The sequence below is a fragment of the Psychromonas sp. MME1 genome, from assembly GCF_041080865.1.
Lineage (GTDB): Bacteria > Pseudomonadota > Gammaproteobacteria > Enterobacterales > Psychromonadaceae > Psychromonas.
In genome coordinates, this window is sequence record NZ_CP160906.1 from 980,414 (window position 1) to 1,095,756 (window position 115,343).

At 38.5% G+C, this 115,343-nt stretch carries 111 protein-coding genes, 6 tRNA genes, 4 pseudogenes and 1 riboswitch (2 of these 122 running past the window's edge); of the genes and pseudogenes, 62 read left to right on the top strand and 59 right to left on the bottom strand.

Translation table 11 applies throughout. From position 1 onward, the window contains the following. On the bottom strand, positions 1-279 hold the beginning of the coding sequence (locus AB2N10_RS04600; RefSeq protein WP_354625658.1) for a LacI family DNA-binding transcriptional regulator. It extends 747 nt beyond the left edge of the window; only the first 279 of its 1,026 coding nucleotides appear in the window; the start codon lies at positions 277-279; its stop codon lies beyond the left edge, outside the window. A 241-nt stretch (positions 280-520) separates the two neighbouring features. Between AB2N10_RS04600 and AB2N10_RS04605 the strand changes: the two genes are divergently transcribed. From AB2N10_RS04605 to AB2N10_RS04615, 3 genes are all read left to right on the top strand, one after another. Continuing rightward, positions 521-964: a PTS sugar transporter subunit IIA gene (locus AB2N10_RS04605; RefSeq protein ID WP_354625659.1), complete on the top strand. Its 444-nt coding sequence runs from the start codon at positions 521-523 to the stop codon at positions 962-964. Between the two features lie 65 nt (positions 965-1,029). Next, positions 1,030-1,317: a PTS sugar transporter subunit IIB gene (locus AB2N10_RS04610; RefSeq protein WP_369434393.1), complete on the top strand. Its 288-nt coding sequence runs from the start codon at positions 1,030-1,032 to the stop codon at positions 1,315-1,317. 9 nt (positions 1,318-1,326) lie between these two features. Continuing rightward, positions 1,327-2,583, top strand: a complete 1,257-nt coding sequence (locus tag AB2N10_RS04615; RefSeq protein ID WP_354625661.1) for a PTS ascorbate transporter subunit IIC — start codon at positions 1,327-1,329, stop codon at positions 2,581-2,583. 441 nt (positions 2,584-3,024) lie between these two features. Here AB2N10_RS04615 and AB2N10_RS04620 read toward each other — a convergent pair whose 3' ends face one another. Beyond that, positions 3,025-4,911 carry a methyl-accepting chemotaxis protein gene (locus AB2N10_RS04620; protein ID WP_369434394.1) on the bottom strand — a complete coding sequence of 629 codons (1,887 nt, stop codon included), beginning with the start codon at positions 4,909-4,911 and terminating at the stop codon, positions 3,025-3,027. A 148-nt stretch (positions 4,912-5,059) separates the two neighbouring features. On the opposite strand from AB2N10_RS04620, the gene AB2N10_RS04625 reads away from it, so the two are divergent. Both AB2N10_RS04625 and AB2N10_RS04630 read left to right on the top strand, forming a co-directional pair. After that, on the top strand, positions 5,060-6,460 hold the full coding sequence (locus AB2N10_RS04625) for a glycoside hydrolase family 1 protein (protein ID WP_369434395.1): 1,401 nt from the start codon (positions 5,060-5,062) through the stop codon (positions 6,458-6,460). 163 nt (positions 6,461-6,623) lie between these two features. Then, entirely contained in the window at positions 6,624-7,511 is an 888-nt protein-coding gene (locus AB2N10_RS04630) for a LysR substrate-binding domain-containing protein (RefSeq protein WP_369434396.1), read from the top strand. A gap of 78 nt (positions 7,512-7,589) precedes the next feature. Here the strand turns inward: AB2N10_RS04630 and AB2N10_RS04635 are convergent, their stop codons facing one another. From AB2N10_RS04635 to AB2N10_RS04665, 7 genes are all read right to left on the bottom strand, one after another. Further along, positions 7,590-8,468: a putative metalloprotease CJM1_0395 family protein gene (locus tag AB2N10_RS04635; RefSeq protein WP_369434397.1), complete on the bottom strand. Its 879-nt coding sequence runs from the start codon at positions 8,466-8,468 to the stop codon at positions 7,590-7,592. An 11-nt stretch (positions 8,469-8,479) separates the two neighbouring features. Further along, positions 8,480-8,758, bottom strand: coding sequence for a hypothetical protein (locus tag AB2N10_RS04640; protein WP_354625667.1), 279 nt, complete (start codon positions 8,756-8,758; stop codon positions 8,480-8,482). 123 nt (positions 8,759-8,881) lie between these two features. Further along, the gene (locus AB2N10_RS04645) at positions 8,882-9,307 is read right to left on the bottom strand and encodes a hypothetical protein (RefSeq protein ID WP_369434398.1); all 426 of its coding nucleotides are present in this window, start codon (positions 9,305-9,307) and stop codon (positions 8,882-8,884) included. Positions 9,308-9,312: 5 nt separating this feature from the next. Beyond that, positions 9,313-9,519, bottom strand: a complete 207-nt coding sequence (locus tag AB2N10_RS04650; protein ID WP_369434399.1) for a hypothetical protein — start codon at positions 9,517-9,519, stop codon at positions 9,313-9,315. Between the two features lie 51 nt (positions 9,520-9,570). After that, positions 9,571-10,590, bottom strand: coding sequence for a Gfo/Idh/MocA family oxidoreductase (locus tag AB2N10_RS04655; RefSeq protein WP_354625669.1), 1,020 nt, complete (start codon positions 10,588-10,590; stop codon positions 9,571-9,573). A 140-nt stretch (positions 10,591-10,730) separates the two neighbouring features. Beyond that, entirely contained in the window at positions 10,731-11,984 is a 1,254-nt protein-coding gene (locus AB2N10_RS04660; RefSeq protein ID WP_354625670.1) for a Y-family DNA polymerase, read from the bottom strand. Next, the gene (locus AB2N10_RS04665) at positions 11,984-12,394 is read right to left on the bottom strand and encodes a translesion error-prone DNA polymerase V autoproteolytic subunit (RefSeq protein WP_354625671.1); all 411 of its coding nucleotides are present in this window, start codon (positions 12,392-12,394) and stop codon (positions 11,984-11,986) included. The genes AB2N10_RS04660 and AB2N10_RS04665 overlap by 1 nt, the downstream gene beginning before the upstream one ends. A gap of 232 nt (positions 12,395-12,626) precedes the next feature. Here AB2N10_RS04665 and AB2N10_RS04670 point away from each other — a divergent pair, with 232 nt between their 5' ends. From AB2N10_RS04670 to AB2N10_RS04690, 5 genes and pseudogenes are all read left to right on the top strand, one after another. After that, on the top strand, positions 12,627-13,181 hold the full coding sequence (locus tag AB2N10_RS04670) for a hypothetical protein (RefSeq protein WP_369434400.1): 555 nt from the start codon (positions 12,627-12,629) through the stop codon (positions 13,179-13,181). 8 nt (positions 13,182-13,189) lie between these two features. Next, the gene (locus AB2N10_RS04675) at positions 13,190-13,486 is read left to right on the top strand and encodes an EamA family transporter (RefSeq protein WP_369434401.1); all 297 of its coding nucleotides are present in this window, start codon (positions 13,190-13,192) and stop codon (positions 13,484-13,486) included. A 246-nt stretch (positions 13,487-13,732) separates the two neighbouring features. Then, positions 13,733-14,938, top strand: coding sequence for a hypothetical protein (locus tag AB2N10_RS04680; protein WP_354625673.1), 1,206 nt, complete (start codon positions 13,733-13,735; stop codon positions 14,936-14,938). A 38-nt stretch (positions 14,939-14,976) separates the two neighbouring features. Further along, a pseudogene (locus AB2N10_RS04685) lies at positions 14,977-15,072 on the top strand (endonuclease I); the annotation flags it as partial. Positions 15,073-15,358: 286 nt separating this feature from the next. After that, on the top strand, positions 15,359-15,697 hold the full coding sequence (locus tag AB2N10_RS04690) for a hypothetical protein (protein ID WP_354625674.1): 339 nt from the start codon (positions 15,359-15,361) through the stop codon (positions 15,695-15,697). Between the two features lie 89 nt (positions 15,698-15,786). Here AB2N10_RS04690 and AB2N10_RS04695 read toward each other — a convergent pair whose 3' ends face one another. The 7 genes from AB2N10_RS04695 to AB2N10_RS04725 form a co-directional block, all read right to left on the bottom strand. Continuing rightward, the gene (locus AB2N10_RS04695) at positions 15,787-16,230 is read right to left on the bottom strand and encodes a hypothetical protein (RefSeq protein WP_354625675.1); all 444 of its coding nucleotides are present in this window, start codon (positions 16,228-16,230) and stop codon (positions 15,787-15,789) included. Positions 16,231-17,114: 884 nt separating this feature from the next. After that, positions 17,115-17,191, bottom strand: a tRNA-Pro gene (locus AB2N10_RS04700). Between the two features lie 280 nt (positions 17,192-17,471). Continuing rightward, a tRNA-Leu gene (locus AB2N10_RS04705) sits at positions 17,472-17,556 on the bottom strand. A gap of 29 nt (positions 17,557-17,585) precedes the next feature. After that, a tRNA-His gene (locus AB2N10_RS04710) sits at positions 17,586-17,661 on the bottom strand. A gap of 18 nt (positions 17,662-17,679) precedes the next feature. Continuing rightward, a tRNA-Arg gene (locus AB2N10_RS04715) sits at positions 17,680-17,756 on the bottom strand. A gap of 47 nt (positions 17,757-17,803) precedes the next feature. Further along, a tRNA-Pro gene (locus AB2N10_RS04720) sits at positions 17,804-17,880 on the bottom strand. A gap of 208 nt (positions 17,881-18,088) precedes the next feature. Beyond that, on the bottom strand, positions 18,089-19,459 hold the full coding sequence (locus AB2N10_RS04725; protein ID WP_354625676.1) for an MATE family efflux transporter: 1,371 nt from the start codon (positions 19,457-19,459) through the stop codon (positions 18,089-18,091). 343 nt (positions 19,460-19,802) lie between these two features. Between AB2N10_RS04725 and pepN the strand changes: the two genes are divergently transcribed. Beyond that, a complete protein-coding gene (gene pepN, locus AB2N10_RS04730; protein WP_369434402.1) occupies positions 19,803-22,445 on the top strand; it encodes an aminopeptidase N in 2,643 nt (880 codons plus the stop codon). Between the two features lie 189 nt (positions 22,446-22,634). Beyond that, positions 22,635-23,228 carry a PhnA domain-containing protein gene (locus AB2N10_RS04735; protein ID WP_354625678.1) on the top strand — a complete coding sequence of 198 codons (594 nt, stop codon included), beginning with the start codon at positions 22,635-22,637 and terminating at the stop codon, positions 23,226-23,228. 88 nt (positions 23,229-23,316) lie between these two features. Here AB2N10_RS04735 and tpiA read toward each other — a convergent pair whose 3' ends face one another. The 11 genes from tpiA to yegQ form a co-directional block, all read right to left on the bottom strand. Continuing rightward, positions 23,317-24,069 (bottom strand): triose-phosphate isomerase, encoded by a 753-nt coding sequence (gene tpiA / locus AB2N10_RS04740; RefSeq protein WP_354625679.1) that lies wholly within the window; start codon positions 24,067-24,069, stop codon positions 23,317-23,319. A 255-nt stretch (positions 24,070-24,324) separates the two neighbouring features. Then, positions 24,325-25,254, bottom strand: coding sequence for a tRNA 2-thiocytidine(32) synthetase TtcA (ttcA, locus tag AB2N10_RS04745; RefSeq protein WP_354625680.1), 930 nt, complete (start codon positions 25,252-25,254; stop codon positions 24,325-24,327). A 144-nt stretch (positions 25,255-25,398) separates the two neighbouring features. Beyond that, positions 25,399-27,240: a GGDEF domain-containing protein gene (locus AB2N10_RS04750; protein WP_354625681.1), complete on the bottom strand. Its 1,842-nt coding sequence runs from the start codon at positions 27,238-27,240 to the stop codon at positions 25,399-25,401. Positions 27,241-27,364: 124 nt separating this feature from the next. Continuing rightward, positions 27,365-28,144 carry an ATP-binding cassette domain-containing protein gene (locus AB2N10_RS04755; protein ID WP_354625682.1) on the bottom strand — a complete coding sequence of 260 codons (780 nt, stop codon included), beginning with the start codon at positions 28,142-28,144 and terminating at the stop codon, positions 27,365-27,367. A 3-nt stretch (positions 28,145-28,147) separates the two neighbouring features. Further along, the gene (locus AB2N10_RS04760; RefSeq protein ID WP_369434403.1) at positions 28,148-29,149 is read right to left on the bottom strand and encodes an oligopeptide/dipeptide ABC transporter ATP-binding protein; all 1,002 of its coding nucleotides are present in this window, start codon (positions 29,147-29,149) and stop codon (positions 28,148-28,150) included. After that, positions 29,150-30,043 carry an ABC transporter permease subunit gene (locus AB2N10_RS04765; protein ID WP_354625684.1) on the bottom strand — a complete coding sequence of 298 codons (894 nt, stop codon included), beginning with the start codon at positions 30,041-30,043 and terminating at the stop codon, positions 29,150-29,152. Then, positions 30,033-30,839, bottom strand: coding sequence for an ABC transporter permease subunit (locus AB2N10_RS04770; RefSeq protein ID WP_369434404.1), 807 nt, complete (start codon positions 30,837-30,839; stop codon positions 30,033-30,035). The genes AB2N10_RS04765 and AB2N10_RS04770 overlap by 11 nt, the downstream gene beginning before the upstream one ends. A 157-nt stretch (positions 30,840-30,996) precedes the next feature. Next, positions 30,997-32,601, bottom strand: a complete 1,605-nt coding sequence (locus tag AB2N10_RS04775) for an ABC transporter substrate-binding protein (RefSeq protein ID WP_354625687.1) — start codon at positions 32,599-32,601, stop codon at positions 30,997-30,999. Between the two features lie 432 nt (positions 32,602-33,033). Further along, complete coding sequence (locus AB2N10_RS04780; protein ID WP_354625688.1) at positions 33,034-34,371, bottom strand: MATE family efflux transporter; 1,338 nt, start codon at positions 34,369-34,371, stop codon at positions 33,034-33,036. 113 nt (positions 34,372-34,484) lie between these two features. Further along, the gene (locus AB2N10_RS04785; RefSeq protein ID WP_354625689.1) at positions 34,485-34,733 is read right to left on the bottom strand and encodes a YfhL family 4Fe-4S dicluster ferredoxin; all 249 of its coding nucleotides are present in this window, start codon (positions 34,731-34,733) and stop codon (positions 34,485-34,487) included. 1 nt (position 34,734) lies between these two features. After that, the gene (gene yegQ, locus AB2N10_RS04790) at positions 34,735-36,078 is read right to left on the bottom strand and encodes a tRNA 5-hydroxyuridine modification protein YegQ (RefSeq protein WP_354625690.1); all 1,344 of its coding nucleotides are present in this window, start codon (positions 36,076-36,078) and stop codon (positions 34,735-34,737) included. Between the two features lie 377 nt (positions 36,079-36,455). On the opposite strand from yegQ, the gene proQ reads away from it, so the two are divergent. The 3 genes and pseudogenes from proQ to AB2N10_RS04805 all read left to right on the top strand — a co-directional run bounded on the left by proQ (position 36,456) and on the right by AB2N10_RS04805 (position 40,853). Next, the gene (gene proQ, locus AB2N10_RS04795; RefSeq protein WP_354625691.1) at positions 36,456-37,097 is read left to right on the top strand and encodes an RNA chaperone ProQ; all 642 of its coding nucleotides are present in this window, start codon (positions 36,456-36,458) and stop codon (positions 37,095-37,097) included. A 12-nt stretch (positions 37,098-37,109) separates the two neighbouring features. Beyond that, positions 37,110-39,104: a carboxy terminal-processing peptidase gene (gene prc, locus AB2N10_RS04800; RefSeq protein ID WP_369434405.1), complete on the top strand. Its 1,995-nt coding sequence runs from the start codon at positions 37,110-37,112 to the stop codon at positions 39,102-39,104. Positions 39,105-39,192: 88 nt separating this feature from the next. Beyond that, a pseudogene (locus AB2N10_RS04805) lies at positions 39,193-40,853 on the top strand (AMP-binding protein). Between the two features lie 2 nt (positions 40,854-40,855). On the opposite strand, the gene AB2N10_RS04810 reads toward AB2N10_RS04805, so the two are convergent. After that, the gene (locus tag AB2N10_RS04810; RefSeq protein WP_369434406.1) at positions 40,856-41,593 is read right to left on the bottom strand and encodes a UDP-2,3-diacylglucosamine diphosphatase; all 738 of its coding nucleotides are present in this window, start codon (positions 41,591-41,593) and stop codon (positions 40,856-40,858) included. A 3-nt stretch (positions 41,594-41,596) separates the two neighbouring features. Then, positions 41,597-42,094 carry a peptidylprolyl isomerase gene (locus AB2N10_RS04815; protein ID WP_354625696.1) on the bottom strand — a complete coding sequence of 166 codons (498 nt, stop codon included), beginning with the start codon at positions 42,092-42,094 and terminating at the stop codon, positions 41,597-41,599. Between the two features lie 127 nt (positions 42,095-42,221). Here AB2N10_RS04815 and cysS point away from each other — a divergent pair, with 127 nt between their 5' ends. The 3 genes from cysS (at position 42,222) to AB2N10_RS04830 (ending at position 45,890) form a co-directional block, all read left to right on the top strand. Further along, a complete protein-coding gene (gene cysS / locus AB2N10_RS04820; RefSeq protein WP_354625697.1) occupies positions 42,222-43,604 on the top strand; it encodes a cysteine--tRNA ligase in 1,383 nt (460 codons plus the stop codon). A gap of 161 nt (positions 43,605-43,765) precedes the next feature. Beyond that, positions 43,766-44,038, top strand: a complete 273-nt coding sequence (yccX, locus tag AB2N10_RS04825) for an acylphosphatase (protein WP_354625698.1) — start codon at positions 43,766-43,768, stop codon at positions 44,036-44,038. Positions 44,039-44,270: 232 nt separating this feature from the next. Beyond that, a complete protein-coding gene (locus AB2N10_RS04830; protein ID WP_354625699.1) occupies positions 44,271-45,890 on the top strand; it encodes a methyl-accepting chemotaxis protein in 1,620 nt (539 codons plus the stop codon). Positions 45,891-45,901: 11 nt separating this feature from the next. Here AB2N10_RS04830 and AB2N10_RS04835 read toward each other — a convergent pair whose 3' ends face one another. From AB2N10_RS04835 to AB2N10_RS04870, 8 genes are all read right to left on the bottom strand, one after another. Beyond that, complete coding sequence (locus AB2N10_RS04835) at positions 45,902-46,087, bottom strand: YbaM family protein (RefSeq protein WP_369434407.1); 186 nt, start codon at positions 46,085-46,087, stop codon at positions 45,902-45,904. Continuing rightward, positions 46,080-46,382, bottom strand: a complete 303-nt coding sequence (gene priC / locus AB2N10_RS04840; protein WP_369434408.1) for a primosomal replication protein PriC — start codon at positions 46,380-46,382, stop codon at positions 46,080-46,082. Before priC (AB2N10_RS04840) ends, AB2N10_RS04835 begins: the two co-directional genes overlap by 8 nt. A gap of 19 nt (positions 46,383-46,401) precedes the next feature. Next, the gene (gene priC, locus AB2N10_RS04845) at positions 46,402-46,617 is read right to left on the bottom strand and encodes a primosomal replication protein PriC (RefSeq protein ID WP_369434409.1); all 216 of its coding nucleotides are present in this window, start codon (positions 46,615-46,617) and stop codon (positions 46,402-46,404) included. Positions 46,618-46,650: 33 nt separating this feature from the next. Then, a complete protein-coding gene (locus AB2N10_RS04850; protein ID WP_354625831.1) occupies positions 46,651-47,430 on the bottom strand; it encodes a TSUP family transporter in 780 nt (259 codons plus the stop codon). Further along, positions 47,423-49,489, bottom strand: coding sequence for an ATP-dependent DNA helicase DinG (dinG, locus tag AB2N10_RS04855; RefSeq protein ID WP_354625702.1), 2,067 nt, complete (start codon positions 49,487-49,489; stop codon positions 47,423-47,425). Before dinG ends, AB2N10_RS04850 begins: the two co-directional genes overlap by 8 nt. 211 nt (positions 49,490-49,700) lie before the next feature. Next, on the bottom strand, positions 49,701-50,336 hold the full coding sequence (narL, locus tag AB2N10_RS04860) for a two-component system response regulator NarL (protein ID WP_354625703.1): 636 nt from the start codon (positions 50,334-50,336) through the stop codon (positions 49,701-49,703). Next, positions 50,337-51,368, bottom strand: coding sequence for a histidine kinase (locus AB2N10_RS04865; RefSeq protein WP_354625704.1), 1,032 nt, complete (start codon positions 51,366-51,368; stop codon positions 50,337-50,339). After that, positions 51,361-52,044 carry a hypothetical protein gene (locus AB2N10_RS04870; protein WP_369434410.1) on the bottom strand — a complete coding sequence of 228 codons (684 nt, stop codon included), beginning with the start codon at positions 52,042-52,044 and terminating at the stop codon, positions 51,361-51,363. The genes AB2N10_RS04865 and AB2N10_RS04870 overlap by 8 nt, the downstream gene beginning before the upstream one ends. Before the next feature lie 71 nt (positions 52,045-52,115). Further along, a riboswitch (molybdenum cofactor riboswitch) is annotated at positions 52,116-52,272 on the top strand. On the opposite strand from AB2N10_RS04870, the gene moaA reads away from it, so the two are divergent. From moaA to AB2N10_RS04955, 17 genes and pseudogenes are all read left to right on the top strand, one after another. Then, entirely contained in the window at positions 52,263-53,234 is a 972-nt protein-coding gene (gene moaA, locus AB2N10_RS04875) for a GTP 3',8-cyclase MoaA (RefSeq protein ID WP_369434411.1), read from the top strand. Its footprint overlaps the riboswitch before it by 10 nt. A 216-nt stretch (positions 53,235-53,450) precedes the next feature. Continuing rightward, the gene (gene napF, locus AB2N10_RS04880; protein ID WP_354625706.1) at positions 53,451-53,930 is read left to right on the top strand and encodes a ferredoxin-type protein NapF; all 480 of its coding nucleotides are present in this window, start codon (positions 53,451-53,453) and stop codon (positions 53,928-53,930) included. Continuing rightward, positions 53,927-54,181 (top strand): chaperone NapD, encoded by a 255-nt coding sequence (locus AB2N10_RS04885; RefSeq protein WP_354625707.1) that lies wholly within the window; start codon positions 53,927-53,929, stop codon positions 54,179-54,181. Before napF ends, AB2N10_RS04885 begins: the two co-directional genes overlap by 4 nt. 20 nt (positions 54,182-54,201) lie before the next feature. Then, positions 54,202-56,697: a nitrate reductase catalytic subunit NapA gene (gene napA, locus AB2N10_RS04890; RefSeq protein ID WP_354625708.1), complete on the top strand. Its 2,496-nt coding sequence runs from the start codon at positions 54,202-54,204 to the stop codon at positions 56,695-56,697. Between the two features lie 4 nt (positions 56,698-56,701). After that, positions 56,702-57,454: a ferredoxin-type protein NapG gene (napG, locus tag AB2N10_RS04895; protein WP_354625709.1), complete on the top strand. Its 753-nt coding sequence runs from the start codon at positions 56,702-56,704 to the stop codon at positions 57,452-57,454. Continuing rightward, the gene (gene napH / locus AB2N10_RS04900) at positions 57,451-58,299 is read left to right on the top strand and encodes a quinol dehydrogenase ferredoxin subunit NapH (protein WP_354625710.1); all 849 of its coding nucleotides are present in this window, start codon (positions 57,451-57,453) and stop codon (positions 58,297-58,299) included. Before napG ends, napH begins: the two co-directional genes overlap by 4 nt. Positions 58,300-58,321: 22 nt before the next feature. Further along, positions 58,322-58,789: a nitrate reductase cytochrome c-type subunit gene (locus AB2N10_RS04905; RefSeq protein ID WP_354625711.1), complete on the top strand. Its 468-nt coding sequence runs from the start codon at positions 58,322-58,324 to the stop codon at positions 58,787-58,789. Positions 58,790-58,807: 18 nt separating this feature from the next. After that, the gene (locus AB2N10_RS04910) at positions 58,808-59,383 is read left to right on the top strand and encodes a NapC/NirT family cytochrome c (RefSeq protein WP_354625712.1); all 576 of its coding nucleotides are present in this window, start codon (positions 58,808-58,810) and stop codon (positions 59,381-59,383) included. 73 nt (positions 59,384-59,456) lie between these two features. After that, positions 59,457-60,041: a molybdenum cofactor guanylyltransferase gene (locus tag AB2N10_RS04915; protein ID WP_354625713.1), complete on the top strand. Its 585-nt coding sequence runs from the start codon at positions 59,457-59,459 to the stop codon at positions 60,039-60,041. A gap of 9 nt (positions 60,042-60,050) precedes the next feature. Further along, complete coding sequence (gene moaB, locus AB2N10_RS04920) at positions 60,051-60,575, top strand: molybdenum cofactor biosynthesis protein B (protein WP_354625714.1); 525 nt, start codon at positions 60,051-60,053, stop codon at positions 60,573-60,575. Then, complete coding sequence (gene moaC / locus AB2N10_RS04925; protein ID WP_354625715.1) at positions 60,575-61,063, top strand: cyclic pyranopterin monophosphate synthase MoaC; 489 nt, start codon at positions 60,575-60,577, stop codon at positions 61,061-61,063. Before moaB ends, moaC begins: the two co-directional genes overlap by 1 nt. Continuing rightward, positions 61,060-61,308: a MoaD/ThiS family protein gene (locus AB2N10_RS04930; RefSeq protein WP_354625716.1), complete on the top strand. Its 249-nt coding sequence runs from the start codon at positions 61,060-61,062 to the stop codon at positions 61,306-61,308. The genes moaC and AB2N10_RS04930 overlap by 4 nt, the downstream gene beginning before the upstream one ends. Before the next feature lies 1 nt (position 61,309). Next, positions 61,310-61,762 (top strand): molybdopterin synthase catalytic subunit MoaE, encoded by a 453-nt coding sequence (moaE, locus tag AB2N10_RS04935; RefSeq protein ID WP_354625717.1) that lies wholly within the window; start codon positions 61,310-61,312, stop codon positions 61,760-61,762. Positions 61,763-61,806: 44 nt separating this feature from the next. Further along, a complete protein-coding gene (gene modA / locus AB2N10_RS04940) occupies positions 61,807-62,469 on the top strand; it encodes a molybdate ABC transporter substrate-binding protein (RefSeq protein ID WP_354625718.1) in 663 nt (220 codons plus the stop codon). A 1-nt stretch (position 62,470) separates the two neighbouring features. Next, complete coding sequence (gene modB / locus AB2N10_RS04945) at positions 62,471-63,157, top strand: molybdate ABC transporter permease subunit (protein WP_354625719.1); 687 nt, start codon at positions 62,471-62,473, stop codon at positions 63,155-63,157. After that, a pseudogene (locus AB2N10_RS04950) lies at positions 63,150-63,565 on the top strand (ATP-binding cassette domain-containing protein); the annotation flags it as partial. The gene modB and the pseudogene AB2N10_RS04950, both read left to right, overlap by 8 nt. 183 nt (positions 63,566-63,748) lie before the next feature. Then, positions 63,749-64,219: a TOBE domain-containing protein gene (locus AB2N10_RS04955; protein ID WP_354625832.1), complete on the top strand. Its 471-nt coding sequence runs from the start codon at positions 63,749-63,751 to the stop codon at positions 64,217-64,219. On the opposite strand, the gene AB2N10_RS04960 is transcribed toward AB2N10_RS04955, so the two are convergent. After that, positions 64,216-65,067, bottom strand: a complete 852-nt coding sequence (locus AB2N10_RS04960; RefSeq protein ID WP_354625720.1) for a tetratricopeptide repeat protein — start codon at positions 65,065-65,067, stop codon at positions 64,216-64,218. The genes AB2N10_RS04955 and AB2N10_RS04960 overlap by 4 nt on opposite strands. Positions 65,068-65,241: 174 nt before the next feature. Between AB2N10_RS04960 and dapA the strand changes: the two genes are divergently transcribed. Next, positions 65,242-66,126: a 4-hydroxy-tetrahydrodipicolinate synthase gene (dapA, locus tag AB2N10_RS04965; protein ID WP_354625721.1), complete on the top strand. Its 885-nt coding sequence runs from the start codon at positions 65,242-65,244 to the stop codon at positions 66,124-66,126. Next, positions 66,123-67,250 (top strand): outer membrane protein assembly factor BamC, encoded by a 1,128-nt coding sequence (bamC, locus tag AB2N10_RS04970; RefSeq protein WP_354625722.1) that lies wholly within the window; start codon positions 66,123-66,125, stop codon positions 67,248-67,250. The genes dapA and bamC overlap by 4 nt, the downstream gene beginning before the upstream one ends. Before the next feature lie 39 nt (positions 67,251-67,289). On the opposite strand, the gene AB2N10_RS04975 is transcribed toward bamC, so the two are convergent. The 3 genes from AB2N10_RS04975 to AB2N10_RS04985 form a co-directional block, all read right to left on the bottom strand. Beyond that, a complete protein-coding gene (locus tag AB2N10_RS04975; RefSeq protein ID WP_354625723.1) occupies positions 67,290-67,469 on the bottom strand; it encodes a DUF2897 family protein in 180 nt (59 codons plus the stop codon). A gap of 71 nt (positions 67,470-67,540) precedes the next feature. Continuing rightward, positions 67,541-68,644: a phosphoribosylaminoimidazolesuccinocarboxamide synthase gene (locus tag AB2N10_RS04980; RefSeq protein ID WP_369434412.1), complete on the bottom strand. Its 1,104-nt coding sequence runs from the start codon at positions 68,642-68,644 to the stop codon at positions 67,541-67,543. A 272-nt stretch (positions 68,645-68,916) separates the two neighbouring features. Further along, the gene (locus AB2N10_RS04985; protein WP_354625725.1) at positions 68,917-69,459 is read right to left on the bottom strand and encodes a DUF2058 domain-containing protein; all 543 of its coding nucleotides are present in this window, start codon (positions 69,457-69,459) and stop codon (positions 68,917-68,919) included. Positions 69,460-69,616: 157 nt separating this feature from the next. Between AB2N10_RS04985 and AB2N10_RS04990 the strand changes: the two genes are divergently transcribed. Beyond that, complete coding sequence (locus AB2N10_RS04990; protein WP_354625726.1) at positions 69,617-70,021, top strand: CBS domain-containing protein; 405 nt, start codon at positions 69,617-69,619, stop codon at positions 70,019-70,021. A 20-nt stretch (positions 70,022-70,041) separates the two neighbouring features. On the opposite strand, the gene aat is transcribed toward AB2N10_RS04990, so the two are convergent. Then, positions 70,042-70,749 (bottom strand): leucyl/phenylalanyl-tRNA--protein transferase, encoded by a 708-nt coding sequence (gene aat / locus AB2N10_RS04995; protein WP_354625727.1) that lies wholly within the window; start codon positions 70,747-70,749, stop codon positions 70,042-70,044. A gap of 395 nt (positions 70,750-71,144) precedes the next feature. Next, positions 71,145-72,437: a citrate synthase gene (locus AB2N10_RS05000; protein WP_354625728.1), complete on the bottom strand. Its 1,293-nt coding sequence runs from the start codon at positions 72,435-72,437 to the stop codon at positions 71,145-71,147. A 341-nt stretch (positions 72,438-72,778) separates the two neighbouring features. Between AB2N10_RS05000 and sdhC the strand changes: the two genes are divergently transcribed. From sdhC to sucD, 8 genes and pseudogenes are all read left to right on the top strand, one after another. Further along, positions 72,779-73,153 carry a succinate dehydrogenase, cytochrome b556 subunit gene (sdhC, locus tag AB2N10_RS05005; protein WP_354625729.1) on the top strand — a complete coding sequence of 125 codons (375 nt, stop codon included), beginning with the start codon at positions 72,779-72,781 and terminating at the stop codon, positions 73,151-73,153. Continuing rightward, positions 73,147-73,491: a succinate dehydrogenase, hydrophobic membrane anchor protein gene (gene sdhD / locus AB2N10_RS05010; RefSeq protein ID WP_354625730.1), complete on the top strand. Its 345-nt coding sequence runs from the start codon at positions 73,147-73,149 to the stop codon at positions 73,489-73,491. Before sdhC ends, sdhD begins: the two co-directional genes overlap by 7 nt. A gap of 58 nt (positions 73,492-73,549) precedes the next feature. Further along, positions 73,550-75,258: pseudogene (gene sdhA / locus AB2N10_RS05015) on the top strand (succinate dehydrogenase flavoprotein subunit). A 15-nt stretch (positions 75,259-75,273) separates the two neighbouring features. Continuing rightward, on the top strand, positions 75,274-75,987 hold the full coding sequence (locus AB2N10_RS05020; protein ID WP_369434413.1) for a succinate dehydrogenase iron-sulfur subunit: 714 nt from the start codon (positions 75,274-75,276) through the stop codon (positions 75,985-75,987). 48 nt (positions 75,988-76,035) lie between these two features. Next, complete coding sequence (gene sucA / locus AB2N10_RS05025) at positions 76,036-78,849, top strand: 2-oxoglutarate dehydrogenase E1 component (protein WP_369434414.1); 2,814 nt, start codon at positions 76,036-76,038, stop codon at positions 78,847-78,849. Positions 78,850-78,895: 46 nt separating this feature from the next. After that, positions 78,896-80,050 carry a 2-oxoglutarate dehydrogenase complex dihydrolipoyllysine-residue succinyltransferase gene (gene odhB / locus AB2N10_RS05030; RefSeq protein ID WP_369434415.1) on the top strand — a complete coding sequence of 385 codons (1,155 nt, stop codon included), beginning with the start codon at positions 78,896-78,898 and terminating at the stop codon, positions 80,048-80,050. A 118-nt stretch (positions 80,051-80,168) separates the two neighbouring features. After that, positions 80,169-81,335, top strand: coding sequence for an ADP-forming succinate--CoA ligase subunit beta (sucC, locus tag AB2N10_RS05035; protein WP_354625733.1), 1,167 nt, complete (start codon positions 80,169-80,171; stop codon positions 81,333-81,335). Beyond that, the gene (sucD, locus tag AB2N10_RS05040; protein WP_354625734.1) at positions 81,335-82,207 is read left to right on the top strand and encodes a succinate--CoA ligase subunit alpha; all 873 of its coding nucleotides are present in this window, start codon (positions 81,335-81,337) and stop codon (positions 82,205-82,207) included. The genes sucC and sucD overlap by 1 nt, the downstream gene beginning before the upstream one ends. A gap of 76 nt (positions 82,208-82,283) precedes the next feature. Here sucD and AB2N10_RS05045 read toward each other — a convergent pair whose 3' ends face one another. After that, positions 82,284-82,619 (bottom strand): DUF3622 domain-containing protein, encoded by a 336-nt coding sequence (locus AB2N10_RS05045; protein WP_354625735.1) that lies wholly within the window; start codon positions 82,617-82,619, stop codon positions 82,284-82,286. Between the two features lie 125 nt (positions 82,620-82,744). Further along, positions 82,745-83,074: a VF530 family protein gene (locus AB2N10_RS05050; protein WP_354625736.1), complete on the bottom strand. Its 330-nt coding sequence runs from the start codon at positions 83,072-83,074 to the stop codon at positions 82,745-82,747. Positions 83,075-83,187: 113 nt separating this feature from the next. Here AB2N10_RS05050 and AB2N10_RS05055 point away from each other — a divergent pair, with 113 nt between their 5' ends. Further along, complete coding sequence (locus AB2N10_RS05055; protein ID WP_354625737.1) at positions 83,188-83,946, top strand: AAC(3) family N-acetyltransferase; 759 nt, start codon at positions 83,188-83,190, stop codon at positions 83,944-83,946. A gap of 70 nt (positions 83,947-84,016) precedes the next feature. Here AB2N10_RS05055 and AB2N10_RS05060 read toward each other — a convergent pair whose 3' ends face one another. Next, positions 84,017-84,409 carry an Imm51 family immunity protein gene (locus AB2N10_RS05060; RefSeq protein WP_354625738.1) on the bottom strand — a complete coding sequence of 131 codons (393 nt, stop codon included), beginning with the start codon at positions 84,407-84,409 and terminating at the stop codon, positions 84,017-84,019. A gap of 351 nt (positions 84,410-84,760) precedes the next feature. Here AB2N10_RS05060 and AB2N10_RS05065 point away from each other — a divergent pair, with 351 nt between their 5' ends. From AB2N10_RS05065 to AB2N10_RS05080, 4 genes are all read left to right on the top strand, one after another. Continuing rightward, the gene (locus tag AB2N10_RS05065; protein WP_354625739.1) at positions 84,761-85,678 is read left to right on the top strand and encodes a MoxR family ATPase; all 918 of its coding nucleotides are present in this window, start codon (positions 84,761-84,763) and stop codon (positions 85,676-85,678) included. Positions 85,679-85,759: 81 nt separating this feature from the next. Beyond that, complete coding sequence (locus AB2N10_RS05070; protein WP_354625740.1) at positions 85,760-86,662, top strand: DUF58 domain-containing protein; 903 nt, start codon at positions 85,760-85,762, stop codon at positions 86,660-86,662. Then, positions 86,659-88,644 (top strand): transglutaminaseTgpA domain-containing protein, encoded by a 1,986-nt coding sequence (locus AB2N10_RS05075; protein ID WP_369434416.1) that lies wholly within the window; start codon positions 86,659-86,661, stop codon positions 88,642-88,644. The genes AB2N10_RS05070 and AB2N10_RS05075 overlap by 4 nt, the downstream gene beginning before the upstream one ends. A 98-nt stretch (positions 88,645-88,742) precedes the next feature. Continuing rightward, positions 88,743-90,140, top strand: coding sequence for an MBL fold metallo-hydrolase RNA specificity domain-containing protein (locus AB2N10_RS05080; RefSeq protein WP_369434417.1), 1,398 nt, complete (start codon positions 88,743-88,745; stop codon positions 90,138-90,140). 41 nt (positions 90,141-90,181) lie between these two features. On the opposite strand, the gene amrA is transcribed toward AB2N10_RS05080, so the two are convergent. Together amrA and amrB are read right to left on the bottom strand one after the other, a co-directional pair. Continuing rightward, complete coding sequence (amrA, locus tag AB2N10_RS05085) at positions 90,182-90,772, bottom strand: AmmeMemoRadiSam system protein A (protein ID WP_354625743.1); 591 nt, start codon at positions 90,770-90,772, stop codon at positions 90,182-90,184. Then, complete coding sequence (gene amrB / locus AB2N10_RS05090; protein ID WP_354625744.1) at positions 90,750-91,529, bottom strand: AmmeMemoRadiSam system protein B; 780 nt, start codon at positions 91,527-91,529, stop codon at positions 90,750-90,752. The genes amrA and amrB overlap by 23 nt, the downstream gene beginning before the upstream one ends. Before the next feature lie 121 nt (positions 91,530-91,650). Between amrB and amrS the strand changes: the two genes are divergently transcribed. The 3 genes from amrS to AB2N10_RS05105 all read left to right on the top strand — a co-directional run bounded on the left by amrS (position 91,651) and on the right by AB2N10_RS05105 (position 95,912). After that, complete coding sequence (amrS, locus tag AB2N10_RS05095; protein WP_369434418.1) at positions 91,651-92,688, top strand: AmmeMemoRadiSam system radical SAM enzyme; 1,038 nt, start codon at positions 91,651-91,653, stop codon at positions 92,686-92,688. 96 nt (positions 92,689-92,784) lie between these two features. After that, a complete protein-coding gene (locus AB2N10_RS05100) occupies positions 92,785-93,603 on the top strand; it encodes a TIGR01459 family HAD-type hydrolase (RefSeq protein WP_354625833.1) in 819 nt (272 codons plus the stop codon). A 416-nt stretch (positions 93,604-94,019) separates the two neighbouring features. Continuing rightward, entirely contained in the window at positions 94,020-95,912 is a 1,893-nt protein-coding gene (locus tag AB2N10_RS05105; protein WP_369434419.1) for a YfaP family protein, read from the top strand. Positions 95,913-96,205: 293 nt separating this feature from the next. Here AB2N10_RS05105 and AB2N10_RS05110 read toward each other — a convergent pair whose 3' ends face one another. Next, positions 96,206-96,742, bottom strand: a complete 537-nt coding sequence (locus AB2N10_RS05110) for a PEP-CTERM sorting domain-containing protein (protein ID WP_354625747.1) — start codon at positions 96,740-96,742, stop codon at positions 96,206-96,208. 360 nt (positions 96,743-97,102) lie between these two features. Here AB2N10_RS05110 and AB2N10_RS05115 point away from each other — a divergent pair, with 360 nt between their 5' ends. Together AB2N10_RS05115 and AB2N10_RS05120 are read left to right on the top strand one after the other, a co-directional pair. Beyond that, complete coding sequence (locus AB2N10_RS05115; protein ID WP_354625748.1) at positions 97,103-97,885, top strand: transporter substrate-binding domain-containing protein; 783 nt, start codon at positions 97,103-97,105, stop codon at positions 97,883-97,885. Positions 97,886-98,012: 127 nt separating this feature from the next. Then, positions 98,013-99,893 (top strand): methyl-accepting chemotaxis protein, encoded by a 1,881-nt coding sequence (locus AB2N10_RS05120; RefSeq protein WP_354625749.1) that lies wholly within the window; start codon positions 98,013-98,015, stop codon positions 99,891-99,893. A 305-nt stretch (positions 99,894-100,198) separates the two neighbouring features. Here AB2N10_RS05120 and AB2N10_RS05125 read toward each other — a convergent pair whose 3' ends face one another. The 3 genes from AB2N10_RS05125 to AB2N10_RS05135 form a co-directional block, all read right to left on the bottom strand. Continuing rightward, the gene (locus AB2N10_RS05125; protein ID WP_354625750.1) at positions 100,199-101,008 is read right to left on the bottom strand and encodes a transporter substrate-binding domain-containing protein; all 810 of its coding nucleotides are present in this window, start codon (positions 101,006-101,008) and stop codon (positions 100,199-100,201) included. 245 nt (positions 101,009-101,253) lie between these two features. After that, on the bottom strand, positions 101,254-101,835 hold the full coding sequence (locus AB2N10_RS05130; protein ID WP_369434420.1) for a YhcB family protein: 582 nt from the start codon (positions 101,833-101,835) through the stop codon (positions 101,254-101,256). Positions 101,836-101,917: 82 nt separating this feature from the next. Continuing rightward, positions 101,918-103,504 (bottom strand): DUF4080 domain-containing protein, encoded by a 1,587-nt coding sequence (locus tag AB2N10_RS05135; RefSeq protein WP_354625752.1) that lies wholly within the window; start codon positions 103,502-103,504, stop codon positions 101,918-101,920. Between the two features lie 194 nt (positions 103,505-103,698). On the opposite strand from AB2N10_RS05135, the gene AB2N10_RS05140 reads away from it, so the two are divergent. The 4 genes from AB2N10_RS05140 to AB2N10_RS05155 all read left to right on the top strand — a co-directional run bounded on the left by AB2N10_RS05140 (position 103,699) and on the right by AB2N10_RS05155 (position 107,744). Continuing rightward, on the top strand, positions 103,699-104,580 hold the full coding sequence (locus AB2N10_RS05140) for a LysR family transcriptional regulator (RefSeq protein WP_354625753.1): 882 nt from the start codon (positions 103,699-103,701) through the stop codon (positions 104,578-104,580). Positions 104,581-104,699: 119 nt separating this feature from the next. Next, positions 104,700-105,791 (top strand): alkene reductase, encoded by a 1,092-nt coding sequence (locus AB2N10_RS05145; RefSeq protein ID WP_354625754.1) that lies wholly within the window; start codon positions 104,700-104,702, stop codon positions 105,789-105,791. 1 nt (position 105,792) lies between these two features. Further along, positions 105,793-106,896 (top strand): alkene reductase, encoded by a 1,104-nt coding sequence (locus AB2N10_RS05150; protein WP_354625755.1) that lies wholly within the window; start codon positions 105,793-105,795, stop codon positions 106,894-106,896. 188 nt (positions 106,897-107,084) lie between these two features. Then, positions 107,085-107,744 (top strand): NAD(P)H-dependent oxidoreductase, encoded by a 660-nt coding sequence (locus AB2N10_RS05155; RefSeq protein WP_354625756.1) that lies wholly within the window; start codon positions 107,085-107,087, stop codon positions 107,742-107,744. Positions 107,745-107,756: 12 nt separating this feature from the next. Here AB2N10_RS05155 and AB2N10_RS05160 read toward each other — a convergent pair whose 3' ends face one another. The 3 genes from AB2N10_RS05160 to AB2N10_RS05170 all read right to left on the bottom strand — a co-directional run bounded on the left by AB2N10_RS05160 (position 107,757) and on the right by AB2N10_RS05170 (position 110,277). Beyond that, positions 107,757-108,680: a LysR family transcriptional regulator gene (locus AB2N10_RS05160; RefSeq protein WP_354625757.1), complete on the bottom strand. Its 924-nt coding sequence runs from the start codon at positions 108,678-108,680 to the stop codon at positions 107,757-107,759. A 65-nt stretch (positions 108,681-108,745) separates the two neighbouring features. Continuing rightward, a complete protein-coding gene (locus AB2N10_RS05165) occupies positions 108,746-109,822 on the bottom strand; it encodes a DUF4405 domain-containing protein (RefSeq protein ID WP_354625758.1) in 1,077 nt (358 codons plus the stop codon). Positions 109,823-109,842: 20 nt separating this feature from the next. After that, positions 109,843-110,277: a MarR family transcriptional regulator gene (locus AB2N10_RS05170; protein ID WP_354625759.1), complete on the bottom strand. Its 435-nt coding sequence runs from the start codon at positions 110,275-110,277 to the stop codon at positions 109,843-109,845. Positions 110,278-110,568: 291 nt separating this feature from the next. Between AB2N10_RS05170 and AB2N10_RS05175 the strand changes: the two genes are divergently transcribed. Then, positions 110,569-110,940 carry a hypothetical protein gene (locus AB2N10_RS05175; RefSeq protein ID WP_369434421.1) on the top strand — a complete coding sequence of 124 codons (372 nt, stop codon included), beginning with the start codon at positions 110,569-110,571 and terminating at the stop codon, positions 110,938-110,940. Next, positions 110,895-113,060, top strand: coding sequence for a CHAT domain-containing protein (locus tag AB2N10_RS05180; protein WP_369434422.1), 2,166 nt, complete (start codon positions 110,895-110,897; stop codon positions 113,058-113,060). Before AB2N10_RS05175 ends, AB2N10_RS05180 begins: the two co-directional genes overlap by 46 nt. Before the next feature lie 257 nt (positions 113,061-113,317). Here the strand turns inward: AB2N10_RS05180 and AB2N10_RS05185 are convergent, their stop codons facing one another. The 4 genes from AB2N10_RS05185 to AB2N10_RS05200 form a co-directional block, all read right to left on the bottom strand. Then, a complete protein-coding gene (locus tag AB2N10_RS05185) occupies positions 113,318-114,301 on the bottom strand; it encodes a nuclease-related domain-containing protein (protein WP_354625761.1) in 984 nt (327 codons plus the stop codon). A 410-nt stretch (positions 114,302-114,711) separates the two neighbouring features. Further along, positions 114,712-114,787 (bottom strand) — tRNA-Val (locus AB2N10_RS05190). A 129-nt stretch (positions 114,788-114,916) separates the two neighbouring features. Then, positions 114,917-115,171 (bottom strand): hypothetical protein, encoded by a 255-nt coding sequence (locus AB2N10_RS05195; RefSeq protein WP_369434423.1) that lies wholly within the window; start codon positions 115,169-115,171, stop codon positions 114,917-114,919. A gap of 33 nt (positions 115,172-115,204) precedes the next feature. Beyond that, on the bottom strand, positions 115,205-115,343 hold the 3' portion of the coding sequence (locus tag AB2N10_RS05200) for a hypothetical protein (RefSeq protein ID WP_369434424.1). Its footprint extends 8 nt past the window's final position; only the last 139 of its 147 coding nucleotides appear in the window; the start codon falls outside the window, past its right edge — the gene reads right to left on this strand; its stop codon occupies positions 115,205-115,207.

Sequence of the window (115,343 nt, forward strand, 5' to 3'; positions counted from 1 at the left end):
CTGGAAAGTCGGAATAAATTGAGAACACATTTTATCAACAAATGAGGGGAGAATAACTACGATTGAGTTACTTTTTCCAGATGCGAGTGCACCTGCCGCTTGATTCGGAATATAGCCCAATTCATCAATTACTTGCTGTATTTTATCTCTTAGTTTACTAGAAACTTGATCGGGCATTCTTAATGCTCTAGATACAGTCATTGTTCCTACGCCAGCCGACTTTGCTACATCAGCTAATGTGACACGTCCTGTACCGCGACGTTTACGGGGTACTTCCATAGATAATCCTGAATATAATTTTAAAACAGCAGAGTTATTCCAATTGTTATTAGAGAATATCATTATAACATTATTAAATCTTACTTTAGCGCCTGTTAATAAAAGTGATATCTAAATCACACATTTGATAGCGCTACCAGATAGCGCTATCAAATGTGACGCGCGTCACTAATTGGTATTTGAAATACGGGTAAAGTAGCACCACTAGAAAATGACGGCTTAACACTAGGGGAGTAAAACCATGCTTAAAACGTTGCTTACAGAGGATGTCATTAATATTTATGACAGTACAGAAAATTGGCAGGAAGCCGTTACATTAGGATGCCAACCATTAATTGATAATGGTGCGATTAATCCTAGTTATTTGGATGCTATTTTTCGGACTCATGAAGAAATTGGTCCCTACTATGTTGTTGGTCCTGGCATTGCGATGCCACATGCACGGCCTGAAGATGGTGTAAATAAACTATCCTTAAGTTTAACGATTATTAAAAATGGCGTTAAGTTCAATAATGAAGAAAATGACCCAGTAAAGTTGTTATTGACACTTGCTGCTACAGATAGTGAAAGCCATGTACTTGCTATTCAGCAACTTGTAGAGCTATTTATGAATGAAGAACATGTAGAAACTATTTGTAATGCAGATACTGTTGCTGAAATACGCAGCATAATTGAACAATATTAATTAATCCCATGCCAGAGATGGCGCATATTTATTAACACTGAATTAAATCAAAAAAGGTATAAATTATGAAAATTATCGTTGTATGTGGAAATGGTCTTGGTACAAGTTTAATGATGGAAATGAGCATTAAAAGTATTGTTAAAGATCTTGGCGTAAAAGCAGATGTTGACCATGTAGATCTTGGTTCAGCTAAAGGAACGGATTGTGATATTTTTGTTGGTACGAAAGATATTGCAGAACAACTTATCGCACAAAAAGTCGAAGGTAAAATTGTTTCTCTGGATAATATGATAGACAAAGTGGCAATGAAAGAACGCATGTCTGCAGCATTGCAAGAACTTGGCGCATTATAGGAGACCATTATGGAGTTTTTCAACTTTTTAATGAATGATGTGCTATCCGAGCCTGCTATATTAGTTGGCTTAATTGCACTAATCGGATTAATTGCACAGAAAAAACCTGTTACGGAATGTATTAAAGGTACCGTAAAAACGATAATGGGTTTTGTTATTTTAGGTGCGGGTGCTGGCCTTGTCGTTAGCTCATTGGGTGATTTTTCTGCAATATTCCAAGAAGCTTTCAACATTCATGGTGTGGTACCTAATAATGAAGCGATTGTCTCGATAGCGCAAGAAGCATTCGGTAAAGAGATGGCGATGATAATGTTGTTCGCCATGATTGTTAATATCTTAATTGCACGCTTCACGCCATGGAAATTTATTTTCTTAACCGGTCATCATACTTTATTCATGTCGATGATGGTTGCTGCTATCTTAGCGAGTGGCGGTATGTCAGGGGTTGCACTTATTGCAACGGGTTCAATTATTGTTGGATCATTAATGGTATTTTTCCCTGCCATTGCACATAAATATATGGCTCAAGTGACGGGCTCTGATGATGTGGCTATTGGTCATTTTTCAACCTGTTCCTATGTGTTAGCGGGTTTCATCGGCAGTAAATTTGGTAATAAAGCCCATTCAACCGAAGATATGGATGTACCTAAGAGTTTATTATTCTTACGTGATACACCCGTTGCTATCTCATTCACGATGTTTATTATCTTTATCATTACCTGCCTTTTTGCTGGTGGTGATTATGTGCGTGAAGTCAGTGGTGGCCAACATTGGTTCATGTTTTCTTTAATGCAATCAATTAGTTTTGCAGCTGGCGTCTGGGTTATTTTGCAAGGTGTGCGTATGGTTATCTCTGAAATTGTACCGGCGTTTAAAGGTATTTCAGATAAACTTGTACCCAATGCCATTCCTGCACTTGATTGCCCAGTGGTATTCCCATATGCACCCAATGCGGTTTTAGTTGGTTTCTTATCTAGCTTTGCGGCAGGGTTATTTGGTATGTTCCTGCTTTATCTAATGGGATTGACCATGATAATTCCAGGTGTTGTGCCTCACTTCTTTGTAGGTGCAGCGGCAGGGGTATTTGGTAATGCAACTGGTGGACGCCGTGGTGCCATTTTAGGTGGCTTTGCGCAAGGCTTATTAATTACCTTCTTACCTGTATTTTTATTGCCAGTATTGGGTGATTTAGGTTTTGCTAACACAACATTTAGTGATGCAGACTTTGGTGTCGTCGGTATTCTATTAGGCATAATAGTTAACTAAGCAATACTTATCAGCGTACATAGAGCAGACCATTCTTGAAAAAGAGCCGGTCTGCTTTCTTTATGTAAGCAAATTTCACAATATCCCTGTTCGGACTGATGTAAATGTAGCGAACTTGTATTACAGGATCTCGACATATTATCCTTAATTACTTTTATTGTTTTGTGTTCTTGATGCTCACGTGGATTTATAAAGCTACTGATATTACTCATCGACTGTGCTCGTTATGGCTATCCCTAATTTGTTAGTCTATTAACGCAACTAGCTAATCTTGTAGACATTTAGCTGGCGATAATCTCGGGTATCTAGCGTAGGCAATATCGGTTTCAGTAGATAGTTAAGTGGTTGATTTGGTGGGTTATTTTATAATTATCTGAAAGCTGATGCATGTGCAAAAAATGCCATTCTCGACGAATGGCATTAGTTTAGCAAGTGATTCAATTAAATGACAAAAAGATTCACTTTGTCGTTAATGACTTTACCGATACCGGATAATTTTTCACTGGTTTTTACTGTTTCATTGGCAGCCTGATTGGTCACTTCCGTTGCATCTGAAATATTAACGATGTTACGCGCAATTTCTTCAATCACATTAGTCTGCTCTTCAGATGCCGTTGCGATTTGAATATTCATTTCAGAAATGCGTGATATAGAACTTGAAATACGCACAAGAGATTCACCGGCTTCTCCTGCTTTTTGTACGCTAATATCACTCGTTTCTCTACTTTGTTTCATCGAATCAACGGCGCGTTTCGCCCCATTTTGTAAGCTGGTAATTTTATTGTTTATTTCTTCAGTGCTCTCTTGTGTTTTACCAGCAAGGCTGCGGACTTCATCTGCAACGACTGCAAAGCCTCGTCCTTGTTCACCAGCTCGAGCGGCTTCAATTGCCGCATTCAAAGCGAGAAGATTGGTCTGATCTGCAATACCTTTAATTACCCCTAAGACGGTACTGATATCTTTAACTTCGTGCTCCAACTCGCCAATCACTTGCTCTGCAGTTGCTAAATTAATGGCTAAACCTTGAATAGAAGAGATTGCTTCATCAACTATTTTATTGCTTAACTGTCCTTCATGATCTGCTTCTTGGGCAGCTTCCGCAGCACCCTGTGCATTGAGTGCTATCTCACTGGTTGCGGCTGACATTTCTGATACTGCTGTCGCTACCTGTTCTGTTTCGTGCTTTTGTTTTTCCATCTCTTGATGACTTTGAGTCGAAATATTATGCATTTGCTCTGAAATTGTAAGCATTTCATCGGAGTTGTTTTTAAAATCTGTCATCATGTGATGAATATTGGCAACAAAGGTATTAAAGTACTCCGCTAGTTTACCTATTTCATCGTTACTTGTGATCGCTAAGCGTTTGGTTAGGTCTCCATTTCCTTGGGCAATATCATGCATTGCAGTTTGTAATGTACGCAGCGGCTTGGTTAATTGAACCATCAGTAAACTTAATAATACAACAGCAATGATAACGGTGATTGGTGGGAGGTATAATGCTAAATTACGGATTTTATTTATCGATGAGAAAGCTTGTTCTTTGTTGATTTCAACGGCTAGATACCATTTAAGTGATGGTACGCCTTCAATGGGGAAAAAACCAACAAGCAGGGGGCCTGCATCGCTAGAAGCTTCCATTAATTCAGGTTGTATTGATATCTTATCTTTTGTATAAATATCATTAATGTTCTTTTGGATTAACCCTTTGTTTTGATGTACTAAAATAGTGCCGTCATCAGCAATGAGATAAACATGTCCCATGCCAGAAAAATCAACAAGATCTAAGGTTTGTCTGATAAAGTCTAGTGATAAATCACTGGCGGCAACACCAACAAAACGACCATTTCTGTTAATGGGAGCCATCGCTGAAAGTAATACATCACCACTGGTTGCATCGACATAAGGTTTAGTAAATGATGCCGAATTAAGTCGTTTAGCTTGTGTGTACCATGGGCGTATGCGCGGGTCATAATCTGCAGGCAGCGATATATTTTTATCCTCTAAGACCATAGTGCCGGATTCATTGGCAACGTAAACATGCACAAAATTTGCAGCTTTATTGATCAATGCGAGTTTAGATCTGTCCATTGTCGCACTGATTTCATCTGTTTCTTCTGCAACTGTTGATATAGCGAGTAATTTACCGTTTAGCCAATTAGAAATATTGCTTGAAGCGGTATGAGACGTTTCTGTAAGGTTAGCGTGCAAGTTAGTTTGAGTATGATTCATGACTGTAATATAGTTAATCGAGGCTAAAACGATTAATGCTAAGGCAATAATTGAACTGGCCGCTAATATTATCTTCCGTGAAAATCCTAAATTTTTCATGTTGTTCCTAGTGTTTTTATCAATCATTGAGTTTTATGTGTTGTTAAAATAATTGTTATTGAATAATAATCATTTCATATGATTATAGCAATCATTTGGTTGTTTGCTGTTTAGCAATCTAGTAACCAAAACTTATTAAGGAGCTTTTATGTCTTTTCGTTTTCCGAATGAATTTTTATGGGGAGGGGCGACTGCTGCTAACCAAATTGAGGGGGCTTATAATATCGATGGTAAAGGGCTCTCAACCTCTGATGTGCAGCCCTTTGGCACGTTTGGCGAATTAAAAACACGTCACCAAGGTGATTTTAATATCAAAGATACCGCGATCGATTTTTATCATCGTTATCCCGAAGATATTGCTCTGTTTGCTGAGATGGGGTTTACTTGTTTTCGCCTATCAATCGCATGGAGTCGTATTTTTCCAAAAGGTGATGAATTAGAGCCAAATGAACTTGGTTTGGCATACTATGACAAAATTTTTGATGAGTTAGAGAAGCATGGCATGGTTCCGTTGGTGACTCTTTCGCATTATGAGATGCCATTGTATTTAGCCGAGCATTATCAAGGTTGGAAAAGTCGAGAATTAATTGTATTTTTTGAACGTTACGCACGTGTCGTTTTTAACCGCTACGGTCATAGAGTTAAACATTGGTTAACTTTTAATGAAATAAATATTTCGCTGCATGAACCTTTTACAGGGGCTGGTATTCCTCGGGGGAGCGACCCTCAAAGTCTATATCAAGGAATGCATCATCAACTTGTCGCGAGTGCTAAGGCTGTTAAAGCCTGTCACGAACTGGTAGCCGATGGCAAAATAGGTAATATGATGCTCGGTGCTATTCAATACGCTTTAACTTGTCATCCCGATGACATTTTTGCTGCTATGCAAGAAAATCGAGAATGGTTATTTTTCGGTGATGTGCAGTCCCGAGGTTATTATCCAAGCTATATGACGCGTAAATTTAAAGAGTTAGGTGTTGAATTGGATATTAATGAAGAAGATAAGGAAGCGTTAACAGAGACTATTGATTTTATCTCTTTCAGCTATTACATGACGGGCTGTGTCACCACACATGCTGAAATGGAAATAGTTGATGAAAAAGTATTAAAAATGGGCAGCAATCCCTATCTTAAATCTACAGATTGGGGCTGGCAAATTGATCCAAAAGGTTTGCGGATTGTGCTTAATTTACTCTATGACCGTTATCAAAAACCACTCTTTATCGTTGAAAATGGTTTAGGCGCAGTTGATAAGGTTAATGGACAGGGGGAGATTGAAGATGATTATCGTATTTCCTATCTCAATGATCACTTATATCAAGTTGGTGAAGCACTGCAAGATGGGGTAGAGGTAATGGGCTATACCAGCTGGGGTCCTATCGATTTAATCAGTGCTTCTACGGCACAAATGTCTAAACGTTATGGTTACATTTATGTCGATCGTGATGATAATGGTCAGGGCAGTTTAATGCGCAAACGTAAAAAAAGTTTTTATTGGTATCAGGATATTATCCAATCAAAGGGACAAAATCTTCAACCGCCAGTATAGTTATCAAAGAAATTTCGGCAATCTTCTACCTCTGTTACCTCAAGTTACTTTGTTAAGTGCCAGATCGGCTAACAGAGCTGATGTAACGTGAGGTCATTGTTATTCACTTTTCGAGTAATGGATGATAGCGAAGCAAGGCAGATGGTATTAAATCGGGGGATAAATGAATATTGCATTAAGGCAATTAAATATATTTAAAATGGTTGCTCAAGAAAAATCAATTACGCTGGCTGCGCAAAAGCTCTATTTAACAAAACCGGCAGTTAGTATGGCGCTTAGCGAGTTAGAAAAGCAATTAGGTCATCAACTATTTGACCGACATAATAATCGTTTGTTGATTAATTCGTTTGGCTTAAAGCTACAACCATTAGCTGACGAACTTCTTACTCGTGCCGATCATATGACGAGTTTATTTGATGAACAATCTGGTTTAACGGGCCAGTTAAAAATTGGCGCGAGTAATACCATCGGTAATCAATTAGCTCCGTTTATAATTCGAGACTTTCGCTTAGAAACAGAACACCTCAAGCAAACGCTATTTGTTTCAAATAGTGCTGCTATTTATGAGAAATTAGCTAAATTTGAATTGGATGTCGCCTTGGTAGAGGGGAAAGTTCACGATGATAGTATTCATATAGAGCCATGGTTATCCGATGAAATGTGCATTGTCTGTGCACCCAATTCCGCATTGAGTAAAACCGTGCTCACAGATATTTCCGATTTAGATAATCAGCCGTGGATTTTTCGTGAAGAGGGGTCGGGTACTAAACACTATTTTATGCGCTACTTAGAGCCACATTTAAAAAACTACAAGGTGGCGCTACAACTCACAAATACAGAGGTCATTATTAATAGTGTCGCAGCGGGGTTGGGGATTGCTTGTTTATCAAAGTTAGCCGTTATACATGCAGTCAAAGCTAATCGAATTAGCATGTTAAATTTGCCGAAAAATCAAATAAGGCAATATTATTTAATACATCATAAAGAAAAATATATCTCCCCGTTATTACAGCGTTTTATTACATTCAGTCAACATTGGCGGAATTTTTGAAATTGCTTTTTGCTATTAATGGCAAATTCAATATTTAGGAGTAAATATAAAGCCGTTTATACAAGCAAAATAGCGAAGCTAGATTTGTCTATGGAAGGTTGAGTTGATTTTACTGATGGATGAATTTTCATAGAGAGTGTGGATCTGTTGAATACGGTGTTGCACTGTTTGGTCAGTATCATGTTCTTTTTGTAACGATTGTTCACCAGCAAAGTGCTCTGGTCGTGAGTAGCCAGAGTGGCTGGATGCTGCTCCCTTTATATCATCACTTTTCTGATTTTCTTGTAATATATCATTTCTTGCCTGTGCCGCCATTTGGTCTGCTTTGGCTGCTATCCGTTTATCTTGTCCTGATGGTTCTGCGGGCGCTAAAGCCGCTGCTTTTATTTGTTGTGCTTTACGTAAAGTTGCCTCTGGATCATTGGCAATGGCAGAGGTGTCAATGGAAACCTTGCCAGCAACGGCATATTTTACCCCATCAGGTCCAGTCTGATAGGTATAGCTGGGGGCTCCAGCATATTGCCCTCCTACTGAAGAATGCGCTCTTTCATGAATTTCGACTTCAGTATCGCGCATTTTTAATGAGCTGATTTCCTTCAATTCAGCATCGCTATATTGCTCCTGCCTACTATTTGTCGTACGCGGTGTTTCAGGATCTGATTGCTTATCTTTTGGCACAATGGTTTGATCGCCATCTTGCACTACGGGCTCTTCACCTTGTTGCTTTGTTTCATTGGGATTTAATGATGGAGAGGCAATACCATCAGCCTGTTTATTTATTGGCCTTTGGTAAGTGGGGGGGGCAATGTTACTTTGTGTCGCATCCGTTACCGTACTAATTGACACTGTGGTGTGGGCATTTAAATTAACCGCTTCCGGCGTTTTTTCCGAACGGCTTGGTGCAAGGGGAGCGCCGTTCGCAAAGGGTAATGAAATAGTCGTTAAACTGATATTCATAGCAGCGACTGCTAAACTCGAACATCAATCAAACTGCCCACCGCTTCATCGGCAGTCACTTGATGGCCTGATGAAGATGAAAGGGATTGATATTCTGAAACACGTGCATTAACCTTATCTTTATTAACCTCAGTACTTTTTTGTACTGGCTGCTCGGTGGTTATTTTATCGACGCTTTGCGCTTGCTTTTGAGTTTCAGTAGCAAGTTGTTGCTGTTTTGAATCATAGGGATCATTTCGTTGTAAGGTGACTGGTTGCTTGATAACATTTGCTGTGCCGGAAATGTCCATTGTCATAGCCTCAATTAATACAGATAGGGTAATTATGGTACATTAATGGATAAATTTCTATCTTAATTGTATATAAATTAAACTAACTAATTAGTGATTGCATTTGTGAGCTGGTTAGGCGTTTTACCTGTTTTTTTTCAAATCCAGCTGTTCTGTTGCTAAGTGGATAATTACCTTAGCTACATCAGTGGCATCAATCGGTTTATAATTTTGCAATGAACCTAGCATGCATGGGCTAATCACTTGCATAACACATTGTAGTACTCTTTCATCCATTCTAGGGTCATCACGTGGCCCAGCTAAGGGACCTGGTTGGAGAAATGTAATTGTTTTAAAAGTGAGTTGCTGTAGCCTCATTTCCATCTCCCCTTTACAACGAAGGTAATGAGAAACCCCTTTAGGGGAGGCGCCCAAGCATGATATGACAATAATATGCTCTACACCTAATGTGAGCATATCCTTTGCGACCTTAATCACGAGCTCTACATCGATAGCGTGTAACTGCTTTTTACTACCCGCTTTTTTGATGGTTGTGCCTAGTGCGATCACCGCAACTATTGGAAATTTTGGGGATCTATAAAACTAGGAATATCTAATTTTTCATCTAACCACTGGGTTAATTTAGCGGCTTTTATTGTAATTGGGCGTCGCGAAAGCGAATAGACATGGGTTATTTTTTCGCACTGTAATGCTGCCTCTAATGTTGATTTTCCCACTAAACCAGTTGCACCAGCGATGATCATTTCTATCGGTTGCGACATATTTTCCCTCAGCGTTAATTAAGGTTGTTGCTAATATTTTCTGCCAATATATCAAGATGCCTTGTCAGGTGTTAGCTCGGATAGCAGATCGTTAGGAAAGTGTATACCGGCTTGTAGGCGAGCTTCAGTTAGCACGTCGATTACCACGAGTGAGTGGTCCAGCAATGCTAAACAAGCGGCATAATTGTTACTGTGGTAGAGAGCCGCGAATACTTTAAATTCATCAACCATACGATTGCTATATTCCCCTTTATTGGTTGATATAGAAGCCTCCTCTATTAACTTAAATTCTACCTCTTTAGCTTCGTTAGTTGGCCCGGCTATTTTCACGTAACCCTTTGTACCTTGCACCGTTGCATGACATGGGCTTTGTGAATCTTTAGCGGCACTACATATCGCAGTGAAATGCGGGTAGTTCATCACTAAAACACCTGAAGTGTCGATACCATTAAAACCGATGTTAGCGTGATAATGTAGCGATTCTGGTTTACCGAAAAGTCGACAAACAAAGTGAATGTTATAGACATTGATATCGAACAGCGAGCCGCCTGAGTAGGCTGGATCAAACGCCGCTAATACTTCGCCCTGTTGGTATTTAGGGTAACGACTGGAAAACTGTGAGTAATTGCACTGTATTAGTTTAATCTCCCCGATTTCAGCTAACTTTTCCTTTACATAGGCAAGGTTCTTTGAGTGGATCAAGGTGATCGCTTCGAACAGATATAATTTTTTCTCTCGTGCTAAATCTGCGAGTTCTTTTAGTTCGTGATAGTTTGAGGTAAATGGTTTTTCACATATCACATGTTTTCCTGCGAGTAGGGCACGTTTACTGTAGTGATGGTGTAGGCTGTTAGGAATACCAATATAGATCATTTCGATATCAGCATCTTCAAGAAATCGATCGTAATCGCAGTAAATTTTGTTAATGCTATATTGTTTCTGTAGCTCCTCAGCTACTGCGCGCGATTTTTCGCGAACGACGATCGCTTGTATTGTTATTTCAGGCACATAGGTCAATGCTGCTAAGGCTTCTTTTACAATATTTCCTGAACCAACAATCCCAAGTTTCATCGTCTATCTCCTATCCGTTTGTCGTTGTCATAGAGGCTGCAGGTAACAGCGCTATGTCACTTTACAAATAATGTCCACTATACGCAAATAATGATGTTGATTCTGTTACGCTTTTCCTTGCTATCCCCTATGAGGGTTAATTAGCAATGTATTTTCGGTATATCCTTCCAATTAGTCGTGTATTGTGGGGTTAAAAACTGCCGTCGCATTGACCATTTTTCATTAACACCTTGACTGGCAAATAGTACGCTATCTCGACCATATTTTTGGTTAACATTATCAACTAAATTCATCAGTTGATTATCGTTTTGGGCGTCATTAAAGAGATCATATTGCTGGTGGTGTGTACTGCTCAAATTAACTAAACCGACACCTATTTTATAATATTGAATACCGGGTATATAAAGTCTCTGAATATCATTAGTGATTGCTTTAATTAAGGTTGGGGTGCTTTGCGTTGGCGGGGTAAAGTGTTTAATAATCTTAAAATAGCGGGGAGCGGTATCAAATGGGCTATTTGCCACAAAAGCCATTAAAGTACCACAAAGTGACCCTTGAATACGTAGTTTTTCGGCTGCGATAGTTATATGTTTAACAAGGGCTTGTTGTAAACAGGCGATATTTACAATACGTTGTCCCACGCTCCGTGTCGAAAATATTTGTCGCTTATCTGCGCGCGTTTCATCCCATCCTTTACATTTTTCACCATTTAATTCTTGAATAGTGCGTAGCAATTCAATATTGAAATTTTGTTCGATTATATGGCGCTTTAACTGGAGTAGTTTGGTCACACTATTAACCCCCATATCGCAGAGTTTTCTATTTGTTTTACGGCCAATTCCCCATACCTCACTAGGCGATATATTTTTGAAGATATGATTCGTCATATCAGCAGGGGTTAATAGAGAGACGCCATTCGAGTCAGGTGATTTTTTGGCGATGTGATTGGCAAGCTTTGCTAATGTCATCGTCGCCCCTAAACCGACACAAACAGGTAAGCGCGCCTCCTTCCAGACTGCTTTGCGCATTTCCTGTGCATCTTGAATAAGGTTGGGAATGGTTAAAAAATCTGCAAATAAAAGAAAGCATTCATCAATGGAGTAGATATGCTGTATAGGCGCAAATCGCCCAATAATTTGCATCATTTTGCCAGAGAGATCTCCATATAACTCATAGTTAGAGGAGCAAACTATTATACCCTTTGTGTTACATAGTGTTCGATATTTAAAATAGGGCTGAAATTTTTTAATACCCAAGGATATGGCTTGTTTATTCGCAGCGATAATACAGCCATCGTTATTAGATAGCACAACCATTGGCTTACCACGCCATTCGGGGCGGAAAACTTGCTCAGAGCTGCAATAAAATGCGTTCGCATCAACTAATGCATACATTAAGTGATATTCTCTAAAAGGTGGCTGGGGCGATGACATCGAATGGATCGGATCACCACGCCTTCAATCGTAAATTGGTCATTTTCTCGTATTGATATAGCATGGAAGTACTGATTAGCCGAGAGTAGCATCCGATTAGGTATATCGATAATTTTGCAAATAAACTCACCATTCAAATTTGCCACAATAACATCTTGATTTTTAACCTGAATATGTCTGTCGATAATTAAAATATCGCCACTAAAAATACCAATTCCTTGCATAGAGTGGCCATCAGCTTTACCAATAAAAGTTGAGCTTGGGTGGTCGACAAGCAGCGCATCGAGGCTTAATGGCAATTGAAGATAATCACTCGCAGGAGATTCAAATCCGGTAATGCCTGCACTTGCAGGTATAGGTATAATGTTCATAGCGACCTAGCTGTATAAATAAACAGTATTATTATAATGAACAAATTGATAAGTACAAGGGGAAAAATAAATCGATTTATTGGAATATTGAAGTTGATTAGTTGTAATGCATTTGTTAACAGTGTTAACTTAATGTCCTCCTTGCATTGCTTTATATAAACCTAAGTCATTATTGGGTTGAGCTTCGTGATAAACCAAGGCAATTAACTGTTACCGATAAGAGACTTCTTCTATGTCATCATCCCGATTAATCCTTGTTACCGTCATTGCAATGATCGCCTTTGCTGGTAATTCATTGCTCTGTAGATTGGCTTTTAACGAGACGAACATTGATGCGGCGAGTTTTACAACGATTAGAATTTTATCCGCTGTCGTGATGCTCGCTGTCGTCGTTACTTTGAAAAATCGTCAGCTAATATGGGGAGGTAATTGGATTTCTGCGATTTCGCTACTAGCTTATGCAGCGGGATTTTCATTTGCTTACCTAAGTCTTCCTGCTGCTACTGGTGCGCTTCTGCTGTTTGGTGCCGTGCAAGCTACAATGATCAGTTATGGCGTGTTTGCCGGGGAGTTGACGAATATTAAACAGTTTTCAGGTATTGCGTTGGCATTAGGTGGTTTAATTGTGCTTTTCTTGCCTGGGTTAGCGTCGCCCCCTTTAGTGGGATCGCTACTGATGCTAGGCGCAGGTATCGCATGGGGATCTATTCGTTGCGTGGACGAAGTGCTGGTGATGCAACGCAAGAAACATCTGGTAATTTTCTCCGTGCGGCTCCACTCGCATTAGTGGTAAGCATGTTAATGATACCGCAAATGAGTGTCGATTATTCCGGAATTGTGTATGCCGTGGCATCGGGTGCGTTAGCATCGGGTATCGGCTACGCACTTTGGTATAGCGTTTTACCTTATTTGAAAGCCACAAGCGCAGCAACCGTTCAACTAAGTGTTCCAGTAATAACTGCACTAGGTGGTGTGGTTTTGTTGGGCGAACCAATTACGTTTAGGTTAGTGTTAGCATCCTGTGCAATTTTAGGGGGAATCTGTATATATATTTTAGCGAAGGGAGACGCAGCCGTTGCCCACAAAAAATAAGCGAGGATGTTTTTTAAGCACTTTTCCTGCATAAAATTGAGGCAATATATTTCATACCTATTGGTATTAGCCATTATGCTCTCTGTTGTTGATGAACGGACGCTATCAACTTCGAGTAGGTCGATCAATGCCACAGTAATCGGGATAAACTTCATTATAAAATCATATTGATTAGCAAATGCCGTGTACGACAGGCCAGATTAACAAAACATCTCCAGGTAACATGACGATATACAAGGAAGTATCATGCTGATAACGATCAGAAGTAGAGTGAATAAAGTTAAGAGCGGACTGACTCGCCTAAATAATCAACCGATTGGAAAGAGTGTGTTAACCATTGTACTGTTTCTTGATTTATTCATTTTAATGTCAATTTTTCAAGGCTTAGATGATCACACCCGACAGTTAACAACACCCTATGAATACGTCCCGCAGAATTGCCGAGATATTGTTATTGATGAACAGTGGAATGAGAATAATAGACTTACTCTCACCGCAAAAATGGTCTCAAGGCAGCGCAGTCATTATGGTTATCTAGATGAAAATCACCGAGACCAAGAAGTGCATCCTATCTGCCTATCAATATCAACGCTATTGCATGCAATTGAAACGGATAAAACACTTTCTAGCAATCTGAGTTTATTGCTTAAGTTAAGAGGGCAAGTGGTTGATGTTAAGTCTCAACTTGATCGTATAAAGGGGGCATATGATACAACGCTTTTAGAGGATATTGCAGATAATAGTACAAAAGAAAATCCCGTTTCGTTCAAAAAAGAGGTCTCGCTATTAAGCAATAAACTAAATGCCTTAGTAAAGGAAGAGGGGGGATTGGTCGATGAACTTATGCATAATCGGCAACTGGTTGAATTTTTTGATGTAATTGATACCTCATCGACTAAAAATAGAGACATTCTTTTAGCGGAATTACGCGATTTAAATTTTTGGTATCCAGCAAAGCGTTTGGCGATGGAGATGCTATTTTTGCTACCGCTTGTCATCATCTTCTATCTATGGAACTCCAAAAGCATCGTTGCGAATAGGCCATACCAAAGTTTAGTCTCATCTCATCTGTTAGTTGTTGTATTTATACCTGTAATATTTAAGTTGATGGAGCTGATTTACGATATTGTGCCGCAAAAGCTTTTAAAGCATATATTTGTATTACTCGCGTCATTAAAGCTTATTGCAATATGGCATTACGTCATGATGGGAGTCGCTGTTTTAGCTGCTATGGCTTTGATTTACTTTATGCAGAAAAAAATATTTTCACCGGAAAAAATCATTCAACGGCGTATTATTAAAGGACAATGTCAACATTGCGGAGTCCATTTACCAAACGGTAATGATGCTTGTCCGATATGTGGCTTTATGCAATTTAAGCTCTGTGGTCATTGCAATATGAAAACCTATATACATGGAAAATATTGCAGAAAGTGCGGTGCCTGTGACTAAATATCAGTGGTTATTGTGGTTGAATAATGATCACCACAACGTATTCAAGATATAGTATGAGCAAGTCTCAGAAGCAGTTAATGAGCGCGTGGGACAAAATGTATTCCGTAAGTGAATGCACTAGGTCTAAATAATTTCCAGTACAGGGTAAGTCGCTTAGGGGCACAAAGCGAGATAGAAAATTTATAGCTAAATACAAAAAAGACCACCATTTCAGGTAGCCTCAAAGTTATGCGTATAACGGGTGTTATGGTAAATAAACAGCCTGTTGGTGCTTAGATTTATAACTTTAGTGGTAAAATAGTACATGCGGTAATCAAATAGAATAATTATTAATTACAGCTGCAAAGTAAAAAGCCCATTTTTTAGTGGGCTTTTTGCATTTTAGAACTTTGTATCCAGCTAAAAGAGGAACTAATTATGTTTATAGAGAGTTTATTATTATTACTGAGTTTCATTTCCATTATCTTTGGTAATTTATTTACCACTAACCCCAAACTTTACATTCAAAAAGTAGAGTTCATCCTATTTAAAAAATTACAGTTTCTATTAATAGCCATTGGGCTTATAGGGATGATATGTATGCTACTACCTTATCCGATTGATAGCTTAATTTCACAGGACGCAATAAGGTCATTATTAACAGAGCTGGAAGAGGTTGTGAATAAATACTTTGTACAGTTTATTGTGTTCAACTTTGTATTCGATGGCATCCTATACAAGACGCTATCTTTAGCCAGAGAATCAATTAAGTCATAACCAATCATGCCATAGAAAAACCGAGGGGCGATTTCCCCTCGTTTCCTATATGAACAATTGGTAGCTCATTGTCAGATACACTTTTTTATTTATAGGGTTACGTATATTTTTTGAGATGTTTTAGGGGAAACAAACGACAGCTTCCTATTTTCTATATTGTAATCATATTTAACTTTTTCTTTCCAATCACCCCATTTATTTCCAATCATTCCCATTGATTTATCTTCAATTAGCCATTGAGCATATTCAATACTTGATGAGTCAATGTCACAAACATATTGAAAAGTGACAGTGTCACCATTAAACCATTTTCCAGTATATTTGACATATACATAACCATTATCATCACTCTTATAGTGAGTCATTATCGATGTAGGCTTTTTCATAATTGAACCTATATAAGCTTTACATACTTCACCTTTTTTAGCATTAGTCCAATTTATCTCTGAAGTATTGCTTGGCATCCGTGGCACTATTACTGATGCTCCGATACCTAACAGAAATATCATGAGCATAACTTTCCCTAGTGACATAAGTGTTCCTTTGCTTTTAGATTGTGATTTATAATTGATATAATAACAGGCAATTTATAAGTATTGCACCAATAGATTAAATAAAATCAAACAGCTATATGCGCAAAATGACTGTTATGTTAAATGGTGGTTTTTTCTTATACAAATAGCTGTTTCACCATAGAATTAATACTAACCACTTAAATTTATTAGTTGATTGTTCGGTATTAGCCATAAAATCGTAAATCAAAAAAAATATTGGCCGACTGTTTTTTTAACCGTAAATGTATGATTCTTGTTTGGTTTCCTTTCTAAGGCCAAACCGCTATATTAACCAGTTTAATTTTTTTATTATAAACAGAGTTCACACAAGTAAAATTTCTACTATTTTATCGCTTTCTAGCTCGCCATGGGGGCGAAGGCGACTTAGTTTTCTTAGTAGTAACGGTATTAGAAAATTTGTGAGGTGTTCAAGGTTAGTAGTGATTGCCATTTCAATTGTTTCGTTCACCTTGTTCTCGTATTTAAAATATAAAAAAATGACATTTGTTGTGGGCTATATTATGGCGTTTCTGAAGTTGTTGGGCACAAGCGTGGCCACAAATGGTTTTTTGTGTATTTTTAGTGATCTCTATTTAACGATAAAAAAAGATATTTTTAGTAGTGATACCAATTCCGATAAATAGCTGATCTATTTTACTGGTTAAAACAACTTACTGCTGCGTTGTAATTTTCGCAAAGGGAATAACCATTTACGTCAAATTACGCCTTGAATTAAGCTGTTTTTCCTACGCAAAATTTAGATCACATACTTACCGGAGTTGGTATGAGTTTTATTGATTTTTACGAAGACGTATTAAACAACAGGCATAAAAAAACCGCAACAAGTGCGGTTTTTTTATGTGTGGTCGGTGATAGAGGATTCGAACCTCTGACCCTCTGGTCCCAAACCAGATGCGCTACCAAGCTGCGCTAATCACCGATTTATATTTAGGATTTAAGTTAGTAAACTTGACGGGTGTTAACCCTCTGGTCCAACTTTTCATAAACCCATGGAGATGCGCTACCAAGGTGCGCTAATCACCGAAATTTTGTACTACATATTTAGAGTTTACATTTTACGGGTCAGACCCTCTGGTCCAACTTTTCATAAACCCATGGAGATGCGCTACCAAGCAGCGCTAATCACCGAGGATGGTATTTTTTGAAATCATTGAACTTATTATTTAGAAAAATATAACAAGATGATTTGTAAGTCTAAATGGTGCGGAGTGAGAGACTTGAACTCTCACACCCTTCGATACTAGAACCTAAATCTAGCGCGTCTACCAATTCCGCCAACTCCGCGACAATTTAAACTGTTTATCTTCAAAAAATGGGGCGAATGACGGGGATTGAACCCGCGACAACCGGAATCACAATCCGGGGCTCTACCAACTGAGCTACATCCGCCACTAAACTTTTTAAAAATGGTACGCCCTACAGGATTCGAACCTGTGGCCTACGGCTTAGAAGGCCGTTGCTCTATCCAACTGAGCTAAGGGCGCATCGTTGGTCTGTACTCTACAACACGTTTATAACGTGTTTTTAAATGTGGTCGGTGATAGAGGATTCGAACCTCTGACCCTCTGGTCCCAAACCAGATGCGCTACCAAGCTGCGCTAATCACCGAAATTTTGTACTACATATTTAGAGTCTACATTTTACGGGTCAGACCCTCTGGTCCAACTCTTTGTAAATCCAAGGAGATGCGCTACCAAGCTGCGCTAATCACCGATGGTTGCTAAACTATTATGCCTTAACAACGGAGCGAGATATTACTGAGTTGTGTTAGTCTCGTCAAATATTATTTATTAAAAATTATCTGTATGCTGATTTATTAAACGCATTGATTGTTTTCACGGCATTTACTTGTGTAACGTTTTTGTAGCACGTACAGATGCTGACCTAATAGTATAGCAGATACGGTCAAACCGACAGTAATTCCAATCCAAAATCCCTTAGCTCCCATCGGCTCGACCATAAAATTTGTCAAACCAAGTAGGTAACCTAAAGGTAAACCAACTAGCCAGTAAGCTATAAATGTACGAATAAAAATAGCTTTCATCTCTTGATAACCACGTAAAGCACCTGCTGCGACAACTTGTATCGCATCGGTACATTGATATAACGCAGCGAATAGGATGAGTGTAAGTGCCAATGGTATAACATTAAGATCATCGGTGTATAAATAGGCGATATCTTCCCTGAAATATACAGTCAATAAAGCAGTACAGATTGCAGTCCCTAAGGCTAATGTAAAACCAGCATAGCTAGACTGTTTGGCATCATTAGGATTGCCTTTGCCTAAATTAAAACCAACGCGGATACTGACTGCATTGGCTATGCTCAAGGGTAGCATAAATACCATAGAGGAGAAGTTAATGGCAATTTGGTGGGCTGCAACGATGTTCGGTCCTAGTGGGGCTACGAGTATGGCAACCATTGCGAAGATGGTGATTTCAAAGAACAGGGCAATGGCAACGGGTAAACCAAGTTTAAAAATAGACCATAGCGCCGTACCATTAGGGCGTTTAAATTGTGTAAAAAGCGGGTAGTACTTGAGTTTTTTACAAATAAAAACATACACAATTAACGATAAAAGCATGAACCAATAAACGATGGTTGTGGCAACGCCACACCCGACCCCTCCCAATGCGGGTAGGCCGAATTTGCCGTATACAAAAATCCAGTTTAGTGGAATATTCAGCAGTAATCCGATGAATGCAATAACCATAGCCGGTTTTGTCAGTGACAGTCCTTCAACATAATTACGCAGCGCTTGAAATAATAAAAAAGCAGGGACAGCAGGTAAAACCACAAATATATAATGACTGATTATCTCTTTTAAAGCGATGTCGATATCCATGGCATTGAGCATGTGGTTAACATTATATAAAACAACGATTGTTGGCACAGATAAAAACAATGCGAGATATAGTCCCTGTTGGCCTATATAGGGGATGCTATCGGTTTCATTTGCACCATGGGCCTGCGCAATGCGGGGAATTAACGCCATTAATATGCCGACGCCAAATAGAATACAGGGTAGCCATATGCTTGATGCAACCGCTACTGCCGCCATATCATTAGCACTGACACCACCTGCCATGACGGTATCAACAAAACCCATTGCTGTTTGTGCAAATTGTGCGATAAAAAGGGGGACACTTAATTTAATGAGTTTGTTTATTTCTTGGCGATGAAACACGTAATTTTCCAATGACTGAGAGTATGAAGATGGCGATGTTATACGCCTTACTTTTTATTATTGCAATGACAATCAAACTCAATGCACCATGATGAATTGGGAATATGGTTGTAACAAATAAAGCGGGCATGCTAATGAGAAAGGGGCGCTAATAAGTAGTTAATGTGCTAAATTAAGGCTTTAATCAGTGCCACGTAATTAATTACAGAAGATTTATAATAAGAGGTTAGCAAATATTACACCTTCTTGTATATTAACCCTATTGAGTTTCAAGCGGCGAAAATAGTTGTAATCTATTTTCAAACCCTTGCTAATATTCCATCTAAAAAAAAGAGTGTTTAACATGAGCCAAGTTGCTTCTATCGAAGAAGTGGTTGAAAAAAAACCACAGGAAAAATACCTAGCCGATTATCAGGTTGCAAATTTTGCTATTACCACCATCGACCTTGAGTTTGATCTTTATGATATGCAGACCGTGGTAACAGCGACGAGCAAGATGTATCGAACCAATGCTGAGAAAAAGCCGCTCTTTTTATACGGAGAGCAATTGAAACTCGTTTCTCTGTTAATTGATGGCATTGCTTACGATGATTATCAGGAGGTTGAAGGGGGCTTGCAAATTAATGGTTTAGCAAATGAATTTGAGTTGCAAATAACCACTGAAATTGATCCGCAAGCAAATAAAGCATTTGAAGGTTTATACAAATCGGGAGATGCATTTTGTACGCAATGTGAAGCTGAAGGCTTCCGCCGTATCACCTATTATTTAGATAGACCCGATGTGATGGCTAAATTCACGACCAAAATCAGTGCAGATAAAACACTCTACCCATCGCTTTTGTCAAATGGTAATCGCATAGCACAGGGGGATTTAGAAAATGGACGCCATTGGGTTTCTTGGCAAGATCCCTTCCCAAAACCTGCTTATCTATTTGCTTTAGTTGCAGGGGATTTCGACTGTTTACAGGATACCTTTGTCACTAAAAGTGGTCGTGAAGTTGCGCTGGAGTTATTTGTTGATAAAGGAAATTTAGATAAAACCGCTCATGCTATGGTATCCCTCAAAAAATCCATGGAGTGGGATGAACAACGTTTTAATTTAGAGTATGACCTTGATATTTATATGATTGTTGCCGTCGATTTTTTCAATATGGGGGCAATGGAAAATAAAGGGTTAAATATATTTAACTCTAAATTTGTACTGGCCAACGCTAAAAGCGCAACGGATCAAGACTATTTAGGTATTGAAGCGGTAATCGGTCACGAATATTTCCATAATTGGACGGGTAATCGTATTACCTGTCGGGATTGGTTCCAATTGAGTTTGAAAGAGGGGCTCACGGTTTTTCGTGATCAAGAGTTCAGCTCGGATTTAGGTAGCCGTAGCGTTAATCGTATCGCCAATGTTAAAATTATTCGTAACCATCAATTCGCGGAAGATGCTGGGCCAATGTCTCATCCTATTCGACCTGAATCGGTGATGGAGATGAATAACTTTTATACCGTTACTGTTTATAATAAAGGCTCCGAAGTTATTCGTATGATGCATACACTATTAGGTGAAGAAAAATTCCAACAGGGGATGCAGCTGTATGTGCAACGCTTCGATGGTCAGGCTGTTACCTGTGATGATTTTGTTGCCGCCATGCAAGATGCCAGTGGGGTGGATTTAACGCTGTTTAAACGTTGGTACTCGCAATCGGGGACACCGCAAGTAACGGTGAGTGATTATTACGATCAAGCTAATAAAAGTTATCAAATAACTTTTAAGCAGAAAAATTTGCCAACGGCGGATCAAAAAAGTAAACAGGTATTACATATCCCTATCGATATCGAATTGATTTCACCATCGGGTGAAGTATTTGATTTGGGGAACGGAGAAAAAAGTAAAGTACTCAGCTTAACACATAAAGAGCAAACTTTTGTTTTTGCTAACATTAATGAAAAGCCCGTCCCTTCTATTTTCCGTGGATTTTCTGCTCCCGTGAAATATAAGTATGCCTACAGTGATGAGCAAATGTTGCATTTAATCACTTATGCTACGGATGATTTCTCTCGTTGGGATGCGGGGCAGAATTTATTTAATAAATACCTCATTGCTAACGTTAATTTGCATAAATCAGAGCAGGCAATGAACTTGCCAAGCATGTTTATTGATGCCTTTAAGTCTATTTTGACTGCACAACATTTAGATCCCGCATTAATAGCAGATATGTTCGACTTCATTAGTGAAACCGGTGCTATGGAGTTATTTGATACGGTCGATATTGAAGCTTTGCATAGTGCACGCGAATTTATGTTAGCTGAGTTGGCAAAACAGCTATTAAATGAATTTGTTAAGGTTTATGAATATTATCAAGTTACTGGTGACTATCAACCTGAGTGTGACGATATAGCGCGTCGTAAATTAACTAACTTGGCGCTGTTATACATTAGTAAAGGTGATCCTGTTTTAGCTGATAAATTGGTTTTAGAGCAGATCGCGCAATGTAATAACATGACCAATCACCTCGCTGCATTAACGGCAGCAAATAGTGCTCAGTTAAGCTGTCGAGATTCAGTCATGGCAGATTTTGATGAACAATGGCATCAAAATGGTTTAGTTATGGATAAATGGTTTGCACTACAAGCGACTGTGGCTAGCCCTAAGGTGCTTGAAAATATCAAAGCGTTATTCGATCATCGTAGTTTTGATTTTAGCAATCCTAATCGTGTACGTGCGTTATTAGGTACATTTGCACAGGCTAATCCTTATTTTTTCCATGTGATTGATGGCAGTGGTTACCGTTTTTTAACTGATCAACTGATTAAACTTAATGAGCAAAACCCGCAAGTTGCATCTCGATTAATCACACCGCTAATTCAATTTAAGCGTTTAGATGAAAAACGTAAAGGGCTCATTAAAGAGCAATTAAACCGTTTATTGGCATTAGATAACCTCTCGTTGGATCTTTTTGAAAAAGTAAGTAAAGCATTAGTTCAATAAGCCAGCACAATTATATACCCATGTTATTTTAAGATGCGATGTCAGCTGTTAGCTTGGACATTTCAGCAGAGGTAACATGGGGTAATGATTATGTAGGAAAAATTTTTCATTTACTTTAGCATTAACGTTATAATGCCACTATTTCTCAAGTCAACTATTGATTTTTCCACAAATTAAGGGTGTTTATCCATGCCAATTAAAACAAGTCTAGCAGCGCGTAGTAACGAATCATGTGAGTTATGTGGCTCAACTAACCATTTGAGCGTTTATGAAGTACCGCCTGTTTCTGAGCCTAATTCAGACAAATCAATATTAGTTTGTGATGTTTGTTTACAACAAATAGAGAAAAAATCCGAAATGGATAGTAATCATTGGCGCTGCCTCAATGATAGTATGTGGAGCCAAGTTCCTGCTGTTCAGGTGACCGCATTCCGTATGTTGACGCGATTAGCCGTGAGTGAAGGATGGGCGCAGGATCTGCTTGATATGATGTATATGGAAGATGAACAAAAAGCGTGGGCAGAGTATGGTGTTGCAGCTGATACGATTGAAGAAAAAGCGCCTACACGCGACTCTAATGGTACGATTTTAGTTGCCGGTGATAATGTAACATTAATTAAAGATCTTGATGTGAAGGGAGCTGGTTTTACAGCGAAACGTGGCACACCAGTGCGAAATATTTCTTTAACAGATAACCCTGAGCAGATAGAAGGGCGTGTTAATGGTGTACGACTTGTTTTGTTGACCTGTTTCCTGAAGAAGATGCCATTGTTTGAAGATTAAAATAGTCATGTCATGGCATTATTAATAATAGAAATGAAAAAGGCGCTTAATAAGCGCCTTTATATTTTATGTTGTTATCTGTTAGGGCTTATTTTGCGCCTTCGATAATACCGACAAATTCTTCAACAATAAGCGCTGCACCACCAACTAAACCACCATCGATATCTGCTTGTGCAAATAATTCTTTTGCGCTAGAAGCTTTAACACTGCCACCGTAAAGAATTTGTACTTTTTCTGCTACAACTTTACTTTGTGCTGCTAACCAGTTACGGATATGAGCATGTACTTCTTGAGCTTGCTCAGAAGTTGCAACTTTACCTGTACCAATTGCCCATACTGGCTCATAGGCAATTACAGAGTTTTCTAATGCATCAATACCAGCAACATCGATAACTGCTTTAAGTTGAGTTTCAACAACAGCAAATGTTTTATCAGTTTCACGCTCTTCAAGTGTTTCACCAATACATACAACAGGTACTAATCCATTTTCTTGGATTGCAACAAACTTAGCCGCAACAACAGCGTCAGTTTCGTTGTGATATTGACGACGTTCGCTATGGCCCACTAAGCTATATTTAGCACCAAACTCTTTAACCATAACTGGTGAAGTTTCACCTGTGTATGCGCCATTTACGTGAGTACTTACATCTTGAGCACCAAATTTAATGCTGTTATTAGCAACTAATCCTGCAACTTGCTCGATGAAAATAGCAGGAGGACAAACAGCAACTTCAACGTTGGTCGCAGCATCTGCAGCAGATTCTAATCCTTTGATTAGTGCTGTAACAGATTCTTTAGTGCCGTTTAATTTCCAGTTGCCCATTACTAGTGGTGTTCTCATGTTTTTCTCCAAAATAAGAATAAAAAGTTAATAAGTAGTGTTAGACCAATCCGCATAGGTATCTGATTCTATCTTGTTGGTTAAAATAATGATATTTTCCTTAACAAGTGATGACCACAATTTATGTGGATAGGTATTAATCTTTAGCGATTATAAATCACATTACACTGAAACCTACCTCTTTTTTATGAAAAGAGGTTGTTTTGAGTGCGAATAAAGTGATTGTCTGATCTAAAACAAGCAAATATTAGTTAATTAGGTCAGTTGCTTAATTTGTACGCTTGGTTGTTGTGCGTAATATTGTGCCTCAATGTTATCCATAATAACAGGGGCTTGTTGGATATCTTCCTTATCAAAGGCAATATCTCCGCCATTAATAACCCCAGAATCTTTATTAATTTCTTTGAAATTAAATAGTTGTGTATCTGCAAGGTGTGAAGGAATCACGTTTTGCATTGCAGTAAACATAGATTCGAGACGCCCGGGGAATTTTTCATCCCATTCATTAAGCATCTCTTTGGATAATTGGCGTTGTAAATTGGGTTGAGAACCGCACAGGTTACAGGGAATAATCGGGAACGCCTTTAGTTGTGCGTATTGTTCTATCTCTTTTTCTTTACAATAGGCTAACGGGCGGATCACTACGTGTTCGCCATTATCAGAGACAAGTTTTGCTGGCATGGATTTTAATTTACCGCCAAAAAACAGGTTGAGCATCATCGTCGCCAGCATATCGTCTCTATGGTGACCTAATGCAATTTTTGTGGCGCCAAGTTGTTTAGCCGTACTGTAGAGTATGCCACGACGCAGTCTAGAGCATAAACTGCAAGTGGTTTTGCCTGCTTCTAATTTGTCTTGAACAATACTGTAGGTGTCTTGTTCAACAATTTTAAATTCTACCCCTAATGTCGTGAGGTATTGCGGTAAAATATGTTCCGGGAATCCTGGCTGTTTTTGATCTAAATTGACCGCGATAATTGAGAAGTCGATTGGTGCTGCAGCACGAAGTTGCAGGAGTATATCAAGCATCGTAAAGCTATCCTTGCCGCCGGATAAGCAGACCATAACGCGGTCGCCATTTTCAATCATATTGTAATCAGCAATAGCTTGACCTGTTAAGTGACGTAGCCCTTTACTCAATTTTTTGAGGGTAAATTGCTGTTTTGGACTCTGTAATTGTGACATTGTAGGCCTTGATAAATGGGAAGATATATTAGGCGTGCATTGTACAAAAAGAAATTTTCAGATGCAAAAAAGAGGCTAATAAAATCAGGGGAAATCAATAATCGATTCCCCCTGATAAAGCGCAATAATTGCTATTTAGGTCGTTTAGAGTGGACTTGGACGTGCAATAAGAAAACCTTGAACGCCATCAATGTACATGCTTTCTAATGTCTGTTTTTGTTCTAAGTGTTCAACACCTTCAGCGATAACATAGCAGTTCATGCGATGAGAGACATCAATTATCATGCGTAGAAATTGCTGGTCTGTGTTATCACGCTCAATATTGCTTATTAAGCCAGAATCAATTTTTACATAGTTAGGTTTGAGTTCTTTAAATAAACGGAATGAACCTATCCCTTTACCAAAATTACAAATAGCAGATCGTGTACCTGTGCGTTTGAGCATTTCAAAAATACGCTTACTGGCTGCAAGGTTGACGTCTAATATTTGTTCACGCATTTCAAAAATGAGGCAAGACGCAATTTTAGACTCTCGTAGTAATAAACGTTCTAGCCAGACTATAAAGTGGCTATCTTGTATGGCGGTACTAGTTAAATTAATTCCCCATCGTGTGTTTCCATCGGCTTTATGACGGCACTGATTTATTAATGTTTCAATGATCATATTTTCTAATTCTATAATCATATCAACACGTTGAGCCATCGCAAAAACAGTATCAGTAGGGATCATGTTATTATTTTCACCAATAAAACGAGTGAAAATTTGTTGGTAACCTTTCATATTACGTTGGATTGGTTGAATAGGTTGATGTAACAACATGATTGACTGATTGGCAATGATGTTTTCAATGATTATTTTCCACTGCTGTTGTCCCTCTTCTTTCTCACTGGTGTTATTTTGTTGAAAAGCCCAACAATTGACACCTTCAGCTTGTGCCTTTGCCAATGCGATGTCAGTACGTGATAAAGCCTGTTCAAATAATTGCCCTGATACAATGGCAGAAATACCATTGTAGGCAACGCTGTCCAATTGATTTAACTTTTGGTAATGATCGAACTGTACTTTTAATTTAGTGGCAATGCGTTGTGCTTCTACAACGGTCATATTTTCAGCGATAATGGCGATGTCTGAACCGCATAGACGATATGTATTAACATGCTGAATTTCGTTACAAACTTTAGCAATGATTTGAGCAATATCTTTGATGTATTGATCGCCTTTTTGAAAACCTCCCGTTGCATTTATCGTATTTAATTCACTCGCACGAATAAAAAATAAAATGGCATGTTTTATTTCACCATTAGCACTGAGGATCGCTGTGAGCGCTTCTCGGAAAGCGTAACGGTTGAAAAAACCAGTCAACGTATCGGTATTAACCTGATGTGTGAGGGAAGAAATTTGTTGTTCTTTATTTTGGAGAGCTCGATGAAAAGTTGTTTTTTGCTGACGAATGGAGTGAGATACCTTACTTAGTATGCTTTGTGGGGAATTTATGTCATTAATTTCTTCAACCAAGCTGGTTTCTATGCGTTTTAGAAGACGGTTATAGTTTAAATGCATGTTAATTATTGCTATTGCTAACGTGAAATACAAAACGCCCAAAATACTTTTAAACAGATCTAACAATAATTGGTTTGCAGCACGATACTCGATGCTTTGGCTACCATCGTTAGCTGTTATTTTACTCATTTCGATAGGTAATATATAACTGGCAATATCTCTATTCGGTTTCTCATAAACAAGAGGGTTAGAGCTTGTTTTATTGTTTACCTTTATATAATCAAACAGATTGTATGCGACTAATAAATCTAGTTGCCTTGAGTTCATTATTGGTTCGATATTACTAAGATGAAATTGCTTTGCAATTGATTCTTGTTGCTGAAAAAGCACTGGATTGAAGATTAGCTTTACAGCAAAAGTGATAACTATTGCGAGTAATATCATAGGCAAAGAATTTACCCAGATATATTTTTTATATGCGCTCATTGAAGTTCACTCCATGATCTCAATTAACTGTTTATATAAATTTTACATAATTATGATGCTGAGAACTTTATCAATGTTTCGATTACATTGATAGATCAACGATCTAAAAAAAATGAAAAAGCGTTTATTTTCTATAATCAGGTTGGTGACTCTGTAAAAGTTGCTTTGTACATTCCGCCTGTGGCGAATTATAAATAGCCTCCGTACTATTATATTCTACAATCAACCCGTTTTGCATTACGATTATTTGGTCACTCATATGCCTGACTAAGTTCATATTATGTGCAACAAAAATATAGCTTGTGCCTTTTTTCTTCTGTATATCTAATAATAGATTAACTATTTTAAAACGTAGAGAAATATCTAATGATGCTAACACTTCATCGGCAATAACAATATCGGGATTTAATATCATTGCCCGAGCAAGCGCTACTTTGTGTTGTTGTACATTTGATAGCATGTTGGGATAAAAAACAAGATAATCGGGCAATAATTCGACTAACTCGAGTGTATCTAGGATCTGCGCTTGAATCTCTTCTTCACTGAAATTGGTATTTAATTTTAGTGGTGCCGCAAGTATGCGCCCGATGGTTGATTTAGGATTAAGTGAATTACTTGGTTCATGAAAAATCATACGAATAGACTGACATTTTCGTTGTTGACTTATCGTCTCCAGTGGCTCGCCATTTATGTATATTTCGCCTGATGTTGGGGTGATCAACCCGGCTATCATTTTTACCAAGGTGCTTTTTCCTGAGCCACTTTCACCAACAATAGCCAAGGTTTGCCCTTGATTTAATGTGAAACTTAATGGTCCTAGGTTCGGTCTATAACCGGATGATAGGAATTTTGCACTGCGGTTGTAGTGTTTGCTTAAATTGTTAATTTTCAGTAAAGGTTGCATTGGTTAATCGCTTAATTTAGGAAAGTGGCAACGAACAACATGTCCTTTAAATATTAAAACATCAGGATATGTTACACAAACCCTTTGAGCACGAGGGCAACGAGGGCCTAATCGACAGCCAATGGGGAGCTGATTGGCAGAGGGGATGCTACCGGGTAATGTGTATAATTTGCTTTTATGGATGATATTGCCATCAAAAGCCAAAATGGTTTTTATCATCGCTTCCGTATAGGGATGCATTGGCGATTCCATGATCTGTTGGTAATTTCCTGACTCTACAGTTTGCCCGCAATAAATAAGGGTCATGTAATCGGATAAATTGCTGATACTCCCAAAGCTATTACTTAATAATAGGATAGTTGTATTGTGTAATTGATTTAATTTATACAGCAATCTAAATATTTGAGCTTGTGTGACAGCCTCCATCGCGGTTGTTGGTTCATCAGCAATAATAAGGCTTGGGTTATTGGCTATCGCCATGGCAATCATTACTTTCTGACAATCACCTTCAGATAGTTCATGGGGGTAACTAGCGCCAACCGTTTTATCATTTTGAATGCCAACTTTGTGTAATAAATCTTTGACTATTTTCTCCGTGGATTGATCCTTTATTTTTTTAAATTTATTGAATAATTTATCGACTAGCCTCTTTTTAGGCAGTACTTCTTTTATTTGAGAAAATATTTTTTTACTTGGATATAGATAGGAACGGGGTTGTTGGAATATAGTCGCTATCTGCTTGCCCATTATTTTGCGTCGTTCACTGGGTGATAACTTAGTTAAATCTGTTGAGCCTAAAAACATTCTATCAGCTGTCACTGTCCAATTAGGGTTATGTAGGCCAAGGATAGCTTTTGCAATAAAGCTTTTACCTGATCCTGATTCACCAACTAAACCATGGATACTCCCTTCTATAATTGTGAGAGAAACTTTTTCAATGATACGAATTTTACCCTGTGCAGTTTCGATATCAATGCTTAAATTGCGAACGTCTAGTAATGCCATTTATGCATCCTCTCCTTCAATAATAGCCAACCTTAACCCCTCAGCAAAAAGATTAAATAATAAAATAATAACTGAAAGAGTAATGCCCGGGATAATCACTAACCAAGGAGATGAATATGTCAAATCTATATAGGTTGATATGAGCGCACCTAATTCGATCTCAGCAGCTTGAGCGCCAAAACCTAAATAACCAAGTGTTGCTATTTCTAAAATAGCCATCGTAAAAATACGCATGAATAGAGTAATTATTGGTTCGACAATATTGGGTAAAATACCAAATCTCATTAAACGCATATAGGTTGCTCCATCAAGCCGAAGCGCGACGACATATTGTTTATGCATTTCATTTTCGATACTTACGTAGATACCGCGAATAAACTGTGGAAGAAGAGATAGCAATACCGCAATCAGGCAGTTATCGTAACTAGGGCCAAATATAATGATAAGAATAAAAGCAATAAGTAAAGTGGGAATGGTGAGTAATGCATCGAGTAAATGATGCAAAACACTGGCTTTAATCCCCTTAGTTACTGCTGCTGCAGCCCCGATAATGGTGCCCAAAAGTGCAATAATCACGGTTATTGTTAGCGCACCACCCAGAGTAAGTTGAATGCCCTTAATCAGACGAGATAGAGAGTCTCGTCCTAAATCATCAGTACCCAATAGATGCATGGCATTACCGTTTTCAAGCCAAGATGGAGGCAGTAAAATATTAGTGAAATAATGTGCAAAGGGATTGTGAGGGATAATATAATCTGCAAAAAGTGTGATTAATATTAAAATTATACACCCCCACATGGCAGCCATAGAAAAACTCTTCTTTTTGAAAATTGACCATGCATATTGCCAAGGAGACAGTATGGTTTCATCATCGAATTCATTGTTAATCAACATATAAAGATTTCCGTTTCACTGGTGAAATAACGACTAAAAGAATATCAATAAAAATACTCGAGATTAAAATAAAAAGTGAGATGATGAGCAGGGATGTCGGTAAAGCAAGATAATCTCCCAATGTTATACTCGATAATAGCCACCCGCCAATGCCTTGCATCGAAAAGACAATCTCCACAACCATTGCAAAGGATATGATGGTATTGAACTGCAAGCGAATATTATGAATAATTGTCGGCATTGCATTCTTAAATACGTGTCGGTAAATTATCTGGGGTTTACTAAAACCCTTCGCATAAGCTGCTTTTATGAAATTACTCTTCATAACTGTCGAAATCGTGTTTCGAGTTAAGCGAATCAACTCCGATATCAGAAATAATGAGAGCACTAATGAAGGTAAAAAAAGGTGTGCTAACCGGCTGAAAAATGCATCTAATTGATAAGATTTCGTTGCTATTAAGGTATCAATCAACAGAAATCCTGTATGATTTTTAAACTCATAAATTGGACTAATATCACCATCGATCGGTATGGGAAGTGAAGTTGAGCTAGGGAATAATGTTAGTACTACCGATAACCAAAAAACTGGTAGAGCTAAACTAATCAAGGCGATGGTCATTATTATTTTATCAAGCATTGTATCTTTGTTCATGCTTGCGATGATACCGAGTGGGACGGCAATGATAGTGGCGGTAACAAATGCCACCAAACAAAGTTCAAGTGTTAAGTAAAATGCAGTTAATCCTTTTACTAAAATAGGCTGTTGATCGATGATTGAAAATCCCCATTCCCCCATTATTATATCTATAAGGTAATCAAAGTATAATAAAATAAATTCTCCAATAGAGGTGTTCTGGTAACTTTTCCAAGACGTTAATAAATAAGCTAGGATACTGAGAATGAAGGCGGTAATAATGAATAGGTTGAATCGTCTTATAAGATAATTGCGCATATTATTTAGCTTCTGATTTTGTTACATACTGAAAATTTATTCCCGTCAGGGGATTAACCGTAAGACCTGTTACATTATTATTAAAAATATCGACCCTATGGGCATGTGCCAGGGGGTAGTAGGGCTGCTCTTGATTAATAATTTGTTGTAATTGGTAGTAATAAAGTTTGCGTAAATTGCTGTTCTCTGCCAACAAAGCGGATTCTAATAGTTTCTGCGTTTTATTGTTGCACCATTGGCTGCTATTCCCTTCTAATATAGAGACATCACAACTCAGTAGTGAATTGAAAATAGTATCAGGATCATAACTATTGATATTCACTGCAGCTAAATAGGTGTCATAATTGCCAGTAATTAAGCGGGTTGTTAGTGCGTCATTATTTAAGGCAATAATATCAACTTGTACTCCAATGGAACGTAAATTACTCGCGATAAATTCAGCCGTTTTATTGAAGTTGGGATTTAATGCAGACTCGACAGTGGGAACCAACATCGTTAATGTCTGCTTAAAATCGAAACTATTTTCTTTTAATAATTGTTGCGCTAGTTCAGGATCATAGAAAAAATGCGCAGAGTTCCTATCAAACGCCCAAGATTGCTTAAGTAACAACCCTTTGGCAGATGTTGCACTATCAAAAAAAACCGAGTCAACGATCGTGTTTTGGTCGATTGCATAAGCGAGTGCTTTTCTTATATGGCTGTTACTAAGCGTTTTTTTAGTGGAGTTAAATGCCAGAAGAGACAGATTGTTGGTTGGGCGATTACTCACTGTTATAGATTTATTTAAACTTATGTGTCGTAACTGACTCGGTGCAGGATTGGTCATTATATCGCATTCACCAGACAATAATTTGGCGAAGCGTTTGCTGTTATTCTTGGTTGTATCAAATATGACATGTTTAATCGCAGGCGTCTTCCCCCAATATAAAGGGTTACTGTCAAATCGGATGACCCCTGAACCATTGCTATTCTTAAACTGATATGGGCCCGTACCTACAGGGTAATAATCCATGCGCGAAGGTTGATTTGATGATAATAATGAACTTGCGTATTCTTGAGAGTGAATAACTGCATAATGGGCCGCGAGATAAGTCAAAAATGCGCTTACTGGCTTTTTGAGTTCAATCTTTATGGTGTGTTCATCTATTTTACTTAAATTAGAAATTAAGTTTTTAAAGGGATGATTAAAAAAATAGTTGCCTTGATCTGAATTAATATCATGAAAGGGGGATGCAATGTCAATCAAACGGTTAAAACTAAATAGTACATCATCAGCATTAAAATTACGGGTAGGGGTGAAATATTCAGTTTGCTGAAAAGGGACATCTTTTCGCAAATGAAATATATAAGATTTATTGTCTTCGCTGATAGACCAATCACTTGCAAGCTCTGCAATAATTTCATCATTGTTTGGGTCAACCTTGATTAAGCGATTAAAGAGCTGATTTGTTGTGGCATCGAGGGTTGCTTGATTGTTACTTAGTTGTGGATTGAAGGATTGAGGTAGCGCCTGTGAACAATAAATCAATGTATCACTGAGTGAGTTGGCTTGTTGGTAACATCCATTTAATAAAGTTGAGAGTAAAATAATAAATAAGGGGCGCATTAAATGTATCATTCCTTTAAGTAGTCATCCGTTATAACATATATCCATATTACCCCATGAAGTTTTGTATGGCACTAACTCGAATGCCTGAGCAAGAGATTAGCTCATTGTAATTCCTTTTTCGAGTGCAACAACGCAGGGATGGTTTTCAAGCTACTCCTATAGGGTAAGGGGAATAGCACCAATTTGCTTTGTTATAAAATCGCCACATAGAATAACAATAGTTCTATTTTATGCTTCACATCTCGCTACATTTTTTCTTGCTGACTTGGTAGCTTGAAGTACCATGGGTATAATCTTCTAATTTTAATTGTAATATTGTAGCACTGCAATGATAGCTTTACGTTAAGTATATCAATTGTAATGGTTTACAGTACCGATATTTATATATTGTGTATTACAATAACATGACTATTTGCAATATTCTTAGCGCTATGTGATTGAGGGCGAGGCGCTCAATTTTGAGATTCGTTTATTACTGAGGGTCAGTGCAATGACTCCAAAAATAATATTAGCAGCCGCTTGTCCATATATCACACCCGGAGCATGGAAATAATAACTACCAATAATAACACAAGGAATTGTACCTAATGTTAACTTTAAAAGAGTTAACAGCGTTGCATATTTCGCATGACCCAAGTTATTTAATAGCGTCATGGTAATCAACATCATACCTGTAAAAATAAATGTAATCGGGATGTTTTGACAGAAAATGCGAATTAATGATGCGGTTTCGTCGGTTGCTTTAAATGCCATGACAATTATCTCTTGCCCCATTGACATAAATAGGGCGACGACTAATGTGTAACTGGTTATAAATTTCATAGATTGATTTAATACTTCACGCACGCGAGTGAAATTATGTGCGCCGTAGTTTTGACTAATGATTGGGCCTATCGCACCAGATAAGGCAAACATCATGACAAATACAACGGGCACTATCCTCCCTATAATCGCCCAGCCTGCCATATATTGACTACCAAATTTAGCAATTTCATAGGTGACATAGAAGTTACTTATAGGGGTTGTTATCTGGCTTAAGATCGCTGGTAAAGCAACTTGTGATATGCGCAGAAAATGTGATCTAATAAAAGCACTGTTAATGGTGGCAATCATACGATATTTAAACTGTACGTAATACAAACCGATCACAAGGAGAGTGCATCTAGCGGCAACGGAGGCAATGGCTGCACCTTGTAGATCAAGTTTAAAATAAAAAATTAAAATAGGATCTAAGGCTGCGTTAATTAATCCCGCGCCGAGTGTTGCGAACATAGCTTGTTTTGCATGCCCCATACTTCGTAGTGTTGCGCCCATTTGCAGTGCGACAGCTAAGATAGGCATTGATGGCAGGATAATATGTAAATACAGGGTGGCCTGTTTAAGTTCTTCTCCTTGTGCACCAATAAATTGCAATATTTGCGGGGCAAAATAGTAGAGCAAAAATGCGATGACACTTGTTAAAGTGAAAGCATATAGTGTGATTAAACTAATAAATTGACGAGCAATTATTCGTTTTTGTTGACCTAACTTTCTAGCCACTATTGCACTGTTGACAATGACCAGCGCAATGCTCAAGGAGATAGTGAAAAAAAGAACGGGACTAGCGTAGCCGATGGCCGCAGTAAGAGAAGGATTTTCCAATAGACTGATAAAGTAAATATCAACCAAGTCGACCAGAAACAGCATGCTAATACCGAGTGCATTTGTGGCTGACATGGTCATCACATGCTTAATGATTGAGCCTTGTGTAAATTTTCCTTGGGCCATCTCGTCTACCAAATCTAATAATTATTTACTCAATATACCAATTAGGATTAATGGCACTCTATTTTACGGGTAAAATAGAGTGCCAGAGTTAAGCAGATTGGTATTAAGGTTATTTAATCACTATGTAATTGAGCGAACTTATCAAGTAACGTTTGTTCACTCTCTATACAGTCTGGATCCACGATAATACATTTGATGGGGCAAACGGCGATACATGTGGGTTGTTCGTAAAAGCCAACACACTCGGTACATTTATCTTTGTCTATCTCATAAATGAGATCGCCAAATGTGATAGCTTCATTCGGACATTCCGGGTCACACATATCACAATTGATGCAGTTATCTTTAATTAAAAGTGCCATATTATTTACTATGCGGATTGCGTGTATTTTCACCCAGATTGAGGTTGCGCATAACTAACGCATGATCAAGGTCGATATCTTTAGGAACTGGCATGTAGAGAACATGGCCTGATCCCGGTGCGACATCGACTAGTTCACCTTTTTTGTTACTCAATTGCTCAAGGGTGAAATTGATATTCCCCTTTGGTGTCATTAGCTCTAATGAATCACCCAGTAAAAATTTATTTTTCACCAAAATTTCAGCTAAACCACGCTCATTACGCCCTGTTATTTCACCAACAAATTGCTGACTATTACTGATTGAATAGCCATAATCGTAATTTTGATATTCATCGTGGGTATGGCGACTTAAAAAACCTTCAGTGTAACCGCGGTGCGCTAAGTTCTCCAATGTACCCATTAATGCAGGATTAAATGGGCGACCAGCTATTGCATCATCCATTGCTTGACGATAAACCTGTGCGGTACGGGCACAATAATAGAAACTTTTGGTGCGCCCTTCAATTTTTAACGAGTGTACACCTATTTTTAGTAGACGCTCAACATGTTGAATGGCACGTAAATCTTTTGAATTCATGATATAACTGCCATGTTCATCTTCAAATGCAGGCATATATTCATTGGGACGTCCCTGTTCCTGTAAAAGAAACATTTGGTCTGTCGGTGCGCCACTGCCGAGTGTGGGTTGTGCGGGTTGAATGGCGACAATATCACCGCTTTCATTTTCTTGTGCCGGATGTGCATCATATTTCCAGCGACATGAATTAGTGCAGGTGCCTTGATTAGGATCGCGCTTATTTATATAACCTGATAATAAACAACGGCCAGAATACGCCATGCATAGGGCCCCGTGTACGAATACTTCTATCTCAATATCTGGGCAATGTAGACGGATATCTTCAATCTCATCAAGTGATAACTCACGTGATAGAATAACCCGCTCAATACCTTGCTTTTCCCAAAACTTGACGGTCGCCCAGTTAACAGCATTGGCTTGTACACTTAAGTGGATAGGCATGTCTGGATAAGCTTCACGAACCATCATAATCAAACCTGGGTCGGACATAATAATGGCATCAGGCTTTAAATCGACAACGGGTTGCATATCACGCAAAAATGTTTTTAATTTAGAGTTGTGCGGTTGGATATTACACACAACATACAATTTTTTGTTTTGCTGATGCGCTTCATCGATCGCAATTTTGAGCTTTTCAATATTAAATTCATTATTACGTACACGTAATGAATAACGGGGTTGTCCGGCATAAACCGCATCGGCACCATAGGCGAATGCGTAACGCATATTTTTAAGTGTGCCCGCGGGCGAAAGTAATTCTGGAGTCATTTTATTCTCTTCTGATATCAAGTCAGGGCAATACAGAAGCGCACTGTTTATATGCTGCATAATTAAGTTGAATTAATGAATATAAAAATGCGCGACTATTGCTGTGCGCGGCAGTTTACGCGTTTTTATAAAAAATGGATAGTATAGTGGCAAACAAGTTAATGGGATAATTTCACGATTTATTTAATTCTTTATATAAATTACTATAAATGTATGACATAAATAGATAATGATGATTAACAAGCAAAATAGGGAGCGGTGGTGAAATTAAGTTTCACATTTGTTTAACGCATCTCTATAATGTAAAGTTATATTCAATTTGTAATGATTTAGCAGATCATTTAGCGCCTTATATGGCTTTAATAATTAGGTTTTACATGGAACTTTCTGAAAAATTTACTAACAACAAACAAATTATCGCATTCTTAATAGAACAATTTCCTTTATGTTTTACAGCTGCAAATGATGCAGCTAAGCCACTAAAAATAGGCCTTTTTCAGGATCTGGCTGAACGTTTAGAAAATGAACCTCGTGTTAGTAAGACCCAATTGCGTGGGGCATTACGTCAATATACGTTAAGTTGGCGATACCTGCACTGCGTGAAGGAATCAATAAAACGCGTTGACCTTGACGGTGTTGAAGGTGATGCAGTATCTGCAGAGCACGCTGAACATGCATTAAAAACATTAAAAGAGAGTAAAGAAAAAGCATTTGCCAATAAAAAAAGCAAAGTAAACGAAACCGCTACGGCAAAAAATGGCAATGCTAAAAAAACGCCAAAACAAGTCAATATCCCATCTCGAGTAAAAAAAGTAGCTGTTAAAGCTGATAAAGTAGAAGATTTAAGCAACTTCAAACCAGCGGTGCATGCGGAACTTAAACTTCAGCAAACGGTCAAAGTGGTATTAGGTAAATCACCAGTATCAGGCGTAGTTGTCGATATTGCTAAAGATGATGTGCAAGTACAACTTGATTCAGGCATGACGGTTAAAGTCAAAGCTAAAAATCTCATTGTTTAAAAAGGTAAATTAATGATTCAATTTTTTCGTTATATTTTAGTTGTTGCCAGTACCTTATGTATTGGATTAAGCGTTGCGTTTGCTAGTAATTTTGATAGTAATAAAATCCCCAAACTAGCACCTCAAGTGCAACACGCTAAGGTGGCGAAAAGAGCGAGCGACCTTTTTAGTCGCTCGCATTATAAATTTATCGCGCTCAATGACGAACTTTCTGAGAAAGTGTTTGACCGTTATATTGAGCAGCTTGATTATAGCAAGCAAATATTTACTCAATCTGATATTGATAATCTTCGTGAATATCAATTTTTATTAGATGACAGCCTTAAAACGGGGCAGTTAAGTAATGTTTATGCTATGTACCAGCTGAACTTATTACGCCGTTTTGAGCGTTTTAATTTTGCACTCTCTTTACTTGAGAAACCGATGGATTTTTCTAAACAAGAAGAGTACCAACTGGATCGAACAGATGCACCTTGGCCTGCAAATAGTGCCGAGCTTGATGAACTCTGGCGTAAAAAAGTTAAATCAGACGCTTTAGTACTAAAGTTAAATGGTAAAAAATGGCCCGCCATTAAAAAACAACTAAGCAAACGTTATGAAAGCGCCATTAAGCGTTTATTTCAAACGGAAAGTGAGGATGTATTTCAAAGCTTTATGAATGCCTATTCACATACTATCGAACCGCATACCAGCTACCTTTCTCCTCGCAATGCTAAACGTTTTAAAATGGAAATGAATTTATCACTGGAAGGGATCGGAGCCGTATTACAGCTCGAAGATGATTATACGATAGTGAGAAGTTTAGTTCCAGGCGGACCAGCTGATCGTTCCAAACAGATTTTTAAAGATGATAAAATCATTGCCGTTGGCCAAGAAGGCGAACCTATGGTCGATGTTGTTGGGTGGCGATTAGATGATATCGTTGACCTAATTAAAGGTCCAAAAGGAACGAAAGTTCAATTACAAGTGTTGTCAGGAAAGAATGTTGACAGTGATCGCCTTGTTGAAATTACTCGTGAGGAAATACACTTAGAAGATCGTGAAGCTAAATCTTCAATTGAAGTTATTGATGGTAAAAAAATAGGGGTTATTACAATTCCAAGTTTTTACTTGAAATTGAGTGAAGATGTTGAGAAAAAGCTCGCAGATCTCAAAAAACAAGACGTTGCTGGTATCGTTATTGATTTGCGTAATAACGGTGGAGGGGCATTAACAGAAGCTACTTTACTTACTGGCCTATTTATTAAATCAGGCCCCGTTGTACAAGTACGTGATAGCCGGAACCAAATTGTTGTTACCGAAGATGATAATAAAAAGATATCTTATGATGGTCCATTAACGGTACTGATAAATCGTTATAGTGCCTCTGCATCTGAGATATTTGCCGCGGCATTACAGGATTACGGTCGTGCGATTATTCTCGGTGAGCAAAGTTTTGGTAAAGGTACGGTGCAGCAGCATAGACCATTATCTAGATTTTATGATAGCAATGCCGAAAGTATTGGTTCAGTTCAATATACAATAGCCAAATTCTATCGGATAAATGGTGGCAGTACGCAGCATAAAGGTGTTATACCCGATATTCTATTTCCAACGGCAGTTGATCACAATGATACAGGGGAGAGCTTAGAAAAAAATGCACTACCTTGGGATAATATAAAATCGGCAGAATATCAACCAATCGATGATATTCAGAAGTATATTGATGAGTTGCAGGTCAAACATCAAAAAAGGATTAAAAACGAAGTCGAATTTAATTATTTAAATGATGATATCGAAGAGTACCGTAGAGAAAAAGATAACACTGTTATTTCATTAAATGAACAAGAACGGATTATCCTGCGTGGAAAGAATGAAAAGAGTGCTGTAAAACGTGCTAATGAACGTTTAGCTCGAGCGGGTCTACCTCTGATTAAAAAAATTGATGATTTACCCGATGATTTTGAACCCGTTGATGCATTTTTAATAGAAGCTGCTGCTATCACGTTAGATTATGCCCAACTTTGATCTCGTTTATATCGTACTTCTATCCGCAGGCTTTTCCGGCCTTTTTATCATTAATTTCCTGCATTTACTGTTTATTTAAGAGAATGATATGTTTTCACCGTGGTTAGATAACTATCCTAATGATGTAGCCCCCAATCTTCCGCCCTTACCGTATGCAAATTTAATTGAAATAGTTGAAAAGAGTTTCACCCATTACCCAAGTTGCCCTGCATTTGTCAATATGGATGTAACGCTTACTTACTATCAGTTAGAAAAAAAATCACAAGCGATTGCCAGTTATTTGCAGAACGCCTTAAAGTTGGCTCAGGGAGATCGCGTAGCATCATGATGCCTAATTTATTACAGTATCCTATTATATTACTTGGCATCCTTAGGGCTGGAATGGTTGTTGTCAATATCAATCCACTGTACACAAGTCGGGAATTAAAATTTCAGCTTAACGACTCTGGGGCTAAAGCTATTTTTATTGTTTCTAACTTTGCCAAAACATTGGAAAACATCGTAACCGAAACAGCCATTGAGCACGTTGTTCTAAGTCGAATAGCTGATGAATTAACATTCGTGAAGCGTAATATGGCTAATTTTTTTATCTCTCATATAAAAAAAATGGTGCCAAAGTATCATCTACCCGATGCGCATAGTTATCGAGATGCACTACAAACCGGTGAAAATCTCTTTTTTCATCGTCCACTAATTAACAGTGATGATATTGCTTTTATTCAGTATACAGGTGGGACAACGGGGGTTTCAAAAGGGGCGATTTTACAACATAAAAATATGGTAGCGAGCTTAATGCAAGCGACGGCCGTTTTTGGTGCCGTGGTGAAAAAAGGAGAAGATGTGGTTATAACGGCATTACCGCTTTACCACGCCTTTGCATTAACGGTTAATTGTCTATTTTTTTTACACATGGGCGGTAAGAATATTCTGATTACTAACCCAAGGGATATTGGCGCTTTTATTGCGACGTTAAAAAAATACCCGTTTGATTACTTTATTGGCATTAATACGCTATTCAATGCGTTGCTTAATCACCGCAAATTTTCGCAAATTGATTTTTCACGACTGCGTATAACCCTCTCCGGCGGTATGGCAACACAAGCGAATATTGCCACTAGATGGTTCGAAAAGACTAATAGTGTGGTGCTAGATGGATATGGGTTAACGGAGTGCGCACCGATGGTGTCTGTTGTTCCCCATAACTTTACCTCTTTTAGTGGTTCAATTGGCTACCCGCTGCCAAGTACCTTAATCCGTCTGCGCGATACCAATAATGAGCTGGTTCATGCAATTAATGTGGCAGGCGAAATTGAGATAAAAGGACCACAAGTGATGCCAGCTTATTGGAATAATAAACAAGAGACCGACAATGCGTTTATTGATGGCTGGTTTCGCAGTGGTGATATTGGTTTATTTGATGAACAAGGTTTGTTGCGTTTAGTCGATAGAAAAAAAGATATGATTTTAGTGTCAGGTTTTAATGTTTATCCAAATGAAATCGAATCCGTTATTAGCACCATTGATGGTGTATTAGAGAGCGCTGCAGTTGGTGTTGATAGCAACGATGGCAGTGAGATAGTAAAAGTGTTTGTAGTTTTGCGTGATTATTCAATTACGGTTAAAGATATTCAAGCACACTGTCGTGATAATCTTACTGCCTATAAACGACCAAAAATGATTGAAATTGTCAATGAGCTGCCTAAAAATAACGTGGGGAAAGTGATGCGACGATTATTAAAAGATCGATAAAATCAGAGCGAATAGTAATTGATAGGATGTATTATCAAAGTTAATTGTTCTTTTTTAGCTTCTAAAAAACTTAGTGTTTGATACCAATCACCGACATCGTAACGTTGCATTACTGCACCATCTACTTCAAATTTATGCTCTGCAACTTTGTGCGTATGACCATGTATTACTATTTTTAGCTGATGTTTTTTTAAAAGACGTATCACTTCATCTTGCGTTACACTCATCATTTGGGCGTTTGTTGTTTTTTTGGATTGACTTGCTGTTCGGATTTTCCAACCAATCTTTTTACGAATCGATAGCGGTAATAAATTAAAGATAAACTGTATGTAGCGATTATGGATGATTTTACGCATTTTCTGATAATTTAAATCAGCTAAGCAGAGTGTGTCACCATGCATAATTAATGCTTTTTGCCCATATAGTTCTATTTCGTGATGTTCGGGTAATAGCTGCATACAAGCTTGTTTGGCATAGCTTTTTCCAATCATAAAATCGCGATTACCATGTAAATAGTAAATATGTGTATTGTTATGAGTGGCACAATGCGCAAGCCGTTTTGCTACTTCATCCATTAATGGCGTGTGCTCATCATCGCCGATCCAAACCTCGAATAGATCACCAAGAATATACAAGGCATCAACATCTTCACATTCTTTATCTAAAAAGTGAAAAAATGCAGCAGTAATTTCTGGGTTATCTTCGCTTAAGTGTAAGTCGGCAATGAAGAGGGTACGCATAATTTATTTTTCTACTGTTACACTGGTGATAACAACATCTTCAAGTGGCACATCTTGATGGACAAAACCAAAGTTACCTGTTGCTACACCTTTAATTTTGTCTACAACTTCAGAGCCTTCAACGACCTGAGCGAAAACACAGTAGCCCCACCCGTTAGCCGTTTCTGATTTGAAATCTAAAAATTTATTATCATTTACGTTGATAAAAAACTGCGCTGAAGCTGAGTGCGGCTCGTTTGTGCGCGCCATAGCAACAGAATACTTCTTATTTGATAAGCCGTTATTTGCTTCATTTTTAACGGGCGCATCAGTCTCTTTTTCTTCCATGCCTGACTTAAATCCGCCACCTTGAATCATAAATCCATCAATTACACGGTGAAAAATAGTGTTATCATAATGGCCTGTTTGTGCATATTTAGTAAAATTTGCCGCTGTTTTTGGCGCTTTTTCAGCATCTAGTTGAAGTTTAATATCGCCAAAATTTGTATGTAAAGTAATCATTTTATGATCCTGTTATTAAATAAAGCCGCTATCATACATGAACAACTATTTTCATTAAATACAAAGGATGAATTTGTCCTAGTTGCGAGTTAGAATAGCACTTTATATTTACTAGATTGGAAGCCGGATGTTAAAAATATACAACACACTGACCAGACAAAAAGAATTATTTAAGCCACTTGTTACAGGAAAGGTAGGCATGTACGTGTGTGGTGTCACTATCTATGATTACTGTCATATAGGCCATGCCAGAACATTCGTGGCATTTGACACGGTTGCACGTTACCTTCGTTTCAGTGGTTACAATTTAACTTATATCCGTAATATCACCGATGTTGATGACAAAATAATTAAACGTGCCAATGAAAATGGAGAGAGTTGTGATCAACTGACGCAACGATTTACCAAGGCAATGCACGATGATTTCGATGCTTTAAATATGCTACGCCCTGATTTAGAGCCGCGAGTGACCGAACATATGGATGAGGTGATAGTGATGATTGAAAAATTATTGCACAAAAATCATGCTTATATCGCCGACAATGGCGATGTCCTCTTTTCGGTTGCAAGTTTCACTGAGTATGGTCAACTTAGTGGGCAAGATTTACAGATGTTGCAAGCAGGCTCACGTGTTGATGTCGATGAAAGTAAACATAATCCCCTCGATTTTGTGTTATGGAAAATGTCTAAAGACAATGAACCATTTTGGCCATCACCTTGGGGAAATGGTCGTCCAGGTTGGCACATTGAGTGTTCTGCGATGAATCATAAACATCTCGGTGAAATATTTGATATCCATGGGGGTGGTTCTGATCTTGCTTTCCCACATCACGAAAATGAGATTGCGCAATCCTGTTGTGCTCACCACGGAAAATATGTCAATACGTGGATGCATTCTGGCATGGTGCAAGTTGATAAAGTAAAAATGTCTAAATCTTTAAATAATTTTTTCACTATTAAAGATGTATTAGCTGAGTATGATAGCGAATCTGTCCGTTACTTTTTAATATCAGGTCAATATCGTAGTCAACTGAATTATTCAGAAGATAACCTGAAACAGGCACGAGCGAGTCTTGAACGCTTATATACTGCGATTCGTGATGTTGATGTTGCAGATTTAAAAATTGATAAAAATGATCCCCATTACAGTCGCTTCTGTGCTGCTATGGACGATGATTTTAATACCCCAGAGGCGCTCGCTGTCTTATTTGATCTTGTTAAAGAAATAAACCGCGTAAAAGCGGCTGGCAGCAATAAGGTGGCACAATTAGCCGCGTTATTAATAACAATGGCAAATGTACTTGGCTTACTCAGTCAATCTCCTGAGCTGTTTTTAAAGGGCAATGAAAATGATGACGAAGTCATGCTTATTGAAGCGCTTATCAAGCAGCGTAATGATGCTCGAGCGAATAAAGATTGGGCTAGTGCTGACCAAGCGAGGGATAAATTAGCGGCGCTCAAAATTGTATTAGAAGACAGTGCTGCTGGTACAACTTGGCGCAAACAATAGCAACACTACTAAAATTAACCATAGCAACATGCCCTAAAGATATTGGGCAATGTTGCTTCATCCCCTCCTATATTGTAAAATGCTGTTTTTTATTTTTACATCCCATTGATAAATTCATGATAAATGTTCTAAGCTTATTTTTGATCAAATAAGGAGGAGCTATGAGTGATATTGGTTGTAAGGTAATTGTTACTGGGCACGTTCAAGGCGTAGGATTTCGTTATTTTACCCTTAAAGAAGCACAGCTCTATGGGTTAACTGGACACGCGAAAAATCTCAATAATGGCAATGTTGAAGTGTTACTTTATGGTGATAGAGATGATATTGACAAAATGGTTAAGTGGTTAAGCATGGGACCAAAAACAGCACGTGTAGATGAGGTACAAGTTACTGAAGTCCCGTATTGCGAGGAGTTAGATTTTAATTGTGGTTAAGGTTTGAGCTAACAGTATACTTAATTGATATTAAACATTTTTCATGTTTTTTTTCATTGTATTGTAGCTAACTTGGTGTGGATAAATACTCTTTATTGTAGGGATAGAGTAAAAATAACATCGTACCATGAGTATATTCAATGCTTAGGGATATTTTGGCAGGATAAATCACTTTTCTTCTAGTCATTAAGCGCTATGGATTGATACTATTATTAATTATAAGGATATATATATGTCACTGACCATCAAGCAGAAAATCTATTTTCTGTTGTTCTTTTCTATGTTTGCCATTATTACTATCGGTTATAGGGGGATCTCTTTAGTTAAAGAGGAAATGTTTGAAGCGCGCAAAACACAACTTAAAGTGCAACTTGAATCAGTCGAAAATTTGCTCAAACTATACCAAGAGCGCGTACAAATGGGCGAATTGACATCTGAGCAGGCAAAACAAGCGTTTTACATTACATTACAAAATCTCGGTTATGACGACAATGGATATTTTTTCGCTTTTACATCAGACATGATACTTCGTGTGTCGGCTAAAGGTAAAAAAAGTGGAAATAATATTGGCAATGTAAAAGATAGTGATGGGCGCTATGTTTATCGAGACCTTTTACAAGCGACTAAAAATAGTAGCGGACGTGGCTATGTTGAATATCAGTTTCCGCGCGAAGTAAATGGTACACCTGAGTCTAAGCTGTCCTATTCGATAGCGTTTAAACCATGGGATTTGGTGGTCGGTACTGGAATTTATATTAGTGATGTTGAAGCTAAAGCACGGCATGCGACAATTGCGATGTTATTGGCTGCTTCTGTCGCACTGGTTGTGATGTTATTTATTTCCTATTTCATAATGAAAGCTATCGTTAATCCTATTAAAAATATACAAAGTGTCATGTTAAAAGCTGAAAATGGCGATTTAACAGAGCGCATTGATATCGAAAACTCGGCAGATGAATTGGGAATATTAAGCCAATCTATTAATGCTATGCTCGAAGAGTTCCACCAACTTTTAAAAAATTTGGCAGCCTCTTCAACGTTTCTTATTGATGCAGCTTCCGGTTTGTCCGTGATTGCAGCACAAACAAACCGTGGTGTTGTAAAGCAGACCGATGAAATTCAAACGGTTGTCAGCGCCATTGAGCAGATGTCTCTAACCGTTAAAGAAGTTGAAGGTAATACATTTAATGCTGCTAATGCGACCGCTGAAGCAAGTGAAATGATTAACAGTGCTAGTAAGATGGTTGCTGACACTATCGATTTAATTGATAACGCGGCTAGTAAAATTGATGATGCTAGTGCTGTTGTTGATGAGCTTAAGATCGGCTCAGCAGAAATTGCGCAGGTCCTTAATGTCATTACCGGTATTTCTGATCAGACGAATTTGTTGGCACTTAATGCTGCTATTGAAGCAGCACGTGCTGGAGAAGCTGGACGTGGTTTCGCGGTGGTTGCAGATGAGGTGAGAAGTTTAGCGCATAGCACGCAAAACTCGACGGTTGAGATCCAAAAAATTATCGAGAAGTTACAAAATTTAGCGCTAAGTGCTGCCGCGAATATGGCGGAAGGTAAAGATGCAACGAAGAAAACAATCGAAGCAGCTGCAGAAACGGATCATAATTTGAAGCGAGTGGTCGAGTATGTCGATAATATTAATCAGATGACAGGGCAGATTTCCTCAGCGACAACGGAACAAGCCGCTGTATCTGAAGAAATTGCGCGTGCTATGGTCAGTATTAATGACATTTCCGTTGAAACAGGTCATGCAAGTGATCAGACTCGGACAGAGAGCGAAAATGTTCGCTCTTTGGCGCAGAAAGTTGACCAGAGTGTCGCTAAATTTACCATCTAAATGTCGCTGTTTTAAATATTGCGGTTATTTTTGATAGCCGCTTTTTTTTTGAAATCATTTAAGACAATCTCTAGCGCCTCGATTGCGGTTTGGGTTTCAATTTTATTTTCTTCTAATAACTGAATTAAATCGACAGCAAGTTGAATGGATTTTGGTGCATCACTCAATTTAATTTGTTGTCTGTTATTTTTAGTCATCTTTAATTTCATCCAATTTAAACTCAAGGTGCTGTGTATAAGTATTGCATTTCTGGTAACGTACTTTTAATGCGGCTATTTTTTCTTTTATATAATATTTATCGTCATTTTCAGTAGCAAGCAGGCGATCTTCCTGTTCAGAAATCATGGTTAATAGGCGATGTTCATAGTGGTATTGTTTTTGTAGTTGTTGGTATATCTGTTCTTTTGGTTTGGAGTAAGAATGATAGAGTAGTTTTGCTTGACCTTGTTCTAACCCTTGTACGAGCTGTAATAAAACTTGAAACTGCGCCACAAAATGTTCACATTCAAATTTAATCAGATTCTTCTGGTAAACCTTTAGTTATCACATCATGTAAACCATTATAGGTATCCTGTAGCTGTGTTATATAACCCTTCAGGTTTAAAGACCGCTGTGCAAAAATGTGCACTTCGAAAACAAAAAAATGATTCTCACTCTGCTTAATTGTTTTATCTAAGAGATTGCAACGTTTACTCAAATCATGTAATTGATTTTGTAACGATTGCAAAAGTGTTAGATAGCCGGGCTAACTCGGTTTTATTTAGTTTAGCCATGCGTTATAACCTAATTTGATCGCCATAATGACAACAATAGAGATAAAAATGGGGCGAATAAATTTGGCTCCAAAGCGAATTGCAGAATGTGCGCCTATATAAGCGCCTAACATCAAGCAGCTTCCCATTATTAATCCAATCAACCAATCAACCTGTTCAAAATAGATAAAGACAGCTAAGGCTGCCAAATTACTGGTGAAGTTCATTGCTTTTGCAACGCCGCTTGCTAGTAATATATTGATTGTATACAAACGCATATTGCTAATGACCCAGAAAGCACCTGTTCCTGGTCCTGATACGCCATCATAAAAACCTAATATAAAGCCCTGTAGACGTTGTTTTAATTGAAATGCTGCGGTTTTTTCTGGTAGCAAGTTATTGTTAATATCATGCATTCGATTGAATAGACTATATATCGCCACCCCTAAAATAATGAGTGGCAGTAGTTTTTCCAGCCATTGTGTGGTAATAAAATTAACCACAATAGTGCCAAATATTGCACCAATTAAGGTGCTATAAAAACTTTGTAACCAAAAATGAGGATCAAATAGTTTCTTGCTAAAAAACGTATAGGCGGCCGTTCCTGAAGCGAAGCTAGCTGAGAGTTTATTTGTCCCCAAGGTTAAGTGAGGGGGTAAGCCAATACTTAGTAGGGCTGGGACGGTTAACATGCCTCCTCCACCGACAATGGCATCAATAAACCCCGCTAATAAACCGACTATAGCAATTAAAAACCAACTGCTTGGATCTAGTAAAACTTCAATCATCATGTTTTATCTCATAGCGAATATCAAAAGGGGGAAGTGCATCAAGTAAGCTTTTACCATAGCGCTTAGTTTTCACTCGTTTATCTAAAATAATAATTTGACCAGTATCCTCTTCCGTACGTATTAAGCGTCCACAGGATTGAATCAATTTTTTACTCGTTTCAGGAATCGATAGTTGTAAAAAAGGGTTTCCACCCTGTGCTTTTATCCATTCAGAATGCGCTTCTTCTACGGGGGAGTTTGGCACGGCAAAGGGCAGTTTAGTGATAATTAAATTATTCAAGTAGTGGCTGGGTAAGTCGAGACCTTCGGACAAGCTACCTGTACCAAACAAGATACTCGTTAGCCCTTGGTCACAGCGTTTTTTATGTGTTTCGACTAATTTACTGCGTGATAAAACCCCTTGTACTAATAATGCTTGGGAGTATTTTTTAGCTAATTTATCTACCACTAAATTCATTTGCCAATAGGAGGCAAATAAGACTAAATTTGCTTTATTCTCGAGTAGATAATGGTCTATCTTAACCACCAACTCATCATCAAATCCTGCTTCAGTTGGTTCATTTTTCATATCTGCAACAATTAACGGTATTTGTTGATAATTAAACGGTGACTTTAAACGTAGGTACTGAGTGCCATCATTACTTTTTAGGCCGCTTTCTCGTTTAAAATAATCAAAATTGTTGAGGGAAGTCAGTGTCGCTGAGCATAAAACCACGCCAGCGGCTTGTGACCAAAACATATATTCTAAAATACCACCCACTTCGATTGGAGAGGCATTTAGGTATAGATCATTATCTTTCTTTTCAACCCATGAAGCAATCGGTGCATGTTGGTTATTACGTTCTTTGCTGACCATTTTCCAGAGTGCATGTAAATTTTCTAGCCGTTGTGCAAATAGTCCCGACTCGATTAATAGCGGATCAACCTCTGCTATTTTTACATGCCCATCTTTAATTTCTTCGTCAATAATACTATTTAGTTTATTAAGAGCCGATAAACATTTTTTGCTTTCCGTTTTGATATTAACAGCATTGACTATCAACGCATCGGGTAATTCTCCCATGCTAAAACGGTATTGTTCTGATTGTGCAAAATAATGGGGATTCGCAGTAAAATAATGTTCAACAATTTTTAGCTCTTTGCTTAATTCAACGGCACTATCGAGCATATTCATACCCGGCGTAATGGTAGTTTGACGTTTAATAACGCGGTTAACATGCTGTATTAAAGATTTTATTTTTTTCAACCAGTCTAATGTGCCTTTAATATTTGCCTGTGCACTGGAAAAATCTCGCGATATTTTTGGGAAATGATGTGCTTCGTCGAGAATATAAAAACAATTAGTAGGTTCAGGTAAAATAATGCCGCCGCCGAGTTCAAGGTCAGCAAGCAAAAGTGCATGGTTTACGACAATAACATCTGTTTTATTAATAGCATCACGAGCACGATGGAATGGGCATTGGCGATGATTTGCAAGGGAACGCTTGCAGCTAAATTTATCGGAAACGATATGTTGCCAAACTCGCTCAGGTATAGGGGTTGGCCAAGTGTCACGATCGCCTGCCCACTTTCCATCTAAATAGGTATCATTGAGTGATTTCAATAAAGAGCGATCACCTGCTTGCGGTTTTTCGGTGAATAATGGTGCTTGCGAAGAGTCTTGCTGTGCGTTAAATAATTTATGCTCGCAGCAATATCGTTGCCGCCCTTTAGCTAGTGTAAAAGTAAATTTGTAATCACTATGGCGTATAAAAAAAGGTAAATCTTTTTTAATTAATTGTTCTTGTAAAGTGATGGTTGCGGTCGATATGACTAATTTTTTATTGTTACGTTGGGCAACGGGGAGGGCGGCTAATATATAAGCCATCGATTTACCAATGCCTGTGCCAGCTTCGGCAACAAGAATGCGACGTGATTTGTCGTACTCACCGCTTAGGACTTTTGCTATTTCAGCGAGTAAATAGTTTTGCGATTTACGTTTACTAAAATTAGGTAATGCTTGCGTAATGAGTTCGTAACTTGTTCGGATCTGTTTTTTTAAAGAATCTGTAAGCATGAACTCCACAACTAACTAGTTAATAGAAAACAGGATAAAATAGTCTAACTATTTTACAGGTTAACACAGTTGCTCTGTGGTGGTAAGTTTGCTCAATGGGACGCCCATTTACAATATCTTACGCAGCTAACTAAGCGTTTCCCTGTTTCATAGTTAGGTCACATATTTAATCCTATTGACATAAGTAAAAAAAGGTATGGTTAATAATTGATTATTTCGATTGCTGTAAATAAATAACAGCAGCTTCAACCCGAGATTTTATCTGCAATTTTTTTAATAAACTTTTAACGTGTACTTTTACTGTACCTTCTGAAATATGGATATTTTCAGAAATATCCCGATTACTTAAACCTTTTGATATTTCTTGTAATATTTGCACTTCACGTTTAGTCAGTTTTGCTAATTTTGTGCGGATATTATCTTCTTCATCGAGTTCGTTAAGGTACGCGCTTAATTTATCTGTAACGACCATCTCACCTGATGCTATTTTTTTAATACTCTTGATTAATTGCTCTGGTTCGGAATCTTTGAGTAGGTAGCCATCTGCGCCGTGGTTAATCATCGCGATAACATCTTGTTTATTATCACTTACCGTTAAGATAATCACTTTGCCATCAGAACCCTGTTGGCGCAACCGTTTTAGTGTCTCTAAACCAGATATTCCCTGCATATTATAATCTAATAAGATAAGTTCAGGGTGCAATTGCTCCGCTAATAGCAGCGCTTCGTCGCCATTTTGTGCTTCGGCAATAACATCAAATTCATTATCAATAGTTAATAATTGTTGGATACCTTTGCGCATTAAAGGGTGATCATCGACAATCATTACACGTGTTACATGATCCATTTATACTTCCTTATGTGTATAACAGGCGGTTAACGGGAAGATTATTTTTACTTCGGTACCTTTGCTATGCTTTGGAAAGGTAAGTTTTGCGCCTAGTTCATCGGCGCGGTGCTGCATAATCGATAATCCAAAATGATCATAGTTCTGGCTTGAATCATCAGTTTTATATGCAGTGGCCATCCCTTCTCCATTATCATTGATACTAATCCATACATTGTTATCGCTTGTTATGATACACGATATAACAATATCGGTGCAGTTAGCATGTTTTATTGCATTAATGATAGCTTCTCGAACAATTTGTAGTAAATGTATATGCTGGCGAGCATCTAATCTAAATGGTGCTGAAAAATGGTGAACAGAAATAGTCGCTTTGGTATTTGTTTGTAATGTATTGATGACCGTTTGTAAGGCCTCATTAAAGTCAGATTGAGGAGCGTTTAAACGGAATGTTGCAAGTAAAGAGCGTAGATGTTTATAGGCTTCATCAAGTGCTATTTTAATATCATCAATGGTTTGTTGTGCCACTTGTTCTTGTTCGTTGTAAATTTGCCGTTGTAAAAGATCGCATTGGATTTTTAAAAATGATAAGGATTGTGCAATAGAGTCGTGTAATTCGCGTGCGATAATACTTCTCTCTTCCATTAAAAATAATTTCTGCTCCTGGGCGTGATGTTCTTGTTGATAAAGTGCTCTTGCAACCAAACCGGTAAAGCTATCAATCAGCGCTTGCTGTACTTTTGTGTTATTTGCAGTCGCGTAATTGAGATAACCATAGGTTTTACTATTGAGAATAATGGGAATGCGAAAGTGATTTTTCGCACCCGTTGCACAGCCTAAATCACTTGGAATAAAATGGCCATTATTTAACTCTAAACATAATTTTTGTAACTGCGCATATTTACCCAGCGAATTTAATGCCTCTGTTAAAATAGGAGAAGATAAATCAACAACACTTAATTGCTGTGATGTGGTGAACAAAAATTCAATGGTTTGATTAGCACTTTCTAAAGCAGCCGTTTTTTCAGCCACCTGTTGTTCCATTCGTGCAAGAGAAGAGTCGGGGGGCTAATTTATTTTCGATAGTTTGGGCTAATTGCGAAAGTTCATTATCTGAAGACAAATCAGAAGGATGAGATTGTTCTGACGATAGATCTTTTACTAGCTTGTTAATTGGATTCGCTATATGGCGTTTGCAGTAATAAATAATAAAGATAATGTTACTTAACAGGAAAAGGGAGTAGATAGATTCGAATAAATAGATAAGTTGTATTTTCTTTTCAACAAGCGCTCTATATTTATTAGTTAAAGAGGCAAGTGACGTTGCAAAATCGGGTACTGATAGGGCTAATTTATCTGCGGTTGGTGATTGCTGTGTTGATTTTAATTGATTCCATTGCTTATATATTTCACCATTATGTTTGTTGATTGACTCGGTATTTAACCAAGAGTGGGCTAATGCTGCCACGCTTAGATTGTCATCAATTTTTGCGATGATATTTTTTATTGAATGATGAGAGGCTTCTAATTCACTAACTTGAATATGGCTATCAGTTAACTTAGCGATTATTTGATTATCACGCAAATAACTATTAAAAAGGTTATATTGAAAGATAAAATGCACTATAAATAGTAGTAGTGCTAATATACTGGCATCGATGATTTTTTTACTGACTGAATTGTGTTGAAATAGTAGCTTAATTTTCATGGCTCTAAGAGAATAAGGAAAGTAATTTTTAATGTAACATACTGTTAAATTATCACCAAGATAGATAACAACTTATTATAAAGCTCCGAGCTTAATATCACTAAGTTTATTCATTTTTAATAAATATGTGAATTTAGCCGCTTAAGAATATTTTTATTATCTTAAGAAGGGTAAATAGAGAAATTTATTTGCCTCCCGTATTTGGAAAGGAACTAATTATGAACCAATTGATTGATAACTATGGTAGAAAGTTTGAGTACCTGCGCTTATCTATTACCGATGAGTGCAATTTTAAATGTAATTACTGTTTACCTGATGGTTATAGCTCACCCCATAAAAAACATTTTTTAACCGTTAATGAAATCCGAAATTTATTAAATGCTTTCTCTGAATTGGGAACGAAAAAAGTACGTATTACGGGCGGAGAGCCCAGTCTGCGTAAAGATTTTTCAGAAATAATCAGCACCATTGCTAATATTCGTACGATTGAAAAAGTAGCAATGACGACCAATGGGTATAGTTTAAGTAAAAATGCACAACAATGGTTTGATGCAGGTTTAGACGCTATTAACGTGAGTGTTGATAGTCTTGATGCGAAGACTTTCTATTTAATCACGGGAAAAAATATATTTCAAAGGGTGATGCAGGGTGTTCAGGCATGTGTCGATGCTGGTTTTAAACAAGTCAAAATCAATAGCGTGTTAATGAGGGGACTCAATGATCGCGATATTGATTTATATCTTGATTGGATTAAAAATCAGCCCATTCAATTGCGTTTTATTGAATTAATGCAGACAGAAGATAATGCGGATTTTTTTAATAAGCACCATATCTCAGGGGAGTGGATTAAAGAAAAATTATTGGCATCTGGCTGGATAAGAAAAACAGCATTGAATCATGATGGTCCCGCGCAGGTATTTACACATCCTACTCATATAGGAGAGATAGGATTAATAATGCCCTATAGTAAAGACTTTTGTAACAGCTGTAATCGATTACGAGTCTCTTCAGTTGGTCGTTTACATTTATGTTTGTTTGGTGAGGAGGGGATTGATTTACGTGATTTACTCGCTTCAAGTAAGGATAAGGAACGATTAAAAACACGGATAATTAATGCCTTAACCACTAAAAAAGAGAGCCATTTTTTACATGCAGGCGAAATGGGGGGACTCCCCATTTGGCATCTATAGGCGGCTAACCTTAAATATTCAAATTGCATGGCTAGCACCCCATAAAACATTTGATATATATCAAATGTTTTTTTACTTTACCCTAAAGGGGTATATCCGTTTCTAGCTTATTACCCAACAATATAGATATAAATACAAACTCTGTGATTGATGTTCAATATTAGTAAGTTACAGCCAGCTATAGTTAACACTTAATAAGTGCAAAGAAGGTTTGCCATGCTTTTTAATGCTAGTAAACGTAGGCTATTCAAACATACTAACAATACGGTTATTGATAATTTATTACCTTGGATTTATCAATCCGAAGCTTTAATTGCACATTGTACGCAATGTGGTGATTGTATTGATGCCTGCCCTGAAAAAATAGTGATTAAAGGGGATGGTGGTTACCCCAGCATTGATTTTAGCCGCGGTGAATGTACTTTTTGTGGAAAGTGTGCAGATATTTGTAAAGCGCCTATATTTGTAAGTACAGAGTTGCAGCCGTGGTCAAAAAAAGCACAGGTAAATAATTCATGCCTTGCTAATTTACATGTTTATTGCCGCAGCTGTGCTGACAGTTGTGAAGTTGAAGCCCTATCATTTCAGTTGGGGGTAAGTAATGCCCCGCTGATTAATGCCGATTTATGTACTGGATGTGGTGCATGCTTTTCTCCCTGCCCAACCCAAGCTATCGACATAAAGGAAATAGAATGACAGATAATGAATTACATATTTCTAGCTTAATAGTTCATATTAATATTACGAAAGCGAATAAAATTGAAGAAAGTATTAATTCACTCGAAGGGGCTGAAGTGATTACAATCTCTCCTGAAGGTAAAGCGGTTGTCGTGTTAGAGGCTCCCAATCAGCGTGTCATTATGGAAGTGATTGACGCAATAAATGAGATAGATGGCGTCATTAATACCGGACTTGTGTATCACGAATTTGAAAAACTACAAGCTTAAAAAATAAGTGAGGAAGTAAAATGAAATTTACTAGACGTGAATTTATGAAAGCACAGGCCGCCGCTTCTGCAGCGGCCGTTGCTGGCATAACACTACCAGCCTCTGCCAGCAATTTAATTGCCAGTAAAGATGCCAGTAAAATTAAATGGGATAAAGCACCATGCCGCTTTTGTGGGACTGGCTGTAGTGTTCTCGTTGGCACACAGCACGGCCGAGTAGTTGCGACACAGGGGGATCCCGATGCACCCGTGAATAAAGGTCTAAACTGCATTAAAGGCTATTTTTTATCAAAAATAATGTATGGCAAAGATCGCTTAACGACTCCCTTATTACGCATGACTGATGGCGTCTATGATAAAGAAGGTCAGTTCGCTCCGATTTCCTGGGATGCGGCCTTTGATATTATGGCCGAAAAATTTAAAGAAGCGCTAAAGAAAAAAGGGCCAACCTCTGTCGGTATGTTTGGATCAGGTCAATGGACTGTATGGGAAGGTTATGCAGCTGCTAAATTGATGAAAGCTGGATTTCGCACCAACAATTTAGATCCTAATGCGCGTCACTGTATGGCTTCTGCAGTTGCTGGCTTTATGCGTACCTTTGGCATCGATGAGCCGATGGGATGTTATGATGACCTCGAAAATGCTGACGCATTTGTGCTTTGGGGCTCAAATATGGCAGAAATGCATCCCATACTTTGGTCTCGCTTAACTGATCGTCGTTTAAGTAATCCCGATGTTCGTGTACATGTATTATCAACATTTACGCACCGTTCTTTTGAACTAGCCGATAATGGCATGATTTTTACACCACAAAGCGATTTAGTTATTCTTAATTTTATCGCTAACTACATTATTCAAAATGATGCGGTAGATAAAGAATTTGTTAAAAAGCATACCAACTTCCGTAAAGGAGTGACGGATATTGGTTATGGTCTGCGCCCAACAGATCCATTACAACAAGCCGCAAAAAATCCAGATTCGGGTGACTCAACGGCAATAACATTCGAAGAATTTGCAAAATTTGTATCGACATATGACCTTGATTATACAGTTAAAATGTCGGGTGTGCCTGCAGAAAAATTGATTGAATTGGCTAAAGTTTATGCAGATCCGAATAAGAAAGTCACCTCCTATTGGACCATGGGTTTTAATCAACATACACGGGGTGTATGGGCTAACAATCTGATGTACAACGTACATCTATTAGTCGGTAAAATATCTAAACCTGGTTCGGGGCCTTTCTCTTTAACGGGGCAACCCTCTGCCTGCGGAACAGCACGTGAAGTTGGGACATTCTCTCATCGTTTGCCTGCTGATATGGTTGTTAACAATCCTAAACACCGTGAAATAACAGAAAAAATATGGAAAATACCAGAAGGAACCATTGAAGGGAAACCGGGATTCCATGCAGTTTTACAAAACCGTATGTTAAAAGATGGCAAGCTCAATGCCTATTGGGTGATGTGTACTAATAATGTACAAGCCGGCGCGAATATTAATGAGGAAATTATTCCTGGTTACCGTAATCCAGAAAACTTTATTGTTGTTTCTGATCCTTATCCAACGGTAACGGCACAAATGGCTGATCTTATCTTACCGACGGCTATGTGGGTTGAAAAAGAAGGTGCTTACGGCAATGCAGAGCGACGCACTCAGTTTTGGCACCAGCAAGTTAACGCGCCTGAAGGGGCAAAATCAGATTTATGGCAGTTAATTGAGTTTTCTAAACGTTTTAAAATTGAAGAGGTATGGCCTGCTGATTTGATTGCAAAAATGCCAGAAGTGAAAGGTAAAACATTGTATGACGTACTTTATCGTAATGGACAAGTCGATAAGTATAAACTCGATGAATTGAAACCTGATCAGCTTAATGATGAATCGCGCGACTTTGGATTTTATGTACAAAAGGGGTTGTTTGAAGAGTATGCCATCTTTGGTCGTGGCCATGGGCATGATTTAGCGTCCTTTGATCAATACCATAAAGCACGAGGTTTACGCTGGCCTGTTGTCAATGGACAAGAGACGTTGTGGCGCTTCCGTGAAGGTTATGACCCCTATGTAGAAGCTGGCAGTGAAGTACAATTTTATGGCAAAGCAGATAAAAAAGCGGTCATTTTTGCCTTGCCCTATGAGCCACCAGCAGAATCGCCTGATAAGGAATATGATTTATGGTTAAGCACTGGGCGTGTTCTTGAGCACTGGCATTCGGGGTCAATGACTCGCCGTGTTCCTGAATTGTATCGTGCATTTCCTGATGCGGTTGTATTTATGCATCCAGATGATGCTCAGTCGCGAGGGTTGCGCCGTGGAGATGCTATTGTCTTAGCTTCTAGACGAGGGGAGTTGACTTCCCGTGTTGAAACTCGTGGTCGTAATCGTCCACCTAAAGGTTTAGTGTTTATGCCTTGGTTTGATGCGAAGCAGTTAACGAATAAAATTACTCTTGATGCCACCGATCCACTTTCTAAAGAAACAGATTATAAAAAGTGTGCGGTTAAAATAACGAAAAAAGTGTAATTTAATGGGTAAGCGACCACAAAGAAAAAAAACACGGCGTCAATTTCTTGTTGATGCAAGTAAAGGTGCCTGTGGTGCAGGATTTATGGGGCTGGGGTTGGCGAGCTACTCCAATCACAGTCAATCAATTAGTCCACAAATACTGCGTCCACCAGGGGCTTTGGCTGAATCTACTTTTCAATCAGCCTGTGTCCGTTGTGGTTTATGTGTGGAAGCTTGCCCCTACGATATATTAAAACTAGGGCGCTTATTTGAACCGATTGCGACGGGGACTCCTTATTTTATAGCTCGCACGGATCCCTGTGAAATGTGTGAAGATATTCCATGTCAGGTAGCTTGTCCAACGGGGGCGCTTGATCCTGAGCTGAAGCGTATTGATGATGCTCGAATGGGGTTAGCTGTATTAATTGATCAAGAGAATTGTTTAAACTTTCAAGGGCTACGCTGTGATGTTTGTTACCGTGTTTGCCCTTTGATTGATGATGCCATTACCTTAGAGATGCACCGTAATACGCGAACGGGTCATCATGCGGTATTTATTCCTACAGTACATTCCGATGTTTGCACGGGGTGTGGTAAATGTGAGCAGGCTTGTGTGTTAGAAGCGGCGGCAATTAAAGTGTTACCCATTGCCTTAGCTAAAGGTGAGTTAGGTAAACATTACCGTTGGGGGTGGGAAGAGAAACAAAAAGCAGGTAAGTCTTTAATTGATCCCGTATTGGACCTTCCTGATCGGCTACCTGAGGGACTTAAATGAAAAGCGATCAGTTAGGTAAAGCTGCCGTTGCAAAGAAAGGCTGGTTACTGGCCAACCGTTTCTTATTACTGCGTCGCATTTCGCAGGGCTTTATATTAATACTGTTTTTATTGGGGCCTCTAGCTGGGGTTTGGATTATTCAGGGTAACTTAAGTTCAAGCTTACTTATGCAAACCATCCCTTTTAGTGATCCTTTTATTTTACTACAAAGTGTGGCTGCTGGTTTTCAGCCTCTTTGGCAAGCGTTATTAGGCATGCTGATCGTTTTGTTCTTTTATTTAATTGTGGGAGGACGTGTTTTTTGCTCTTGGGTCTGCCCCATTAATTTAATCACGGATGCTGCAGCTTGGTTGCGTAGGAAGTTAAAGCTTAGAAAAGAGAGAGTAATAAGCCGTGATTGGCGTTATTGGATACTGGCAATGGTGATAATATTGCCTATTTTTACTGGCGTGATGTCATGGGAACTTATTAATCCTGTCTCGGCATTTCACCGTGGTCTGTTTTTTGGGATGGGCTTTGGTTGGATATTGTTTTTGATGATATTTATCTTTGATTTCATCGCAGTAGAAAAGGGATGGTGTGGGCATTTATGCCCGATGGGCGCATTCTATTCACTGATTAATAGATTTAGTTTAATCAAGGTTGCAGCTCTAAACCGTGAAAAATGCACTAATTGTCTAGATTGTTTTGATGTTTGCCCTGAGCCCGATGTATTAAAAGATCCCGTTCATGGTAGTGAAAGTACCTTAGTCAGTGATATAAATTGTACGAATTGTGGTCGTTGTATCGATGTTTGTGCAGAAGATGTTTTTATAATTACGACCGTATTACACGGTAAGAAATAGCTCGTAAGGGTGGAGAAATAAGATGAAAAAATTGCTAACAGCTATCATAACAGTGGGGATTGTCGCTTTTTCGGCTAGCCCTTCATGGAGTGCCGATACAGCTATTATTACCGATGATGGGGGTGTTGAATCTTTACGTGGGTATGAACGGATTTCTGATACTAATCAGGCCGAACTACTGAAACATATTCAAAAAGATAGAGAGCCAATCGATCGAAGTTATGTACATCAACCCCCTTTAATCCCCCATGATATTCGTGGTTATGATGTCACATTGAATGCAAATAAGTGTTTGTCTTGCCATAGTTGGAAGAATGCCGGAAAAGTTGGCGCCACCAAAATAAGCCCAACACATTTTGTCACTCGTGATAACATCACCTTATCAGATGTTTCGCCACGTCGTTATTTTTGCCTTCAATGTCATGTGCCGCAGGCAGATGCCAAACCTTTGGTCGAAAATAATTTTGAACCAGTTGAATCATTACAATAATCTTTAGGCGAGGGTATCATGCTAAAATTTTTAAAACGCTTGTGGGTTATCATGAAGTCTCCATCATCGGCTGCAATGGGATTTATTCTCATGCTCGGATTTTTAGGAGGGATCATTTTCTGGGGCGGCTTTAATACAGTGATGGAGGCGACAAATACAGAAGCATTTTGTGCAGGTTGCCATGCGCCAATCGTTAAAGAGATCCGTGAAACGATACATTACTCGAATCGTTCTGGTGTGCGAGCTATCTGTTCTGACTGTCATGTACCTCATAACTGGACTGATAAAATTGTTCGTAAGGTACAAGCTTCTAAAGAGTTATTTGCCTTTGCGATGGGAACAATTGATACAGAAGAGAAGTTTTTAGCTCGCCGAGGCCATTTAGCGCGAAGGGAGTGGCAACGTATGGAAGAAAATAAATCACAGGAGTGTCGTAATTGTCATGAGTTTGACTTTATGGATTTTTCCGAGCAAGGGCCTCGTAGTGTGAAAATGCATTCAACAGCATTAGCCGCGGGTGAAAAAACCTGTATCGATTGCCATAAAGGTATTGCCCATAAGTTACCGGATATGACTGGTGTAGAAGGTTGGTAAATATCAGGTTATACTGAATATCAAAGGAGCAATTATTGCTCCTTTTTGTTAACTTTTTTGGGTAGACAATATTTTGAACATTGTAGGTATCGTATTGGCGGGTGGATTGTCGACTCGCATGGGTAAGGATAAGGCCAATTTAAAATTAGCTGAACGAACGTTACTTTCCCGTGCCGTTACATTACTTGATGGCCTTGATTTTTCCGCAACATTTGTTAGTGGTAATTATCCTGAGTATGACTGTATTAAAGATATCTCTGTAAATAACGGCCCACTTTCAGGGATCCACGCCTGTGCTACTGCTCTCTATCCTCACTATGATGCGCTATTTATCATACCCGTCGATATGCCGCTGTTAGTGAAAGAGCATTGCTTACAACTATTAGAGGCATTCAAAGAACATCCGCAAGGCGTCTACTTTGAAGGTGCCACTATGCCTATGATTTTACCTTTGAATAAACTACTTTGTGATTATTTACAGTCAAGCTTACAATTTACAGAAAAAAAACAGTTTTCATTAATGCGATTACTTAACACCTTACAAATACAAGCAATAGCGACCAATCCATCTCAATATATATACTTTAAAAATAGTAATACACCACAACAGTGGATGGAATGTGTTAATACCTTTCAAAAAATCAAAGACAATATTTAGGGGATAAAAATGAGCCACCTTGCCAGTAAAGAGTTTAAAACGGTTAAAATCTGTGTGCTGACAGTATCAGATACCCGTACAGAGGAGACAGATACTTCGGGGGGCTATTTACGCGATGCCTTACAACAAGCTGGACATCACCTGCAAGATAAACAAATTGTGATAGACGACCCTTATCAAATACGTGCCGTTGTTTCCCATTGGATTGCTGACCCTATGGTTGATGCAATTCTTATTACTGGAGGAACGGGGTTCACTGCTCGAGACACCACGCCGGAAGCGGTATCTGTTTTATTTGATAAGCAAGTAGAGGGCTTTGGTGAGCTATTTCGTCATGTATCCTATGAAGAGATTGGTTCATCAACGATTCAGAGTCGCGCATTAGCTGGGTTTGCTAATAATACGGTGATTTTTTGCATGCCGGGTTCAACGGGGGCATGTCGTACTGCCTGGACAAAAATAATTCAAGAGCAGTTAAATTCACAGCATAAACCCTGCAATTTTATCCCTCACATTGGGGAGAGCTGCCAATAATGGTAAATCAATTTACACATATCAACCAAGATGGTAAGGCTAATATGGTCGATGTCAGTGACAAAGAGGTTACGACGCGGCAAGCTATTGCGCAGGCATATGTGCAGATGTCAGAGCAAACCCTTGCGCTTATTATTAATGGAGCACATCATAAAGGTGATGTTTTTGCTACGGCCCGTATTGCTGGTATCATGGCGGCTAAAAGAACTGCTGATTTAATCCCCCTATGTCATCCGCTTGCTTTGACTAAAGTCGAAGTGGAGTTGACGGCTGAATCCGCTCATAATCGTGTAAAAATTCAAGCGCTTTGTAAATTAAAAGGTAAGACGGGCGTTGAGATGGAAGCGTTGACTGCGGCATCAGTCGCGGCCCTGACCATTTACGATATGTGTAAAGCAGTACAAAAAGATATCATCATAAGTGATATTAAACTCGTTGAAAAAACGGGTGGTAAATCAGGGCACTTTAAGTTGGAGGAGAGAACATGATACGGGTGTTTTTTTTTGCGCAGGTAAGAGAGCAAGTCGGTGTAAATGAACTGCTGCTAAATAGTGCTGAAAATCGTGATGTAACCGAGCTGTTAGCGAATCTACAGGGGAGAGGGGATAATTGGCAGAAAAGTTTAGGGCAAGCTAATTTATTAGTTGCTGTCAATCAGGTCATGAGTCATCGCTCGCAGCAATTACACAGTGGTGATGAAGTTGCATTTTTCCCACCCGTAACAGGTGGTTAGCATGGTTATAGTACAAAACGAAGATTTTAACCTACAGGTTGAGTATGACCGTTTGCGCGCTAAAAGTAGTGTTGGTGCTGTGGTTACTTTTTGTGGTTTAGTGCGCGATCTTAATCAAGGAGAAAAGGTTTCAGCATTAACGCTTGAACACTACCCCGGTATGACAGAAAAAATGCTACTAGATATTACAGAGCAAGCTAATAAACGTTGGCAACTGATTGATTGTACGGTTATACATCGCGTAGGAGAGCTGCAATTACAGGATCAAATTGTCTTTGTTGGAATCGCCAGTTTACATCGCGGCGATGCGTTTGCGGCCTGTGAATTTATTATCGATTATTTAAAAACGCAGGCGCCTTTTTGGAAAAAAGAGCAGCTTATGGGATGTGATAGTCACTGGGTCGATGCCCGTGAAAGTGACCTTGCCGCACTCAATAAATGGTGTGAAAAATAATGCGGCGCCTTTTGTTTTTGATATTGGTATTAAGCAGTTATACAGTGCAAGCGCAAATCAAGGTTGCGGTAGCGAGTAATTTTAAAGCAACACTCAGTGCAATTATTGATCAATATCAGCAAGAGACCGGTAATGAGGTAGTTGCTTCAAGTGCATCAACGGGAACCTTATATAACCAAATTGTTCATGGTGCACCTTTTGACATTTTTTTATCTGCCGACAGCATCCATGCTGAAAAAATAGAACAATCGAAATTTGCGCTAAAAGGGTCACGTTTTACCTATGCACAGGGACTGCTTGCTTTTTGGCAACCACGTAATGTATCTGTTAATCTACAGTCATTAGGCGATTTTAAAGGACGATTGGCGATTGCTAACCCTAAACTTGCCCCCTATGGCTTAGCGGCCAAACAAAGCTTAGAACATTTCAATTTATGGAATAAATTGAACTATGTAAAGGGAACAAATATAGCGCAAGCTTACCAATTTATTGAATCGGGAAGCGTGCAGGGCGGTTTGGTTGCCTATTCTTTATTAGTACAAGAGAATCAAAGCAATTATTACCTTATACCTGCGCATTTGTATGACCCCATTGTTCAGCAGGGGGTATTAATGAATACAAAAAATCAAGTGCAAGCCGCACAATTCATTAACTATCTACAATCTAAACCAATACAAGCTTTTATACAGACTCAGGGATATCGCTAATATGCTCTTAGAAACGGATATCAGTGCTATTTGGTTGACCTTAAAATTAGCCTCGCTAACGACCGTTATATTATTGCTCATCTCTCCTTTATTAGCATGGTGGCTGGCTCGAAGCCGCTCTTTTTTTCGTCCAATACTAGAGTCTATCGTTGCTTTACCTTTGATACTACCCCCGACGGTATTGGGCTTTTATCTGCTTGTTGCATTTTCACCCGATAGTTTTTTAGGGGGATTGTGGCGCGATTTGACAGGCAATAGCTTAGCATTCTCTTTTTCTGGTTTACTTATCGCTTCAGTGATTTACTCGCTACCCTTTGTTGTTCAGCCGCTGCAAAGCGCTTTTGTTAATCTAAATGACGATTATTTAGAGGTTGCAGCAACGCTTGGTTTCAATCCGATAGAAACTTTTTACCACATTGTTTTTCCAATGCTATTACCGAGCTTTATCATTGCAGGGGCGTTGGGGTTTGCGCACACGATTGGTGAATTTGGTGTGGTCTTAATGATTGGTGGCAATATACCTGGCGAAACCCAGGTGTTATCAATCACACTTTTTGAGCATGTGGAAACGTTGCAATACGCACAAGCAGAGTTGTTAGCTTTTATTTTACTTGCATTCTCAATGACCCTTTTGATGCTCGTTTATGGCATTTTACAAAAGCGTCAAAAGCGGCTGACCTATGCTTAAATTTGATATAAAAAAAACAACCACACAAACAGATCAAAGTGACTTCCACTTTCAAGGGGAGAGTGGTGATTTTCAAATCTGTATTTTTTTTGGTGATTCAGGTTCGGGAAAGACGACGTTGATACGTGCCATTTCCGGTTTAGATAACGGTTTTAAAGGTATCCTAGAATTTAAGCATCAACATTGGCAAGATTCGCATTCCTTTGTGACAACCGATAAACGAAAAATAGGTATGGTCTTTCAAGAGCCTCGCTTGTTCCACACCTCGACGTATTGGCGAACTTACAAATTGCATGTAAAAAATCAGTGAACCCTTTATTTAGTATTACAGAGTTAGCGCATAAGCTTGACTTTGCCGGGTTATTGCATAAAAAAAGTTATCAGCTCTCCGGTGGACAAAAGCAACGAATAGCGATCGCTCGTGCTTTATTAACCGCGCCGCAATTACTTATTATGGATGAACCCCTCTCTTCACTAGATAATCATAGTCGACAAATTTTACTGCCTTTTATTAAAAGTATCAGTCAGCACATTCCCATTATTTATATCACGCACGCAATGGCAGAGGCGTTTTATTTGGGGGATAAAATGATGTTAATTAACCAAGGGAGAGTAGAAGCGTTAGGCAGCCCTGAAGAGCTGTTTTTAAATCCTGATTTAAGTTTGGTTAAGCACGCTCATTCGGGGTTGTTGTTAAAGGTAACAAGCCTCGTTTATGATGAAAAATATGCCTTGTTAAGGGGCTGGTTAGATGGGCAGGAGGTGTTTTTAACGGCGCATAATATCGAAGGTCAACAGCAAGTTCAGGTTAAAGTAGAAAGTAAAGATGTGGTCATTGCTACAGCGCTTTTAAATCATTGTTCATTGCAGAATTGTTTACGAGTCACTATCTCTTCTATCAAACCATTACTAAAAGGAAGTGTTCTATTAACACTCTCTACGGGTAAACAAAAAATACTTGCAAAAGTTACCTGCAAATCCCTATACGAATTAGATTTACAGGTAAATCAATCAATATTTGCCTATATCAAAACTTTGAGTATTTTGGATGATTTGAATTAATACAATAAACTGTATACCTTACGGCGATACTCACCGACGAGCGCCGCATCATCGAGCTTGGCTAAAATAGTTAAGATCATTTGTTTAGCCTCGCCATTTTCGTATCCTAAATCGGTCAATAAAATTTTATACAATAAGGGGAGAGCCTCGCTATTTCTTTTTACTTGTTGATAATGACCTGCTAATTGGTACAGCAGAGCCATGTCATCCGGTGAAGATTGTAATTGTGCTTCTAACGCTACTATTTCAGGTGTCTGTGTGGATTGCATGGCCAACTGTAACTGTGAGACAAGGCTATTGTAAATCATATTTTGTTCGTTCAGCGGAATGTCTTGCAAAATGTGCTTACTACTCTCATGCTCCCCTAATGCAAGATACACCTGTGCTAGGGCAAGTTTAATGTCACTTTGCTCTGCTGCAATTTTGCTCGCCTCTAAAAGCACTTTTTTGGCTTCATCTAGATGACCTTGAGCGAATAAAGTTTGCCCTTGATTAAGCAAAGCTAATGCGGGGTCTGGAGTATGCTTGCTAATAAAAGTGCGAATAAACGCTTCACTTTGCTCGCCTGCAAATCCATCAATGCCTTGCCCATCTTTAAAAATGAAAACACTCGGAACACTCTGCACGCCAAAATGATTCACTATTTGTTGCTCAATATCGCAATTGATTTTAGCTAATGTAAATGTTTGATTGCCTTCGTTATGTAGTTTTTCTAATAAAGGCAATAGGGTGTTGCAAACAGGTGATTGAGGGGACCAAAAAACGACAAGAACGGGTTGCTGTTTAGAGCCTTCAATGATTATTTGTGGAAATGTTGATATTGTTACATCATGGCTAGTTGATTGCATTTTAACCTCTATTGAAAAACGCCTATAAATATATGCTTAGATTATCGTTAAAATGTCTGAACGCAAGCATCTATCCCATATTTTCTAAATCTAAGCGTAATCTATGTACTTTATCGCTTGTGTTTAATAGTTTGCAAAAGTAACATTGAAAAATCATAAAGAGGAGCTTTGAAGATGTTAACAGGTAGTATCGTCGCACTCGTGACACCGATGGATAAAACTGGCGAAATAGATTTCCATGCATTGAAAAAACTTGTTGAATTTCATGTGGATTCAGGGACTTCAGCAATTGTTGCTGTCGGTACGACAGGGGAGTCTGCAACATTAAATGTTGATGATCATGTTAAATTTGTAATGAAAACACTTGAATTTGCTGATGGCCGAATTCCTGTTATTGCAGGAAATGGCGCAAATTCCACTTCAGAAGCAATTGCGTTAAGTAAATTGTTTGCTAATACGGGTGTCGTGGCTGGTTTGAATGTCACTCCCTACTATAATAAACCAACGCAAGAGGGGCTGTATTTACACTTCACCGCCATCGCTAATTCCTGTGATTTACCACAAATTCTGTATAACGTGCCAGGGCGAACTGCTGTAGATTTGTTACCTGAAACGGTTGCGCGTTTATCGAAACATAAAAACATTATAGGCATCAAAGACGCAACCGGTGATTTACAACGCCTTAAGGACATTCAAGCCGTTGTCGCCGATGACTTTGCTTTGTTAAGTGGCGATGATGCAACTGCCTGTGATTTTATATTAGCTGGTGGGCATGGTGTGATATCAGTTACTACTAATGTTGCGCCCGTTGAAATGGCTCAAATGTGTGCCGCCGCATTAAAAAATCAAAACATTGAGTTAGCCAAACAGATAAATGCACAACTGATGCCCGTTCATAACAAGTTATTTGTCGAAGCCAATCCAATTCCTGTAAAATGGGCATGTACTGAACTTGGTCTGATTCCTGCTGCGGATTGTCGTTTACCCTTAACAATTCTTTCTGAACAGTATCAAACTGTCGTTCGTGACGCCTTAACACAAGCAAACTTATTTAAATGATTAAATTATTCAAACAATCTAAACTATCAACAAGCATCCTTATTGCCATAGCATTATCGGGATGCTCCAGCTTTGATAGCCGTATGCAGGCCAATGGCCCCTATCAATACACGGATGAAAAACCTGCAGCCGTATATAATATTGGCGATTTTTCTCATGATGAAGAGACGGCTTTATATAAAACCCCTGCATTGACAGAGATGCAAATACAGAATGGTTTTATGACTAAAGATGTTGATATCCGTCCACCTACACAGCTTATTTCGCCGATGGAAGGTGTGTTACTTGATCCAACTGCAACTAAATACACCAAAATTTGGTTCAATAGAATGGAGCAAGGGGAGAGCATTGAAGATGTAATATGGCACTTGTTAGAAGACTATTTACAACTTAGAGATATCAATATTACTTCTAAAAATGATTACTTGAAACAACTAGAAACGACCACTTTCATAGAGGATAAAGTAGATATCGGTAATTACTTAATTACCAATGAAATGATCAGAAAATCGAGTTATTTCTTTTCGCTTGAAAAGTTAGAAGGGATCAACAGTGTTGCATTAAATGTGCAATTGTTGACATTTGTGGAAACGAATAATGGCAAAGAGTTGCCATATAATTATTCCGATCAAAGTAGAAGAAATATTGAGCTTGGTTTTGTCAATAGCTTGTTGGATTATGCTTACCAACAACAAAAAAATGCAGCCTTAGAGGCGCTTGATTCACAACCTTTACCAATCAAACTCGGTTTTGATGATAATTATCAAATCGCATGGATTGTTGATACGAATTTCACAACTACATGGTTGAAACTCCCTTCCTTATTCAAGTTATTAAGTTTCGAATTGGTAGAGTCTGATGAAAATCTTGGTTATTTCTTACTTAAATTCAATCGACCCAATGATGAGTATTGGCAAGCAAATAACCTTAATCCATTTGAGCTCAAAGAGGCTGAATATTTCGTTCAGTTAGGGGAATCTATTGGCGGTAATACTTCAATAGTGTGGTTAGATGAAGATAAGAAACCATTACCTGATCAAACGGTTACGGATTTGTATTTTAGTATCACAGAAAAAGTTCGCGATGTTCTGTTGCTTAAAAATCAGCAAACAAAACCACTTTAAAAATAGTTAGTAGAGATAAAAGTAGTGGCTAGTTGCATACTAGTCACTTTTATCACTTTTATCACTTTCATCCATTCGCTTCTTTTTTTCCCTTTCCTTTATTGATTTAATGACATTATCAGGCAATTTCATATTGGCGCTATGCTTTAAAAGCATAAGATTACCAACAATGACGCCTAATATTAGCATGATTAATAGTAGCAAAGACCAAGTGCTCATTTTTAACCTATATACTTGTAAAAAAGCAGGAAAAATCCTGCTTTTGATATTTATATTGTCAATGTTTTTTGTTAATCAATCAAACCATAGTCATTGCTTAAAATCGCTATGATTTCGGCTTTTGGGTTGTCCGATAATGTAATTTTCTCACCGATTATTTTTTCTGCTATACCAATATAGGTTTCTGAAATTTTCATTAAAACTTCTGCTGGTAGGGCGTTATCACGTGCAAGTGCCGTTCGTTCTTGCATACAATCTTTATTTAATAAAATATCCGGATCGGGAAAATGATTAAGTAATAATTGACGGAAATCTTCCTTTGAATTTTCCACAATTTTACCTTGTTTATAGGCTGTAGCATCCCAGATACGAGAAGAGTCTGGTGTGCCGACTTCATCCATATAAATTAATTTTTCATTACCTGCTTTATCTTGAACGTAACCAAATTCAAATTTTGTATCAACAAAAATTTGTTCTATTTTAGCAAGTTCATCACTAATAACATCGAAGCCTTCTTTTAATAGTTTCTCGTAGTAATTAATATCTTCGAGTTTAGAGAAATTAAAAGCAGTAAAGTTATCTTCGATGTTTTGTCGAGTAATATTAACATCATCAACCGCAGGTACTCCGGGGATATCATGTAAAATACCCTTAGTAGAAGGTGTAATGAGTAGCTCAGGAAGCTTTTGATCTTTTTCTAATCCCCCTGCTATTTTTATGCCACAGAATTCACGCTCGCCTTTTACATAGGAGCGCCACATCGAACCTGTAATGTATTGTCGGCAAATAGCTTCTATCATGATAGGTTTAGCTTTTTGAACAATCCAAACAAACGGATGAGGAATATCTAAAATATGGCTATCTGCCAACCCTTGCTCTTTAAACAGTTTAAACCAATGGTTAGAGATAGCATTGAGTGCAGCACCTTTGCCGGGAACGCCATTCATACCGCCTTCACCATGCCAAATACAATCAAAAGCGGAGATTCGATCGCTAATTACCATAATCGCTAATGGTGCATCAGCCGCGACATCATAGCCTTTTTCTAGAATTAAACGTTTGCTGTCAGCTTCCGTTAACCAATATACAGAACGAACCTTACCACTATGAACGGGTTGGTCGGTACGGATTGGGAGGTCGTTATTAACAGCTAATACTTTATCGGCGAGATTCATGAACAATATCCTATATATGAAGCCAAATTAAACAGGCGAACGCTAAATGCAAAGTTAAGGTCATAAATAATATCAGAAATTTTGCCAGTTATCATGGCAAAAAATTGTTTTTACAGCATAATGAAAATCAATTTGTGTCTTTCAATGCATCTAATAATATTATGTTAATTAGAGGTTGTTGATCTTGATAGGATGGCAATGCTTCATTCTCAGTGTTTTACTTAAAACACAGTTAGATTGAAGCAAATTCGCACACAATAGCTCAATAACCTCTACCAAATCAAATCGTCTGGAATAGCAAACTCTGCATAGGGATCATCTTCATCCACTTGTGATATATCGACTTTTTCATGTAATGCAACCAATACAGAGGGATCAATAGCGGTTAATTTAACAACAGCTTCTTTATTAATTAAATAAAATTCTTCATTGAGCGAACAAATTGCCAAACTACCATTAATTAATTTTTGTTGGGTTGCTTCATTAATAGCAATACGTTTTACTTTATTTTCATAGGTAAAGTGGTAGTCAATGTCGCCCTCATAATGCTTTTCACAGTGTTGGGTTATCATCTGAATCAGCTTACCATGGGCAGATCGTGCATCAAGTTGTGCTTGGGTTTGTCTATTTTTTTCTAAATCTTGTTGCTGCTGTAACTCTTTTTGTTCATTGATGGCTTGTTGAATAGCTGTGACTTCTACCGCACCCTTTTTCTTTTTTTGTTTCGCTTGACGGCGTTTTTCTGTTTGTGTTTGTTTCGCTTTTTGCTTATTTATGAGGCCAGCCTTGAGTAACTGATCTTGAAGAGAAGCCATGTAAATACCTTATCAAATAGAGAATATGAGCACTATTCTAGCCGCAAATATAACTGATGGAAATTATATTTAATGTAGCGCACAATATTTTCTAGAAATAATCGACAAATAACATATAAAGCCTATGCTTTTAACATAACTAAGTGAGGCGAACTGTATGAAAAATCTAGAAGTTTCAAACTTTATGACAGAAAAAAGCATCTATTTTACTAAAGAGATGACAGTGGAGCGGGCGGTCAAAAAATTACTAAATAGTAAATATATAGGTGGCCCAGTTTTAGATGATTCGGGGCGTGTTATTGGCTGGCTTTCAGAGCAAGATTGCCTAAAAAAAATGATAGCATCAAGCTATTACTGTCAACAAGTCGCTCTGGTTGCAGATGCGATGGTCCCAGAGGGATTGACGGTAAAAGCAAACATGAGTGTCTTTGAACTCGGTCAGTTGATGCTGCAGCAAAAGCCAAAAATCTATCCTGTTGTAGATAATGATAACAAGCTCCTTGGCATGATCACTCGAAAAAATGTTTTAGCAGCAATGAGCGAGCAGCTAGAATCTTGCTAACATTAGAAAATGACCGATATTTAGATAAATAATTGCTGCGGGGTCCAGCACCCCGTAAGTACTTTTTTGTCTCTATATGCTCTTAAATAGCACATATATTGTTCCCGTGAAATAGGATAAACTCCTAGTGTTTGTAGATGTGGGGTTGGCATTTGACAGTCTATTAATATCCCTTGGAAACGACTAAAATGTTTATTTAACGCGATAAAAGCGAGTTTTGAGCTATTATCTACCAGGCTAAACATTGATTCACCACAAAATATAGTACCAATATTGATACCATATAGTCCTCCAACTAATTTCCCCGTTTGCCAAACTTCAATGGAGTGGGCATAGCCTTGATGATGTAAATCAATATAGGCCTTCATCATATTCTCTGTGATCCAGGTGCCGTTCTGATTTTTCCTCGGTTGCGCACAAGCATGAATGACATCATTGAATGCATGATTTACGGTAACCGTGAAACATTTTTTGGCAACCACACGTTTCATACTCTTACTAATGTGGCAGGCAGTAGGTTTGATCATTGCCCTAACTGATGGGCTCCACCAAAGAATAGGCTCATCATCACTAAACCAAGGGAAAATACCATTTCTATAGGCGTTAATGATACGTGTTAAAGAGAGGTCGCCTCCCATCGCTAATAGCCCATCGGGGCTAGTTAAGGCTGTTTCAACGTTAGGAAATTCATAGGTATCAAGTGACAGTTCTGGTAAATAAATTGGCATTCTATGTGGTCGTTGTAAAATTAGCAGAATGATAATACCAATTCCGATAAATAGCTGATCTATTTTACTGGTTAAAACAACTTACTGCTGCGTTGTAATTTTCGCAAAGGGAATAACCATTTACGTCAAATTACGCCTTGAATTAAGCTGTTTTTCCTGCGCAAAATCTAAATCACATACTTACCGGAATTGGTATAATCAAGCTACTTTAAGATGAAAAATCAGCAAGCCAACACCTGTAGCTATACTAGAGATAAAATTGAGCTTGGATAAATCTGCATTGCAATTATCGCATCTTACGTCTTAATCTCGCTTACTTTTCCTCTACAAGCGATGACCAGTATATTATCAAGATTGATATTATACCGGCCAAATGTAGTTGATAGAACTAGCTTTTACTCATTTCGGTCATTTACATTTTCAAAACGTAGGCCGGTTTCACCTGTATATAATTGGCGAGGGCGACCAATACGTTGTCCTGGTTGATCCAACATCTCTTTCCAATGAGATACCCATCCTACAGTTCGTGCGATAGCAAATATAACGGTAAACATGGACTTTGGAATACCCATTGCTTTTAAGATAATACCAGAGTAAAAATCTACGTTAGGGTAGAGTTTTTTAGCAATAAAGTATTCATCTTCAAGTGCGATGCGTTCAAGTTCCATTGCAACATCAAGTAGTGGATCTTTTATTTGTAAGTCGTTTAATACTTCATAGCAAGTTTTACGCATTACTTTAGCACGAGGATCGTGGTTTTTATAAACGCGATGTCCAAATCCCATTAAGCGGAAAGGATCATCCTTATCTTTTGCCTTAGCAATAAATTCTGGAATACGGTCAACGGTGCCAATTTCTTCGAGCATGTTAAGACAGGCTTCATTAGCACCACCATGTGCAGGTCCCCATAACGAGGCGATACCCGCTGCAATACAAGCAAATGGATTAGCACCCGATGAACCCGCTAAACGTACTGTTGAGGTTGAAGCATTTTGTTCATGGTCTGCATGTAAGATAAAAATCTTATCCATCGCGAGTTCCAGTACAGGATTTACCTTGTACTCTTCACAGGGAACTGCAAACATCATTTTTAAAAAATTACCCGCATAGGAAAGTGTATTATCGGGATATACAAATGGTTGACCATGAGAATATTTGTAACTCATTGCGGCCAATGTAGGCATTTTTGATATAAGTCGATATGCCGCAATTTCACGATGTTGTTCATTAGTGATATCGAGTGAATCGTGATAGAAAGCCGATAGTGCGCCAACAACACCCACCATGATTGCCATTGGATGTGAATCACGGCGAAATCCTGAATAGAGTTTGGCAAGTTGCTCATGGATCATGGTGTGATGTAATACCACGCTATGAAATCGATTGAACTCTTCCTTATTTGGCAGTATTCCGTTAAGCAATAAGTAGCAAACTTCGAGATAATCTGATTTTTCAGCGAGTTGCTCAATAGGGTAACCACGATGTTCAAGAATGCCTTTATCACCGTCAATGTATGTTATTGCAGATTTGCAAGAGGCTGTTGCCATGAAACCGGGGTCATAGGTGAAATAGCCAGCTTTCCCTAAGCTGGAAATATCAATGACATCATTACCAGCAGTGCCTTCTAAGATTGGTAGCTCGATGGGTTCCTGTCCTGGTAAGTGCAGTATTGCCTTTTTATCTGTCATTTATCGCTCCATCATATGTAGTCTATTTAATTACTGATAGCATTTTTACAGACTAAAATAGAGATTGTCAATTTTAACATATCTACTTTGGGATCTGCCAAAAGCGGCTATTTATGAATATAGAAACATAAATATATAGCTTAATAAGAGATTGAAAGTAGATAAATAGATTAAATGAGTGGGAAGAAAATAAATTTGTAATTAATGTCACAATTTGAAATTTTGATGACACCCCATGACACTATTACAGTGATTGTTTAGTTACAAAAGATTAACATTGTGCTAACAATAGGTTGTTCAAAATAAGCCATTAATATTCATCAGACAAAAGAGATAAAATTGTGCATAAACAGAGACCTAAAAACTTGGATTTAACAACAGTTGCATTACCTGTAACTGCAACTGCATCTATTTTACACCGAATTTCTGGCATCATAGTATTTATTGCTTTAGCCATTTTTCTGTCTCTGCTGAGCTGTTCATTAGCATCAGAGGCCGATTACGATCGCGTACTTGCATACTTCGATATGTTTGTCGTTGAATTTATTATTTGGGGGGCATTAACTGGCCTTGCCTATCACGTTGTGTTTGGTATTCGACACATGATTCAAGATTTGGGATATTGGGAAGAACTTCCCTGTGCAACGCTTAGTGCTAAAGTCGGTTTTGCAATCACCCTATTATTATCTATTTTATCGGGAGTTCTAGTATGGTAAAGGTCGCAGGAACATTTGGCAGAAGTGGTGTTCATGATTATATATTGTTACGCGCAAGTGCAATTATCATGCTCGCTTACCTGCTTTATTTGTTAGCATTTATCTCTTGTGCAGATGCCACATTCAGTGTGTGGAAAGGTTTTTTTGATCTAACCTTTACCAAGGTTTTCACGCTATTCGCGCTAATTGCCATGCTTATACATGCTTGGATTGGTATTTGGCAAGTACTGACGGATTATGTAAAACACAGCTTATTACGTGGTTCATTACAGTTTTTATTAACATCTATTGCATTTATATATGTGTTATTCGGTTTTGTAATTTTGTGGGGTATTTAACGTGACGCTTCCTATTCGAGAGTTTGATGCAATTGTAATTGGTGCCGGTGGTGCAGGAATGCGTGCCGCATTATCTATTTCTGAGCAAGGTAAAAGCTGTGCGCTAATCAGTAAAGTTTTTCCGACACGTTCACACACCGTTTCTGCGCAGGGGGGATCACCGTCGCATTAGGTAATTCTCATAAAGATGATTGGCAATGGCATATGTATGACACTGTTAAAGGGTCTGATTATATTGGCGATCAAGATGCCATTGAATACATGTGCAAAACCGGGCCAGAGGTAGTTCGCGAGTTAGAGAATATGGGCTTACCTTTTTCACGTTTCGAAGATGGTTCTGTTTATCAGCGTCCCTTCGGCGGACAATCTAAAGAATTTGGGGGTGAGCAGGCATCACGCACAGCAGCCGCTGCAGACAGAACTGGGCATGCGTTATTGCACACTCTATATCAACAGAACATTAAAAATAAAACGACGGTTTATTCTGAGTGGTATGCCTTAGACTTGGTAAAAAATGATGACGGTGATGTGGTTGGTTGTACAGCCATTAATATAGAAAATGGTGAAGTCGTGATGTTTAAGGCACAGGCAACTGTCCTTGCAACAGGGGGAGCTGGGCGTATTTATGCCTCTACTACGAATGCGCACATTAATACTGGAGACGGTGTCGGTATGGCGCTGCGTGCTGGGGTGCCGGTACAAGATATGGAAATGTGGCAGTTCCATCCAACGGGTATCGCAGGTGCTGGTGTTTTGGTCACAGAAGGGTGCCGTGGCGAAGGTGGCTATCTATTGAATAAAGACGGGGAGCGTTTTATGGAACGTTACGCACCTAATGCAAAAGATTTAGCTGGACGAGACGTAGTAGCACGTTCGATTATGATCGAAATTCGTGAAGGGCGGGGATGTGAAGGCCCTTGGGGGACTCATATTAAATTAAAGCTTGATCATTTGGGAAAAGAGGTTTTAGAAAGCCGTTTACCCGGTATTTGTGAGTTATCCCGAACATTTGCCCATGTTGATCCCGTTAAAGAACCCATTCCGATTATTCCAACTTGCCATTATATGATGGGGGGAGTACCGACAACAGTTAATGGTCAAGTACTGAAAATGGATGAACATGGTAAAGATATCGAGGTAAAAGGTCTTTTTGCTGTCGGTGAAATAGCCTGTGTGTCAGTGCATGGGGCAAACCGCTTAGGAGGAAATTCACTGCTCGATTTAGTTGTGTTTGGACGTGCGACGGGCAAACATTTAGGTAAAGTGTTAAGCCAGGAAAACAGAGCTAAAGAGCCTACAGAGCAAAATATTGAATCTGCTTTAGTGCGATTGAATCGTTGGGAAAATGGAACGGGTACGGAAGATCCTGTGCAGTTACGTAAAGATTTACAGGAGTGTATGCAAAGAAACTTTTCGGTTTTTCGAGAAGGTACTGCGATGGCGGAAGGTCTTGCTGAGTTAGCTGTATTACGTGAACGTCTACAGAATGCAAAATTAAGTGATAAAAGTACAGAATTTAATACTAATCGTATTGAATGTTTAGAGCTTGATAACTTGATGGAAACGGCCTATGCAACCGCCATGGCTGCAAATTATAGAACAGAAAGTCGTGGTGCTCATAGTCGCTTTGATTTCCCAGACCGCGATGATACTAACTGGTTACATCACAGTATTTATAATCCTGAAACCAAGAGTATGTGCAAAAGAGATGTGAATATGACGCCGCTATTACGTGACCCTTTTCCACCTAAAGCACGTGTTTACTAAATAAGGTTAATTGTTATGAATGTTAATTTTTCTGTTTATCGTTACAATCCCGATATCGATTCTGCTCCATATATGCAAAGCATGTCATTGGAGATTGCTGAGGGATCGGACATGATGGTACTCGATGCATTAATCGCCTTAAAGGAAGTCGATCCAACATTGTCTTTTCGTCGCTCTTGTCGTGAAGGGGTTTGTGGCAGTGATGGTGTAAATATTAATGGTAAGAATGGATTAGCCTGTATTACACCACTTTCCGATTTATTAAACAAAGGTGAAATAACGCTTCGTCCATTACCGGGATTACCAGTAGTCCGTGACCTTGTTATCGATATGAGCCAATTCTATACACAGTATGAAAAAATTAAGCCATACTTGATCACTGATGAAAGGCATCCACCCGTTGGTGAATTTAAACAGTCTCCCCAACAGCGTGAAAAATTAGATGGATTATATGAGTGTATTTTATGTGCTTGTTGTTCAACCTCTTGCCCATCATTTTGGTGGAATCCTGATAAATTCATCGGTCCAGCTGGATTACTAGCCTCTTATCGCTTTTTAATTGATAGTCGTGATAGTGCAACTGAGCAACGTCTTGATGATCTTGATGATGCATTTAGTGTTTTTCGTTGCCATAGTATTATGAATTGCGTTAGTGTTTGCCCTAAGGGATTAAATCCCACTAAGGCTATTGGCAAAATTAAATCGATGTTGTTGCAACGAGCCATTTAGTGGCGATAGTAATACATTTAATTGATAAGAAATATTTAAGGAATTTTCATGCCAAATAATGTGATGGAAACATGGTTAGCCTCATCTCATCTTTCCGGGGCAAATTCCACTTATATTGAAGCGCTATATGAATCATATTTAGATGACCCTTTGGCTGTTGATGCTAATTGGCGCGCGGTATTTGATGAATTGCCAAAAGTAAGTGAATTACCCGAAGAAGCTCATTCCGTTATTCGTGAGCAAATTAGAGAATCGGCCAAAAAACCTAAATGCTTTACACCACCTAAAGGTGCCGTGCACAACGACGCAAAGCAGGTGCAGGTTTTACAACTCATTGGCGCGTACCGTAACCGTGGACATGAGGTCGCAACACTTGATCCACTTGGTTTAAGTAAAACAGAAACCGTGACTGATTTAGATCCCTTTTATCATGAGTTAGAAGGCTCTGATCTTGATGCAAGTTTTAATGTCGGCTCCTATGCGGCTGCCAATGAAACGATGATACTGCGTGATCTACTTACGTCATTAAAAAGCACCTATTGTGGTTCGATAGGTGTTGAATATATGCATATCACCAATTCAGACGAGAAGCGTTGGCTGCAAAATCGCATTGAATCTTGCGAAAGCCGTCCTTCGTTTAGCGAAGAAGCTAAACACCGTTTTCTTGAAGAGCTGACAGCAGCAGAAGGTCTTGAGCGTTATATAGGCGCTAAATTTCCGGGTGCTAAACGTTTTTCATTAGAAGGTGGTGATGCGTTTGTGCCAATGCTTAAGGAATTGATACGCCGTGCTGGAGAGCAGGGGGCACAGGAAGTTGTATTAGGTATGGCACATCGTGGTCGTCTTAATGTTTTAGTTAATGTTTTAGGCAAAAAACCTAATCTATTATTTGATGAATTTGCTGGTAAACATAGTGAAGTGCATGGCTCTAGTGATGTAAAATATCATCAAGGTTTTAGTAGTGACTTTAAAACCCCTAAAGGTAATGTACATTTATCACTGGCGTTTAATCCTTCCCATCTAGAGATTGTTAATCCGGTTGTATTAGGTTCTGTTCGTGCTCGACAGGAGCGTTTGCATAGCGTCGGTGAAAGTGTCTTACCCATCACGGTGCATGGTGATTCGGCGATTGCTGGGCAGGGGATCGTACAAGAAACATTTAACATGTCACAAGCGCGAGCATTTAAGGTCAGTGGAACCGTCCGTATCGTGATTAATAACCAAATTGGTTTTACTACCTCTAATCCTCAAGATACACGTTCTACTCGCTACTGTACGGATATTGCTAAAATGGTACAGGCACCCATTTTTCATGTTAATGGTGATGATCCTGAAGCGGTTATTTTAGCAAGTCAAATAGCCCTTGATTTCCGTAATAAATTCAAACGCGATGTGGTTATCGACTTAGTTTGTTACCGCCGTCATGGGCATAACGAAGCCGATGAGCCAAATGCCACTCAGCCTGTGATGTACCAAAAAATTAAAAAACATCCAACACCACGTGAAATTTATGTCGCACAACTAGAACGTGAAGGGGTCATTGAACAGGGGTACGCACAGCAAATTATTGAACAATACCGTACCGCTTTAGATAATGGCGAGTGTGTTGTTAAAGAATGGCAGGCAATGCAACGCCCCTCCGTTGATTGGTCTCCTTACCTTAAACACGATTGGGATTCACACTATGATGCGCATTTCTCTAAGGAACGCTTACTTGAGTTAGCCAAAATTATTAGCAGTTATCCTGAAGATCATTTACAACATTCACGTGTTAAGAAAATTTATGCCGACCGTCAATTGATGGCGCATGAAGAAAAACTTTGTGACTGGGGATTCGCAGAAAATCTTGCCTATGCAACGCTACTCGACTCTAAATATAACATTCGTTTAGTTGGCCAAGACTCAGGACGTGGTACTTTTTTCCATCGTCATGCTGTGCTACATGAACAAAAAGAGGGCAGTTCCTATACACCGTTGAAGAATATATCTGATCAACAGGGACACTTTGATGTTTATGACTCTGTTTTATCTGAAGCGGCAGTGCTTGCTTTTGAATATGGTTACTCTACTGCAGCGCCTAAAGGATTATGTATTTGGGAAGCACAATTTGGTGATTTTGCGAATGGTGCGCAGGTTGTTTTTGACCAATTCTTGTCATCAGGTGAACAAAAATGGGGACGTATGTGCGGACTGACCGTGCTGCTACCTCACGGTTATGAAGGTCAAGGACCAGAGCATTCATCGGGACGGTTAGAGCGCTATTTACAACTCTGTGCTGAGCATAATATGCAAGTGTGTGTCCCATCAACGCCGGCACAGATTTATCACATTTTACGACGTCAGGTTGTTCGCTCTATGCGTCGACCGCTAATCATTATGTCACCGAAATCATTGCTACGTCATCCTTTAGCGGTTTCTAATTTAGATGAATTAGCATCGGGCACATTTCAAAATGCGATTGCAGAAATTGATAATATAGATAGCACTTTAGTGGATCGCGTTATTTTATGTAGTGGTAAAGTTTATTATGAATTATTAGAAAAACGACGCGATGTTGGTCTTAATAATATTGCCATTATACGTATTGAGCAGCTATACCCGTTCCCCGTAGATCAAGTTAATCAGATTCTGGCTGATTATGCACATGTTAAAGATTTTGTCTGGTGCCAAGAAGAACCTCAAAATCAAGGCGCGTGGTACTGCAGTCAGCATCATTTTAGAAGTGTATTACCTGAAGGTGCAAAATTGCATTATGCAGGAAGAGAAGCCTCAGCATCAACGGCAGTCGGCTATATGTCGCTACACATGAAGCAGCAAAAAGCATTGGTCAATAGCGCTCTTGCGATAGAGCAAGAGTCATAGAGTCTCTAATTTTATAATCCAAATTTATATGTAGGAAGCATTAATTATGATTGATATTTTAGTTCCAGAACTTCCCGAGTCGGTGGCTGATGCTACAGTTGCTGTTTGGCATAAACAGGCTGGTGATTACGTTGAAAGAGATGAAGTACTCGTTGAAATTGAAACCGATAAAGTAGTTTTAGAGGTACCTGCAACGGCATCGGGAACATTACAGGAGATCATTGAAGCAGAAGGCTCTACCGTATTATCGAAACAATTACTCGGTAAATTAGTCGCAGGTGAAGCACCAGAAAAATCGAATATTATTGAAGAAAAAGCTCTCGTTGCAGATGCAAGCCCCTCGGTGCGACGTTTGATGCATGAGCACGGCATTGATGCTAGGCAAATTAAAGGCTCTGGCAAAGGTGGGGTGATAACCCGCGAGGATGTAGATAACTATCGTGAATTAAAAAATAAAAATGCAACACCTCCGCAGGTTGATATTGTTGCAGCGGTTGCTGCCCGTAGTGATAAACGTGTCCCCATGACGCGTTTACGTAAGCGTGTCGCAGAACGCCTATTAGAGGCTAAAAATTCAACGGCAATGTTAACCACCTTTAATGAAGTGAATATGAAGCCAATCATGGATCTTCGTAAACAGTATCAAGATGTCTTTGAAAAGAAACATGGTATTCGTTTAGGCTTTATGTCTTTTTATATTAAAGCCGTCACGGAAGCATTAAAACGTTTTCCTGAAGTAAATGCAGCGATCGATGGTGATGATATCGTCTATCATAACTTTTTCGATATCAGTATTGCCGTTTCTACACCGCGTGGGCTTGTAACACCCGTGTTGCGTGATACGGATACGCTAAGTGTCGCTGATATTGAAAAAGGCATCAAGGCATTAGCAATTAAAGGCCGAGATGGTAAATTAACCGTTGATGAGATGATGGGGGGGAATTTTACCGTTACCAATGGCGGTGTATTTGGCTCTTTATTATCAACTCCTATTATTAATCCACCACAGGCTGCTATTTTGGGAATGCATAAAATTCAAGACCGTCCTATGGCCGTCGATGGGAAGGTAGAAATTTTACCGATGATGTATTTGGCATTATCCTATGACCATCGTTTAATCGATGGTAAAGAGTCAGTTAGCTTTTTGGTAACAATCAAAGAGTTATTAGAAGATCCTACTCGCTTGCTATTAGATATATAACTAAATATTGTGAATAAATCTCTTTATTAACAATAGATTAGATTTTAATAAAGTATTGCGTCAGTACAGGCGGTCTATATAATAGTCGCATAATATAAATAACAAATGGAAATATATCATGAATTTGCATGAATATCAGGCAAAGCAACTGTTTAAAGAGTATGGTCTCCCTGTACCGAAAGGAATGGCATGTGAAAGTGCAGAGCAGGCCGTTAATGCAGCTTCTCAATTAGGTGGTGATCGTTGGGTTATTAAATGCCAAGTTCATGCTGGTGGCCGTGGTAAAGCGGGTGGCGTTGAGTTAGTAAATAGTAAAGATGCATTACGTGACTTTGCCCATAAATGGTTAGGTAAAAACCTAGTTACTTACCAAACAGATGCAAAGGGACAACCCGTAAATAAGTTATTGGTAGAGGCGTGTAGCGACATTGCCAATGAACTTTATTTAGGTGCGGTCATTGATCGTGCTTCGCAACGAGTCACTTTTATGGCATCAACCGAAGGTGGTGTTGAAATTGAGAAAGTGGCAGAAGAAACACCTGAGCTGATCCATACCGTTTTAATTGATCCATTAGTTGGTCCTCAAGCTTATCAAGGTCGTGAATTGGCATTCAAATTAGGCCTTTCTGGCAAACAGATCGGTCAGTTTACAAAGATTTTTCTTGGTTTAGCAAAAATGTTTACTGATAAAGATTTAGCTTTGCTAGAGATTAATCCATTAGTTGTGACGGGCAGCGATGACCTAATCTGTTTAGATGGAAAAATCAGTATCGATGCTAATGCAATGTATCGTCAAAGTTTATTACATGAAATGCATGATACAACTCAGGATGATGAACGTGAAATTCACGCTGCACAGTGGGAGCTTAATTATGTCGCACTTGATGGCAATATAGGTTGTATGGTCAATGGTGCTGGTCTTGCGATGGGAACGATGGATATCGTCCATTTACATGGTGGCAAACCTGCTAACTTCTTGGACGTTGGCGGTGGTGCAACTAAAGAGCGTGTTACTGAAGCCTTTAAAATAATTCTTTCAGATGACAAAGTAAAAGCAGTGCTAGTTAATATTTTTGGTGGCATTGTACGTTGTGATTTAATTGCAGAAGGTGTTATTGGTGCGGTTGCTGAGGTCGGTGTATCCGTTCCTGTTATTGTTCGTCTTGAAGGCAATAATGCAGATTTAGGCCGTAAAATTCTTGCTGAATCTGGTCTTAATATCATTGCAGCGACATCTCTAACGGATGCTGCTGAACAGTCAGTAAAAGCGGTAGGTGGCAAATAATGAGCATTTTAATAAATAAAGATACCAAAGTAATTTGCCAAGGTTTTACTGGTGGCCAAGGAACTTTCCATTCTCAACAAGCTATTGAATATGGTACGCAGATGGTGGGTGGTGTTTCGCCTGGTAAAGGCGGACAAATCCATCTTGGTTTGCCTGTTTTCAATACGGTACGTGAAGCGGTAGAAAAAACGGGCGCGACGGCTTCTGTTATCTATGTGCCTGCGCCTTTTTGTAAAGATGCCATTTTAGAAGCGATTGATGCAGGTATAAAGTTAATCGTTACCATCACAGAGGGGATCCCAACGCTTGACTTGGTTGATGTAAAAATTAAGTTAGATCAAGCGGGTGTGGTGATGATTGGGCCAAACTGTCCCGGTGTGATAACCCCTGATGAATGCAAAATTGGTATTATGCCTGGTCACATTCATAAAAAAGGTAAAGTGGGCATTGTTTCTCGCTCTGGTACATTAACCTATGAAGCTGTAAAACAGACAACTGACGAAGGTTTTGGTCAATCAACCTGTGTTGGTATTGGTGGTGATCCAATTCCGGGTTCAAATTTCATTGATATTCTTAAATTATTTCAAGAAGATCCTGAAACTGAAGCGATCGTAATGATTGGTGAAATAGGTGGCACAGCGGAAGAAGAAGCCGCGGCATATATTAAAGCGCATGTTACTAAGCCTGTTGTTTCTTATATCGCTGGTGTTACTGCGCCTGCAGGCAAACGTATGGGCCATGCCGGTGCGATTATAGCGGGTGGTAAAGGTACTGCTGAAGATAAATTTAAAGCGCTAGAAGATGCGGGTGTTAAAACCACCAAGTCTTTAGCTGAGATCGGTAGTGCTTTACGCGAAGTGACTGGCTGGTAAGTTACTGGATTTTATCCCATAAAAAAACCGCGTAATTTCGCGGTTTTTTTGTCTTTCAATTTCTGCTGATTAATTGTTAATCTTCTAATTCTTCTTCGTCATAGGCTTCTAATGCTGCTAAACGCTTTTTCTCATACGCTGCAGCTGACGCTTCTTTTTCAGCGGCTATTTTCGCGGCAAGTTCATTACGAGCAGTACGTTTTTCAGCTTTGCGTTTATTACCTAACTGTAGGTTTTCTAAAAAGCCTTGTAACTCTTGTTTTGCCCATTGTTCTGCAAGCTCTTCTGTTTCGAAGCCTTTCATTCGTTTAGAAACACTTGTTCTACGCGCAGTAACACGACGCGTGATCTCTGCGTGCCACTGATCACCATCTTGGGTAATACGGTAATCGAATTTGTTTTCTTGTGCCATTGTGGTTATTTCCTAGTACTTAAATTATTTATCTGTTTATTGGTATTGGTTTAATACTGCAGAGAATAAACAGTAATATAGAATTTTAACATATAAAGATATTTATACTGAGTGTTAATTTTAGCTTATTTATCTTTTAATGTTGGCCATGTAAAACCCTTCGATTTTATCGGCGTGTTTTCTGAAGGGACTCTTTTAGTTTCAAGAATAGCGTTAATTAATTTTTTACAAGCGGGATTGTTTTTATGGAACGTTTTTAAGTATAAAATTTCAACTTTGCTACGTGCCCATGGTGTTGTGCGCAAAAACTTTAAGCTTGATTTAAAACGAGGATTACTGAGAAAACAATTGATATTGAGTAGTTGACCCATCTTTTCCCAACCTAATTCTTTCTCAAGTTCGATAAGAATTTGCTCAAGTTTAATGCCATGAAGCGGATCATTACTATTAGTCATTATGCAGCCCAAAAGAAAAAGCCTATTGTAGCAGTATCATTAAAGGTTAGCACAAGATATAAAGTGTTAACTATGCTAAATTTGCTGAAGAGATTACAAACATGGTAATAATCATGCAAAACAAAGCAACATTGTTAAATGAGTTACAAGTCGCGGCTATAGATCCCACGGGTGTCTTACTGATTCACTCTTCTATGAAAGCACTAGGCGAAATAGAAGGGGGAGCTGAAACTGTTATTAATGCCTTTAGCGAATATATGCAAAATGGATTATTAATCATACCGACCCATACATGGGCACCACACTGTAACAGCGATAATCGCTATGATCCCGATACAGAGCCTGCTTGTACTGGTATACTTGGCGAACTATTTAGACAATGCAACGGGGTCGTGCGTTCTCTACATCCTACCCATTCAGTCGCTGCATTAGGTGATGATGCCGAAGCGTTTATTGCTGGCGAAGAACAATATGACACGCCCTGTCCACCCAATGGTGTGTGGGGAAGATTAGAGCAGTGCGATGCACAAATACTCTTTCTTGGCTGTCCGTTAAGTAAAAATACCTTTATTCATAGCATTGAAGAGAAATTTAATATTCCACTTAGGCTTAGTAAATCATTTAGCCAATATCAAATAAAAAATGGGGCTGAATGGATCTCACGTCCAATGCGTAAACATGAGTCACCCTGCGGAGATATTTCGCTCAATTACGCAAAATTATTACCAGTTTTCTTACAAAGAGGCGCAGCAAAACAGGTCACCATAGGCGAATCGATAAGTTATTTATGCAGTGCTAATCAGATGGCTGCAATATGTGGAGAATATCTTATAGATGATCCTGATTTTTTTGCACATGCTAATATGGAATAAGCTTTTAATGAGAGGTGAAGGTGGGCGTTGTTATGAGTAGTGAATTTTGATTCACTACTCATAGGGATTTTTACTCTATATAGCCGCCTTTTGTTGCGATATCGACCATCTTATTACGAAAGTTAATGTCTGCAGATAGTTTTTCAATAATGCTCTGCACTTGATTTGCAGCTGCTTCATCTTTGGTATAAGCAATGAAAGAGCCACCTTCAGGAGAAAAATCAACTTGTGGTGATAAATCAGGAGATTCCGTACTCAGAGCAGCCCTCACTAATGCCGCCCATGTATATCCGCTACCTTGTAATCCTGCATCAGAAAAATACGTATCAGTGCTGGTTTTATAATTAAAATATTTTATTGTGTACTCTGCACCGTTTTGTTGAACTGATAAATTTTCATCTAGATCATTTGCCAAAACGTTAACAGAAAGCATTGTTAAAATGAGCAAAATAATTTTTTTCATAGTGGTACTCCTAAAAATTTACGCTTTGCTTGAGTTTATAATAGGTAATTTATGCCAATAATCTTGGTCTAAATTAAGCCTATAATAGTTAAAAATTTGTAACAAACATTTTAAATAATTTATCAAACCTAGGTTAGGTTTATGAGCTTTAAATATGTTTAATATGGTGTATATATCAATTTTTTACTTAAATGAGTGTAATAAAGAAAAGTCCATGGGACCGAGGAAATAGATTAAAACTGCAGTAAGTGACACCGACTGATCTATTGTGTGCTATTGCTTTATGCTAAATTAATTTAACAGCTCTATAATTAAAACATCGCAGTTCAGGAACTTAGCTAAGGCGTGTTGATGCATCATAAAATTACCGATATCTGCAAACAATTAAATAGTATCTTGCTCGGCAAGGAAGATCAGACCGAGTTAGCTTTGATTTGCCTACTTGCAGGAGGTCATCTGTTAATTGAAGATCTGCCGGGTATGGGCAAAACAACCTTGGCTTCAGCGTTGGCACAAACACTTGGGTTGGACTATCAAAGGGTACAATTTACCAGTGACATGTTGCCTGCGGACATTCTTGGTGTCTCTATTTTTGATACGCACAAACAGCAATTTACTTTTCACCAAGGGCCAATTTTCACACAGGTATTATTAGCCGATGAAATTAACCGTGCCAGCCCTAAAACACAAAGCGCATTACTGGAGGCGATGGAAGAGAAACAAATTTCCATTGATAGTGAAACCTATCCTTTACCGGCACCGTTTTTTGTCATCGCAACACAAAATCCATTAGATCAAGCGGGCACCTTTCCATTACCGGAATCGCAATTAGATCGTTTCATGATGCGTATTGAGCTTGGTTTTCCTAGTGTCGAGGCTGAATTGCAAATGCTCAAGGGGCATTCTGCCAAGGATCAAAAAAATACGATTCCAGCCATTATCAATGTTGCCGAACTACAGCAGATGCAAGTTTCAGTTGGTCAAATTAAAGCGAGCGAGGAGGTTTTGTATTATTTATTACGTCTGATTAATGAAAGTCGCTACAGCGGTATGGCTGCTAACCCTTTATCACCGCGTTGTAGTAAAGTGTTATTGCAGGCCGCAAAAGCAATGGCTTTTGTCAAACAGCGCGATTATGTTATCCCCGATGATATTCAAGCTGTTTTCGTTGCGGTGACCGACCATCGTTTAGCGGGTGTTAACAGTGATAAGCAAGGCAGTAAAGCGCTCAGTCAAACCTTGCTTGATAGTGTTGATCCGCTCGCTTAACTTATGAATTATCTTGCGCAGTTGAAAGGTATATTGACGCGGATAGTAAGGCATCGCTTTGATAAGTGGCTAAGTAAGCGTATGCCTGCACAAACTAGTTTTACCTTAAACCATAAAAACAGCTTTATTTTTCCCTCTCTGTTTGGGCTCTATTTTTTACTGCTCTGTTTCGTGTTGTTTCTACTTGGCACTAATTATGAAAACAATTTAATTTTGTTTTTGGTCTTTTTTCTCTGTAGTTTTATGGTGACTTGTTTGCTTCTCACCTATCAAAATATCGCCCAGTTAACATTCACTGCGACTCCCGTTAACCCTCAGTTTGCAGGACAAGATGTTGCGTTTTGTTTACGGATACTTCGACCAACGGATAATGGCAAAAAGCTCGATATCAATTTCCAAAAATCAGTTTCCACGCTTAGGTCTGTCATTAGTGAACAACAAGTCGTGTTGTATAGTTTCTGTAAGCAGAGAGGTTATTTTAGCCCTGGTCGTGTGACGGTGCGTTCAACTTTTCCCTTTGGGCTATTTACTGTTTGGACGCATCTTGATTTTGCGCACTCTGTTTTGTTGTATCCTGAACCAATAAACAATGAACGAGCGTTGCTCAGTTCATCCTCGCTGAATAACTATAGTGGCATGAGCAATTATGCAGTGGGTTTTGAACAGTTCTCAATGCTAAAAAGCTATCAACCAGGGGAATCTTTAAAATCGGTGGCATGGAAACAATTGGCGCAGGGACGAGGGTGGTTTAGTAAACAGTTCGAACAATCACAAGCGGGTGATGTCTTTTTAGATATCGATTTATATCCCTATTTAGAACTAGAAGAAAAGCTCAGTTTATTGTGTTACCAAATCATCGAACTACATGAAAAGCATTGCAGTTATGGCTTAAAACTCGGCAATGACACTATTGCTAACGGTCATGGCATGGCACAAAAAGAGGCGTGTTTAAAGGCATTAGCTTTATACGGTACGAGCCCATGAAAGCCTTTCTTAGCCGTTTAGGTTTACTGCTCATTATCCTGAGCTATGTTGTGCTACTCGGTGCATTATATGATCACTTATCTCTGTTCTTAATTATCTTAGGTCTGTTCTGTAGCGGTTGGCGGGTGGCTCATTTTTATGAGCGTGTGCCAATGTTGGCTGGACGCTGGTTAAGTTTACTGACCATAACGTCTAGCATAATTACGATTGCCTTGGTTTATCAGCTGGGTGTTTTTAATGTAATGCTGCATCTTATCGTCTTGGGTTTTAGTTTGAAATTTTTGGAACTAAAATCGATACGTGATGTGCATATATTTGTGAATACTGGCTTTGTCTTACTAGCGCTGTTTTTAATTTTTAACTACACCATTGTGATGGCTCTATTGGGAAGCTTGATCATATTGATGTTGTTAGCCATCTTATTATCCGTACATGGTGGTTTTTTCCTTGGTAATGGGTTTAGCAAATTATTAGTTAAAAGTTGTTTACTGAGTTTACCGCTGGCGTTGCTGTTATTCGTTGTTATTCCGCGATTACCTTCTCTATGGAAAATGCCGCAACAGAAACAGGCAACCACGGGGTTAAGTGATAGTGTCACGCCGGGGGACATTGCCGAACTAAGCCGCTCCAGTGAGTTAGCCTTTCGTGCTTCATTCGCCAATACCCCAGTGGCTGAGCGAGATCGTTATTGGCGTGTCATGACTCTTGACCATTTTGATGGGCGCTCGTGGTCGCAAAGCCAATGGCACAAAGAGGAACAACAAAGTGCAAAATATAGCAGAGGAAAAAACTTAACGGTTAGCTTCTTCACAGATAATTATGAGCTAATTGTTGAACCCCATTTTAATTATTGGATACCTGCGCTTGATTATAGTAAAGCGGCTGTCGGACAGGTAAATTTAAGTGACTACACATTGCGCAGTGTAAAACCCATTTTTAAAAGAGAAGCTTTCAATATCGTTTTATATCAGCAAATCCAAGTACCATCTTTAACGGCAAGAGAACAAAAGCAATTTACACAACTACCGACACAGGGCAATGAAAAGACGCAGGAGTGGGTGGCAACTAAGCTAAAACAGGGCCTTGCTAAAGAAGCGTTAATGCAGCAACTTTTGTTTCAGTTTCGTACTCAAAACTATCGTTACACGCTTAAACCGCCTCCCTTGGGAAATGATTTTGTAGATGATTTTTTATTCTCCACACTGGCGGGATTTTGTGTGCATTATGCCAGTAGTTATCTTTATGTTGCACGGCTAGTCGGTATTCCAGCACGTATGGTGACAGGATATTTGGGCGGTGAATGGCAAGATCAGGATAAGTTTCTGACCGTTCGCCAATATGATGCCCATGCTTGGGTGGAAATTTGGCAAGGGGGACGTTGGCAACGGGTTGATCCCACCGCCTATGTCGCCCCTGAACGGGTTGAATCGGGGCTTGAACAAAGCTTGTCTAACCGTGATGAGTTTTTACAAGGGGAATATTTATCATTACAGAAATGGCGAAATATAAAACTACTGAATCAATTACGGCAAAAAATAGAGCAAATAGATTATCTATGGGCAACTTGGGTGGTTAATTATGATAACAAAAAACAACTCGCATTGATGCAAGCTTGGCTCGCTAAGTTCCCATGGTTAAATCTATTTTCTGCTGTGTTAATCGCTATGTTATGCGCTTTTATTGTGACGCTATTATTCATATTTAAACCTTGGATCAGAGTAAAGATAAGCGCTGAAGATCGGATTTTTTTGCAATTACAGCGTTACTACGCCAACCGGGGTGTTATCAGAAAAAAAGGGCAAACCGTTACAGCCTTTTGCCAACAAGCCAGTCACAAATTTCAGCTATCCGCAACACACTTTACAAGCTTTGCGGATAAATACAATAGCTTAAAATATGATAGCAATTTATCAGCCAACCAGCGTCAAAAACAACTTAAGCAGTTAGCATTTATCTGTAAGCAATTGCAAAAACGGCAATGATGTAAGGCATACATTATATAAGTAACTATTTTCTCTACCCACGCACTTGTTGATCCAAGTGGTGCTATAGTTAAATCATAACTATAAGGGGGTTGCTTATGACTATCATTCAATCATTTGGTGCCGCAGAGACGGTTACTGGATCATGTCATTTTTTACAGATTAAAAGTGGGCCTAATATTCTTATAGATTGTGGTTATTTTCAAGGTGAAAATGAACAGAAAACGTCGGAACCATTTGACTTTAAATCAACAGATGTCGATATCGTTTTATTAACTCATGCTCATCTTGACCATGTCGGGCGGGTTCCTAAATTAGTTAAGGAAGGGTTTGACGGGAAACTTGTTGCTTTACGTGCGACCATGGATTTGGCGGAAGTCATTTTAATGGATAGCGCTAAAATAGCCGAAGAGGATTATAAAACCGCGTTGAAAAAAGCGCGTCGCACGGGTAACGAAAAAAAGATTCCACCGCCTATCTACAGCAGTGACGATGCACTAGCAGTATTTGATTTAACCATTCAATATGCCGAGTACGACAAAACGATTCAACTTACTCCTAACGTTAAGGTTACCTTTAGAAATGCGGGACATATTCTTGGCTCAGCCACCATTCAAATAGAAGTAACGGAAGATGGGGTTGTAAAAACGCTAGTGTTCAGCGGGGATCTCGGCAGTCGTCGCGATATCATTATGCCGCATCCTGCTTTAGTGAAAAAAGCCGATGCACTTTATATCGAGTCGACCTATGGTGATCGTAATCACCGTCCCTTACAAGAGACGATTGCAGAGTTTAAAGAGATCGTCATCAACACCTTAAAAAATAAAGGCAATGTATTGATCCCATCCTTTGCCGTTGAGCGAACTCAAGAAGTTTTGTTGATGCTAAAAGAGATGTATTACAATAAAGAATTGCCTGTTTGCAAAGTGTTTTTAGACTCCCCGATGGCGATACGCGCAACCCAAATATATAACAATTATCACGCTGAACTAAATGCTGTTGCAGACAAATTACTGCTACGTGATGGTACTGTTTTCGAATTTCCTTATTTGCAATATTCACTTAAAAATCAAGAGTCGATGCTGATTAATAAGGAGGAGAGTGGTTGCATCATTATTGCTGGTAGTGGCATGTGTACAGGTGGGCGAATTCTGCATCATTTTAAACACCGTCTTTGGGATGAGCGCAACAGTGTTATCTTTGTTGGTTACCAAGTGCATGGCACGTTAGGGCGACAAATGATAGATGGGGCTTCGTCAATTCAGCTTTTTCATGAATCAATTAATGTGAACGCCAAAATACATATGCTTAATGGCTTTTCTGCACATGCAGACCAAAGCGATCTATTAGCTTGGATGGGGGAGTTTGAACAATTAGAGAAAGTTTATTTAATACATGGAGAGCCTGATAAACAGACTGTTTTTAAAGACGTGATTAAAGAGCAACTTCATAAATCTGTTCATATTGTTAAATATGGCGAAAAGATTTTTGTTTAGAAAATATCCCCCGTTGGTCATCACAATAAGGGGGACGGTTGTTAAGGAATATAAAAAGGTGCTGAAAAAACCTCCGTGGTAAAACGCTGCAATGTTATCTCGGCACTCCAGTAATCCTTTGGCCAGTTTGCCTTTTGTTTTAAATGTTGCACAAACATTCTTGGCTCAGGAAGCACCTCCCAAACCGTGGGTAAAAAAATCGCTTTATGCCAACCTTCCTGTAATAACAAACCATCGACACCAATTTGTAGCTCATCAATCAGCGTAGCTTCACCATTATTCGGTATCTCTTGTAAGGCCGATAAAATAGATATTTCTATTGTTAAATTAGAGAGTTCATCCGCTTGTAGTGGCGGAAAACGGCTATCTTCAAAGGCACTGCAAAAGGCGTAGTAATAAACATTTTCCCATAATGGTCTGTCTACTTGATAGGTGCCAATACAGCCTCGTAAATGGTCATTAATCGTTAAAGTGACAAAGCAGGGTAATGGTTGTAACAGATTTTTATTATTGGGTGCTGCTGGCAAAACAAAAGGCAAGTCATCGAGGTGCTGTTGGATTGCTTGTTTACAAAATGTAATGAGCTGTTGTTTTTCCTGCTCTGTTAAATTAATAGAGTTTGAAACTGCCATATCCCACCACCCGTTGTTTATCTCCCGCTGTATCGCCGGAATTAATATTTTTAATTAATGTTATCTGCCAGTTTGCTGTTTTTGCATAGCGTAATAACCCGTTAATGGCATTAGCGCCACAGGCTTGTTGGCCATTAATTGTGCTAGCAAAATGAAGTATGTTAGCGCAACTATTTTGATCAATGCGCTGTGCTTGCTGGTATTCATGAAAATGGCTGAGATCCGAACTAATAACCAGTAAATCCTGTTGCGTCAGTGCAAGTTCCTGTAACAGTTTGTTGACTTTATCCGCAGAGCATTGACCAACGACAATGGGAATAATGGTAATATCCGTAAATAACATCTGTATGAATGGTAATTGCACTTCAATTGAGTGCTCTAGCTGGTGGACATAATCTGCAAACTCCACAAAATCTAAGGTGGCTAGTCTATTTTGCGTCACTTGGTCGAGGGTAAGTTTTCCAAGGGGTGTTTGAAAATAGTCGGCGCTCGATAAGGCGCAACCGAGTAGTGGTTCGCGATGATTCGGCCCTAAAATAATGACCCGTTTAATATTATTAACATAGGGGGTTAAGTTCGCAAAGGCTAAACCAGCAATCGCCCCCGAATAGATATATCCCGCATGGGGCACAATCAAAGCGCGAGCTTGCTGCATCGGTTTTTGCTCACTGGCTAAAAACGCCGTGACCATCTGTTGTAACGGTACTTTATCCTCAGGATAAAAACTACCTGCCATGGCCGCTGGTCTATACTTCATACAGGCCTCAATTTGATTTAATGTCCGATGGCATCGTTGTTGTTTAGGCGCTTGCGCCACCATGACATCGATCCATTTGCTATAAGTAAAGTATAGCCGCTATCGCTATAAGGTTGTATTTATGCCCCATGATGATTCTCAAGATAATTTTCACAAAACCTATTATTGGCATCGACTTGATGATGGTCGAGTCTGTTGCGATTTATGCCCACAACATTGCACCTTACGTGAAGGGAAACGTGGCAATTGCTATGTACGAATGTGTCATCAAGGCGAAATTAGCTTAGTGAGCTATGGGCGTAGTTCCGGTTTTGCCATTGATCCTATCGAGAAAAAACCGTTGTACCATTTCTATCCCGGATCGCAGGTACTCTCATTTGGGACAGCCGGCTGTAATTTAAGCTGTGATTTTTGTCAAAATTGGCGTATTAGTAAATCACGTGAAATGGCAACATTATCTTGCTGGGCATCACCAGAAGAGATTGTCGCGAACGCTAAACGTTATGGCTGCCAAAGTATCGCTTTTACCTATAATGATCCCGTTATTTTTATGGAGTATGCTGTCGATGTCAGCCGCTATGCGCAATCTCAAGGTCTTAAGAGTGTTGTCGTGAGTGCGGGTTACATTTGCGCTCAGCCGCGTGTAGAGTTTTTTAAATACATTGATGCTGCAAATATTGATTTGAAAGGATTTACGGAATCGTTTTATAAAAAACATTGTCATGGCTCTCTGCAACCCGTATTAGAAACATTGCAATATCTAAAAAAGGAAACCCCAGTCTGGTTTGAATTAACTAACCTACTTATCCCCGATGAAAACGATAGCGACCAAGAGATCCACAATATGTGTGCATGGATCGTTGCCAATTTAGGTGTCGATATTCCTCTCCATTTTACTGCCTTTCACCCTGACTTTAAGATGCTAAATAAAGATAAGACAGGCATGGCGACATTGCTAAGAGCGCGAGATATAGCTATGAGTTACGGTATGCATTACGTCTATTGTGGTAATGTCAATGACATCGAAACCAATAGTACCTATTGTTTTAAGTGCCATCAGCCATTGATCATACGCGATCGTTTTATGATTACCGCAAACCGCTTAAGCGACAATAACCGTTGCCCATTTTGCGGCACGGCCTGTGCGATTAATGCTTAATATAGGCACAGAGTTAGCTTGCTCAATGGGTTCTTTTATTTTTATAATGTATGGTTTTACGATTGCTCGTAAACCATAGGAAATCCGCAAGTGAAAATGATTAATGGCCTTAAAGATATAATCGATAGTTTTGATACCTTCATATTGGATCAATGGGGAGTATTACATAATGGCGGTGATGCCTTTCCTGAAGCGATCCGTGCGCTACAGTTTTTACAGGAACATAATAAAAAAGTCGTGATCCTCTCTAATAGCGGTAACACTGGCAGATTTTCCTATCAACGTTTACAAGATTCTGGGATTAGCCGCGATTTATACCTCGATGTGTTAACCTCTGGCGATCACATGCGCCATAATTTTAACGCAGGAAAATTTACATCACTTGGCAACAATGCACTATTTTTCTCATGGGATAATGATAATAGTGTGCTTGATGATTGTGGGGTCACCGCATCAACTATTGAAAATGCCTCATTTATTCTTTGTTGCGGTGTTGAACGTGGCGATCTGGCATCCTATATGGATGATTTAACATTGGCTTATCAACGCAATCTTGAATTAGTGGTAAGTAATCCAGACCTTGTTGCGATGACGCCGGATGGCTCCTTAAAAACCTGTCCGGGATCGATTGCCAAAGCCTATCAAGATATGGGAGGCAAGGTACACTGGCATGGTAAACCACAAATCGACTTGTATAAAATGTGTCATGAATTAGTGGGCGGATGGCACAAAGCTATTGCGGTAGGTGACAGCCTTGAGCATGATATTGCTGGTGCAAATGGGGCATCTTTATCTAGCCTGTTTATTACTAGCGGTATTCACAGCAAAGAAATTATTGATGAAAGCAGTGTTACCAAATTAAATACAAGATTTAATGTTAAGCCTAGTCACTACCTTGATTGGTTTAAGGTTTGATTTTACGCCCATACAATAGAAAATCATTGTAATGATTCGCGCTGGTTTATGAACCGCATGGCGGAAGTTTGCTTGCTAACAAGAGACGCAAGGAAACTCCTTCAATTTACCCATTTCACTATTGCCAATGAAGGTAGTGTATTTGCATTAAAAGTGTAGCGGTTGAGCGCTATAATAGTTCTCTACATGGTTATAGTTTTCCAGATAAATATCTACTCTATCTCATGGGTTACAATAATAGATGCTACGTTTATGCAATCGCAGGCTATTACCCGATCTGTTATATTTGCTTTTCTTTTGATCTCAAAAATATGCAACGACAAAATCAAAAGCGTGGTTGTAATTTGCTTTATTAATGATTTTAATTTGTTATTATGACGCCTAATATATTCTCATAACATCAAAAAGGATTTTAAATGAAAAATAGATCAATATTAGCGTCGCTCATACCTCTTTTAGTAATGGGGGGGTGTGGTGGAAGTTCAAATAGTACGCCTGAACCTTCAAGCACAAATGTAGGGCCTTTATTGGAAACCATTTCGGCTAAACAGATTGAATCGGGTGAGACCTTTTCTTATCAGCTTGTTGTCACGGATCCAGATGATACATTCCCAGCTGATTTTACATTTGAAATAATTGAAGGTCCTGATGGGCTCTCTATTAATGAAAATGGCCTGTTAACATTTACTTCATCGGCAAGCGGAACTAAAAATAATTCGATCACTATACAAGTCAAAGATGGTGGTGAAAATAATGCACAGCCAAGTAGAGTGACTTTTTCATTGGATGAGCTATATTATCTGAACATTTCTGGCAAACTCATTAACTATTATAACAATCAAGATATTGCTGATGGAGAAGTGAAGTTGTCAATTAACGGTACTGTTATCGATGAATCTGTCTCTCAATCTAATGGTGAGTATTCATTGCGATATTTAGATACATTAACCGATTTAAGAAATGTTGTCATCTCAGCTGACGCGCCTGCGTATTCAGAAGCATCTATTCGCATTGTTCCTTCTGAAATAGTTCATCCCAACAATTTATACCTTCCTCCAATCCATAGTGTAGCAACATTTAATGCGACAGAAGGTACTGTTGTACAATTTGAAGCGGCTTCTATTTCCGTTAGTGAAAATAGTTTTGTTGATGAAAATGGGAATTTGGCGAGTGGAGTAATTACCTCTGAATTATTTATTATTGATCCAACATTGGATATTGATTTGATGCCAGGCGAGATGGTGACAGCAAGTGCAGATAATCCAACACAGTTAATTCCAATCGAATCATTCGGGGCCATTTCTGCAACGTTTACAAACGAAGATGGAAAAATTTTACAGCTTAAAGAAGGGAAAACCGCTGAAATTCATATTCCCGTTTCAGGGCTTAATCCACCAAACATCATTCCTCTTTACTATTATGATGATGTCAACGGTATTTGGGTTGAAGAGGGGGAAGCGACGCTTGTCAACGATGTGACTGGTAATTATTATCTTGGCAATGTTTCGCATTTCACCACATGGAATGCTGATTGTATTTATGACACTGTGAATATCCTTGGTTGTGTAGAAGATATAGATGGAACGAGAATAGCTAATGCGCGTATTGATACTGAAGGACATGATTATAACGGCCGTTCAAACGCATATTCTAATGTTATAGGGGATTTTATAGTACCTGTTAAATCTAATAGCACCATGTTTGTTTCTGCAAATAATTTACATCAAAGTCGAACTCTAAAGGTTATTACGTCATCATCTGATTTTACATTGAGTGAATGTTTAATTTTAGATAAAGCAACATCTAAAATTGAACTTAAATGGGGTGAAGCACCTGATGATTTAGATTCACATTTATATGGACCTAACGGAGATGGCGGACGTTTTCATATTTCATTCTATAATGAAAGTGAAGTCGTGGGCGGATCAACGATATATCTTGATGTTGATGATACAAATAGTTATGGCCCAGAAGTGATAACTATTCCTGAATATAACGTACCTGGAACTTATCAATATTATGTTCACAACTATTCTGGTTTACCTAATATTAAACCTTTAGAAACTCGTGTAGAACTCATTATAAATGAAGAGCGAACATTATTTACTCCACCTGAAGGTGTCGCGCAGGAATGGTGGCATGTTTTTGATGTGGAAGTTCAAGAAAGTGGTGTTATTACAGTTAATACGATTAATGCATGGTCTACAGAGCCAGGAGATAGTATTTCTGAAGCAATAGCTCCTCGTAGTCTGTTGGTTAAACCAAGTATTGCCGAGTCACAATTAAAAAGTAAATATTATATTAAATAAAAATTGCAGATTACAATCACAAACACTGAACATATAACTGTTCAGTGTTTGTGTTATATCATATTTTACGTTATTAAATTATTGTTTAGTTATCAGTGTTAATAGTCATTGTTAAATAAATTTAATAGTTTAGCTTGTAAAATGTGTTGTTTACCGAGCAGAATTATAGTTATATTTTGTATAGGTGAGGGGGATTTTCGAGTGATGCAAGTAAAAGGAGAGGCCAATTCCGAATGTAGTTAGCCTCTTGTTTAGATTGAGTTTTTACTGTACCGACATGTTTTTTGATTGAGTTATAGAGCCTTTTTGTTTCTAGAAAAAGCGAAACCTAGCAAACCAATGCCTAATAACATTAATGGAGCAGGGCTTGGTACTGGATTGCTAACTGTTAACTGACTACCGTTATTTTCATAAGTAAAGCTAGATAAATATAAATCAGTACCATTATAATCTAAGGTGATATATCCAAAAAAATCTCCTAAACTGAAATCTTGAACAGCAATATAATTTGAACCGATAACTTGCCCACCTAAATCCATGTAGCTATTACCTCCAGTCCAAGCTAAGCTATCATCAATAACATCACCTAATGATAACCAATTTAGTGATACTTGAGTTGTATAATCACTTGCGCTTGTCCAAGTGTTATCGGCTGAACAACAATCTTCAGCTAAACCAAGATCATTGATACTGTCGCCATCTAAATCAACATGTAAAGTACCAGAGGTAGGTAATAATAGATTTATCTCATTAGTAATGAGAGAGGCATTTACACCCATTGATAGTAATGAGCATGTAAGTCCTAGGACAGAGCAAATCGTTTTTTTCATTTTATTCTCCATTGAAATAACATTCCGTTTTTTACTTAACATGCCGTTTAGCAATATTCATGCCGTGAATATATCTCTTTGTTTTTAGGCTCTTTTTTATTATCTGGTTTGATGCGTTGTAAAGTAAGTCGACATGTTTTTTTTGAAGTCGCTGAAGTCATTTTTTATGAAGTGTAAAATAGGGCGGCGGAAGCAGTATCCGAGTTACAATAACCCCATTTATTATTTTGGTTGCATATCACAATATTATTACCGTAATAGTTGACTAAAACATTATAAGTCACACTATTTAGACTCTTGTTTGCTTAAAAACTAAAGAGTAGTAGTGTTAATTTAATAACCATTAAAATAGGTGTATCGATGAAGCATAAATTTAATTGCTTAAGTTATTATTTGTGCCTGTTTTGGGTGGCTTGCGTTGCAAACTATTCCCATGCGTTAAATATTGATGATATTGATTTTATAACTGAAAATTATCCTCCTTATAATTATCTAGAAAATGGTCAATTGCAGGGAATTTCAATTGATTTGCTGCTATTAATGTTAAATAAACTTGAGTCTAAAAAATCATTAGTTGACATTCATATTCAACCTTGGGCTAGGGGGTATAGTACGCTGATAACGACTGCCAATACATGTCTTTTTTCGGTAGTAAGAACTAAAGCTAGAGATCCTTTATTTCACTGGATTGGACCAATATCGGCGACATCTATTGCTATGATTGCAAGAAAAGATAAGCATATAAAAATCAATTCAAAGGAAGACTTTCTAAAGTATAAAATTGGCGTTGTCAGAGCTGATGTAGGTGAGCAACTTCTACTAGAGATGGGCGTTGATAGCAGCCACCTTGACCATATAGGTGGTATGAATGTCATCATTCAATCAATAAAAAAATTAGATAAAAATCGATTAGATGTTTTTGCTTATGACAATCAGCCTGTATTTAGAACGATAAAAAAACATGGTCTTAACGTCAATGACTATGAAGTCGTTTACGTTTTGCAAAAAGGCGATCTTTACTACGCTTGTAATAGAAAGGTGCCTGAGGTTCAGATAAAAAAATTACAAAATGTTTTAGATCAATTAAAAGCAGAAGGAACCTATCAGCAGGTAGTTGATCGCTATCAAAACAAATTTAAATAATAAGTATATGAATGTATTACTTCATTTTATCTGTGTTGTCATTATTTCTTGGTTCACAATTAGCATTTACTTTGTATGATTCTAAACTAAGTAAAGGATGACAATTAATATTTAAGGAATGAAAAAGATGAAAGTTTCAATGAAAGTTGTTTTAGGATCATCGCTAGTCTTGTTGCTTGCAATCAGTTCATTATCTTGGTTACAGTATCGAGAAGTTACAAAAACGTTAAAAGACCATGCAAGTAGTGCCATTGAAGAGTCGAGTAATGCGTTAGCCCAGCAAATAACTAATTGGTTAAATGGTAAATTAGAAGCTATCGACCTCGCGGCCGAGGTTATAGATAGTAATTTCAGCGCACAACAAATACAAAATACGTTTAACGTCGCAACACTTAAAAATAATTTTCTACTGATATTTGGCGGCTTGGATACAGATGGTAAAGCAATCAGTAATGACTCCTCTTGGCAGCCAGAAAACTGGGATGCAAGAGTGCGCCCTTGGTACAAAGTGGCTAGAAGCAGTAATCATGCAATGATCACTGAGCCATATGAAGATGCCACGACAAAAGAGATCTTAATTTCAGTAGTCGCAAATCTTACGGATAAAGGCGAACTGAAAGGTGCTTTTGGTGGCGATCTGAGTTTAAAAAATGTTTCTGATGCGCTGAATACCGTTAGTTTTAACAATGCAGGGTACGCATTTTTAATGTCTAAAAGTGGTAATATTATTAGCCATCCTAATGGTGAAAAAAATGGCACAAATTATTCCAAGTTATTTGCCGGGAATGCCATTGCCTTAGACAAAAAAATTCAAGAAATAACAGTCAATGGACGATCATTGTGGGTCAGTTTTACACCACTTCAAGGCCTTGGTAACATGGATTGGTATATCGGTGTTGTGGTTGATGCTGATATTGTCATGACTGATGCCACAACAATGGGATGGCGTGCCATTGTAGCGGCTTTAATCAGCGTGATTATCGGTGTAATTGTACTCGGCAGTTTAATGCAGTCGATTCTAAAACCCGTTGGCCTATTAACGAGTTCTTTATTAGAAATTAATAGTGGTAATGGTGATTTAACTAAAAGGTTGCCTGTGCTTACTAAGGATGAATTTGGTCAGTTAGCTGCACAATTTAATAAATTCGTTGAAAATCTGCAGTCTATTATTATCAACGTCAAGACGCTTGCATCAGATGCAGGGCAAACCACGCATAACATTAGTGATGAGTCAGACAAAGCTGCGCAGGAGCTACAAGTACAATTAAGTGAATTGGATCAACTTGCCACCGCAATGAATGAAATGGCATCCAGTGCTGTTGAAGTAGCTAAAAATGCACAGGTTGCTGCACATGCGGCTGGAACTGCAGATAAAGAGACGGCTAATGGTGTCGCCGTTGTATCACATGCAACCGGAGCAATCACTCAATTAGCACAGCATATGGAAATAGCGGTAGAGTCTGTTGTTGATCTGGCTAAGTTAAGTAACAATATTGAATCCATTTTATCGGTGATAACCAGTATTGCAGATCAAACAAACCTGCTAGCGCTAAATGCCGCAATCGAAGCGGCAAGGGCTGGCGAATCTGGTCGAGGTTTTGCCGTCGTTGCGGATGAAGTTCGTTCATTAGCTTCACGAACGCAACAATCAACCAGTGAAATTCGTTCTATGATAGAGCAACTGCAGTCTGGCGTACGCCTCGCGGAAGATAAAATAAAAGATAGTCGAGAAGCTGCAATTACAACAGCAGAAGAAGCCAGTAAAGCGAATGACACATTAGAAATAATCCGAATTGCGATTATGGAGATCAGTGATATGAATATTCAGATTGCATCTGCAGCAGAGGAGCAGTCTGCGACTACCGAGGAAATTAATCGTAATACCACCAATATCAGGGATATCAGTCAAGATGTTGCCGTTGTAGCGGGTAACCAAGTTAAACATGCAGAGTTAATGAGGCAACAAATGGACCAACAGGATCAACAATTAAATAAATTCAAGGTTTAAAATAATACCAATCGGATTTAAGTATGTGGTGTAAATTTTGCGCAGGAAAAATGGTTTAATTTGAGGCCTAAGTTTTGTTAATGGTTGTTCCCTTTACGAAACTTACAACAAGAAAATAAGTTATTTTAACCAGCAAAATAGATCAGCTATTTACTCCGATTGGTATAAGTACAAGCTTCAATAAAATAGAGGTAAGGGAAAGAGTAATGGTAAACGTCTTTCACTTACCTTTTTTAATGTCCTATTAGCTAAGCGAAGAAGGCACTATGTCCATCTACTTATTATTGGGCTGAAGCTATGACTCCTTATTTATTTTTGCCTATTAAATTGCCTAAATTTAGTTTTTTAGTAACACCATATTTAGCAAGTATATTCTTGAACTCACCTGATTTTTGTAGTTGAGATATTTTATTAGATAGTATTTTTGCATATTTTACTGCGTTTGGAGAGTGAGGGTTAAATGCAGTGTAGTCTTCAAAGACTCGTGTCGAAAAACCAGCGACAATAAAGTTGTGAGTATAACCATATTTTGCAATGTTATACAACGCAATCAAATCACCTTCTAGGTATGTGTCTACACGTTCAAGCTGTAATAATTCAAAGCCTCTTTGAGCCGTTTTTGAACCATTTAAGGAAACTAAATTAGTCGGCTTGCTAGCGACAAAGTGATTTATATCATTATCACCATAGTCAAACCCTTTGGTTATGGTCATCGTTGCATTGACCGATAATAGAGATTGGTAACCTGTGTATCGCCAATGGTTAGTTGGTTTCACCATAAACATCATGCGTTGAGTTATGGTGTTATTTTGAGGATAAATTAAAGTTGGTGCATAGTTTTTTCCGACAACGACCACACCGTCATATTTTCCATCAGTTACAGCCTTTACCGCTCGTGCGTAAGGCATTATTTCAAGTTCAATTTTATAACCGGCTTCTTCAAAAGCCGCACGTACAACATCAGTCATGATGCCTTCTTTGCCGTCATCTTTAGTTGGATCACAAGTTAAGGGACAGTAATCGATGGTAGTAAAGCGAATAGTCTCAGCGGCTAATATCGTGGCGCTAAACAAAATTAAAGATAACAGCAAGGTTATAATAGAAAAAATTTTCACACTCACTCCTTAAACTCATAAATTACAGTTTGTACTTTCTATAAGAAGAAAATTCATAGTAAATTAAAGTCGCTAAATTGCTATGGTTATGAAAGCGATTTGTCGTGTTGTTCAACTTTATACGCGTTTAGTTATCATCAAAAGATGCGAATAAATGGGCTAAGTGCATCGGGCGTTGTTTTCAATCACTGGTGAAATAAAAGGTCGTCGATACTTAAGTCAAAACAAGCCTGAGCACGTACCTATTAGTCATTGTGGACTTTCTTAGGTGAAATGGTTTCATTAGCATCAGATATTACCTCACCATTATCAATCTCAGGTACATTTTTTTTATCTTGATCCTCGTTTGTTACAGGTGCAATTTCACTATCATTGGTTAGCGTTTCATTATCAATGTTAGCTGATTCATACTCCACATTTATTTCATCATCATTGTTGGTTGCGGTTTCAGAAGGGCCGTTATTTTTCTCTTTGTTATCAGTAGGAATAATGTCTTCGCTGTTAAGTGGATCTACATCCATCGCTGTTTTTAATAGTGGAAAGGGGCATTTTTCGTTTTCACTGAGCAGAGATTGTGACTGTCCTGCCATGTGGGTGTATAAAGCCTGATAACTGTTGGCAACTTGTTTCATTAAATCGGCGCTGGAGTTAAAATGGTCGTTAACTTGAGATTTATAACGTTGTAACTCAGCTTCACTTTGCGCTAATGCTTGCTGTTGCACATCAGCTTTTTTTCTAGCGAAAGCTAAGTGATATATAAAAATTCCAATAATCACGCCTACCAGAAAAATAACCAAATAAATTAGCGTTGCATTAATGTCAGTCATATCGATTTCCTTAAAATAATACTGGATAACTCCAGTAAGCGTAAGTGAATTTTATTATTATGCCAGCTATCAAGCCTGCATTTTATTGCATATGTTGTTTTTGGCGCTGTAATAATTTATTTGAGTTGGTCGATTTTTTTTGTGAACCCGCATAGAGATCGAGTGTATTAATATGCCCTTTTAATTTCGATGCCGCGTAATCTAAGGTGATTTTTGCCACGACCAATTCATGTTTTTCAGGAAATAATGCTTCAACTGCTTGTGAGACTAGCTCATACAATCTTTTTAGATTGATCTGATGAGTCTGAGCGGTAGTATTAAATATCCAATTTGACAGTGCCATGAAATCATCAAAGGCATTAGCAGATAAAATATGTGGTAATGAGTGTTTAAAACGCCCTGAGTTGGCAATCATATCCCAATATCTTGCAAAACGATTAACCAGTTGCATGGTTGTAAAATCAATACGGTCTGTGCTTAATATGTTAAAAGGTGGTAAGGGGCTAAAACGAAGATCAAAGGTGTTAGTGTGACGAATAATAGGGCTCCCCTTGAGTCGTTTTAAAATGCCCATTTGGATTTCGTGAGGTTGGCACTGATAGAGTTCATCGAAGCTATCTCTAAATGTTGCAAATGTTTCGCCCGGTAAACCAAAGATAAGATCTGCATGAATATGTGCTGTGGTCTGCTCCTTTAGCCAAAGTAAGTTTTGTTTTGATTTCGGATTGTTTTGTTTACGACTGATATTCGCCTGAACTTGTTGATTAAAGGTTTGGATCCCTACTTCAAATTGCAAACTTCCTTCGGGAAATTTCGTTAACAACTCTTTTAGTTTTCGCGGTAAGTGATCGGGTACAACTTCAAAATGAAGGTAAAGGTCATCGGTCATTTTGTCTAAGAAAAATTGTAATATTTTTATAGAAGTATCAATGTCTAAATTGAAGGTTCTATCAATAAACTTAAAATTACGTGCACCGCGTTGATAGAGTATTTCCATTTGTTCAAGAAATGCTGATAGCTCATAGGGATTAGATTTTGTGTCCAGAGAAGATAAACAAAATTCACATTTAAATGGGCAACCACGGGACGCTTCCACATAAAGTATGCGATTTTTTAGGTCATCATCACTGTAATATTGATAAGGTAAAGCAATATTTTTCAATGCAACGGGTTTCGAATTAAGGATTTTACGATCAGGCGGGTTGTGATTAAGAATATCCTTACACAATTCATAAAAACTGATATCTGCTGCGCCCGTGAGAACATAATCACAATGTGCAACAATGGCCTGCTGCTCAGTCTCATAACTTACCTCTGGCCCCCCTAGTATCACTTTTATTTCTGGGGCTATTACTTTTAATAGATTCACGACATTGGTTGTTTCTACGATATTCCAAACATAAACACCAAAGCCAACAATCGTTGCCTTAGACTGTAAAATTTTCTCAACAATATCAATGGGGCGCGTTTGAATGACAAATTCTTGTATCTCTGTGCATTGTTGTAAATCTTGTAAATTGGCATATAGATAGCGTAAGCCTAAACTCGCATGTATAAATTTAGCATTAAGCGTTGCAAGGACTATCTTGGTGGGAGACGCTGTCATGAATTTTGTATCGACATTGACATTGCTCTGCATAATGGTTGACTCGTTTTTAATTGATTGCATCGTAATTAAGGGTCTTAAAGTGGTCGTGATTAATGAGTTTAATAGTACAGTATTTGCCTATTATATTCAGTATCTAGTTTTCACCTGCTATAGCATGTTCACCAGATGCTTTTTTATTGTGCTAAACAGTCGTAATCTCGTGCTATGTTTGTCATATATGCAATAAATTTATAATCTAATGAGGAATATTGAACATGTTGACACGATCCGATGATTTAGAAATATTACTTGCAGTTGTTGATTGTGGGGGATTTTCTGCTGCCGCACAAACATTAGACATGCAAGTGGCTCGTGTTTCTCGTGCGGTCACTAAGGTTGAAAAGCAGCTTGCCGTATCATTGCTTAATAGAACAACACGGCGTGTTGAACTTACCGAAGAGGGGCGTCAGTTTATACAAGGAATTCGTGCTGCGTTATTACAAATTCAACTGGCAGAAGAAGAGGTCATTTCGGGTGGTGATTCACCTCATGGTCGATTACGCGTTGATGCCGCAAGCCCGTTTATTTTTCATCAGCTCATTCCACTTGTTAGTGCATTTAATGAGGCGTATCCGAATATCGAACTAGCACTAAGCTCTAATGAGGGTTATGTTGACCTATTAGAAAAAAAAATTGATTTGGCCATTCGAATTGGGCAGTTAAGTGATTCGACACTTCATGCAAGGTTATTAGGTAAGAGTTCATTATATATAGTTGCTTCGCCCGATTATTTATCACGCCGTGGTGTTCCTATAAAAGTGAGTGACTTAAATTGCCATGCAACAATTGCATTTACAGCACCAAAGTCTTTAAATAACTGGCCATTAAAAGGCTTCGAATCGCTAAAACCGACGTTTTCATCGAGTAATGGTGAAACGATGAGGCAATTAGCAATTGCAGGTAATGGCATTGCATGTTTGTCTGGTTTTATGGTTAAAAAAGATATTGAAGCAGGGCGCTTAATCGCGATACTTGAAAATGAAAAAATAACAAACACAGGAAGAGAGCAGATAAATGCGGTCTATTATCACTCCTCTTCGGTAGCAAAGCGAATTTCTGCTTTTATCGATTTTATTAAACCAAAATTAACATTGTGATTAGTGAGTCATTGATCCTCTATTGTTGCAGTTTGCACAAAAACTATTTGTGATTATCGCTATCAATGTTCTGCTATTGATCGGGTAATATGTCTTTCAACATTTTTGGGGGATATATTATGACAACTTCACTTTTTAGCTCTATTTCATTGGGTAAACTTACTCTTAATAATCGTATTGTTATGCCACCAATGACCCGTTCACGGGCCAGCCAAACAGGAGATATCGCCAATGAGATGATGGCGACCTATTATGCTCAACGAGCTAGCGCTGGGTTAATTGTTTCTGAAGGAACGCAAATATCTGCCATCGGTAAAGGTTACGCTTGGACGCCTGGTATTTACACCCCAGATCAGATAGCAGGATGGAAAAAAGTTACCGCTGCAGTGCATGCTAAAGGTGGGACTATCTTTGCACAGTTGTGGCATGTAGGTCGTGTAACACACCCTGATAATATTGGCGGAGCACAACCTATTTCCTCATCCGCTATTGCCGCTGAAAATGTAAAGGTATTTGTTGATAACGGCACAGATCAACCCGGATTTGTTGCAGTGACAACGCCACGCGCTATGACACAAGCGGATATAGATGAAGTTACCGGGCAATATCGACAAGCAGCCCTAAATGCAATCGAGGCTGGCTTTGATGGCATTGAGTTACATGCTGCCAATGGTTACTTAATCAATCAATTTATTGATTCACAGGCAAATCATCGCGTTGATCAATATGGTGGTTGCTTAGAGAATCGTTTGCGTTTTCTTGATCAAGTTGTTACAGCCTTAGTCGATGCCATTGGTGCAGATCGCGTTGGCGTTCGGCTTGCCCCGCTTACCACATTAAATGGCACACTTGATGATAATCCCGTTGTCACCTATACAGCGGCAGCAGCGTTACTTAACACGCATAATATTGCCTACTTACATATTGCGGAAGTGGATTGGGACGATGCACCAGATACCCCAATCTCATTTAAACAAGGACTTCGTAAAGCCTATCAAGGCGTATTGATTTATGCGGGGCGATATAATGGAGAAAAAGCAGAGCAAGCTATTGCCTCTGGACTTGCCGATATGATTGGCTTTGGTCGTCCATTTGTGGCAAACCCAGATCTCCCCAATCGAATTAAACAGGGGTACCCACTAGCAGAGCATGACGCAGAGACATTGTTTGGTGGCAATGAACACGGTCTAACCGATTATCCTGAATATTAATTTGAGGAATAAACAGTTATTTAAACCATTTACAAATAATGCAACCTTCAGCACCAAAAATCGTATTGTGATGGCACCGATGACGCGATCACGTACGACTCAGCCTGGTGATATTCCAAATGAAATGATGGCAACCTATTACAAACAGCGCGCTAATGCAGGTTTAATAGTAACCGAAGGTGCGCCCATCTCTGCCGTTGGGCGTGGTTACTCAATGACACCGGGTATTTACACTCAAGCACAAATTGACGGGTGGAAAAAAGTTACTGATGCTGTGCATGAGCAGGGTGGTAAAGTATTTATCCAGCTTTGGCATGTTGGACGACGCAGCCATTCAACTATTTCAGGTCTTCAACCATTGGCCCCTTCTGCAGTTAAAGTACCAGACCAAGTATTTGGGCCTTTGCCGGATGGTGGTTTTGGGATGATAGAGACAGAGTGTCCAAAAGCGATGAGCATAGCTGATATTAATAATACCATTGCAGATTTTGTACAAGCGAGTAAAAATGCGATGTTAGCTGGTTTTGATGGTGTTGAAATACATGCGGCTCACGGTTATTTATTTGATACATTTATGCGATTAGAAAGCAATCACAGAACAGATCAATATGGTGGTAGCCAAGAGAATCGTATACGCTTTATGCTCGATACACTACAAGCGGTCGTGAATGAAATTGGTGGAGATAAAGTCGCTATACGTGTTTCTCCACACGTTACTGAAGGTTTCGCTAATGAAGATCCTGAAATTATTGAGGTGGTATTAAAAGTCCTTAAACAAATGGCACCTCTAAATTTAGCCTATGTGCATTTTTCAGAGAACATTTCCCGTTATACGGAAGTACCAGCGCAGTTCCGTTATGATGTACGTCATGTTTATCCGAATCCAATCATGGTTGCAGGTAAACTCAGTAAACAACGTGCACAAGTAATCTTGGATAACAATTTGGCAGATCTCGTTGCCTTTGGAACCCCATACGTCACTAATCCTGACTTAGTCGACCGTTTTGTACATAATTGGCCCTTAAATGAATTTGATGCAGATGCGCGCTTAACCCTATATGGTGGTGGCGAAGAAGGCTATATCGATTACCCAACATACAAGTAATCAATTGTTTGATATTATTATGACGATGCAAACACAGGAGTTAATCGCATTAAGAATATTCAAACGCAAAACCAATTTGCTGCATTATGGACATAAACGACTAAAGTATTTGGCTATCCTTGCTCTTTAAGCTTGCAGGTTAGCCGCTTACAATACCGCTATTACTTATATGTTTCAGGAGACGTTAAATGCCGCATCAAATAATCACTGACTTAAATAGCCGTTATACTGCAAAAAAATATGATCCATCTAAACGCATTTCAGATGAGAATATGGATGTGATAAAAGAGGCGCTTTGCTTATCAGCTTCTTCAATTAATTCACAACCATGGAAATTTATTATTATTGAAAGTGAACAAGCTAAACAACGTTTTCATGATACTTTTGCAAATATGCACCAATTTAATCAACCTCATGCCAAAGCGGCATCGCATATTATATTATTCGCCCATAATCCGCATTATAGCTTAGATGATTATAAAAAAGTCGTCGATGCGGAAGTCTCATCAGGTCATCTACCAGCGTCTATGTATGACACCATGCTCAATGGCGCATTTTCATTTGTCCAAACCAATACCGATGCAACAGGATTTAATGGCCATTGGACAAAAGCACAGACATATTTAGCACTGGGCAACACATTACATGTGCTTGCACGTTTGGGCATTGCTTCAACGCCAATGGAAGGAGTTGATTCTCAATTAATTGGCAAAATCTTCAAGGAAGAGCTTGCGGGCTTTCAGTGTGATGTCGCTTTGGCGATGGGGTATAGCTTACAGGAGGAAGATTACAATTATGGCCTTCCTAAAGCTCGGTTAGCGATGCAAGATGTGTTAATGGTACTTTAAGTTTATTGTCATTTATAAATAGACTTCCCAACGCGCAGGCATACCAATGTATGCTTGCACAGCTTTGATGAATTCCTGCGTTATCATGGTACGTTTTACATGTGGATAGATCGCATAAATAGCAGTATCCATCGTCGAAATATCATGATCAGGCAGTAATTGTGTCAGACCCAATTCACAAAGTGGTTTGGTTAAATTCGATAAATCGACTAAGGCATAGCCAAGGCCATCTTGGACCGCTTTGATTAATGTTCTAACATCACTTACTTTGTAGCTCCCTGTCATTTTATAAGTGATAGAGTGACTATCTATTGCAGGATTACAGATTTTCAGTTGATCCAGCGTTACGTCGCCATTGCTATAAATGACAGCAGGCAGACTAATAAGATCTGGTACTGTTGTCGGTGAACCTAAATCTGCAACAAATGAATTTGCTGCTAATAAAACAAAGTGTGTATCGGCTATTTTTTTAGCGTACAGGCTAGAATCAGCGAGTTTTCCTAAGCGAAATGCCAAATCAAATTTACCCGATATGATGTCAAATTTTCTGTCATTAAGCGCATGCACTATTTCGACTTGAGGATATTTTTTCATGAATTGAGAGATGACTGGCTGGAGGTATTGGTCACCAAAGTAAATCGGTGAGGTTATGCGTAAAATACCTTTTGGCTCTGACTGGTAAGCGCGTGCAATAGATTGAATATTGTGAAGTGAATTTTTAATGGTTTGTGCTTCTTGTAAAATTTCTTCGCCGGCACAGGTCAGAGAAAAAGAACGCGTTGAACGGTTAAGCAATTGTACTCCAAGCTCACTTTCTAATTTCTTAATCTGTTTGGAAAGCGCAGAATTGTCTAAATTATTTAACGTGGCAGCTTTAGTGAATGAGCCCTGTTGCACAACATCCCAAAAGAGCATTAATTGGTTAGTGGTAGACATTAAAGCTCCTTAGCAACATAAGTGTTGGCTGTAAAATACAATAATAAAGAGTATAGATTACGATATTAAATATCAATGATGACGCGTTTAACTAACTGCAAAGCTGTATCGATGCCTGTCATATCACTATAAAGCATACCATTTGCTCCAGAGAAATGACCATGGCCAATGACATCCATAATATACGTTTTTTGAGCGATATCTAAATCGATGTAGGCAGCATAAATCAACGACGGTTGACCAGAAGCACCTAACCCACTGTAAACGGGATCTTCTGGATATTTGTCTTTACTGTAATGCGAATTGAAATCATATGATCGATTAATTTCCATCATCACCTTAAATCGGCGTAACGTACTGTTTACTTTACTACTGAGTTGATAATCTCCGAGCGGTGTTGCACCAGTCATTCCATCTAAATCACTATTATCAACATCCGGTACCATTTGTGTATTATTATATTTAACACCTCGCTGATGAGCCCAATAGGGGAGTGCTTCAGGGCGACTAACTAAGCTAAATAGCTCGTCAGTTGGCACAAAATGACTATTACTCATTTTTTGACTTACATATAAAGTATCAATGTAATTGCCTGCTAAATCTTCTACCCAAAATGCCACCTGAGGTACTGTGGTATAGGTTAACCCTAAAAAGAGTAATTGTGGCTCTGATTCGTAATATGCACCTTTGCGTATTTCAATTGTAATAGGAATGCCTGTATCGCCAATATGTGTCGTTAATTTTTGGTAACTTCCTTCACTAATCGTCATGCTTTTATGTAGATCTTGTCCAAATGTTATTACGCTGCTAAAAGGGGGAATGGAGAAGATCACTCCCAATGTAATACTCAACATGATCACGATGCTTATAGTGAAGCAACGCTTTCCTTTAGACTGTGCTACATAGGAAAAAATGCTTTTAAGATTATTGCGTAAGTGGAATATCATCAGGGCTATAAAAACAATACCTAACCAAGTATGTATGCCAGCAATTGTCGCGTTGTATCCCATGATATAGGAAATAATGCCTGTAACACTAAGCCCCATCAAAGCACCGATAAGATTAATACTTACCCAGTGTCGGCTATTTTTACTAACCTTTTTGGAATCAAGTTGGTTTGTATTTAATAAGTCCTTATCCATAATAATATCCCTGGTTATGTTTATTTTTCAAACTCAAGACGAAAGTGATGAATTAAACTAAAAAGTTGCTGCATATCAGCTTGATTAAATTTAGATGCAAACCTATTAAGATCGAAATAAATTAAGCCAGTCGCATGTTCATGCGCTAATCGACCTTGCTCTGTAATAATTATCTTTTTTTGTCTAGCATCATGGTCACGAACCTGTAGAGAGACATAACCTTTATGGATAAGTTGTTTAACTATTTGACTCATAGCCGACAAACTCACATGAAAGAGTGCTGCTAGCTCACTCGATGATTCATTGGTATTAGTGCTATAGATAAGGTGATTAAGTAATTTGAATTGAGATGGAGGCAAATTAACCGGTAACTTTTGTTTCAAGTGCGTATCCATTTTTTCATGGATAATCGCTATTTCACGTAATACCGCAGTGGTAAGTTGGTTTTTATTCATTTGTTAAGCTTCTTAATGATTAAGTTGCTTAACAATATTCCTAAATTAAATTTAATGCAAGCTAAAAAATACATTATGTACCACAAATGAAACATCCTGTGATTTTTATTCTATTTCGAGTTTTTTACGTGGTAATTACCTAAAATTTAACCGTTGTATTTGTGTGGTTAAATGACTTTGTTTACTATAACAAATAAAATTCTATGGTGATGCTGTTTATTTATAACGGATTTTTATCCGTTACACCATGGATGGTTTTTAAAAATACAGAAAGAATGGACCTCTTCGATAATGAAAAAAAAGCATTTATTACTTTTAGCTGGCTTAACATTAGCTGGTTGTTCGACTGCGACAATGGATATTGGTAGAAAATCCGTTGAAGGTCATCATCGTATTGCTATTGAAAAGTTTTCACATGAAATAGGTGAATTTGAACGTTGGGCAGATGTGGAACCTAAGGAGTGGGAGTTTCATTGGGATTTTTTGTTCCCACTGTGTCAATCCTATCAGACGGTAAGTGATTTTTCTAAAGCTCAACAATGTGTGCAGCTATGGAAAAATGAAATGTTAAAAACGGTTGCAAACCGAGAGATCCAATCATATACAAACGAAGGGTTTTGCATAAATATAATCGTTTTAACACAGCCATTTTTCTCGAATTAGGCAACTATAAAGAAGCATATAACAGCTACAAACTTGCCCGAGAGTATAGTGCCTTTGCCGATGATGATGAATGTGCAGTAGAAATAATGTTTGGTATCGAAAGTTTAATCTCTGGATCTGAAATAGAAAATATAGCCCGTATGCATGCCAATGGTGCGGTTGCAGCAGCGCAACTAGGTTTTCGTGATGAAGCATTAGCAATTGCTGATGAAATTGATTGCCTCACCTTTTCTTCTATGCTTCTTGAGGAAATGCCAAAGGATGTCAAAATAAAACACGCTAGTAAGGCGCGTATCTATCTTGCTTTAGGTGATTATAATAAAGCGCAACAAGCGTTATTTTTTTCTGCAACCTTTAAAGATAGCCTAGTGCGTACACTCGATGCGATTACAACATTAGGCATAAATGAATTACTGGGCGAGGGCGCGGAAACCACAAATCCATTCCATTTCGACGAAACCTATATGCTAGGTAAAATAGCACAAGGCAAGGGTAAACTTGAAGAGGCTGAAAATATTTATCTTAGCCTCTTATACAGCCATGAAAAGTCTGACACGCCGATAGTACAACTTTATAATAATTTAACGTTTGATGCAGAAAATAAAGCTAATCACTCGACACAGTTACTTAATCGTCAAGGAGTATATTATCAATTACTTTACGATCTTGGCGTGATAGCAGAACAATTTGACCGCCCCGATCAGGCATTTATCTATTATCAACAATCTATTGATGTGATTGAACAGCAGCGAGCCTCGATTAATACCGAAGCTTCTAAAATTGGTTATGTTGGCAATAAAGAAACCGTTTATCAAAGTATGGTAACGCTGCTGATTAAACAGGGCAAACTAGACCAAGCGTTTTCCTATGTGGAACGCAGTAAAGCCCGTGCACTCATTGATACATTGGCAAGTAAACAGGATTTTGCACCCAAAAATCTCGATCACCAGCCTACTGAGTTATTGGCGCAAATCAGTAAGATTGATTCAGCGCTAACAACAGCTGATTATAGTGAGACAAGCGGCCGAAGTCGCAGTGCAGATCGTGGATTATTACGTAAAAAACAACAACAGCTTGTAAGTTCAGAGCCAGAGTTAGCCTCTTTAGTGACGGTTGCGACACCTGAGGTTGCTGATTTACAAAAGCGTTTGCGAAGCGACGAAACATTGCTTGAATTTTACGGAACTAACACACAGCTGTTTGCTTTTTTACTTACTCGTAATGCAATCAAGGTGGCTACGCTTAACGGGACTAGTTTAACTGAGATAGTCAGCGATTTTCGTAGTGACTTACAGCAAAACGGCAACACGGCTTACCAACATAATGCTAATTTACTTTATCAACGACTTTTTTTACCCTTATTAAGTGATATTAATACGTCAAAATTGATCATTATTCCCCATGGGCCGCTCCATTATTTACCATTCAATGCACTCTACAATGGCCGTGATTTTATGATTGATAAATATGATATCAGTATTTTACCGAGTGCTTCAGTGTTAGCCTTTTTGAATAAACGCATTACTGCACCACAACCATTATTAGTACTTGGTAACCCTGAGCTAGATGATGTTAAGTTGGCGTTGCCCGGTGCGGAGCAAGAAGCGAAAGCTATTGCCGCGCAGCAGCCGGGGGCAAGTCTGTTACTGAACGACGCGGCAACTGAAACTCAAGTTAAACAAAACGCTGCCCAGTATAAAGTGATCCATTTTGCTTCACATGGCATATTTGAACCCGATGCACCGCTTACTTCCGGTTTATTATTGGCGAAGGATAGAGAAAATGATGGCATATTAACGGTACGGGAGCTCTATGAATTGAGCCTTAATGCGGAACTAGTCACATTATCTGCTTGTGAAACCGGATTAGGCAGGGTAGATAATGGGGATGATGTGGTCGGTTTTACACGTGGTTTTCTCTATGCAGGAAGCAACAGTATCATTTCGAGTTTATGGAAAGTAGATGATCAGGCAACCAGCCAATTAATGCAGAGCTTTTATGCGAATATGGGTAATGGGGGCGATAAACGCTTAGCACTCAAAAAGGCACAACTTGAAGTCAAAGCCAACTATAATCAGCATCCCTATTACTGGGCAGCATTTCAGCTGACAGGGCGTTAGCAAACAGGTTAAACTGTATAGAAATATAACGTTTGCAATAATATTGTAAACGTTATTGAACCACATAACCGTATTGTGAGGTATCTAGTATACCTTTAGACTTGCCTGTTCTACTTATTTTAATCTCTTTTAAAATAATCGAGTTCAATAATACCACCTCTATTAAGGAGGCCAAGACCACAGTATCACTACAAATTGAGTTTTCGAAAATCCATTCAATAAGGCAGTAGGTGCATATTTAATGGTTTGTATTTATTTTAACTTTGAACAAGGATGACCCTACTTTCATTACAATCTTGGCAAATTAGGCTGTATAGCGTTTTTTTCTTGCTTACTTTTGTGTTTTTACCTGAGCAAGCTGGGCAGTGGGTTTTCATTGCTGTATTTGTTTCACATGCACAACATTTAACGTAATAGCCAAATTTCCCCCAAGCTGGTTGTAGGTTATCTATTGCATGACATTTCTTACAACTTAATGGCGCTATCGCTGAATCAGGTGAAACTTTTGCGATGTTCGGTACCGTTGTTGGAGTATGTACTGTGTTTGTAGTTTGACTTTCTGGTTGTGGTTCTACAACCCGTTTTATTGGATGGGCAGATTGATGTTGAGCTAATAGAAAGTCACATATTTTTTGCATTTCTTCAGGGGTAAACCATGGTTGACTAGAAAATTTATAAAGACTGTTTTTAATAGTACCTGGTATGATTTTATTTAGTTTATCTAAAATGAACTCTGATTTAACCAGTTTTTTTGATACTTGTTTAGGCATGTTTTCACGCTGAACAATTGCATTACTCGAAATTGCACAAAAATGGTCCCAAAGACGCCCTCCAAAACCAGTTTGAAGCTTGCCAAACAGGATTTTATCTAACATGGATTCTCGTTTTTCATAGAGTAATTCACGTAGTAATCGCTCTTGTAATTGAACTTGTTTAATAGGTGAAGGCATTCCTGACCATTTACCATTATAGCTTCGTGACCATTCTTCATCGCTATTAACGGATACTTGACCGGTAATACTTTTTGATTCTATGAGGATAAAACCATAAACGTATAAAACTAGATGGTCTATTTGCGCAACTTCATCATTATATTTAATGCGCAAATCGTTAAATACAAATACATTTTCAGTATTTTTAAAAGCACGGCGCAGGAAGAATGCTACATCTTGCTCTTGTTTGTCACCAGCAATCTTTCTTCTATCTGTACTGGTAAGAGGATCTTTATTTTTAATAATCAAATTAGCTACCTAATAGGATGTCATTACAATTACTTCATATTTTATTACTTATAGAAAGATGTCAATTAAGAGCTTAAAATGGTATAAGAAAGCGGGATGTAAACACGATATTTACCTAGTCATCATACATATTCATTTAAATTCCCCCTTAAAAGTCGGTTGTTCATTTCTTTCATTAATATAAGTGTGTAGTGGCGTAGTCAATTTAGCTACTATTTGTGTTGCTGTAAGAGGAGTAGTTTTCTTAGCCATGGTAACATCGTCTCTTGTGGTTGTTCAGTGTTACCTTAGAGCGTGGATTTTACAAAACGTCAATAGATGCGAATAGACTGAGATATCTCTTAAGATGTTGTTTTTACATGTTTCAAAAGGATAGAAAAGATGATGATAGAAGTTCTGAGACAAGAAAATGGTGCTCGCTACTGGACTCGAACCAGTGACCTACGCCATGTCATGGCGGCACTCTACCAACTGAGTTAAGCGAGCGTTATTTCCTTTGCTTTGAAAGCGAGGTGATTTTGCTTTATCCCTTATAAAGTGTCAACACTTCTTTTAACTTTCTAGTTTGTTTGTTGTTTTTTTGCGCGCGCGCGTCTGAAAAATGTACAAAAAAGATTATATACGTATCTCCTGCTCATTTGTAACTGGCTCAGTGGCTGGTTCATCCATTAGTTCATCAATTTTCTTATTACTTTTTTGCCAAGCTTTTTCACTCTCTCGTTTTAATTTATCCCAAATATCTTGTGTGGTTTCTTTACTATCTGACCAAAGTTCCTGTGAGCCTTGTTTAGTTGATTGCCAAATTTTTGCTGATTTTTCTTGCCCCTCTTTTAATATTTCACTGGAAGATTTTTTAGTGGCTTGCCACACATCTTTAGCCGCCTCTGTACTTTTTTGTACGGCTTAATCGGTTGATTCTTTGGCATCTTTCCAATTGCTATTTTCTTCAATCAATACGGTATCGGTTTGTTTTGTATCTGTAGTAGCATCGCTGTTATGTATAGGCATTATAATAATGCCGGCGATTAACAGTGAAAAAATT

Bases quoted from the DNA above. Each gene is read 5' to 3' on its own strand.
- cysS (WP_354625697.1), top strand. From the start codon at position 42,222: ATGTTAAAAATATACAACACACTGACCAGACAAAAAGAATTATTTAAG.
- AB2N10_RS04960 (WP_354625720.1), bottom strand. From the start codon at position 65,067: ATGCAATCAACTAGCCATGATGTAACAATATCAACATTTCCACAAATA.
- AB2N10_RS05075 (WP_369434416.1), top strand. From the start codon at position 86,659: ATGAAAGCCTTTCTTAGCCGTTTAGGTTTACTGCTCATTATCCTGAGC.
- AB2N10_RS05135 (WP_354625752.1), bottom strand. From the start codon at position 103,504: ATGCAATCAATTAAAAACGAGTCAACCATTATGCAGAGCAATGTCAAT.
- AB2N10_RS04930 (WP_354625716.1), top strand. From the start codon at position 61,060: ATGATACGGGTGTTTTTTTTTGCGCAGGTAAGAGAGCAAGTCGGTGTA.
- AB2N10_RS04640 (WP_354625667.1), bottom strand. From the start codon at position 8,758: ATGGACATTTCCGGCACAGCAAATGTTATCAAGCAACCAGTCACCTTA.
- modB (WP_354625719.1), top strand. From the start codon at position 62,471: ATGCTCTTAGAAACGGATATCAGTGCTATTTGGTTGACCTTAAAATTA.
- AB2N10_RS04770 (WP_369434404.1), bottom strand. From the start codon at position 30,839: ATGGGGGAATGGGGATTTTCAATCATCGATCAACAGCCTATTTTAGTA.
- narL (WP_354625703.1), bottom strand. From the start codon at position 50,336: ATGGATCATGTAACACGTGTAATGATTGTCGATGATCACCCTTTAATG.
- AB2N10_RS04750 (WP_354625681.1), bottom strand. From the start codon at position 27,240: ATGAGCGCATATAAAAAATATATCTGGGTAAATTCTTTGCCTATGATA.
- AB2N10_RS04910 (WP_354625712.1), top strand. From the start codon at position 58,808: ATGCTAAAATTTTTAAAACGCTTGTGGGTTATCATGAAGTCTCCATCA.
- AB2N10_RS05055 (WP_354625737.1), top strand. From the start codon at position 83,188: ATGCAAAACAAAGCAACATTGTTAAATGAGTTACAAGTCGCGGCTATA.
- AB2N10_RS05070 (WP_354625740.1), top strand. From the start codon at position 85,760: ATGCCTGCACAAACTAGTTTTACCTTAAACCATAAAAACAGCTTTATT.
- AB2N10_RS04670 (WP_369434400.1), top strand. From the start codon at position 12,627: ATGTCATCATCCCGATTAATCCTTGTTACCGTCATTGCAATGATCGCC.
- aat (WP_354625727.1), bottom strand. From the start codon at position 70,749: ATGCCAATTTATTTACCAGAACTGTCACTTGATACCTATGAATTTCCT.
- AB2N10_RS04755 (WP_354625682.1), bottom strand. From the start codon at position 28,144: ATGCAACCTTTACTGAAAATTAACAATTTAAGCAAACACTACAACCGC.
- AB2N10_RS04760 (WP_369434403.1), bottom strand. From the start codon at position 29,149: ATGGCATTACTAGACGTTCGCAATTTAAGCATTGATATCGAAACTGCA.
- moaA (WP_369434411.1), top strand. From the start codon at position 52,263: ATGAACCAATTGATTGATAACTATGGTAGAAAGTTTGAGTACCTGCGC.
- AB2N10_RS04990 (WP_354625726.1), top strand. From the start codon at position 69,617: ATGAAAAATCTAGAAGTTTCAAACTTTATGACAGAAAAAAGCATCTAT.
- AB2N10_RS05155 (WP_354625756.1), top strand. From the start codon at position 107,085: ATGCCGCATCAAATAATCACTGACTTAAATAGCCGTTATACTGCAAAA.
- dapA (WP_354625721.1), top strand. From the start codon at position 65,242: ATGTTAACAGGTAGTATCGTCGCACTCGTGACACCGATGGATAAAACT.
- sucC (WP_354625733.1), top strand. From the start codon at position 80,169: ATGAATTTGCATGAATATCAGGCAAAGCAACTGTTTAAAGAGTATGGT.
- AB2N10_RS05170 (WP_354625759.1), bottom strand. From the start codon at position 110,277: ATGAATAAAAACCAACTTACCACTGCGGTATTACGTGAAATAGCGATT.
- AB2N10_RS04830 (WP_354625699.1), top strand. From the start codon at position 44,271: ATGTCACTGACCATCAAGCAGAAAATCTATTTTCTGTTGTTCTTTTCT.
- AB2N10_RS05175 (WP_369434421.1), top strand. From the start codon at position 110,569: ATGAAAAAAAAGCATTTATTACTTTTAGCTGGCTTAACATTAGCTGGT.
- AB2N10_RS05050 (WP_354625736.1), bottom strand. From the start codon at position 83,074: ATGACTAATAGTAATGATCCGCTTCATGGCATTAAACTTGAGCAAATT.
- AB2N10_RS04605 (WP_354625659.1), top strand. From the start codon at position 521: ATGCTTAAAACGTTGCTTACAGAGGATGTCATTAATATTTATGACAGT.
- AB2N10_RS04635 (WP_369434397.1), bottom strand. From the start codon at position 8,468: ATGAATATCAGTTTAACGACTATTTCATTACCCTTTGCGAACGGCGCT.
- bamC (WP_354625722.1), top strand. From the start codon at position 66,123: ATGATTAAATTATTCAAACAATCTAAACTATCAACAAGCATCCTTATT.
- AB2N10_RS05080 (WP_369434417.1), top strand. From the start codon at position 88,743: ATGACTATCATTCAATCATTTGGTGCCGCAGAGACGGTTACTGGATCA.
- sdhD (WP_354625730.1), top strand. From the start codon at position 73,147: ATGGTAAAGGTCGCAGGAACATTTGGCAGAAGTGGTGTTCATGATTAT.
- AB2N10_RS04615 (WP_354625661.1), top strand. From the start codon at position 1,327: ATGGAGTTTTTCAACTTTTTAATGAATGATGTGCTATCCGAGCCTGCT.
- AB2N10_RS05105 (WP_369434419.1), top strand. From the start codon at position 94,020: ATGAAAAATAGATCAATATTAGCGTCGCTCATACCTCTTTTAGTAATG.
- AB2N10_RS04980 (WP_369434412.1), bottom strand. From the start codon at position 68,644: ATGAATCTCGCCGATAAAGTATTAGCTGTTAATAACGACCTCCCAATC.
- AB2N10_RS04815 (WP_354625696.1), bottom strand. From the start codon at position 42,094: ATGATTACTTTACATACAAATTTTGGCGATATTAAACTTCAACTAGAT.
- ttcA (WP_354625680.1), bottom strand. From the start codon at position 25,254: ATGTCACAATTACAGAGTCCAAAACAGCAATTTACCCTCAAAAAATTG.
- AB2N10_RS05045 (WP_354625735.1), bottom strand. From the start codon at position 82,619: ATGGCACAAGAAAACAAATTCGATTACCGTATTACCCAAGATGGTGAT.
- AB2N10_RS04665 (WP_354625671.1), bottom strand. From the start codon at position 12,394: ATGAACATTATACCTATACCTGCAAGTGCAGGCATTACCGGATTTGAA.
- AB2N10_RS04695 (WP_354625675.1), bottom strand. From the start codon at position 16,230: ATGTCACTAGGGAAAGTTATGCTCATGATATTTCTGTTAGGTATCGGA.
- proQ (WP_354625691.1), top strand. From the start codon at position 36,456: ATGGAACTTTCTGAAAAATTTACTAACAACAAACAAATTATCGCATTC.
- prc (WP_369434405.1), top strand. From the start codon at position 37,110: ATGATTCAATTTTTTCGTTATATTTTAGTTGTTGCCAGTACCTTATGT.
- AB2N10_RS05060 (WP_354625738.1), bottom strand. From the start codon at position 84,409: ATGAAAAAAATTATTTTGCTCATTTTAACAATGCTTTCTGTTAACGTT.
- AB2N10_RS04675 (WP_369434401.1), top strand. From the start codon at position 13,190: ATGTTAATGATACCGCAAATGAGTGTCGATTATTCCGGAATTGTGTAT.
- amrS (WP_369434418.1), top strand. From the start codon at position 91,651: ATGCCCCATGATGATTCTCAAGATAATTTTCACAAAACCTATTATTGG.
- AB2N10_RS04955 (WP_354625832.1), top strand. From the start codon at position 63,749: ATGTTAATTAACCAAGGGAGAGTAGAAGCGTTAGGCAGCCCTGAAGAG.
- odhB (WP_369434415.1), top strand. From the start codon at position 78,896: ATGATTGATATTTTAGTTCCAGAACTTCCCGAGTCGGTGGCTGATGCT.
- dinG (WP_354625702.1), bottom strand. From the start codon at position 49,489: ATGCTTACAGATTCTTTAAAAAAACAGATCCGAACAAGTTACGAACTC.
- AB2N10_RS04975 (WP_354625723.1), bottom strand. From the start codon at position 67,469: ATGAGCACTTGGTCTTTGCTACTATTAATCATGCTAATATTAGGCGTC.
- AB2N10_RS05165 (WP_354625758.1), bottom strand. From the start codon at position 109,822: ATGGATAAGGACTTATTAAATACAAACCAACTTGATTCCAAAAAGGTT.
- AB2N10_RS04775 (WP_354625687.1), bottom strand. From the start codon at position 32,601: ATGCGCCCCTTATTTATTATTTTACTCTCAACTTTATTAAATGGATGT.
- yccX (WP_354625698.1), top strand. From the start codon at position 43,766: ATGAGTGATATTGGTTGTAAGGTAATTGTTACTGGGCACGTTCAAGGC.
- AB2N10_RS05145 (WP_354625754.1), top strand. From the start codon at position 104,700: ATGACAACTTCACTTTTTAGCTCTATTTCATTGGGTAAACTTACTCTT.
- moaB (WP_354625714.1), top strand. From the start codon at position 60,051: ATGAGCCACCTTGCCAGTAAAGAGTTTAAAACGGTTAAAATCTGTGTG.
- AB2N10_RS04630 (WP_369434396.1), top strand. From the start codon at position 6,624: ATGAATATTGCATTAAGGCAATTAAATATATTTAAAATGGTTGCTCAA.
- napF (WP_354625706.1), top strand. From the start codon at position 53,451: ATGCTTTTTAATGCTAGTAAACGTAGGCTATTCAAACATACTAACAAT.
- napA (WP_354625708.1), top strand. From the start codon at position 54,202: ATGAAATTTACTAGACGTGAATTTATGAAAGCACAGGCCGCCGCTTCT.
- AB2N10_RS05100 (WP_354625833.1), top strand. From the start codon at position 92,785: ATGATTAATGGCCTTAAAGATATAATCGATAGTTTTGATACCTTCATA.
- AB2N10_RS05110 (WP_354625747.1), bottom strand. From the start codon at position 96,742: ATGAAAAAAACGATTTGCTCTGTCCTAGGACTTACATGCTCATTACTA.
- tpiA (WP_354625679.1), bottom strand. From the start codon at position 24,069: ATGAGAACACCACTAGTAATGGGCAACTGGAAATTAAACGGCACTAAA.
- AB2N10_RS04650 (WP_369434399.1), bottom strand. From the start codon at position 9,519: ATGTCGCAACCGATAGAAATGATCATCGCTGGTGCAACTGGTTTAGTG.
- AB2N10_RS05130 (WP_369434420.1), bottom strand. From the start codon at position 101,835: ATGACTGACATTAATGCAACGCTAATTTATTTGGTTATTTTTCTGGTA.
- amrA (WP_354625743.1), bottom strand. From the start codon at position 90,772: ATGGCAGTTTCAAACTCTATTAATTTAACAGAGCAGGAAAAACAACAG.
- AB2N10_RS04885 (WP_354625707.1), top strand. From the start codon at position 53,927: ATGACAGATAATGAATTACATATTTCTAGCTTAATAGTTCATATTAAT.
- AB2N10_RS04870 (WP_369434410.1), bottom strand. From the start codon at position 52,044: ATGAAAATTAAGCTACTATTTCAACACAATTCAGTCAGTAAAAAAATC.
- AB2N10_RS04985 (WP_354625725.1), bottom strand. From the start codon at position 69,459: ATGGCTTCTCTTCAAGATCAGTTACTCAAGGCTGGCCTCATAAATAAG.
- AB2N10_RS05160 (WP_354625757.1), bottom strand. From the start codon at position 108,680: ATGTCTACCACTAACCAATTAATGCTCTTTTGGGATGTTGTGCAACAG.
- yegQ (WP_354625690.1), bottom strand. From the start codon at position 36,078: ATGACTCCAGAATTACTTTCGCCCGCGGGCACACTTAAAAATATGCGT.
- AB2N10_RS05020 (WP_369434413.1), top strand. From the start codon at position 75,274: ATGAATGTTAATTTTTCTGTTTATCGTTACAATCCCGATATCGATTCT.
- AB2N10_RS05120 (WP_354625749.1), top strand. From the start codon at position 98,013: ATGAAAGTTTCAATGAAAGTTGTTTTAGGATCATCGCTAGTCTTGTTG.
- napH (WP_354625710.1), top strand. From the start codon at position 57,451: ATGAAAAGCGATCAGTTAGGTAAAGCTGCCGTTGCAAAGAAAGGCTGG.
- sucA (WP_369434414.1), top strand. From the start codon at position 76,036: ATGCCAAATAATGTGATGGAAACATGGTTAGCCTCATCTCATCTTTCC.
- AB2N10_RS04625 (WP_369434395.1), top strand. From the start codon at position 5,060: ATGTCTTTTCGTTTTCCGAATGAATTTTTATGGGGAGGGGCGACTGCT.
- AB2N10_RS05115 (WP_354625748.1), top strand. From the start codon at position 97,103: ATGAAGCATAAATTTAATTGCTTAAGTTATTATTTGTGCCTGTTTTGG.
- sucD (WP_354625734.1), top strand. From the start codon at position 81,335: ATGAGCATTTTAATAAATAAAGATACCAAAGTAATTTGCCAAGGTTTT.
- AB2N10_RS05065 (WP_354625739.1), top strand. From the start codon at position 84,761: ATGCATCATAAAATTACCGATATCTGCAAACAATTAAATAGTATCTTG.
- AB2N10_RS04620 (WP_369434394.1), bottom strand. From the start codon at position 4,911: ATGAAAAATTTAGGATTTTCACGGAAGATAATATTAGCGGCCAGTTCA.
- AB2N10_RS04810 (WP_369434406.1), bottom strand. From the start codon at position 41,593: ATGCGTACCCTCTTCATTGCCGACTTACACTTAAGCGAAGATAACCCA.
- AB2N10_RS04765 (WP_354625684.1), bottom strand. From the start codon at position 30,043: ATGTTGATTAACAATGAATTCGATGATGAAACCATACTGTCTCCTTGG.
- AB2N10_RS04850 (WP_354625831.1), bottom strand. From the start codon at position 47,430: ATGATTGAAGTTTTACTAGATCCAAGCAGTTGGTTTTTAATTGCTATA.
- AB2N10_RS05000 (WP_354625728.1), bottom strand. From the start codon at position 72,437: ATGACAGATAAAAAGGCAATACTGCACTTACCAGGACAGGAACCCATC.
- moaC (WP_354625715.1), top strand. From the start codon at position 60,575: ATGGTAAATCAATTTACACATATCAACCAAGATGGTAAGGCTAATATG.
- AB2N10_RS04780 (WP_354625688.1), bottom strand. From the start codon at position 34,371: ATGGCCCAAGGAAAATTTACACAAGGCTCAATCATTAAGCATGTGATG.
- AB2N10_RS04610 (WP_369434393.1), top strand. From the start codon at position 1,030: ATGAAAATTATCGTTGTATGTGGAAATGGTCTTGGTACAAGTTTAATG.
- amrB (WP_354625744.1), bottom strand. From the start codon at position 91,529: ATGAAGTATAGACCAGCGGCCATGGCAGGTAGTTTTTATCCTGAGGAT.
- AB2N10_RS04680 (WP_354625673.1), top strand. From the start codon at position 13,733: ATGCTGATAACGATCAGAAGTAGAGTGAATAAAGTTAAGAGCGGACTG.
- AB2N10_RS04785 (WP_354625689.1), bottom strand. From the start codon at position 34,733: ATGGCACTTTTAATTAAAGATAACTGCATCAATTGTGATATGTGTGAC.
- AB2N10_RS04835 (WP_369434407.1), bottom strand. From the start codon at position 46,087: ATGACTAAAAATAACAGACAACAAATTAAATTGAGTGATGCACCAAAA.
- AB2N10_RS04655 (WP_354625669.1), bottom strand. From the start codon at position 10,590: ATGAAACTTGGGATTGTTGGTTCAGGAAATATTGTAAAAGAAGCCTTA.
- AB2N10_RS04905 (WP_354625711.1), top strand. From the start codon at position 58,322: ATGAAAAAATTGCTAACAGCTATCATAACAGTGGGGATTGTCGCTTTT.
- AB2N10_RS04660 (WP_354625670.1), bottom strand. From the start codon at position 11,984: ATGTATGCATTAGTTGATGCGAACGCATTTTATTGCAGCTCTGAGCAA.
- AB2N10_RS04735 (WP_354625678.1), top strand. From the start codon at position 22,635: ATGCCAATTAAAACAAGTCTAGCAGCGCGTAGTAACGAATCATGTGAG.
- moaE (WP_354625717.1), top strand. From the start codon at position 61,310: ATGGTTATAGTACAAAACGAAGATTTTAACCTACAGGTTGAGTATGAC.
- napG (WP_354625709.1), top strand. From the start codon at position 56,702: ATGGGTAAGCGACCACAAAGAAAAAAAACACGGCGTCAATTTCTTGTT.
- pepN (WP_369434402.1), top strand. From the start codon at position 19,803: ATGAGCCAAGTTGCTTCTATCGAAGAAGTGGTTGAAAAAAAACCACAG.
- AB2N10_RS05140 (WP_354625753.1), top strand. From the start codon at position 103,699: ATGTTGACACGATCCGATGATTTAGAAATATTACTTGCAGTTGTTGAT.
- AB2N10_RS04690 (WP_354625674.1), top strand. From the start codon at position 15,359: ATGTTTATAGAGAGTTTATTATTATTACTGAGTTTCATTTCCATTATC.